Source organism: Shinella lacus (assembly GCF_010994755.1).
GTDB lineage: Bacteria > Pseudomonadota > Alphaproteobacteria > Rhizobiales > Rhizobiaceae > Shinella > Shinella lacus.
In genome coordinates this window covers 57672-172497 of sequence record NZ_WHSB02000001.1, presented here as the reverse complement: position 1 = coordinate 172497, position 114826 = coordinate 57672, and the positions used below count along the sequence as shown (strand labels likewise).

Below are 114826 nucleotides of genomic sequence, written 5' to 3'. Positions count from 1 at the left end.
CGATCAAGGTCGGTTTCAGCCAGGGCACGATGAACCATCCGTGGCGCATCGCCATGGTCGAGGTGAACCGGCAATATGCCAAGGAGAATTTCTCCGATCTCGAACTGATCGTCACCGACGGCAACAATGACGCCGCAAAGCAGGTGGCGGACGTCGAAAGCCTGATGGCGCAGGGCATCCAGGTGCTCGTCATCTCGCCGCTCACCGAGCAGGCGCTGACGCCGGTGGTGCGCGATGCGATGGCGGCCGGCATTCCGGTGCTAACCCTCGACCGCAAGGTCAACACGGATGTCACCTGCCATCTCGGCGGCCTCAACCTGCCGCTCGGCGAGGGTGCCGGCAAATTCCTGATCAACGCGCTGCCGAACGGCGGCGGCATCATCGAGCTCCAGGGCACCGCCGGCGCCTCGGCGACGAACGATCGCCACAACGGCTTCAAGAGCGTCATCGAGGGCAATTCCGCCTTCAAGGTGATCGCTGAGCAGAACTGCGACTACACGCGCGACAAGGCCGTGAAGTTCATGGAAGACATGGTCCAGCGCTTCAAGCCGGGCGAGATCCAGGCCATCTATGCGCACAATGACGAGATGGCGCTCGGCGCGGTGCAGGTGCTGGAAGCCGCCGGCCGCCTCGAAGGCGTCAAGGTCATCGGCATGGACGGCCAGAACACGGCCTTCCAGGCGATCAAGGACGGCAAAATGTCGGCCTGCTTCATCTACCCGTTCTGCGCGCCGGAAGGCATCCAGACCGCACACAAGATCGCCAAGGGCGAGGCCGTCGACAAGGAAATCATCCTGCCGACCGTCGAAGTCACCAGCGCCAATGTCGACCAGTTCCTCGGCAAGGGCATCTAGCAACTCAGGCGCCGGGCCGCGTCGCAAGGCGCGGCCCATGCGTTTCCATGGAAGGAAGAAAGATGGCATCCGTTCGTCACTACGATAATCCCAAGGGCGTGATCCCCGCCGTGCTCATGCCGTTCACCGCCGACCTCGCGGTGGATGAGAAGGCATACCGCAAGCACCTCGCCGATGTTGCCGGTGTCGAGGGCATCAGCGCGATCACCATCAACGGCCACGCCGCCGAAGTCGCCTCGCTGACGATCGAGGAGCAATACCGCGCGATCGCCGTCACCAAGGAGGTCCTGGAAGAGCGGGTGCCGACGATTGTCGCCGTCTATACCAACTCCACGCTGGAAGCCGCGCGCATCGCCCGCAAGGCGCAGGACGAGGGTGCGAACGGGCTCTTGGTCTTCCCGCCGGAGGTCATGGTGCTCGGTGGTTATCTGCGGCCGGAAATGGCGCGTGAGCATTTCAAGCGCATCACCGATGCATCCGACCTGCCGATCATCCACTACCAGTTTCCGCTGAATTCCAACCTTGCCTATCCGTTGCCGACGCTGCTGGAGCTGTGCAACCAGTTCTCCTCGATCAAGGCGATCAAAGACAATTGCGGCGACGGCAATCTGCATGAGCGGCAGATCCGCGAACTGAAGGCGCTGGATCGCCCGGTGAACACGCTGACGACGCACAGTTCCTGGCTGCTTGGCTCGTTGGCGCTCGGCTGCGATGGCCTGCTCTCCGGTGCGGGCTCGGTGATCGCGAACCTTCAGGTGGCGCTCTTCCGCGCGGTGCAGGCCGGCGATCTCCATGCTGCCAAGGCGATCAACGACCGGATCTACCCGACGGTGCGCGCCTTCTATGACCATCCGCTGCTCGACATGCACAACCGCATGAAAGAGGCCCTTGTCATTCTCGGCCGCTGGGACGAGGCTCATGTTCGCCCGCCGCTGATGAAGCCGACACCAGCCGAGATCGAAAAGATCCGGCAGTGCCTCACCCGCGCGGGCCTGACTGCGGAAACGCTCTACAAGAAGGTTGCCTGAAACATGACTGTACTCGTGCTCGGCGAACGGCCGGCACCCGGCGTGCTGCGCCTGACGCTGAACAGGCCGGACAAGTTGAACGCCCTGTCCAAGGACCTTCTTGGCGAACTGACCGGCCTGCTCCGCGATGCGCGGGACGATGCCGGCATAGGCTGCGTCATCCTGACGGGAGCGGGGCGTGCCTTCTCCGCGGGGGCGGATATTTCGGACATGCTGGAGCGCGGCGTTGCCTCCTATGCCGATCCCGAGCGTCTGGCGCGGTGGGCGGAGATCCAGGATTTCCCGAAGCCGATCATCGCGGCGGTGAATGGCTTTGCACTGGGCGGCGGTCTGGAACTGGCGCTGCTCTGTGACATCATCCTCGCCGCCGACACAGCGAAATTCGCGACGCCGGAAATCAATATCGGATCCTTTCCCGGCGATGGCGGAACGCAAAGGCTGCCCCGACTAGTCGGCCGGAGTTTCGCGATGCAGATGGTGCTGACCGGGCAGATGGTCGATGCGGCACTTGCCGAGCGCAAGGGATTGGTCAGCGAAATCATGCCGCTGGAGGCGCTTGCGGAGAGATCACTGGAGATCGCCTCGGCGATCGCCGCGCAATCCGTTGCCATCACACCCTATGCAAAACGGGCGGTAAAGGCGGCGGATGAGCATTCGCTGGCGGACGGGCTGCGCATCGAGCATGCGCTGACAGTCGAGGCGTTCGATACCGAGGACAGGATGGAAGGACTTCGGGCATTCGCGGAAAAGCGCAAGCCGAAGTTCCAGGGCAGATAGGGGTCCCGAGGCGGATCGGGAGGATGGAATGCAGACATTCGACTATATCATTTCGGGCGCCGGCTCGGCGGGCTGCGTCATTGCCAACCGGCTGACGGAGGATCCGTCCGTGAAGGTGCTGCTGCTCGAAGCCGGGAGCCGGGACTGGAACCCGATGATCCACATTCCGGGCGGCATCGGCAAGCTGTTCGGGCCGGGCGTCAACTGGCGGTTCAAGACCGTGCCGCAGAAGAACCTCGACAATCGCGAGATCTGGTATCCGCAGGGCAAGACGCTCGGTGGTTCCAGCTCGATCAACGCGATGATCTACATCCGCGGCCAGCGGGAGGACTACGACAACTGGGCGGCCCTCGGCAACGATGGCTGGGCCTATGACGATGTGCTGCCCTATTTCCGCAAGTCGGAAGACAATGAGCGGCTGGTCAGCGAATATCATGGGCAGGGCGGTCCGCTCTGGGTGTCCGACCAGGTCAATCCGCATGAGCTGTCCAAGGCCTTCGTGCGCGCCTGCCAGCGCTGGGGCTTGCCGTACAATCCGGACTTCAACGGCGAGACGCAGCACGGTGCCGGCCTCTACCAGGTCACCTGCCGCGATGGCCGCCGCCGCAGCTCCGCCGTCTCCTACCTGCATCCGGTGCGCTCGCGCAAAAACCTCACCGTGATGACGGGTGCCCGCGCCATCCGCATCGTCATGGAGGGAACGCGCGCCGTGGGGCTGGAAGTCGCGCAGGGTCGCTCCGTCCAGACTTTCCGCGCCGACCGCGAGGTCATCATCACCAGCGGTGCGCTCAACTCGCCGCGCCTGCTGATGCTCTCCGGCCTAGGCGATGCCGATGAGCTGAAGCCGCTCGGCATCAAGCCGCAGGTCGACCTCAAGGGCGTCGGCAAGAACCTTCAGGATCACCTCTGCTCCAACGTGCATGTCACACTCAAGGAGCCGATCAGCTATGACGGGCAGGACCGCTATCCAAAGGCGATCCTGCACGGCATCCGCTGGCTGCTCTACCGCAACGGCCCGGCGGCCTCGGTGATCGTCGAGGGCGGCGGGTTTGCCTCCAGCGAGGGCAACGGCCGGCCGGACATGCAGATCCATGTTGCACCGGCCATGGTGGTGCGTGGTGGGCAGACGCAGCTCGACGGCCACGGCTTTACCGTCAACACCACGTTCCTGCGCCCGCAAAGTATCGGCTCGATCAAGCTCGCCTCGGCGCGGCCGGAAGACGAGCCGCTGATCGATCCGAACTATCACGGCGCGGAATACGACCGGACCATGTCGCTGAAATCGATCGAGACGACCCGCGAAATTCTCAGCCAACCCGATATTGCCAAGTACATCAAGATCGAGCGCCTGCCGGGGCCGGATGCGAAGACGAAGGAGGATATCATGGCCTATGTGCGCCAGTATGCCTGCTGCGACTATCACCCTGTCGGCACCTGCAAGATGGGCATCGACGAGACCTCCGTCGTCGATCCGCAGCTTCGGGTGCGCGGCGTGGAAGGGCTTCGCGTCGCCGATTCCTCCATCATGCCGGTCTTGCTCAGCGGCAATACCAACGCGCCCTCAATGATGATCGGCGAGAAGGCCGCCGACATGATCCGGCAAGCGCATTGAGCCCGACGATGACGTCCGACAGGCCCGGCATCCTCGTGGTCGGCCCGGAGGGCGGGCGGCGCCTGTGGCAACCGTCGCCGGCGAACGGCTCGGTCGACATCCGCGTGACGCCGGACGATGTGGCGCTGCGCACGCCCTACAGCTTCGGCGAGCAATGCGTTCCGCCGGGTTCGCGCGTGCCGGAGCATGCCCACCCCGATCACGATGAGTTCCTGCATTTTCTCGCCGGCTCCGGCGTGGCGATCCTCGATGGCGAGGAGCATGCGATCGTGCCTGGAACGACGATCGTGGTCGGCGCCAACCGCCGCCATTCCTTCGTCAACACTGGCGAGGCCGACTTGCGGTGGCTTTGGTTCATCCAGCCGAACGGCCTCGAAATCTACTTTGCCGAGGTCGGCATTCCGATCACGCCAGGTGAAAGCGCGCCGGAACCCTTCAGGCGTCGGCCGGAGACGCCCTATGCCGATGTTTTCACACCCAGGGAGACGCGCGCCAAATAACAGGATCAGGCCACCCGTATCTGGTGTAACTTGCGACGCACAGCCCGTGACTCATCAAGGGAGACGTCTGATGACTGCGCCGCACCCCTCCAGAACCCATATCGGCAACCACGCCCTGCATCCCGAAACGCAGATGCTGAACTATGGCTACGACCCCGAACTCTCCGAAGGGGCCGTCAAGCCGCCGGTCTTTTTGACGTCCACCTTTGTCTTCGCGTCGGCGGAGGACGGCCGGGATTTTTTCGACTATGTGTCCGGCCGCAAGGAGCCGCCGGAGGGCAGGGGCGCGGGCCTCGTCTATTCGCGCTTCAACCATCCCAACAGCGAGATCGTCGAGGATCGCCTCGCGGTCTATGAGCGCACCGAGAGCTGCGCGCTGTTCTCCTCCGGCATGTCGGCGATCGCGACGACGCTGCTTGCCTTCGTGCGGCCGGGCGATACGGTGCTGCATTCCCAGCCGCTTTATGGCGGCACGGAAACGCTGCTCGCCAGGACGTTCCTCAATCTCGGCGTCTCCGCCGTCGGTTTTGCGGACGGGGTCGACGAAGCCTCGGTAAAGGCGGCGGCGGACGAAGCGGTGGCCAAGGGCCGCGTCTCGGTCATCCTGATTGAGACGCCCGCCAACCCGACCAACAGCATCGTCGACGTCGCGATGATTCGCCGTATCGCGGACGCGATCGGTGAGAAGCAGGGCCACACGCCGCTCATCGCCTGCGACAATACGCTGCTCGGGCCGGTCTTCCAGCGGCCGCTCGAGCACGGGGCGGATATTTCGCTCTACTCGCTGACGAAATATGTCGGCGGCCATTCCGACCTGATCGCTGGGGCAGCGCTCGGCCGCAAGGCGGTGATGAAGCAGATCAAGGCGCTGCGTGGCGCGATCGGCACGCAGCTCGATCCGCATTCCTGCTGGATGCTCGGCCGCTCGCTGGAGACGCTGCAACTCCGCATGGAGCGGGCCAACAACAATGCGAAGGCCGTCGCCGATTTCCTGCGCGAGCATCCCAAGGTCGAACGCATCCACTACCTGCCGTACAACGCGCCGGACTCGCCCATCGGCCGCACCTTCTCCGCCCAGTGCGGCGGTGCCGGATCGACCTTCTCCTTCGACATCAAGGGCGGCCAGCCGGCGTCGTTCAAGTTCCTCAACGCGCTGAAGATCTTCAAGCTCGCCGTCAGCCTCGGCGGAACGGAATCACTTGCCTCCCATCCGGCAACGATGACCCATTCCGGCGTGCCGCTGGAGGTGCGCCAGCGCATCGGCGTGCTGGAATCGACGATCCGGCTGTCGATCGGCATCGAGCATCCCGACGACCTGATCGCCGACCTGACGCTGGCGCTTGACGAGGCGTGAAGTTTCAGGGCGCCGGCCGGGGGAGACGCACTTGCGTCAGCGTCTTGATCCGGCCGGGCCGCAGTCCCTTCAACTGGGTCAGCAGGCTCTTTGCGGCGTCATTGCCATAGGCGCGCCGGCTGACGCCGAGGAGCATGACGCCTGTTGCCGCCGGCATCGCTGTAGCGGGCATAGCGGTAGGCGTTCCACTCGACGATATATTGCCCGTTGGCGTCCTTGCTGCTGACAATGAAATCCAGCAAGGCCTCGCCGGCCGCTTCGTTCTGGATCACCTCCATGTTGACGAGCGGGTCGGTCGCCTTGCGCTGCTTCAGCATGTCGACCTGCGCGCGAACGGCATCCATGACGGCGATGCCGCTGGTCACCGTCTCCACCAGCACCATCTGCTCGTAGCGCTCGGCAGTCTGTCCGGCCGGCAGGTATTCCTGCTTGATGTAGGTTTTGGAGGGCTGCGAACTCCAGGCGAGCACAAAGGCTTCGCCCTCGAAATCGATCGGTCCGGGCACGCCGAGCCGGTCCGTTGCCTGTGCGAAAGCGGATGTCGCCATCAGCCCGAGCACTAGCAATGCTGCACCGAGGCGTGCGATGGAAAGGGTGGCTGGCATGGCCTGTCTCCTTCGTCCTGTCCGGAAATGGAAAGGCCGCCGGGTTCAGCCGGCGGCCTTGTTTTGTTCGGGATGCTCAATCCGCATCGTCGGTCTGGGCGCGGGCACTTCCATTGAGTGTCCTTGCCGCAGGGTTGCCGATGGCGGCGCCGAGCAGGGCCTGTGTCGGGTCCGCCCCCTTGAAGCCTGCTTGCGCGAGAATCTCGTCGAGGATGGGTTTCTGGGCGGTGAAGTTCAGCAACTGGCTGCTGAGATCGCCGACCGGATTGCCCGCGCCGTCGCCGCCATTGCCGCCCAGCGCGCCTGCAAGGCCGCCGGCGCTGAAGATGCGGATGTCGGAGATCTTCTCGATCGGTTTCATCGCCTGTTCCAGCGCCTGCGGGATGATGGCGATGCGCGCCCGCGCCAGCTCGAATTCGACGATGGCCGGCGACAGGGCGTTGCGGGCTTCGTTGAGCGCGCGTTCCGCCTGGGCTTCTGCCTGGCCGAGTTCGATAACGCCGGTCGCCTTGATCTTGGCGGCTTCGGCATCGGCCTGGGCCTGGATCTTGATCGCCGCCGCGAGATTTTCCGCCGCCTGGCGCTCCGCTTCGGCCTTCACGGTGATGGCGGTCGCTGCCTGTTCGGCTTCCTTGCGGGCATCGAGCACGGCGATGCGTTTTGCGCGCTCTGCGATCTCGACTTCGCGGGCGGTCGTCACCTGTTCCTCGGCGGTGATGGCCGAGGCCTTGGCTTCATCCGCCTTGGCACGCGCAGCCTGCTCCTGTTCGCTCTTTTCCGCGACGGCGATCGCGGCGTCGATACGGGCGGTTTCCGTCACCCGACGGGCCTCGGCTTCCCGCTCCGCGATGCCGCGCTCCGCGTCGATGCGGGCGGTTTCCTTGGCCTGGCGCGCCTGGGAGTCACGCTCGGCAATGCCCTTTTCCGTGTCGAGGCGGGCGGTTTCTTCGCTGAGGCGCGCAAGCTGTTCAGCCCGTGCCGCTTCCGCGCGGGTCTCGGCCGTCTTGTTGGCGATATCGCGTTCCTGCGACAGTTCGGCATCGCGCTGTTCGCGCTCGATCGTCAGGCGGCGGAGCGAGGCTTCGCGGTCCTTGGTGGCGATCTCCACCTCGTTGTCGCGCACGATCTGGTTGCGTTCGCGCTTGCGCTCTTCGGTGATCTTGGTGAGCGCGGTCAGGCCCTCGGCGTCGAACGTGTTGTTCGGGTTGAAATGTTTGATGTCGGTCTGGTCGAGGCGGGTCAGCGATACGGATTCCAGTTCCAGGCCGTTCGATTGCAGGTCATGCGCGACGGCCGCCTGCACCGATTTGACGAATTCTGCGCGCTGTTCCTGCAGGTCGCGCAGCGACATGGTCGCGGCGACCGAGCGCAGGCCGTCGACGAATTTCGCCTCGACAAGTGCTTTGAGCGCGTCCGCATCGTTGGTCCGGTCGCCGAGCGTCTGGGCGGCGAGCGCGATATTGTCCCCATCCGGCTTCACGCGGACGTAGAATTCCGCGGTGATGTCGGCGCGCATGCGGTCCTTGGTGATGAGCGACTCGTTTTCCGCGCGCTTGACCTCAAGGCGCAGCGTGCTGAGCGACACCCATGAATAGGAGTGGAAGATCGGCAGGATGATCGATCCGCCATCGAGCACGACCTTCTTGCCGCCGAGGCCGGTTCGTACATAGGCCTTGTCGCGCGTGGCGCGGGTATAGAGCGAGGTCATGATGATGCCGATGACGACGATAGCCGTCACGATGACCCCGGCGATGATTCCTACCGAGAGGAAGTCCATGTTCGTTTACCCTCCGTTGTTGGAATAAAGGTCGTCCCCCAGTGCCGCCGGCGCCGGGATGGCCTGGAACAGGCCGTTTGCCCCGTCGACGATCAGCACGGATGCGCCCGTCTCTATCACATGCCCCGGCACGGCCCGGGCGCGTAGCGTATGGATGTTGTCGTAGCGGTCCTTGATGCGCACCGTGCCCGGATGGCCCTGGTCGAGCGGCCCGAGTGTCACGGTTCCTGTAAGGCCGATGAAATCGGCCTGTTCCTGCACGCTGGTCTCGTCGCGCGGGATGATCCTTGCGAGACCCCGGCTCGACCAGCGGGTGACGGGAATGGCGATGGCGAGCGCTCCGGTGACCGCCGCATAGAGCGGAAGCGGCTCGCGGAACTGCGAAATGAAGCCCTGCAGAGCAAAGCCGGCCGCCGCAAAAGCCGAGAGCAGGATGACGGCGAGGACGAGGATCGGCACGCCGCCGGCGTTGAGCCAGGACATCCACCCGCCGAGAAGGCCGTGCTCCACGTCGCCCGGCCCGTTCAGGTCGAAGCCGTCATCGATCAGGCCCGAGGCGGACGCCCCGAGCAGGACCGAGACGAGTTCGACGATGCCGAGGCCCGCCACCGTCAGGAGCGCGATCCAGAAAGGCGCGGTGCCCGGATGGACGATGGAATCCATCAGCGCTCACCGTGCTTGAAGGCGGAAAGGCGCGCCTCGATCGCCTTCTGGCGTTGCAGGCGGCCGAGTTCCTCGACCTCCGCCGTGCCTTCCATGGCGGGCTTCGAGGGCACGCCGGTGACGCGCTCGACGGCCTGGAGCGCATCGGCGAGGCGCTGGTCGTTGCGCTGGGAAGGGGTGGCGGTGGCCGGCACGGTGCGCTCGGCACGCTTGGCATCCTCCAGCCGCTTCATCGCGTCGGCGCGGGCGGAGGAAATGCTGCGCAGCGTCGCCTCGGCATCGGCGATCTCGCCGGCATTTTCGAGAATGGCCTTCGACAGCGCATCGCGCTGGGCTTCCAGGTCGATCTGCACGCCGGTGGCGGCGCGGGCGAGGTCTTCGCGGCCGTTTTCGAGCCCCACCTTGATCTTCTCGTCCAGGTCGCTGATTTCCGCGTCGAGGTCGTCGGCCTTGGCCTTCAGCCGGTGGCCGGCCGCCATGGCGACGCCGAGAGCGGCGCGTGCCTCCTCGGCGATCGCGCCGATTTCCCGCACGGCCTGCTGGGCCACCGCGACCGGGTTCGAGGTTTCGGCGGCATCGACCGCATTGTTGACGACACCGGCGATGACGCGCCCGAGGCGGGCAAGAATACCTTCATTGGACATGGAAGCCTCCTTTTTCGGGTGAACGCCGGCCTGGATGCCGGCGTAGAGACAGATGGACGAGCCGGCAAAGACCAGCCTTGCCTCGGCAAAATCCGCCCAGCCTTCCTGGTAGCCGCTCGCCGCATAGGGCAGCACGATCCGGCCGTTGAGCGTGGCGATGCTGACGCTATCCGGGCCTTTCACGGCGAAAAGCTTGGAGTCGAGCGGGATATCCGCGACGATCTCCCCGGGCTTTCGGCGGCCGTGATCGCGCAGCGCGAGCGTCACCAGGCGGGCGGGAAGGCCCGTCACCGTGCGGATCTGCTCATAGGCTGCCTGGTGCAGCGTCACGACATTGGCGCCCGGCGTCCTGTCGAGGATCGCCATGGCCTGTTGGTAGGCGGCAAGTGTCTCCGACAGTGCCTGACGCATGTCGGGCGTGGGTTGGAGGACGAGCCTGAGACTGGATGTGAACTTCGTTGCCATGCTTAAATATATAAAGCACTTCATTGGTGCTTTCAAGAGGGGTTCGTGACTGGCTCTCTCTTCAACGGATGAGGTGGGCGGAACCTTCGGCTGTGTGGCCCTTCTTTTTCAGGCGCGCCGCATTATCCTTTATGACTGCTTGCCCGCACGCAGGCCGCGTCAACCGTCAGGGAGCAGGGATGCCGCACCGGTTCGTCGACATCGTCGTCTTTCGCGCCCATCGCTTCAGCCTGGGGCTGGAGGAGGAAACCGGCGCCTACTTTCTTTCGATGCCGGTGAGCGGCTTCAACCGGGCGGCGGAATACGAGGCCTATTTCCGCATCAGCGCTGACGAGTTCGAACGCTACCGGGGCGAACCGGACGCCGCGGACGATTTTCTCGAAACCTGCCGCAACCACGGCAACGAGAACCGGCGATTTGCCTAAATCGACGCATGATGGTCGGTCCGGCCTTGATTTTGAAATAAGCCCTTTATGTTGATCGTCTTAGATGCAGTTCGATATTTTCCGAGAAATCCATTCATGCAGTTCTTTTCCCGTTTCCGCCGCCTCGCCGTTTCCCTCCTCGTGATCGTTTTCCTGGCTTCGCCCGTTTTCGCACAGGCGCCGACGCAGGCGGCCATTTCGCGATCCGACGTGATCGCGGCGGAGATGAAGGCGCTCTTCGACAGCGGCGACGCCGAAGGCGCGCGCCGCAAGGCGGAGGCGGCGAGTGCGGCATTCAAGGCCGAGGGAGAGGCCTGGCTTGCGGCGAGCTATGCGGTTTCCGCCGCCGATTACACCATGCGCATGGGGGACGCGGCCCGCGTCGACGCCGAATATTATCCGCGCATGCGCGCACTTCTCAAAGTGCTCGATCCGGTTGAAGATACCCGTGCCAACCTGCTGATTTCACTGCTGATGGATGCCAAGGGCCGGCTCGGGGAGACGGGCAAGCAGGACGAACTGGCGCAGCGCTACGAGAAGCGCATCCGCAAGGCCCATGGCAAGGACAGCGAGCAGGACATCGACGCGCGGGTGCGCACCGCCTACAGCCTTTTGGAGGCCGGGCGCCTGGAGGATGGCCGCAAGAGGCTGCGCGCAGCACTCGATGCGTCCGCGAAGACGGACCTGCATGCCGTGACGCTGCGGCACTATACGCAGGCCGGACGCAGCTTTCAGGCAAGCGGGCTCAACGACGACGCGGCGGGCCTGTTCCGGGCGGCCGAGCAGACGGCGGCGATCCGCGCGGAGGTGAAGGAGCTTGCCGACTTCTACCTCGCCTATGCGGAGTTCCGCACGGCGGTTCCCGATAACCAGCAACATTTCGTGCCGCTCTATACGATGGCGACCAACCTTTATGCGCGCTTCTACGGCACGGAATCGCCGGAACTGATCCACGCCACCGACAAGCTCGCCACCGCGCTGTCCGACGTCGGGCAGTACGGCACGGCGATCGACCTCGAACGGCGCAATTACGAGATCGCGCAGAAAACACTCGGCGACGAGGACACCGTGACCTGGCGCATCGCCAACAATCTTGCGGACATGCTTCGCGGGATGGGCTCGCCATCGCGCGCGCTGGACTATGACCTCAAGGTGCTGGAGAACCGCACCCGCCATTACGGCCAGAACCATTTCAACACGCTGGTGAGCGCCAACAACACCGCGCAGAACTATCTCGATCTCGGCAACTACCCCGAAGCGCGCCGCTATTTTGCGCTCTGCCTCGATATTTCCAAGGCGCTCGGCGACCCGGTGACGATCGCCGGCATGGAGGCCTGGATCGACTACACCGACCTTCTTTCGGGCGCAAAGCCGATAGACGCGGCGGCCGCCAAGCGCATCGAAGCGATGATCACCGATTCCAACTATCCGGCGATCCTCAGCATGAAGGCGGCCTACCTGATGGCGGATCACGTTGCCAAAGGAGGCGATGCAGCGCGGCGGATCAAGCACTTGCAGCAGGCCTTCAGCATCGCGGCCGGCGAGATGAGCATGGGCCATCCGCTGGCCTTTGCCGGCCGTATCGCGATCGCCAAGGCGAAGGCCGGCACGGACAAGGTGACGGCGGCAAGCGAATTTGCCGGAATCGACGAGGAGATGCTGCGCTGGGTGCATCTCCAGGTATCGGTCGCCGGCGGGCGGGAGGTCGGCGAGGCGGTGCGGGCGATGGCCGACGGCATGCTCTACGATTATGCGCGGTTTGCCGAACAGGATGCCGCGGCCGTTCCGGCCTTCGCGGATGCCGCCCGGCGCTGGCCGTCGCTCGCCACGGCGGATGCGGACAACGTGCTGAAGCTCGGCCGGATGATCGACAAGTGGGACACCGAGACCGCCCGCCTGCTCGACCGCATCACGCGCCTGTCGCGCATTGCCCGCGAGATCTTCGCCGCCGATGTCGAGCAGGATCTCGCCTATGCCTATCTGTCGGACACCAAGGCGCTGGAACAGCAACTGCATGAACGCATCGTCGGACGCTATCAGCTGGACCGTGAAAAGCTCCTGAACCAAAAGCTGCCGACGCCAGGAGAGCTGCTCGGCAAGGACCAAGCCCTCGTGCAATATTTCGTGACCCGCAAATGGAAGGTGGACCGTGAAAGCGCCGATCCTATCGAGGATTCCAGGCTCTATGCCATCGTCTGGCGTGGCGGTGCGGCGCCGGTGCTGCGCGCGCTCGGCGATCCGCGACAGGTGCTGTCAAGCGGCCAGGAGGTCGTCGCGGCGCTCCAGACGCGTGATCGCAGCGGTGGCGACGGACGCGGACTGCTCGTTGAGGCGAGCAGGCGCGAATTCGCGCGGCTCTACGACCGGCTGATCGCACCCGTCGAAGGCGACATAGGCAGCGCGAAAACGGTGTTCATCGTACCGGACGGGCAATTGTTCGCCTTGCCCTTCTCGCTACTGGAAGACCCTGCCGGCAAGCTTTTGGAAGAACGTTTCACCCTGCGGCTGCTGACGGAGCCGGAAGCGCTCTACCGCGCCGTCGAGGACCGCGCGCTGCCCGCGGAAGGCACCGTCGTGCTGGCCGGCGGCATCGACTATGCGAAGGGCGAGGAGGCGGGCGCCATGCCGCTGCCGGGCACGCTGCGCGAGGTGGAAGCAATCGGCAAGGTCCTCGGCGGCCCCGGCCTCAAGATCGAAACCATGACCGGGGCGGAGGTGAGCGAAGGCGCGCTTCGCGAGCGCATGAAGGGCGCGACGCTCGCCCATCTCGCCACGCATGGCGCCTACGGCAGCCCGAAGAACGGCGGCGCCAGCAATGTCGATACGCTTTGGCAAAGCGAGGTCATCCTCGCGCGCTCCGGGGACGAGCGCGCCATGCGCCGCGACGAAAAGGACGGCCGGCTCTACGCCTTCGAGCTGATGGGCTGGGACCTGACCGGCCTCGACCTGCTGGTGCTCTCGGCCTGCGAGACGGGCCGCGGCGACGAGGCTTTTGTCGGCGGCGTGCGCGGCCTGCCGACGGCTGCAAGTCTTGCCGGGGCGAAACGCGCGCTGCTGACGCTCTGGCCCGTCGCCGATGATGGGACGGCGGATTTCATGGTGCGCTACTACGAGCATCTGAAAGGCGGGCAGACATTTGCGGAGGCGCTGCGCAACACGCGGCGCGACGCCATCGACGGGAAAATTCCGACGGCGCGCGACCCGCTCGTCTGGGCCGCCTTCGTGCTGTTCGAGAACTGAGGCCTTTGTAGCGGAGAAGACCCGGGAGCGCCTCGTATCGCTCAACCGGGTCCCCGCGCGACCGGATACGGCTTGGGGCGCATTGCATCCGGTCGTCGGTATCTCCCGTCACCGGCTGGCGGGAGAATGACGGTGCGTTCGCGGCAGCGCGCGAGCGCTTCGTGCAGGATGCGCCGGGCGCGATAGGCGTTGATCGGCACCGGCTGGTTGTTCAGGTGAACCCAGTCGAGCCGCCGGTCGATGTCCTTGATGGCGCGTGCGAGACGCTGGGTGGGTGTCGGGTCGTTGGTCAGACGTTGGGTTGTCTGCATTGGCATGAATGGTACCTCGAATCGCTGCTCCGTCATGGAGCGGCGCCAAATTACCCCGCCATCGCGAACGTCCCACCTACCGTCGATTGCGGGCGGCGACAGGGTGCGCGAAGGATGAACGGAAGCCTGCCGTTTTTATTAAAATTGTCTCGAATAGGGATCGTGCGGCGCGACCTTGCCCCAAGACGAGGCGGGCAGGCGTTGCGCGATGGCGCCGCAGTCTTCGGTGCGGAATAGGGTGCACGTCAGACGCGAAAGCCTGCAACTCCGTGGCTTCGGCGTCGCGTCAGGCTTTGAGCGCCCTTGCCGGGCTGAGCCGCAGCGTCAGGAGCGCCGGCAGGATGGAGACCAGCATCGCCAGCACGACGAACCAGACCGCGAGCGACATATCCTCGCGCGCGAATTCCACGGGCATGCGCACGGCGGTCGTGGCTGTCAGCGAAGCAGAGATGAGCTGCGCGCCGGCATAGCCGATGAGGACGCCCAGCACGAAGCCGGCGAGGAACAGCAGGAGCAGTTCGCCCCAGACGATGGCCACCACCGAGCGCCGCGGCGCGCCAAAAGCCCTGAGCGCGCCGATCTGCCGCTGGCGCGCGCCGACATGCATGATCGTGACGAGCAGGATGGCCGCGATGACGATGACCTGCGTGCCTATGGCGATTGCGAGAAGCAAGCTGCGCGCATCGCCGAGCGTGGCGTAGAGGCGCGTCAGCACCTCGGCGGGGAAGACGGCGAGCGTCGTCTCGCCGCGATATTCCTGGCGCAGGCGATAGGCGTCGGCGATCGTCTTCGGCTTGACGAGCACGGCGGGAAGGCCTGGCGTCTCGGCCTCGAACTGCTCGTCGATGGCGGCATCGGCGTCGACAGGCGCATGCTCGTGATCGTGCTCTTCCGCGGCGGCGGCCTCCGGCGTCTCGCCGGCGTGGTCGTGATCATGGTCGTGCCCGCCCGTCATGCCGTGCAATTGCCAGACAGCGCGGATCGGCACGAGGATCGCGCGATCCCAGGCGGTGCCCGTCGGCGCCATGCGGCCGCTCACCTTGTAGACGATCTCGGTATGGGTCTCGCCGGCGATATCGGCAAGGCCGTGCATCGGCTTGATCTCGGCGCCAAGCTGCTTCGGCACGTCCGAACCGACCACCGCATCGCCGAGCCTGGCAAAGAGCACACCTTCCGCGAGTTTCGGCGAAAGCGCGGAGATCAGCGCCGTCGTCGTGCCCACGACCGGGTGGCCCGCCTCGGAATCGCCGAAGCCGACGGGAGCGGCGAAGTCTACGCGTGGATCTGCGGCAAGCTTCGCCAGCACCGCGCCCGACATCAGCGGCAAGGGCGAGGGCTGGAGGAAGACGGCGGAAAGCGCAAGCTGCGTCTCGCTGCCGGCGGCGCCGACGAGGAGGTCGAACTTTTCCGCCGCACGCGCGCTGCCGAGCCGCACGGCGCGTTCCTGCAACGTGACGGTGACGCTGAGCGCCACGGAAAGCGCGATCAGGACGATGACCGCAAGCGCACCGCCCTTGAAGCGGCGGAGATCCGCGAGAATGAAGTTCATCATGCCGCGCGCTTCTCCCCGCTGTCTTCGACGATTCGGCCGCCATCCAGGGCGATGCGCCGGTCGAGCCGTTCCGTCAGCGCCGGATCGTGGGTGACGACGACGAGCGTCGCCTTCTCTTCGCGGGACAGCCGCACCAGGAGATCGGCCACCTCTTCGCCGGTCTTCCGGTCGAGGCTGGCGGTCGGCTCGTCGGCGACGATCACGCCAGGCTTCGACAGAAGCGCGCGGGCGACCGCGACACGCTGCATTTCACCGCGCGACAGCGTCTCGATATGCTGGTCGGGGCGGGCGATGCCGGTCGTTTCGAGCAGGAACAGCGCGCGTTCGCGCTCGGCGGGCGTGAGGCGGCGGGCAAGCCGGACCGGCAGCACGACGTTCTCGAAGGCCGAAAGCCCCGGAAAAAGGTGAAAATCCTGCATGACGAGACCGATATGCGCGGCGCGAAAGGCATCGCGGCGCCCGACCGGCAGGCGGGTAATATCCGTGCCGCCCCAGGAAACGGTGCCGCTCGTTGCGGTTTCAAGTCCGGTCACGGCATTGACCAGCGTGCTCTTGCCGGAGCCGGAGGCGCCGGTGATCGCAAGTCTGCCGCCGGAGGGAAGGTGAAGGCGGTCGATCGCCAGCACCGGTGCATCGAGGCCGGGAAAGCGCATCTCCAGGCCGGAAATATCGAGTTCAAGCATGCTCATGCCGTGTTGAACGCGGCTTCGCGCAGGCGCAACTGGCTGACGAAGCCGGTATCCGGATCGATCCACGAGCCGTATTCGAGCACGCCCTGCGCCTCGATCGGCGCGTTGAACTGCACGAAGGTCTGTTTTCGTGCGAGGTAGACGACGAGGATATTGTCCGGCCAGTCGGCATCCGACGAGCAGAACGGGCAGAGCGACATCGGGATTTCCGTCAGCACGAAGAAGTCCGCTTCCGCCTTCAGGGGCGGGGCCATGAAGCCCTTGACGGTGACTTCCTGGCCGGCGAGGCGCTTCACCTTGTCGGAGAATTCGAGGCCGAGGATGCCGAATTTCTTGTAGAGCTCGCCGAAGCCGAGCGTGTCGCTGGCGAGGGCCGGACGCGCGAGGGCGAGAGTGGGCAGGGCCGCCAGTGCGCAGAGCATTCGCCGCCTGTTGAAAAATGCGGGGTGCGTTTCCGTCATGGCATGCTTCCTTCTGTCAACGGCAATGCGGGCAGGCGGCGCGAGGCCGCCTGCCCGTCAAGGGATGAAGCCCCCTTATTCCTTCGGCGCGCCGAGGGCGAAAGCGTCGACCAGCACGCGGTAGACGTCGCTCTGTTCCATGTAGCCGCGGAAGCCTTCCGAGCCGGGGCCGATCGCCTGGAGCACGATGTCGTCGACGGCGTGCACGCCGGTGTCGCCGTCCTTCGGGATATTGCCCTGCACGAAGACCGCGCCGGGAACGTCCTTGTAGGCTTCGTTGGCGACATATTCCTTCGCCTCGTTCTGCACGGCCGGAACGAACGGGCCGTCGAGCTTCGGACGGAAGGTCTCGTAGTGGTCCGGGCCGTTGTTGGCCGACAGGAACAGGCGGCGCGAGACGTCGATGCGATCCGGGTAACCGTCGCCGTTCTTGTCTTCGTAGTTCGGGAAGCCGGCCTCGTCATAGGTGCCGACCTTCTGGCGCATTTCATCGCCCGGCTTCTCGTCATCGACCGTGCCGATGATGCCGACGCCGTGGGTGTGGTCACCCGTGACGACGATCAGCGTGTCGGGGTTGGAGGCTGCGAATTCGCGGGCAACGCCGACGGCCTTGTCGAATTCGATCGTCTCGACGAGTGCGCGGTCCCAGTCGAGCGGATGGCTCATCTTGTCGACCGATGCGGCTTCGACGACGAGGAAGAAGCCTTCCGGGTTCTTCGACAGCTTGTCGAGCGCGACTTTGGTCATCTCGACGAGGCCCGGCTGGTTCGGGAGCTTGTCGACGGTGCCTTTCTTGAGGAATTCACGGTCGAGCGTCACGTCCAGGTTAGCGGTATGGAAAAGACCGAGCAGCTTATCCTGGTTCGAACCGCTGAGGGCAGCGAGTTCCGTCTTGTCGGTTGCAAGCGCGTAACCGGCATTCTTGAATTCAGCGATATAGTCCTTGTCGTCCTTGCGCTTGGAGCCGGGCGTGTCCTTGCCGAGGAAATAGACCGAGCCGCCGCCGAACAGCACGTCGGGCTTGACGTCGAACAGCATGCCGACGATCTGTTCCTTGTCGGCGCGCTTGCGGGTGTGCGAGACGACGGCGGCCGGCGTCGCGTCTTCGACTTCCGAGGTGGTGACGATGCCGATTGACTTCGTAGTCGTGCGGCGGAGCGCCTCGGCGATCGTCTCGACCTTCGGGTCGTCCAGGCTTGCCGGTGTGCGGTCGGCATAGACGCCGAGCGCGTTGACGCGCGACTTGTGGCCGGTCATGTAGGCCGACATGGTGTTGGCGCTGTCGGTGGCGATCGAGTGCGTCGAGGACGTGCCGATGAAGGCGACCGGCGGGATGTCATCCATGGCGAGGCGGCCGTTTGCCTTGCCCTCGGTCATGCCCTTGGACATGATGCGGGCACCTGTCCGGTGGGCGACGGACAGGCCGTCGGCGACCAGGAAGATGATGTTTTTGGCCTTCGCCTCGGTAGCGGTGCCGTAAACGTCCCAGTTGACCGACTTGGTCTCGCTGCCGGCCGTGACTTCGACCTTGTAGTCGCCGGCGGTGGCGATCGTCAGGCCGCGCAGCGTCAGCGCGGAGCCCAGAACCATGTCCTCGGCGCCCTTTTCTTCCGCGACGAATTCAGCCTTCTTGCCGAAGACGGCCTCGTAGTCCTGGCCGTTGACGGTGACCTTCACATCTTCCGGCTTCACGACGGCGTCGAACTCGACCTTGAAGTCGAACGGGGAGCCGACGAGGATGGTGGCGCGATCGATCGGGTAGACGGTCGCGGCATTGGCGGCGCCGGCGAGGACCGTAGCCGATGCCAGGGCGAGGATGAGTTTGCGCATGGGAGAGCCTCTCTTGAGCGGTGTGTTACCTCCTCCGCATAGGAAACTCACATGACACGCGTATTACCGAGCCGTCCTAAACCCCTTACCTCGTCACACGCCGCCGCTCAGATGCCGCCCATACAGAGATATTTCATCTCCAGATAGTCCTCCAGTCCGTGGCGCGAACCTTCGCGGCCCATGCCGGATTGTTTCATGCCGCCGAAGGGCGCCGCCTCGGAGGACATGCGGCCGGTATTGATGCCGACCATGCCGTATTCTAGGGCTTCCGCGACCCGCCAGACCCGGCTGAGGTTGGACGCATAGAAATAGGCGGCGAGGCCGTAGATCGTGTCGTTGGCTTCGCGCACCACCTGGGTGGCATCGTCGAAGCGGATGATGGGGGCGAGCGGCCCGAAGGTTTCCTCCTGCGCCACGCGCATGTCGCGGGTGATGCCGGTGAGCACCGTCGGCGCGAAGAACGTGCCGTCGCCGTCGATTCGCCGGCCGCCGCAGCGCACGCTGCCGCCCTTGTCGAGCGCATCGGCGACATGGCCCTCGATCTTGGCGAGCGCGCGCGTGTCGATGAGCGGGCCGATCGCGACGTCGGGCTGAAAGCCGTCGCCGACCGAGAGCGTCTGCACCCGCTCGATGAATTTGCGGGCGAATTCGTCATGGACGCCGGATTGCACATAGAGGCGGTTCGCCGAGACGCAGGTCTGGCCGGCATTGCGGAATTTTGCCTGGATCGCGCCGTCCACGGCCGCATCGACATCCGCGTCGTCGAAGACGATGAAGGGCGCGTTGCCGCCGAGCTCCAGGCTGAGCTTCTTCACCTGGTCGGAACATTGCCGCATGAGTAGGCGGCCGACCTCGGTGGAGCCGGTGAAGCTGATCTTGCGCACGGCCGGGTGGGTGCAGAGTTCGCGGCCGACCGCATCGCCTTCCGAGGCGTAGATGAGGTTGACCACGCCCGGCGGAAAGCCCGCCTCATGGGCGAGCGCGAACATGGCGCCCGCCACCAGCGGCGTCTGCTCCGCGGGCTTCAGCACGACCGCGCAGCCGGCCGCGAGCGCCGGCGAAATCTTGCGGGCCACCATGGAGGCCGGGAAATTCCACGGCGTGATCGCGCCGACCACGCCGATCGGCTGCTTGATGACCAGCATGCGACGGTCCAGCGACGGCGCCGCGATCGTCTCGCCATAGATGCGGTTGGCTTCCTCGGCATACCATTGCAGATAGGCGGCGGCGTGGGAGACTTCCGATTTTGCCTCCGCCAGCGGCTTCCCCATCTCGGCCGTCAGGATGGCGGCCAGGTCATCCGTGTGCAGGACGATCAACTGGTGCCAGCGCCAGAGCATGTCGGAGCGGTCACGGGCGGTCAGCCCCGCCCATTCGGGCTGGGCGACGGCGGCGCGGTCGATCGCCGCCCGGGTTTCCGCGACGCCCATGTCGGGTAGTTCCGCCAGCAATTCGCCGGTCGAGGGATTAAAGACCTCGAATGTGCGCTCGCTCGCAGGGCTGACCAGCCAGGGCGCGGTGACGATGGTTTCGAAGGGTTTTGGGTCCTTCAGCCGCCGGATAAGGGTCTGTGACAGGGCCAATTCGCTTCTCCTCTCGAATCCAGGGACGATTCTTCCCTTTCTTCGAGAGCTACAGGCGAATTGCGGGCCAAACAATGCTTGCGTCGGCAGGATCGCCGACGCCGTCACGACGGGAGCGCGTTCAGCGCTTGCTGACGATCGCGATCCACGAAAAACCGCGATGCAGCCGCTTCTCCTCGCTGCGTCCGCCATGGGCAGTGGCAAGCTCCGCGACCATCTCGAAGAGATCGTCGCGCGGCGTCACATGGTGCCATCCGAGCCACTTGGTCACACCCTTGCGAAACCAGCCGGGCAGGCCGCGCATGTCGCCGAAATCGGCGATGTGCAGTTCGCCGCCGGGGGCAAGCCGATTGGTGGCCTCCGCCATGACCTTCTGCCATTGCGGGATCATCGACACGGCATAGGAGATGAAGATGCGGTCATAGCTCTGTTCGCCGAACAGCGCTCGCGGGTCGAAGCTGGCCGCGTCGGCCCTGGCAAGGCGGACGCGGTCCTTCAGGCCGGCGCCAGAAACCGCTTTTTCCGCCGCGCTCAGCATCTCCTGCGAGATGTCGATGCCGTGGAACCGGCTTTCCGGATAGAGCGCCGCCGCCTTCACGAGATTGCGCCCGGTGCCGCAGCCGATTTCCAGCACGGAACTGCTCGGCAGAGGACGAAGGCCGGCGAGCATCGGGTCGCGGCCGAGCAGATAATATTTGCGCGTCGCGTCGTAGATGCCGAACCGTCGCTGCCAGCGGTAGATGCGGTCCATCAGCAGGGCGTGGTCGGAAACGGCGCTCATCTCGCTCAGCCCTTGAATTCGTAGAGGTGGAAGCCGCCGTAGATCGACGAGCGATCCTTGTCGTGCAGCGCGCGAGATTCCGCCTCATGATAGGTCCAGCGGCCGAGGAGGGTCTCGTCGAGGCGGCCAGGCAGCAGGCTTTCGGCGGGCGCGGTGCGGAAGACGACGCGCGCGCCGGGGGTCGCCGTGCGGGTGATCTCGGTCCACAAGCCGTTGAGCTGGGCGTCGGTCATCCAGTCCTGCGCATCGAGCAGGATGAAGCGGTCGACGGATTGCGGGGCCTTTGCCGCGAGGAATTCGGTGAGCGAGGTGTTGGTGATGGAAATGCGCGAGGCGCGGCTGCGCACCGCCTCGAAATTCTGCCGGGAGAGATAGGGCGGGAGCGGTGCAAGCTCGCCGCTGCCGTACCCGCGCCCGAAGGCCTGCCAGGCAAAGTAGTTTTCCGACAGCGGGAAGCCGCAGGCGAGCTTTTCGACGCGTTGGCGCAGGATCGTCGCCATGTCGCTGCCGGCACCCGAAAGCGCTTCATATTGCTGCGGCGGGATGCCGAGGCCGAACAGCGAGGTTTTGCGCGTTGTCGCCCAGCGGATCAGGCGTTTTTCGAAGAGCGGCGCCAGCGTCTCGTCGAAGAAGCGCTTCTGGTCCTCGATCGTGCGGGCCTGGAGCAGGTCGCGCGGATCGGCGCCGTAGAGCCGGGCCATCTTGTGACCGAGGCCGATGAAGCCGCCGAGCAGGCCGTGGCGATAAAGCCGGCGGTGGAAGATCGAGATGCGGCGGCGCCCGGTGACAGTGCGGCTTTCCCAATAGTCGCGGGTCTCCTCGTCAAGATGCGGGCGCAGGTAGAGCCGGTAGGCGTCGAGGTTCCGCTTGTCATCGCCCTGGCCGTAGAACCGGTAGAAGGTCTCGTAGTCCGGCAGGTGCGCTGCGGCTGCGAACTTCAGGCGATTGAAGGCGACGTGGGCCGGATTGAGATCCACCGCCTCGATGCGGGCCGGGTCGGCGACGAGATAGGACAGCGCGTTGCAGCCGCCGGACGCGATGGTGACGATGCTGTTGCCCGGTTCGATCCGCAGCGCGGCCATGTCGACGTCCGGGTCTTCCCAGATCTGCGCATAGACGAGATTGCGGAACAGCCGCGAGAAGACATATTCGGACATGCCCGAGGGCGAGAGCAGCGGATTGCGGCGAACGGCGCGGTTGAGGCGCTTGCCGACGCCGCCCTTGAGGGCCGGGGCCGGGGAAGTGGCGGTGGGGGCGATTGTCTCGATCATCTGGGCACGTTTCCTACGCTGGAGTGTCCGTCATCACCCGTCGCCGCGATAGGACCGGAAGGCGGCGAAGTGCTCATGCCTCTTGCGGGGAAGGACGATGATCGAGACCGCGCAATCGATGCGCTGAGCCCCTTGTTTGAGTCGTCACAATCGCCTGATGGCATGGGGCAGCGTTTCAACAGATCGCCATGACACGCGCATGACATCCGGCCAGGATGTCCACAGGGCCGCGCGGGCGCTGATACCCGACGGTCGCGAAGGATCAACTTCCGCGAGCGGCAGTTGTCGGCCGCCGAAAAAATGTGCAGGCGGCGAGGCGATGCCCCAGTCCCGACACGATCGACGTTTCTACAAGGCCGGACTGATTGATTTTACAATGTTACGGCAATGTACGGCCCGTAAGACGGGACGCGATCTGCCCCATGCCTAGGCCTGTTGCGGGCAAAAACTCTAAAGCAAGACGGATTTCATGAGCGAGCGCACCACCCACAACGCAGAAAACTCCATGCCCGTCCGCAGGTTGTTCTGGCCACGCGCGATCCGCATCGCCTGCCTGGCGGGATGGGTCGCAGCGGGAGCGGCACAGGCACAGGAGGCTGCGAAGCCGACGATGGAGCTCGCGCAGGTCGACATCACCAAGGTCGAACCGCATGATATTGCAAGCGAAGTCCGCATTGCCGGCTCGCTCACCCCGATCCGCCGCTCGACGCTCGCCGCGCGAGTCGCCTCGACGATCGTCGAGCTGCCGGTCAAGGTCGGCGACGTGGTGAAGGCGGGCGATCTGCTCATCCGCTTCGACAAGATGGCGCTGGAATCCACGTTGACCGTTCGCCAGGCCTCGGCAGAGGCGATGCGCGCGCAGCTGGAACTTGCCGAATCCGTCCAGCGACGAACCGCAGCGCTCGGCGAGCGTGGCGCCTCCTCAGAGGCCGCTCAGCTCGAAGCCCAGGCGAATGTCGCCAACCTCCAGGCGCAGATCCGGTCGAAGCAGGCCGAGATCGCAGATGCCGAGCGCGACCTCGCCAATGCGGAGGTCCGCGCCGTTTTCGACGGCGTGATCGCCTCGCGCCCGGTCGAGCAGGACCAGACGGTCGGGCTGAACACGGAGCTCATGACCATCGTCGACCTCAGCAAGATGGAGGTCGATGCCGGCGTGCCGACCAGCCGCATCCCGATGGTGAGCATCGGCCAGCCCGTCGAACTGAACGTCGAGGGTTTTCCCGACCGGACCTTCTCCGGCAAGGTCACGCGCATATCGCCGACGGCGGTCGCGGGTTCGCGGGCGGTCCGGGTGTTCCTGGCGATCGAGAATTACGACGGTATCCTCAAGGGCGGCATGTTCACGACCGGCATCCTGAAGGTCGACGAACGCAAGAACATCATCGCGCTGCCCAATTCGGCGATCCGTACCGACCAGGCGGGCAGCTTCGTGCTCAAGGTGCAGGACGGCGTGCTGCGCCGCCAGCCCGTCCAGCTCGGCACGGCCTGGACGGATCGCAGCCTCGTGGAAGTGTCGGGGCTTGCAGCCGGCGAAATCGTCGTCTCCGCGCCGCTGCCGGCGCTCGAGGCCGACATGCCCGTCGTCGTCGAGGGGCTGTAAGCCATGTTCCTCACGCGTATCAGCGTCAAATACCCCGTCTTCGCGACGATGATGATGGTGACGATCCTGGTGATCGGGCTGTTTTCCTATTCGCGCCTCGGGGTGGACCAGTTCCCCGAAACCGACCTGCCGATCGTCGTCGTCACGGCGACCTATACGGGCGCTTCGCCTTCGACGGTCGAAAGCGAAGTGTCGCGGCCGATCGAATCCGCGCTGAACACAATCGGCGGCATCGACACGATCATCTCCGAATCCTACGAGGGCCGCTCCGTCGTCGTCGTGCAGTTCGAACTCGATGTGGATTCGCAGGTGGCCGCCCAGGAGGTCCGCGACCGCGTGGCGCGGCTGGAGGCGGGTTTTCCGGATGCCGTGGACACGCCGCAGGTCACCCGCTTCAATCCCGACGACGCGCCGATCCTGTCCATCGCGGCCTCCTCCTCAAAACGCTCGCTCTCGGAAATCACCACGCTCGCCAACCGCGTCATTACCAACCGGCTGAGCGTCATTGCCGGCGTCGGCCAGATCTCGCTCGTCGGCGGCAGCGAGCGACAGGTGCTGGTGATGGTCGATCCCGACCGGCTGGAAGCCTATGGCATCGCCGTCACATCGGTCATGGACGCCATCCGCAAGGAGAACCAGGACCGCGCCGCCGGCACGCTGATCTCCGGCATCAACCAGCGCATCGTCACCGTCGAGGGCCGCATTCCCGATGTCGCCGGCTTTAACGGCATCATCGTCGCGCAAAGCGGCGGATATCCGGTCTATCTCTCCGATGTGGCGACCGTGCTCGACGTTGGCGCCGAAGTGACAAGCCGGGCGACCTATCAGGGCGTTCCCTCGCTCGGACTCGATATCGTCAAGGTGCAGGGCGCCAACACCGTGGAAGTTGCGTCCGAACTGCGCAAGGAGATCGCCGCGCTCAACGTCGAGCTCGCCCCGGAAGGGGTGGAGCTGAAGGTGACGCGCGACAATTCCCGCCCGATCGCCGCCCAGGTGCAGGAGGTGCAGCGCACGCTGATCGAGGGCGGCGTGCTAACCGTCGTCATCGTCTTCCTGTTCCTGAATTCCTGGCGCTCGACGGTCATCACCGGGCTGACGCTGCCGATCTCGGTGATCGGCACATTCGCCGTGATCTATGCGCTCGGCTTCACGCTCAACACCATGACCCTGATGGCGCTATCGCTCTCGATCGGCATCCTGATCGACGACGCGATCGTCGTGCGCGAGAACATTACGCGCCACCTGCACATGGGCAAGAACCATGTTGATGCCGCGCTCGACGGCACGAACGAGATCGGCCTTGCCGTTCTCGCCACGACGCTGTCCATCGTCGCGGTGTTCCTGCCGGTCGCCTTCATGGGCGGCCTGATCGGCCGGTTCTTCCTGCAATTCGGGGTTACGGTCGCCGTCGCCGTGCTGATCTCGCTGTTCATATCCTTCACGCTCGATCCGATGCTGTCGAGCGTCTGGTATGATCCGCAATCGGAACAGAACGCCAAGCGCGGGCCGCTCGGGCGGCTGATCGCCCGTTTCGACCGCTGGTTCGAGCGCCTTGCGGACCGCTACCGTCGGCTGATCCACTGGACGTTCCGCTACCGGAAAACCACGGTCTTCGTCGTGGTCGCGATGTTCGTCGCAAGCCTGATGCTCGTGCCGCGTATCGGCGCGGAATTTTTGCCGCCGGCCGACCAGGGCGAGGTCTCCATCGCGCTGAAGGCCACCGAGGGCGCCTCGTTGGATTACATGGCCGCAAAGGTCAGCCAGGTCGAGCGGGCACTGCGCGAATTCGACTACGTCGAGACGATCTACTCCACCGTGAATTCCGGCGGTGCGCGCGGCTTCAACGAGGCGTCGGTCGCGGTGCAGCTCAAGCCGAGCGACGAGCGCACAGTGACGACCGCCGAAAGCATAGAACCGATCCGCAAGCGGCTGGCCTCGATTGCCGGCCTCGAAATCTCGATCGGCCAGAATTCCGGCACGGGCTCGTCCGAAAAGCCGCTGCAACTCTCCGTGCTCGGCGATGGCGAGGAGGAACTGCGCCGGATTTCCACCGAGATCACCACGGCGCTTTCCGCAATGCCCGGTGCCACGGAAGTCGAATCCTCGATCGAGAACAAGCGCCCGACGCTCGCCGTGCGGATCCGGTCGGAAGCGGCGGCCGACCTCGACGTCTCGATCGCCACCATCGGCGACACGCTGCGCCCGCTTGTGGCCGGCGACGCCATATCCGTCTGGAACGCGCCGGACGGTGAATCCTACGACGTGATGGTGCGCCTGCCGGCAACGGGCCGGCGCGATGCCGCGCAGCTTCGCGACCTTACGATCGCCACCGGCCGCACGGACGACGACGGCAAACCGATCACCGTGCTGCTCGACCAGGTGGCCGATGTCATCGAGAGCACGGCGCCGGACGCCATCACGCGAAAAGACCTTTCGCGCGAAATCCGCATCGAGAGCAATATCGAGGGCCGCGCGCTCGGCGACGTGACGGCGGACCTCAACGCGGCGATCGCCAAGATGCAGATTCCGGCCGGCTACCGCATCAGCTTCGGCGGCGACGCCGAAAACCTTGAAGAGAGCTTCGGTTATGCGCTCCAGTCGCTGGCACTTGCGGTGATCTTCATCTACATCATCCTGGCCTCGCAGTTCGGCTCGTTCATCCAGCCGATCGCCATCATGATGACGCTGCCGCTGTCGTTGATCGGCGTGCTGATCGGGCTGCTCGTCACCGGCTCGACGCTCAACATGTTCTCGATCATCGGCTTCATCATGCTGATGGGCCTCGTCACCAAGAACGCCATCCTCCTCGTCGACTATTCCAACCAGGGACGCCAGGCCGGCAAGAGCCTGCAGGACAGCCTGGCCGACGCCGGCGCCGTGCGCCTTCGCCCCATCGTCATGACAACGCTGGCGATGATCTTCGGCATGCTGCCGATGGCGATCGGCCTTGGCGAAGGCGGCGAACAGCGTGCGCCCATGGCCCACGCCGTCATCGGCGGCCTGATCTCCTCCACGCTGCTGACGCTCGTCTTCGTGCCGGTCGTCCTGACCTTCCTCGACCCGCTCGGCGCACGCATCACCGGATGGTTTCCGAAGGGGCCGAAGGAGCGGCGCGAAGAGCAGGGGGCCTAGTGCGCTATAGGACGACGACGCGGTTGCCGGGGTTGGGGCCGGCCTTCAGGCGTGCCAGTGCTTGGGGCAGCTCATCGAAACCGGCAACCTCGATTAGTTGCGGATCGAAGAGCCCCTCCGAGATGTGCTGCGCGATCTCGGCGCCGGCGGCGACAAGCCGTCCCCACTGACGATCGCAGGCGTGGGCGTGCATGGCGTTGAGGCCGACTTCGTGTAGCGAGATGGTCGTCGAGAAGGCGGGCAGCGGCGCGGTTTCCTGCCGGTCCTGGATGCAGACCAGATGGCCGTTCGCCGTCAGCAGGGGAGCCAGGCTCGCCGCGTGGGCGCCATTCACCATGTCGAACACGGCGTTCAGCGGCTGATGCCGCGCCCGCTTTGCCCAGTCCTCCTTCCAGCCGTCCCGGCGGTAGTCGGTGACGGTTGCAGCGCCGAGGCCAAGCAGGCGGTCCGATTGGGATGCGGAGCCGACGGCGTGCACGACCCAGCCGCGCGCGCGGGCAAGCTGAAGCAGCGCACCGCCCACCGCACCGGAGGCGCCGGTCACCAGCACATGGGCGCCGGGCCAGAGCGCGACCTTATCGATGGCCTGGCGGGCGGTGAGGCCCGGGCAGGGGATCGACGCGGCGGCGGCAAAGGGCAGGGCGGCCGGTAGCGGGATGGCGGCGCGCGCCGGGATGACGGTGTATTCCGCGAAGGAGCCCGGCTTCAGGAGGTCGTTGTGGTAAGCGACCCGCGTTCCCGTGGCGATATGGTGCACGCCATCGCCCACGGCCTCGACCTCGCCGGCCCCGTCGACGCCGGGAACATGCGGCCATTCCCATGCGTCGTGGCCCCAGAGGATGAACTTCCAGTCGACGGGGTTGAGGCCGACGGCGCGGTTGCGGATCAGCAGCTCGCCCGGACCCGGCTCCGGCTTCGGCCGGTCGCGCAATTGCAGGATGTCCGGATCACCGGTCGTGTCGTGAACCCAGGCTTTCATATGCATTCCTCCTCAGCAGACCGAATAGCCACCGTCGACGGGGATCATCGCGCCGGTGATGTAGGCGGCATCTTGCGAGAGCAGGAAGCGCACGACGGAGGCGACTTCGGCGGGTTTCGCCCAGCGCCCCATGGGGATGCGGGCATTGATGCGCTCGGCCCGCGCGGCGTCGGTGCGGGCTTTTTCGGAGATCTTCGTCTCGACCCAGCCCGGTGCAATGGAATTGACGCGGATGCCGCGGCCCGCCCACGCCACGGCCTGCGAGCGCGTGACGGCGGCAACCGCGGCCTTGCTCGCCGTATAGGCGGGCGCGCCCGGCGAACCGAAGATCGCCCACATGGACGCGACATTGACGATGGCGCCACCGCCGGCTTCGAGCCTTTCGACGAGCGCATTGGCGAGCGCGAAGCCGGCGGTCAGGTTGACGCGCATGACCTGTTCGAAGGCGTCGGTCTCCCATTCCTGCTGGTGGCGCAGCATGCCGGCGCAATTGACCAGCGCCGCAACCGGCCGCCCGTCCGGCAGCGTGGCGATGCTTGCCGCCGTGTCGGTAATATCGACAGTGTGGAAGGCGATGTCGGCGGGCAGGTCGTCGTCGCGATCGAGACCCAGGGCGATCACCGCGTAGCCGCTTGCGGTCAGGAGTTCCGCGACGGCCCGGCCGATGCCGGTGCCGCCTCCGGTGACGACGGCGAGGGGCGTTTCCCGGTCATTCTGGGGCATTTCATCTTCCTCTTCGATTGGCGATGGCGGGGCGCATGGCGGCCTCCGCCTCAATGGCGAGCATGGCGTCCACCAGATCGGCGACGGTCAGCGTTTTCGGGAAATTGAGCATGTGCGGCACGGCGATCGACGCTTCCGCTACCGCCGTGAGCTGCGACCGATCGACCTGCGCGGCGGTCAGATCCGCAAGGCAGAGCGGTAGCCCTGCATGATGGTAAAGTTCCAGCAGGGCGTCGGGCATGGCTTCGCCCATCAGCCGGTGGTGCACGACGAGACCATAGGCGACCTGCAAGCCGTGCGGCCTGGCCTTGATGCCCGGCAGCAGCGGCAGGCCGCGCGTCAAGGCATGCGGCACGGAAAGGCCGCCGCTTTCGAAGCCGAGCCCGGCCATCAGGATCATCGCCTCGACCGCGGCCTCGAAGGCTTCAGTCGGCGCGCCTGTGCCGGCAGCGTCGTAGGCCGCCCGGCCATGCGTCATCAGAGTATCGTAGCAGGCCGTCGCGATCGTGCCGGCAAGCCGCGTCGGCCGGGCGCGGAACATGGTGAGGCCGCTGCCGGCGGCGCAGGCGAGCGCTTCGGCCTTCTTGGAGAGCGCGTCGCCCAGCCCGGCCGCGAACATCGCTTTCGGCGCGCCGGCCAGCAACACCGTGTCGACAACCACGAAATCCGGGTTGCGAGGCAGGTGCCGGACTTCCAGCAGCACGTCGTCCTCGTCATAGAGCACATAGTTCTTGCTCGTCGGCGCATCGTTCGAGGCCACCGTGGGAATGGTGATCAGCCGCAGCCCGCGCGTATCGGCAAGCGCCTTGCCCGCATCGATCGCCCGCCCGCCGCCGGCTGCCAACACAATCGACGGCGTCGCATCGCCGAGCCTGGTTGCGAGTTCGTGGCCGGTTTCGGGGCCAAGCCGCCCCTCGAAGGGCAGCACCGTCAGGGAAACATCGCGCTGCTCGCAGGAGCGGCGGATCGTCTGTTCGACGAGGGGCAGGATGTGCACATCCGCCACAAGCACCGCGCTCTGGCCGATCTGGGCTGCGAAGTCGCCGATGCGGGCCAGGATGCCGCGTCCCTGGACATAGCGTCCGGGCGCTCCGAAAACCTTGAGATCGGCGTCGAAAATGGTCAAAGGGGAATTCATGCAGGCGTCTCTATGGATATTTCATATATCATATATTATGTAGTCCAGCGCGCAAGCGCCTTCTTGTCATTTTCGAGGATAAACCCATGATTACCGGGCATACCCGCTTCGTCCCCCTGCTCGCCCATCCCTGCCGCCATGTGCGCACGCCGCCGCTGTTCAATGCCGAATGTGAACGGCAGGGGGAGGACATCGTCATGGTGCCGCTCGACGTTCTGCCGGAACGGCTGCACGCCACCGTCGACAGCCTGCGGGCGATCGAAAACCTCGCCGGCATGGTGATCACCATTCCTCACAAGGGAGCGATTGCCGCGCTGTGCGACCGTCTCGTCGGTGCGGCAGCCCTTGTCGGCGCCTGCAACATCGTTCGCCGGGAGAAGGACGGCAGCCTCACCGGCGGCATGTTCGACGGCGAGGGTTTTGTTGCCGGCCTTCTCCACCGTGGGCACGATCCCGCCGGCAAGCGCGTGTTGCTCGTCGGCGCCGGCGGTGCGGCGAGCGGTGTGGCGCATGCGCTGCTCGGCGCCGGCGTGGCCGGGCTGACGATCGCCAACCGGTCGCCGGAAAAGGCCGAAACCCTGGCGGGCCAGCTGCGTGGCCTCTTTGAAAACGCCCGCGTCGAGACCGGCCCGCCGAATCCCCGCGGTTTCGACATCGTCATCAACGGCACCGCGCTCGGCATGCATGCGGGTGATGCGCTCCCCGTCGATGTGGACCGGCTCGGCGCGGGCACGGTCGTCGGCGAGGTGGTGATGCAGCCGGATATGACGCCGCTTCTGGCCGCGGCAGAGGCGCGGGGCTGTGTCGTTCACAAGGGCATCCACATGATCGAGCAGCAGGTGCGCCTGCTCGTCGATTTCCTGAAATGAAAGAAGGCCCGCATCGCGCTTTGTGATGCGGGCCAGTTTCGCGTGCGGGAGGTTCACACGCGGCGTTTTGCCCGCGCACCGATGCCCTGCATCAGCACGGCGAGGATGATGATGACGCCCTTGATGATCTGCTGCGGATAGGCCGGCACGCTCATCAGGTTCATGATGTTGCCGATCAGGCCGAGGATCAGCACGCCGATCATCGTGTTCGTCACGGTGCCCCGGCCGCCGGAGAGCAGGGCGCCGCCGATGACGCAGGCCGCGATCGCATCGAGTTCCAGGCCGATGCCGGTGACCGGCGTGCCGACCGCGGTGCGGGCGGTGACGAAGATGCCGGCGAGTGCCGAAAGCGCACCGCTCAGCGTGAAGGCGAGGAACTTGTAGCGCCAGACGGGCAGGCCCGCGAGGCGGACGGCGTTCTCGTTGCTGCCTGTGGCGACGGTCAGCCGCCCCCAGTTCGTGCGGCGGAGCAGGAAGACGAAGAGCGCTATGACGACCAGCACGGCGAGGACCGGCCAGGGCAGGCCGATGCCGGGCAGGCCCTTGCTGCCGAAGCCGGTCAGGATCTGCGCGGTCGGCAGGTCGCGCGGAAAGCGCACCGGCTGGCCGTTTGACAGCATGTAGGCGAGGCCGCGCGCCATGGTCATCATGGCGAGCGTCGCGACGAAGGACGCCATTCCGAAGCCGGCCACGAGCGCGCCGTTGATGGCGCCGAGCAGCGCGCCGAAAAGAACGCCGCCGAAGACACATATCAGCAAGGCCGTCGCGCCGTCGAAGGGCAGCGCGGGCATTGCCATCGCCACACCCATGCCGCCGATCGCCGCGATGGAACCCACAGAAAGGTCGATGCCGCCGGTGAGGATGACGAGCAGCATGCCGATCGAGACGAGGGCGAGGGGCGCCAGTTGCCGCAGCAGGTTGAAGAGGTTCTGCAGCGTCAGGAAGTGTTCCGACAGCAGCGTGGAGATCACCACCAGTGCGGCCAGCATGATGTAGATATTGTAGGTGACGAGGAGGGAAACGAGGCCAGGAGCCTTCGGATTAGTGGACATTCTTGCGCCCCATTGCCAGTTCGATGATGCCTTCCTCGGTGAGCTCTTCGCCGGAAAGTTCGCCGGCAAGGCGGCCGGCGCGCATGACGATCACCCGATCGCACATGCCGATCAGCTCGAGCATTTCCGAGGAGACCATGACGATGGCGGCACCATTGGCCGCCAGTTCGTTGATGACGCGGTAGATCTCGACCTTCGCGCCGACATCGACGCCGCGCGTCGGTTCGTCCAGCAGCAGGATCTCGCAGCCCGAGACGAGCCACTTCATGATCGCGACCTTCTGCTGGTTGCCGCCGGACAGCGTGCCGGCCTCGGCGTCTATGCTCGCGGCCTTCAGGTTCAGCCGGCTGCGCAGAGCCTCGGTGGCGCCGCGCTCGCGAGCCTCGCGGATGAGGCCCCAAAAGCCGAGATGCGGATTGACCGGCGTCAGCATGGCATTGTTGAGGATCGGCAGGTCGAGCAGGCAGCCCTGCTGTTTGCGATCCTCCGGCACGAGGCCGATGCCCGCCCGTACGGCGTCGCCGGGCGAGCGGATGGTGCGAGGTCGCCCGTCGATGCGGATTTCGCCGGCCGAGACCGGGTCCGCGCCAAAAATCGCGCGCAGCACCTCGGTCCGCCCCGCCCCGACAAGGCCGCCGATGCCCAGCACTTCGCCGCGGCGAACCGTGAAGCTGATGTCGGAGACCAGTCCGCCGGCTGCAAGCGCATCCACCTCTAGCGCCACTGGACCGGGGGTGATCTGCCGTTCGGGAAAAAAGTCCTTCAGCTCGCGGCCGATCATCAGGTTGACCAGCGACGTGTGGTCGAGCGCGCCGGTTTCCCAGGTCCCGACCGTCGCGCCGTCCTTGAGCACGGTCACCCGGTCGCAGAGACTGAAGATCTCGTCGAGCCGGTGCGAGATGTAGACGATGCAGACGCCCTGGTCGCGCAGCCGCCGCACCAGATTGAAGAGTTTTTCTGTCTCGTGCGTGGTGAGCACGGCGGTTGGTTCGTCGAGCACGAGGATCGAGCAGTCGCGCGACAGCGCCTTGCAGATTTCCACCACCTGCTGGCGCGCGATGGTAAGCCCGCCGGCGATCTCGCCGGGATCGATGTCGTCGAAACCCATGCGGGCGAGCAGTTCCGCGGCGCGGGCATGCATGGCCCGCCGGTTGACGAACATGCCGTGCCCCAGGGTCTCGATCAGGATGTTTTCGGCAACCGTCAGGTCGCTTGCGAGCGAAAATTCCTGGTAGATGATCGAGACGCCGTTGCGGATCGCGTCCTGCGGGTTCGTTATGCTGACGGGTTCGCCGCCGATGCGGATCTCGCCGCCGTCATGGCTATAGGCGCCGGCGAGGATCTTCATCAGGGTCGATTTGCCGGCGCCGTTTTCACCCATCAGGGCATGCACTTCGCCCGCGCGTGCCGAAAACCCGGCGCCGCTGAGCGCGGCGATGCCGCCGAATTCCTTCCAGATCTGCCGCATGTCCAGGCGATCCATGTCCTGCCTCCCTTTCATCGCGGCGGACCCCGCAAGGCCCGCCGCATCATCCCTGGTGCCGGTCAGCTCTTGAGTTCGCCGATCGTCTTGAAGGCCGGGACCGTGTAGCGGAAGAACGGGTTTGCCGTGTCCGGGTCGATGAACTGGTCGGCGTTCTCCTTGGTCACGATCTGCGAGGGGTAGTAGGAGCCGAGCGGCAGGTTGTTGGCATCGAAACCCTTGTCGAAGATCTGGTTTATCAGGGTGATGACGCCTTCGCCGGTGTGCGAGCCGGAGCAAAGGCCGGTCACCAGCATGTCGCCGGACTTGACGAGATCGAGCGCGGTGCGGAAGCCGTCCGCGGCATTCGCCACCTGGATCTTGCCCTTCAGATCCTGGTTTTCCAGCGCGCGCAATGCACCCATGCCCATGAAGTCGTTTTCGGCGAGGATGATGTCGAGCTTGGAGGAATGCGCCGTCAGGATGTCCTCCGCCGCATCGAGCCCGCCTTCTTCCGTCCAGAAGCCGACGCCCATCGAGACGACGCTGAATTTGACCTCCGGATAGTCGAAGGCGCCGCCGGTCTTCAGTTCCTGGAACTTGTTGAAGCCGGCGAGCATGGCGTCTTCCTTGGAAAGGTTGAGGCCGAGCTGCTGGGAACGTTCGTAGATGATGCCGGTGATCATGCCGTTTACGCGGCTTTCCGACGTCGAGTTGCCGACGGTGCCGAGGATCGCCGCCGCCGTTATCGGCTTGTCGGCGCCGTAGTGCTGCGCAACGAAACGCCCCGCCTCGAAACCGTTGCCATAGGGGTTGAAGAGCACGGTCGTGACGATCGGGCTGTCGTCCGGCACGGTGCCGAGCGCGATGACCGGAATGCCGGCATCGACGGCGCGTTGCGCGTCGGCTGCGGCGGCGGCGAGGTCGGTCGGGTCGAGCACGATGACGTCGACCTTCTTGGCGATGAAGGCGTCGATCTGCGCCGAGGTCTTCGCCGGGTCGCCATCGGCGACCTGCACGTCGAGTTCGTAGCCGTATTCGGCGGCCTTGGCCTTCGCCGTGTCGATGACACTGACGAACCAGGGATTGCCGAGCGTGATTTCGGTCCAGCCGATCACCAGCTTCTTGCTCGCGTCGCGCGGCGTCGTCGGCAGCGCCTTGGCGACGTCCGAACGGTCGGCCATTTCCGGATCAATCACGCCGGAAAGGGCGGAATTCGGCAGCAGCTTGTAGATTTCGTGTTTTTCGGCGGCATTAGCCGCGCTGGTCATGATGGCCAGTGCGGCCGTGCACAGCATCAGCGATGCCGATTTCAAGAACGTCATGGTCTCTCTCCCTCAGTTGAAGTTGGATCGTCCGCTCCAGAAACCCGGAGCGGGATAACGCGCCCTCCCGGCGCGGGCCGTCAGCCGATGATGTCGCGGACGACGGATTCGATGCCGGCCTGGTCGAGCCGGTAATGGGCGTAGAGATGCGTCGGTGGGGCGATCAGCGCGTATTCGTCGCGGATGCCGTGGCGAACGAGCCTTGCGGGGCCGCCTTCCTCCGCCAGCACTTCGGCAACGGCAGAGCCGAGCCCGCCGAGGATGTTGTGCTCCTCGACGGTCAGGATGACCTTGGAGCGCGCGGCGGCGGCGAGGATCGCGTCGCGGTCGATCGGCTTGACCGTCGCCATGTCGATGACGCCGACGCTGCGGCCTTCGGCGGCGAGTTTCTTCGCGACCTGCACCGATGGATGGACGGGAAGGCCGCAGGCGATGATCGTCACCTCTTCGCCCTGCGCATGCTCGACCGCCTTGCCGAAGACGAAATCGGCCTTGCTGTTATAGAGCTCCGGCTCGCGCCCGCGGCCGGTGCGGAAATAGATCGGGCGGTCATGCTCGACCGAGGCGCGGATCGCCGCCTCGAGCTGCGGGCCGTCTGCCGGAGAGACGATCGTCAGGTCGGCGATCGAACGCATGGTGCCAATGTCTTCCGTCGCATGGTGCGAGGTGCCGTAGAAACCCATGGCGATGCCGGTGTGGTGGCCGATCAGGCGCACCGGCAGGGCGCAGTAGGCGACGTCCATGCGGATCTGTTCGCAGGTCAAAAGGCCGAGGAACGAGGCGAAGGTCGCGACGTAGGGCATCATGCCCGTGGTGGCGAGGCCGGCGGCGGCCGACACCATGTTCTGCTCGGAAATGCCGAAGCTGACATAGCGGTCCGGGTAACGCGCGGCGAAGCGGTTGAGCCCGTTGGAATATTGCAGGTCGGCAGAGCCGGCGACGATCGGGTGACCGGCCTCGGTCAGCGTGATCAGGCCGTTCGACAGATGGTCGAGGCCGGGATTCTTCATGTTCAGTTCCCGGTAGTGCCAGGAATTCGGCGAGGTCGGTCGCAGATTGGCTTGGGTCATCTCAGATCACCTTGGACAGAATTTCTTGGCGCGCGGCTTCCGCATCGACGGGGTCGAGATAGCCGAGATGCCAGCCGGGCTCGGTTTCCATGTAGGAGACGCCCTTGCCCTTCAGCGTGCGCGCGATGATGCAGCAGGGTTTTTCGCGGGACGCATCGGCCTTGACCCGGCGCAGCAGCGCGGTGAGTTCGGCGATGTCGTGGCCATCGACGACATGCACCTCCCAGCCGAAGGCACGCCATTTCTCGTCGATCGGCTCGATGCCCATCACGTCGTCCACCGCGCCGTCGAGCTGGTAGCCGTTGCGGTCGATGATCGCGACGAGACGGTTGAGCTTGTGGTGGGCGGCGCCGATGGCGGCTTCCCAGACCTGGCCTTCCTGCATTTCGCCGTCGCCAAGCATGACGAAGGTGGTGAAGTCGCGGCCCTGCATGCGCCCGCCCAGCGCCATGCCGAGCCCGTTGGACAGCGCATGGCCGATCGAGCCGGACGAGAAATCGACGCCCGGAACCTTGCGCATGTCGGGATGGTCGCCGAGCGGATTGCCGAGGCGGGTATAGCCGTTCAGCACCTCGGTCGGGATGTAGCCGAGTTCGGCGAGGATCGGGAACAGGCCGACGGCGGCGTGGCCCTTGCCCATCAGGAAGCGGTCGCGGTCAGGCCATTTCGGGTCCGCCGATAGCGACATCACGTCATAGTAGAGCGCGGCGAAGATTTCGGCGGCGGAAAACACCGAGGTGTAGTGGCCCACCTTGGCGATCTCGATGAGCCGGATGGTCTCCAGGCGCACGAACTGGGCGCGGTCCCTGAGCCGCGCGACCTCGGCCTCCGTGGGTCGGTAATCGTTTCTCACTGGCTGCGTCACACGCTCCTCCCTTCCTGTGCCGATCCCGGCAACAACTCCTTGCGATGGGGCGAGATAACATGATATATGATATATGTCACTGATAAAAATGGAGGAGATGACGTGAATCTTGCACTGACACAGGCGGATGTGACCGCGATCCGCAGCCGGATCGCCATCAAGGGACAGGCCTTCATCGACGGCCGCTTCGTCGACGCGGCCTCCGGCGAGACGTTCGACGACATTTCGCCGCGCGACGGCAAGGCAATCGCGCGCGTTGCGGCGGGCGACGCGGAAGATGTCGACCGCGCGGTGAAAGCGGCGCGTCGGACGTTCGAGGCGGGAGACTGGCGCGACCGGTCGCCGAAGGAGCGCAAGAAGGTGCTCCAGCGTTTTGCCGCGCTGTTTGAAAAGCACATGGACGAGCTTGCCGTGCTGGAAACGCTCGACATGGGCAAGCCGGTGTCCGAAAGCCGCAACATCGACGTGAACGTCGTGCTCGATACGCTGCAATGGTATGCCGAGTGCCCCGACAAGCTCTATGACGAGATCGCACCCACCGGTCCCGGCCAGCTCGCCATGATCACGCGCGAGCCGATCGGCGTGGTCGGCGCGGTCGTGCCGTGGAACTTCCCGATGCTGATGGCGACGTGGAAGTTCGCACCGGCGCTCGCCATGGGCAATTCCGTCGTGCTGAAGCCGGCTGAACAGTCGCCACTGACCGCGATCCGGCTGGCCGAGCTTGCGGCGGAAGCCGGCATTCCCGATGGCGTCTTCAACGTCGTACCGGGTTTCGGCCCGACAGCCGGCAAGGCGCTCGGCCTGCACATGGATGTCGATTGCCTGGCTTTCACCGGGTCGGGGGAAGTCGGCAAACTCTTCCTGCAATATGCCGGCCAGTCGAACATGAAACGCGTTTTCCTCGAATGCGGCGGCAAGTCGCCGAACATCATTCTCGACGACGTCCCCGAATTGCGCGTCGCGGCGGAACGGGCGGCCACCGCGATCTGCTTCAACCAGGGCGAGGTCTGCGTGGCACCGTCGCGGCTTATCCTCTCCAAGCGCATTCAGGAGCAGTTCCTCGACATCGTCGTCGAGACGGCGAAGTCGATCCGGCCGGGCGATCCGCTCGATCCCGCGACGAAGCTCGGCGCGCTGGTGGAAAGCGGCCATCGCGACCGTGTCGAGAGCTATATCGCCAAGGGCAAGGCGGAGGGCGCGCGGCTGGTGCTCGGCGGCGACCGGCCGGGCGATACGCCCGACGGCTATTACATCAACCCGACGATTTTTGCCGATGTGCGCAATGACATGACCATCGCGCAGGAGGAAATCTTCGGTCCCGTGCTGTCGACGATCACGGTCGAGGACGACGAGGAGGCGGTGCGTGTCGCCAATGACACGTCCTACGGCCTTGCGGCGGCCGTCTGGACGCGCGACCTGTCACGCGCCCACAAGATCGCCCGCAAGCTCAGGGCCGGCACGGTCTGGGTGAATTGCTACGATCACGGCGACGCGACCGTTCCCTTCGGCGGCTTCAAGCAATCCGGCAACGGACGCGACAAGTCATTGCACGCGCTCGACAAATACACGGAACTCAAGACGACGTGGATCGAGCTTTGACGCTCACGGGGCGGCTTCGGCCGCCCCTTTCGCTTCCAGCCAGTCGACCATCACGACACCCACGCCGATATCGGCCTGGATGGCGCGGCGTGCGCCTTCCGGGTCGCGGGCGGCCAGTGCACGCAGCACGTCGTAATGGCCATGTTTGCCGCTGACGAGCACGCGGGGAGGGGTGTGGAGGTGATAGAGATGGATGAGCGGCCCCATCTGTGCCCACATGCCTTCGATGGTCGAATAGAGCATCGGCATTTCCGCCGCTTCCGCCAGCTTGAAATGGAACTCGCGGTTGATATGCGAGGCTTCGAGCGGATCGGTGGCAGCTGTCTTGGCAAAATCGGCGTGTAGCGCCTCAAGCACGGCCAGGTCTTTTGCCGAGATCTTGATGGCCGCCTGGGCCGCCGCTTCGCCCTCCAGATGGTGGCGGATGAGCTGTATCTCGCGCAATTCGGAAGCCGTGAGGCTCCGGACCTGGATGGAGGTCGCCGCCCGCATCTCCAGCGCGCGCTCCGTGACGAGGCGGAAGATCGCCTCGCGCACCGGCGTGATGGAGACGCCGAGCTGGTCGGCGAGGCTGGCAATGGTCAGCCGCTCGCCGGGCTCGTAGCGGCCGTCCATCAGGGATGCGCGAATGGTGCCGTAGACCTGCTCGGAGAGGTTTCCCTTGTTGATTTTCGGCAGCTGGCTCATGCGGGGACCCGTGGCGTTTCCTATCCTGGCACTTACGCATCAAGCGTTCGATGGCGCAAGCGGCGCCAGGCCGCGGATGATATCCGAAGCTTTCTCTCCGATCATTATCGCGGTTGCATTGGTATTGCCCGAAATCAGTGTCGGCATGACGGAGTTGTCCACAACGCGCAGATTGCGCAGGCCGTGCACGCGAAGCTCCGGATCGACGACCGACATCGCGTCGCGCCCCATCCGGCAGGTGCCGACCGGGTGATAGACCGTCTTGCCCTTGGAGCGGATATAGGCACTGAGCGCCGCATCGTCGTCCACCGCCTTGCCGGGATAGGCCTCGCCGTCTTCCACGAAATCGGCGAAGGAGGGCTGCGCCAGAATGGTACGGGCGAGCTTCAGCGCCTTCACGGAAAGCCGCACGTCCTCCGGCGCCGTCAGGTAACGCGGATCGACGATCGGATGGGCGGCCGGGTCGGTGGATTTCAGCCGGATTTCGCCACGGCTCTCCGGCCTGAGCACGCAGGGGTTCACGGTGGCGCCGGCGCGTTTGACCTGCTCCTGGTCGCTGTCCATGAAGACGATCGGCACGAAATGCATCTGGATGTTCGGCTCGGCCTCCATGTCATCGACATTCATGAAGGCGCAGGCCTCCGTGACATTCGACATGACCGGCCCCGACTTGAAGAGCAGGTATTGCAGCCCGTTTTTCACGGACCGCAAAAAACTGTCCTCACCGTAATAGCCGTAGCGGCCGGTGCAGAAACGGATGGCGGGAAATTCGAGGTGATCCTGCAGGTTCTGGCCGACTCCTTCCAGCCGGTGTTTGACAGCGATGCCGTGCCGGTTCAGTTCCGCTTCGGGGCCGATGCCGGACAGCATCAGCAGCTTCGGCGTCTGCACCGCGCCGCCGGAGAGGATGACCTCCTTGTCGGCCAGGGCCGTCTCGACCTTGCCGTTGCGGACATATTCGACGCCGCGGGCGCGGTCACCCTCGAAGAGGATGCGGGTGACGAGGCAGCCGGTGCGGATTTCGAGGTTGCCGGTTTTCATGGCCGGGCGCATGTAGCCGACGGCGGCACTGCACCGTCTCCCGTAGCGGGTAGTGGTCTGGTTGAAGCCGACGCCGCGCTGGCGCGTGCCGTTGAAATCCGGCGTGTAGGGAATGCCGGCCTCCTGGGCGGCGCGCACGAAGGCGCGCGTCAGGTCGGTTACCTGGCGCAGGTCGGACACGCCGAGCGGGCCGCCGATGCCGTGATAGGCGTCCGAAAGCCTGTCATTGTCTTCCGCCCGGCGGAAATAGGGCAGCACGTCGCTATAGGCCCAGCCATCGGCGCCGAGGCGTGCCCAGTCGTCATAGTCGCGGCGCTGGCCGCGAATGTAGATGGCGGCATTGACCGAGCCCCCGCCGCCAAGCACCGCGCCCTGCGGCATCACGGGCGCGCGGCCGTTCAGCGCCGGCTGCGCTTCGGTCTTGTAGTGATAGAGAAGGTCCGAATCGAGCAGCTTCACGAAGCCGGCGGGAATGTGGATCAACGGATTGCTGTCGCGCGGGCCGGCCTCGATCACCAGCACCTTTCCCGCATCACCGAGCGCCAGCCGGCCGGCCAGCGCGCTGCCCGCCGAGCCGCCGCCCACAACAATATAATCCGCCATCGCATCCTCCCGGGATTTCATGATAATATATGATATATCTATTGATCTCGGAGAGGATCGTCAATGTGTCTTGGCACGGCCCGTCGGCTGTCGCGGTTACCGCGCGCCCAGCACCCGCTCTTCGAGTTCGGCCATGGAACTGAGCCAGCGCACGCCCTCCGGTGGTGCACTGTGGCTGTGCGGCACGAAGACCGTCTCGATGCCGGCAGCAAGGGCAGCGGCCGCGCCGCTGCCGCTGTCCTCGACGATCAGGCATTCGTGCGGTTCCACGCCGAGCAGGTAGGCGGCGCGGAAATAGCCTTCCGGGTGGGGCTTGCCGAGAAGGACATCGTTGCGGGCGACGGTGACGAGCCCGGGGCGGACGAGGCCGGCGGCCCGGAGGTTCACGTCGACGATGGCGCGGTCGCTGTTGGAGACGACAGCCTGGCGGATGCCGGCCGCGGCGAGGCTGCGCCACGTCGCCACGGCGTCGTCGTAGCCTCTCAGTCTTTCCGCTGCGCGAAAATAATGGTGGTGCTTGCGGCACTCCCATTCCATCGGATCGGCCTGCAAGCCGAAGTCCCGGGCGATGATCGCGTAGATCTCGTCGGCCGAGCGGCCGACGACCCGCGGCTTGAGGTCCGCGGGTGGCAGCAGGCCGGCCTCCTGCATGGCGCAGGCCAGCGCCTCGACCGCGATGTCCTCGCTATCCACGAGGGTGCCGTCCATGTCCCACAAGACTGCTCTGATCATGTTGTCGCTTTCCGTTGCCAATTTTTCATTTCCGGGGGAGGCCGCCTCGCAAGACGGCGTGAGGGCGCGCGCAGATTTCTCTCGACCGCCAGTGCAAAAAATAAAAATCATTTTTTTTGATGTTGCACAATAACGAATTTCATTCTATCTGTTGGTCACGGTAGGAAATTCGATGGGAGGGGAACATGGGTTTGACCGGAGCGGAGGTGGTGAAGCGGATTGCGGCGGCACGCATCCTGCCTGTCGTTGTGCTGGAGCGGGCCGAAGATGCGGCTCCGCTGGCGCGTGCCCTGGTCGATGGCGGGTTGCCCGTCGCCGAGGTGACGTTCCGGACGGCAGCGGCGGCGGAATCGCTGCGCCGCATCCGCGCCGAGGTTCCCGACATGTTGCTCGGTGCCGGCACGGTTTTGACGGGCGAGCAGCTCGACATGGCCGCGGAAGCCGGCGCGCAATTCATCGTCACACCGGGTTTCAATCCGGCCATTGTCACGGCGGCGCAGGCGCTTGGCCTGCCGATCGTGCCCGGCATCAACAACCCGACCGGCGTCGAGCAGGCCATGTCCTTCGGGCTCGAAGCGGTCAAATTCTTTCCGGCCGAGCCGAGCGGCGGCGTGCCCTTCCTCAAGGCGCTGACGGGGCCTTATCCGGCCATGCGCTTCGTGCCGACCGGCGGCATCGGGGCTGCGAACCTCGCGAATTACCTCGCGCTTCCCGCCGTGCTCGCCTGCGGCGGTTCCTGGATGGTGGACGCGAAGCTCATCCGGGAAGGGCGCTTTGACGAGATTTCCCGGCTCACGGCGGAGGCGGTCGCTCTCGCCCGCACGGCCTGAAACGGTTTCATCGAAAATCTGGACACGCCTCGATCGGGGCACAAAACGGAGGTTCCAATGCCCAGCAATACCCTGTCGGAGGGGCTGTCCCTCAAAGGGAAATCCTGCATCATCACCGGTGCAGCATCCGGGATCGGCGAAGCCGTTGCCCGCATCTATGCCCAGAACGGCGCCAAGGTCGCCATGATCGATTTCGACCGGGAGCGCCTGACGCGCATCGCCGGCGAGATCGAGGCCGACGGCGGCACGGTTCTGCCGATCTATGCCGATGTCTGCGAAGAGGAGACGGTTCGCGCCTTCTTCAAGCAGGTCAACGACACCCTCGGCTCGGTCGATGTGGTGGTCAACTCCGCCGGCCGCGACAGCCTCGCCCCGCCGGTCACTCGCGTGACGCTGGAAGAGTGGAACAAGACGATCGGCCCAAACCTGACCGCCGTCTTCCTCTGCTGCCGCGAAGCCTTCCTCTATATGGAAAAGCAGGCCGAGGGCGGGCGCATCATCAATATGGGCTCCTCCTCGACCCGCGTCGCCTCCGGCCCCGGCCACAGCCCCTACCGCGCCTCCAAGCACGGCATGCTGGGCTTTTCGAAGAACATCCTGCTCGAAGGCAAGGACAAGAAGATCGGCGTCACCGTGCTCAACCCCAGCCACGTCAAGACGCCGATGACCGAGATCATCGACAAGGGCCTCTACGACGGCGACCTCGAAGCCTATGTCGACGGCTGGCTCGACGAGAAGGAAATCAAGGAAGGCATCCATGCCTCCTGCATCGACGTCGACAACGTCGCCTGGCTCGCCCTCTACGTCGCGACCCGCACGCCCGACGTCACCATCCCGACCATCTCGCTCTACCCCACCCACAAGGCGCACCGCTACGGGATGGAGGTGTAAGCCGATGAAGGCCGCCGTGTATCAGGGCAGGGGCCGGATCGCGCTCGAAGAGCGCCCGCGCCCCGTGCCGCAGGACGACGAGGTTCTGATCCGCGTCTTCGCAGCCTCGATCTGCGGCACGGACCTGAAGGTCATCCGCGGCGGCCATTTTCGGGTCGGGGAAAACGACACGCGGGTGCTCGGCCATGAGCTTGCCGGCGAAATCGTCGAAGTGGGCCGGCATGTCGGGCATTGGAAGAAGGGGCAGCGAGTTTCCGCGGTGCCGAACATCGGTTGTGGCCATTGCGAGATGTGCCGTCGCGGGCTCAACAATATGTGCCCCGATTACGAGGCCTTCGGCATCGATATCGACGGCGGCTTCCAGCAATATATGACCGTCACCGCCAAGGCGCTCTATGGCGGCAACCTCTTCGAGATCCCCGCCGGCATGAGCTACGAGGAGGCCTCGCTGGTCGAGCCGCTGTCCTGCTGCTTCAATGCCTGGAAGGACCTTGTGGTGACGCCCGAGGACCGCGTCCTCATTCTCGGCACCGGTCCGATCGCCGGCCTGTTCCTGCAACTGGCGAAGGCCTATGGCGCAAGGCAGGTCATCGTGGTCGGCCGGCGGGCGGAACGGCTCGAAGAGATCGCCCCGCAGGGCGCGACGGATACGGTGGATTCCAGCCGGGTCGACGTGGTGGAGGAAGTGCTGCGCCTGACGGGCGGTCGCGGCGTCGATGTCGCGCTGACCTGCGCCCCGGCGCCGGAATTGCAAGTCCAGGCGATGGCCTGCCTCGCGCGTCTCGGCCGCATGAACGTCTTCTCCGGCCTCAACAAGGGCACCAAGGTCGAGCTCGACACCAACAAGGTGCACTATTGGGGCCTGAAGCTGCTGGGCTCGACCGGGTCGAGCGTCGAGGATTACGCCCGGGCGCTGAAGCTGGTGGAGACCGGCAAGATCCGCGTCACCGACATCGTCACTCATCGCTTCGGCATGGCCGATGCGGTCGCCGCCTTCGACCATGCACTTTCGGGCAAGGGCATGAAGACCATCATCTACCCTCAGGAGGAGAGCCTGCGATGAAGGCGGCCGTTTTGCATGCGCCCGGGGATCTGCGCGTCGAGGACGTGCCCGTGCCGGATATCGGCCCGGACGAGGTTCTCATCGAGGTGAAGGCCGCCGGTATCTGCGGCTCGGATATCGGCCGCGTCATGGTGACGGGCACCTATCGTTTCCCGACCATTCCCGGCCACGAATTTGCCGGCCGGGTGGAGCGGGTCGGCGCCGCGGTCTCGCATCTCAAGTCGGGCGACCGCGTGGCTGTCGCGCCGCTGATGCCCTGCCGCAAATGCCAATGGTGCGAGGCGGGAAAATTCCAGCTTTGCGACGATTACGATTTCGTCGGCTCGCGCAGCGACGGCGCCTTTGCGCAATATCTCTGCGCGCCGGCCACCAACGTGCTGAAGGTGCCCGACAACGTATCCTACGAGGTCGCCGCGACGATCGAACCGGCGGCGATCATCCTGCATGGCATCCACAAGCTGGATCTCAAGCTCGGTGATGCGGTGGCAGTGGTCGGCTGCGGCGCGCTCGGCTATTTTGCCTTGCAGTTCGCGAGGCTTTCCGGCGCCCGTCCGCTGATCGCCATCGATGTGGACGACGACAAGCTGGAACTGGCGAAAAGCATCGGCGCCGACCTCTGCCTCAACCCGACGCGCGACGACGTGCTGGCCCGGGTGCACGAGGCGACCGGCGGCCGCGGCGTCGCCGTGTCGCTGGAATGCGCGGGGTCCGCGCCGGGGCGGGATCTTTCGATCATGGTCGCGGCCAAGCAGGGCGCGGTCATGCTCTATGGCACCGCCTATGGCGACGTCACCTTCGCGGAAAAGGCCTTTGCGAAGATCGTGCGCGAGGAATTGCAGGTGGTCGGCTCGTGGAATTCCTATTCCCTGCCGTTTCCCGGCAAGGAATGGTTTGACATCATCGGATTGCTTGGCGACGGCCGCTTGACGGTCGAGCCGCTGATTACCCACCGGGCGACGCTTGAGGAGGCGCCGTCCATTTTCAAGGCACTGAAGGACCGCAGCTTCGGCAGGTATCACAAGATCCTGTTCAAGCCGAACGATTGACGATGCGGGGGAGGAAGACATGGTTGAGCGTTATGTCATGGCACTGGACGAGGGAACGTCCAGTGCGAGGGCCATCCTTTTCGATCGAGGCGGCAACATCGTCTCGCTCGCACAGCGCGAGTTCCGCCAGATCTATCCGCGGCCCGGCTGGGTGGAGCACGATGCCAACGAGATCTGGGCCACCCAGCTTTCCGTCGCCCGCGAGGTAATGCAGAATATCGGCATCTCCGCCGCCGAGATCGCCGCCATCGGCATCACCAACCAGCGCGAGACCTGCCTGATCTGGGACCGCAAGACCGGCGTGCCGCTGCACCACGCCCTCGTCTGGCAGGACCGCCGCACCGCCGGCATCTGCGACCAGCTGAAGGCGCGCGGGCTCGAACCCTATGTGAAGGAGAATACCGGCCTCGTCATCGACGCCTATTTCTCCGGCACCAAGCTTGCCTGGCTGCTCGACAACACGCCCGGCGCCCGCCGTCGCGCCGAACGCGGGGAACTCGCCGCCGGCACCATCGATACCTGGCTGATCTGGAACCTCACCGGCGGCCGCGCCCATGTGACGGACGCCTCCAACGCCTCGCGCACGCTGCTTTTCAACATCCGCACCGGCGATTGGGACGAGCGCCTGCTTGCTGAAATCAACGTGCCCCGCGCGATCCTGCCCGAGGTGCGCGATTCCTCCGATGTCTATGGCCTCACCGACCCCGACCTTTTCGGCGGCGAAATCCCCGTCGCCTCCTCGATCGGTGACCAGCAGGGCGCGCTGTTCGGCCAATCCTGCTTCCACACCGGCATGGTCAAGGCGACCTATGGCACCGGCGGCACGCTCTTGATGAACACCGGCAGCCAGATCCGCACGTCCGACAACGGCCTGCTGACCACGGTCGCCTGGCGGCTCGGCGGCAAGCTCGAATATGCGCTGGAGGGCACGTTGTTTTCCGTCGGCTCGGTGGTGCAGTGGCTGCGCGACGAGTTGAAGATCATCCACAGTGCTTCCGAGACGGAAGCGGCGGCGATGGACGTGCCGGACACCAACGGCGTCTACATCGTGCCGGCCTTCACCGGGCTTTCCGCGCCGTTCTGGGATCAATATGCCCGCGGCACCATCGTCGGCATCACCCGCGGCGCCAACCGCAACCATCTCATCCGCGCCTCGCTGGAATCCATGGCCTACCAGATCCGCGACGTCATCGACCGCATGGAGGCCGATTCCGGCATCGCGCTGGCGGAACTGAAGGTGGATGGCGGTGCTGCGATGAACAACTTCGTTCTGCAATTCCAGGCCGACCAGCTCGGCGTGCGCGTGCTGCGGCCCAAGGTCATCGACACGACGGCGCGGGGGGCTGCTTTCCTCGCCGGCTTGGCGGTCGGCTACTGGAAGGACCAGGCCGAACTTCACACCGCCTTCGCCCTCGACAAGGCGTTCGAGCCGACCGTCGAACGCGCGATCGCCGACACGCTCTATCGCGGCTGGTGCCGCACCGTGGACCGGTCGCGCGACTGGGCCGAACACGACTAGGAAACGTTCGTCATGACCTACACACCAGCAAGCCGGCGCACGATGTATTTCATCGGCGTGACCACCGGGAAATCCTCGATCATGAAGGTCTTCCCGGCCTGGTCGGCGCATCTCGGCCTCGATGCCGAGATGAAGGGCATCGACTTCGAGCCCAATTCGGAGCCATCGACCTATCGCGGCGCAGTGGATTTCATCAAGCACGACCCGCTGTCGCTTGGCGCGCTGGTGACCACCCACAAGGTCAACCTGCTCAAGGCCTCGCGCGATCTCTTCGACGACCTCGACCCCTATGCCGAAACCCTGCACGAGATCAGCTCGATCTCCAAGCGCGGCACGCGTCTCGCCGGCCATGCCAAGGACCCGATCACCGCCGGCGCCAGCTTCGAAGCCATTGCCCCGGAAGGGCATTGGGCCAAAACGGGCGCGACGCTCTGCATTCTCGGCGCCGGCGGCTCCTCGCTCGCCCTCTCGCTCTACCTGCACAACAAGAAGCGCGCCGGCGGCGACACGCCGCAACGCATCGTCGTGACCGCGCGGCGCGAGGCTTCGCTGGCCGAGATGCGCCACGTTCACGAAGACATCGGCTTTGCCATCCCCATCGAGTATCGTCTTGCGCCGACGCCCGCAGAGGCCGACGCGGTGGTGGCCGACCTGCTGCCGGGCTCCATGGTGGTCAACGCCACCGGCCTCGGCAAGGACGGGCCGGGCTCGCCGCTGACGGACGCGGTCCAGTTCCCGCAGGACGGGCTCGTCTGGGAATTCAACTATCGCGGCGACCTCGTCTTCCTCGACCAGGCACGCGCCGCAGCCGCAGATCGCAACCTCACGGTTCATGATGGATGGGTCTACTTCATCCACGGCTGGACCCGCGTCATCGCGGAAGTTTTCGACATCGACATCCCTATGTCCGGGCCGGCCTTCGACGAACTGAGCCGCATCGCCCGCGACGCCACCGCCTGAAAGGAACAGGACATGACCGTTTTGCCAAGCCTGCATGAGTTCAACCTCAACAACGGCCTTAGCTCCACCCGTGAGCCGATCCGCCGCACGCTCTCCAAGATGAAGGGCATGTTCCACGACGAGGCCGCCTTCGACGCGCAGCTCGCCAGGGGCGACAGCCTGCTCTACGAATTCTACGACATGGGCGTTCCCGACAGCGAGAAGGACGTCGCCTACGGCACATCGATCACCTATCCCGGCAAGGTGGGCGACGAATACCATATGACCAAGGGTCATTTTCACACCGTCATCGACACCGCTGAGGTCTACTACTGCCTGCGCGGCCACGGCTACATGATGATGGAGACGCCGGAAGGCGAGACGCAGTGGCTGGAATTCCTGCCCGGCAAGGCGGTTTACGTGCCCGGCCGCTGGGCGCACCGCTCGATCAACGTGCACCCGACCGAGCCGCTCGTCACCTTCTTCGCCTTTCCCGGCAATGCCGGCCACGACTATGGCACGATCGAGAGCAAGGGGTTTCGCAAGCTGATGGTCGAGCGCGACGGCAAGCCGACCGTCATCGACAATCCCCGCTGGAACGGCTGAGCGGACGAGGCCGATGACCGGTAAGATCGCCGTCACGCCCCGCTCGCTCTCCGGCGCGGGCCATCCCGTCCTGTCGCGGCTCGTGGAGCAGGGTTTTGAAATCGTCTATCCCGCGCCGGGCAAGATGCCGTCGGAGGAGGACCTGCTGCGCAGCATTCCGGGCTGCGTCGGCTGGCTTGCCGGCGTCGAGCCGATCAGCCTGCGCGTGCTCGATGCGGCAAGTGGCCTCCGGGTTATCAGCCGCAACGGCACGGGCGTCGACAATATCGACATTTTCGAAGCCGAAGCGCGCGGGATCACGGTGGAGCGGGCGATGGGGGCGAACGCCCGCGGCGTGGCCGAGCTTGCCATCGGCCTGCTGCTCGCCGCCTCGCGCCATATCCCCTGGTCGCACCAGCATCTGAGCAAGGGGGAATGGCGCCGGCGCATCGGCTGCGAGGTGAAGGGGCGCACGCTCGCCGTCATCGGCTGCGGCGCGATCGGCCGCGAAGTCGCCGACATGGCGCTCGGCGTCGGCATGGAGGTTGTCGGTTACGACCCCTATCCCGACGCGGCCTTCGTGCGGCCGGGCTTCCGCTATATCGGCCTGGAAGAGGCGCTTTGCGGGGCGGATGCCGTGAGTTTCCATTGCCCGCCCGGCGAAAGGCCCATGCTCGATGTCGCGATGTTTTCCCGCATGCGCAAGGGCGTCATCGTCGTCAACACGGCGCGGGCGGAACTCATCGATGACGGCGCCATGCTGGCGGCGCTCGAAAGCGGACAGGTCTCCACGCTGGCGACCGATGTCTTCCACCAGGAACCGCCCTCGGCCTCCGCGCTGCTCAGCCACGAGCGGGTCATCCTGACGCCCCATGCCGGCGGCTTCACCGAGGAAAGCGTCGACCGCGCCACCAGTGTCGCCGTCGACAATCTTTTGAAGAACCTGGTGTGCCCATGAGCATCCTGGAGACCCGCCCCCTTGCCAGCGTCGATCGCCTTGAACCGGGCGAGGGCGCAACGCTGGCCTGGCTGGGGCAGGCGGGTTTCCTGATCGCTCAGGGCGGATTGCGCATCGTCATCGATGCCTACCTTTCGGATTCCCTTGCGGAAAAATACCACGGCACACGCTTTCCGCATACGCGCATGACACCGCCGGTCATCGCGCCCGGCAATCTCACCGGCATAGACTGGCTGCTCTGCACCCATGGCCACACGGACCATATGGACCCCGGGACGATCCCGGCCCTGCTGGCCGCCAATCCCGCTGCGCGTGTCCTCGCCCCGCGGGCGGAACGGGCGCGCGCCATCGAACGCGGCGTGGCGGAGGACCGGCTCGTGCTGGTCGATGCCGGGGAAAGCATCGACCTCGGCGGCGTGATGGCGACCGCCACGCCTGCGGCGCACGAGGACCTGCGCAAGACGGAGCACGGCCATCTGTTTCTCGGCTACGTGCTCACCGGCGGTGGCGTGACGCTCTGGCATTCCGGCGATACGATTCCGTTTCCCGGCCTTGCGGAATGGCTGATGCCTTTTCGCGTCGATCTCGCCCTGCTGCCGGTCAACGGGCGCGATGCGGAGCGCGCGGCGAACGGCGTGCCCGGCAATCTCACGCTGGAAGAAGCGGTGGCCCTTGCCGACGAAATCGGCGCGCGCGCGATGCTCGGCCATCATTTTGGGCTTTTCGATTTCAACACGCTCGATCCCGTCGATGGCGCACGGCGTCTGGCCACCCTCGCGTCGCAGGCGGATGTGGGCCTCGTCGAGACCGGCACGGCTTATCATGTTGCCCCGGTCGCTCGTCTGCCCTTGTCCGTCCTGATCGTCTGCCGCGGCAATATCTGCCGCTCACCGACCGCCGACGGTATCCTGCGCGCCGCCTTGCCGGAGCATCGCATCGACAGCGCGGCCATCATGGACTGGAACGTCGGCAAACCGCCGCATGGCGAAACGACCGCGGTGGCGGCGGGTCGCGGCATCCGCCTCGATACGCTTGTGGCGCGCCAGATCCGAAAGACAGACTTCGAGGAATTCGACTTGATCCTCGGCATGGACGACCACAACATGGCGGCGATCCACGCCCTGCGGCCCAAGACAAGCCGGGCGCGGATCGGACGGCTCGGCGCCTTTTCGGCGCCCGGCGAGGAAACCAGCATCATCGACCCGTGGGGCGAACCCCGCGCGACCTTCGAGGCCGTCTTCGACCAGATCAAGACGGCCTGCGACAGGCTTGCGCAATTCGCCCGCGCGGGCAGCACGACAAACAGGGAGAGGAAATAGAACATGGATTTCGGGATCAACGGCAAGATCGCCATCGTCACCGGCGGCGCCACGGGCATCGGCTATGCCATCGCCAAGACATTTCATGATGAGGGCGCCGTCGTCGTCATTAACGGTCGCGACCAGGCCAAGCTCGACAAGGCCTGCGCCTCGATCGGCCCGCGCGCCCATGGCGTCGTCGCCGACCTGCTGACGCCCGAGGGCGCGACAACGCTTGCAGACTTTGCCGGCAGGCTCGGCCCGGTCTCCTTTCTCGTCAACAATATCGGCGTCTTCGACGTCAACGATTTCTTCGAGGTCAGCGACGAGCGCTGGCGGGAATATTTCGAGCACAACCTGATGACGGCGATCCGCATCTCGCGCATCGTGCTGAAGGACATGCTGGCGCGCAACGACGGCAGCATCGTCTTCATCTCTTCCGAAGCGGCGATCCGCTCCATCGGCAACATGATCCCCTATTCGACGACGAAGACGGCGATGCTCGGCCTCAGCCGCTCGCTCGCCGAATTGACGCGCGGCACCAATGTGCGGGTGAACAGCTACATGCCCGGCAGCACCGCGACGGAATCGGTGGAGACTTATTTCGCCGACCTCGCCGCCCAGCAGGGCAAGACCGTGGAACAGGCGCTCGCCGATTTCTACCGCGACGTCCAGCCGTCCAACCTCACGCAGAAACTGATCGACCCGGCCATGCACGGGCGCGGCGTCGTGCAGTTGATGACGAACAGCGCGATGAACGGCGTCTGCCACCGCGCAGACGGCGGCACCATCCGCTCCATCTTCGGCTGAGGAACACGACATGAGCGGAAAACTCGGCATTCACAGCCTGGTCTTCACCGATGACTGGTCGCCCGCAGCAGCAGAGGCGAGCTGCCGCGCCGCCGCCGAAATCGGTTTCGAGCTGATCGAGGTGCTGCTGTTCGATCCGGCCGCGCTCGACATTCCGTTGACAAGGCGGGTGGCGCGGGAGGCGGGGCTGGACCTCCGCCTCGGCATGGCGCTCGGGCCGGATACCGATATCGCCTCCAACGATCCGGAGGTGGCGCGCCGCGGTGAAGCCAGCGTCGCCCGCTGCCTGGAGATCGCCGCGGAACTGGAGGCACCGGCCGTCTCCGGCATCACCTATGCCGCCTTCGCCAATTATGCGGCGCCGGCAACAAAAGCCCAGCGCGCGCAGGTCGCGGCAAGCCTTGCCCGCCTCGATCGGCGCGCCGGCGAACTCGGCGTGCGCCTGGGCCTCGAACCGGTCAATCGCTACGAGAGCTACCTCGTCAACACGCTGGACGAAGCGGCTGACCTGATCCGCGCCTCCGGCGGCTCCAACCTCTTCATCCACATGGATACGTTCCATATGAATATCGAGGAGGGAGACATCGCGGCCGCCATCCATCGCAATGCCGCGCTGCTCGGCTACGCCCATGTCGCCGACAGCAACCGCGGGCTGCTTGGCGGCGGGCATTTCGATGTGCTCGGCTATTGCCGCGCGCTGGAATCGGCCGGCTATCGCGGCGATCTCACCGTTGAGGCGTTTTCCTCCAAAATGCTCGGCGAGGGGCTGGTCGGCGGCGTGCGGCTGTGGCGGGAGGCGTGGCAGGATTCGCTGGCAGCGGCGCGGGCGGCCTATGATGTCTTGCGCGTGGCGCGGGAAAGTGCGCGGGCCGGGTGCACTGTCTGGTAACAAAAAGGAATTTCATTTTCCCCTCGTTGCAAGCTATAGAATTGCGACGATGCAACGGGAGTGATGGTCCGATGGACAGTTCAGCGGACAACAGGCAATCCATCCTCATGCGGATTCGCTGGAAGGCGGGCTACATGAACCCGGCCTTGCGCCGCATCGCGGACCGGGTGCTGAAAGCGCCGGAAGAGATCAAGTCGATCTCCATCAAGGATCTCGCTCTGCAATGCGACGTCTCGGAATCGACCGTCACCCGCTTCGTGCGCGAGATCGAGGTTCCGAGTTTCCAGCAGTTCAAGATCCTCATCGCCGAGGAATTGTCGCAGGGCACCGCAACGGCCCAGCCGCCCTCCGAACGCCACGTCTATGAGGACATCACCGCCGAAGACGACGTCGGCTCTGTGTTGTCGAAGGTTGCCGCGCGTTATGCGATGACGGTCTCCGACACGCGGGCGGGGCTGGCGGAAAGCGAACTGGAGCGCGCGGTCGCGGCGATCGAGGAGGCTGATGTGCTCGGCTTCTTCGCCATGGGGGCCTCGCTGATCTGCGTGGAAAACGCGCTGCTGCGCTTCATGCGGGTGGGCAAGCGCTGCCTGTTCTTCCGCGACCTCGGCATAAGACAGATCTCCACCTCGACGCTCGGACCGAAATCACTCGCCATCGGCGTCTCCAATTCCGGGCGCACCATCTCGACGGTCGACAGCCTCCAGCAGGCGAAATTGCAGGGCGCGACGACGCTTGCCATCACATCCTTCCCGGATTCGCCGATCGTCCGCCACGCCGACATCTGCCTGTTCACGCCGACGATTACCGGCGTCGTCGGGCCGGGCGAATACCACGAATCCATGGTGTCGAAGATCGCGCAGCTCCAGGTCATTGACGTGCTCTATTCGCTCTACGCCGTGCGCAATTTCGGCCGCGCCATCGAGGGCCTGGAAAAGACCTCCGACGTCACCGCCCTTACCCGTTATTGAAGGAAATCCGATGTCCGACACCGCATTTGCCGCGCGGCTGAAGCCGCGCCTGGCCGTTGCCGACCGCGCCGCGCGCGAAGCCGGCCGCCTGCTGCTCGCCCATTACGGCCGCCGCGAGGGGCTCGCCATCGAGCAGAAGGGGCTGAACGATTTCGTCTCCAACGCCGACCGCGAGGCGGAAGACGCGATCGCCGCCATTCTGACGCCGGCCTTCCCTGGGGATGGTTTTCTGGGCGAGGAGACGGGTGCTTCCGCGGTCGAGGGCGCAGAGTTCATCTGGTGCGTCGATCCGCTTGATGGCACCACGAATTTTCTGAAGGGCGCGCATAACTGGTGCGTGTCCATCGGCCTCTGGTGGAAGGGTGAGCCGGTTCTCGGCGTGATCTACGATCCGCTGCGCGACGAGCTGTTTGCCGGCGCCGAAGGCATTCCATCCTCGATCAACGGCGTGCCGATCGCGGTCAGCACCATCGACAGCATCGACCGGACACGGCTTGGCATCGGCCATAACCACCGTGTTCCGCCGGCCGTCTTTGCCGCCGATGCCGAGCGCCTCCTGTCGGCCGGCGGCAGTTTTTCGCAGGTCGGCGCGGGTGCGCTCATGCTGGCCTACGTGTCGGCCGGACGGGTGGATGGCTATTTCGAGCGCCACATGTGGGCCTGGGATGCAGTTGCTGGTCTTGCCCTCATCAAGGCGGCCGGCGGACGTTTTGCGCCCTATCCGTCCGGTGAGACATCGCTTGCCGCAGGCGGCCTTGTGCTGGCGAGCGGGACGAGCCTGTTCGGCGCGCTTTCCGACCTTTTCGCCATTGCCTGAAGGCAGTCTTCCGATAATCCGAAGACCGGCACTCTTCTCTCCATGGTATTGATCCGACTGGCTTTTCAAGCCAGCCACGGCGCTCGCGCGCCTTCGGATCGATGGGAGAGACTTCATGAAGGACGGAATGTTTGTCTTTGATGCGGCGGTGCATTGCCAGGATTTCAGCGATGGCCAGATCAAGGACGGAAGCGATGGCAGGCGGGTGCGCATCCTGCGCGAACAGCTGACCGGGTTCATCAACCTGACGGGTCGCCGCGGGCCGCCGCCGGAACCGGAAACCTTTTCCGACCCGGATCTCGATTGGGGCGTCGACATGCTGTTCGGCAAGGCCGACACGGACATGGCCTGCGCTTGTTCGGTGCCGCTGTTTTCCCACTGGCGCGCCGGCCTCGGCCCCGTCGAACTCAGCCATGCGCTGGCCCAGAAGGACCCGGCCCGCATCGTGCTGACCGGCGGCGTCGATCCGGTCTATCACGGCCTCGGCCCGGCGCTGAAGGAGATGGAGCGGCAGGTGCATGAACTCGGCGCGGTCAGCTTCAAATTCTACCAGTACCAGTCGCGCGGTTGCGCCTGGCGCGCCGACGACCGCGACATCGCCTATCCGCTCTGGGAAAAGGCGATGAAACTCGGCATCAAGATGGTGCAATTCCACAAGGGGTTTCCGCTGGAACTCGGCCCCGTCGAGGCCTTCAAGCCCAACGACCTGCAATATGCGGCGGCCGATTTTCCGGAGCTGAATTTCGGCATCCACCACCTCGGCGATCCCTATGTCGACGAGACGATCTCCATCGCCAGCCGCTTTGAGAACGTCTATCTGATCCTGCCGCTATGGTTCAACCAGTACTATCTTCAGCCCTACAAGATGCTCCAGCGTCTGGGGGAAGCGCTGCTTTATGTCGGCTCGGACCGCATCTGCTATGGCTCGGAAGCGTTCATCTGGCCGCATGTGCAGACCTATATCGACACGCTCGCCAACCTCGTCATGCCGGATGAGCTTCAGGACAAATACGGTTATCCCGAAATCACCCGCGAGATGAAGGAGAACATTCTTGGCAAGGCCTTCGCCCGCGGCATGGGTATCGACTTGGAGGCCAAGAAGCGCGAACTGGGGCTCGTCTGATGATCGATCTTCACGCCCTTGAAGCCGCGCTCGACCGGGCGCGGCCGCTGGTTCTCGGCCATGGCGGCGATATCGAGATTACCGACATCACCAGGGAGGGCGTCGTGCATGTCGCCCTCTCGGGTGCCTGCCGTGCCTGTCCCAACCTCGCCATGACCTTCGTCGGCCCGGTGCGAAGCTATCTCATGGCTGTCCCCGGCGTGTCGGAGGTGCGTTGCGAGCAAGTGAAGGCCGGGCCGCGTGCGCTGTCGCGGCTGGCGAACCTGCTGCACGCGCATCCTTACCCCGTCGCCTGATCGCAGAATTCATCCATGCAGAAAAGCCCGGAGGATTGGATCCTCCGGGCTCTTTCGTACGCGCGTTTTATTGATCAGGGAATGATCCGCTCGGCGCGCAGCCGGTCGAAGACGTCGATGAAGGACTGTTCGGTGTCCTGGAAATCGGCAAAACCCAGCGCGCGGCTTTTCGCCATGGAGTGCAGGCATTCCATCGGGCGGCCGAGGTCGAGGTCGGTGTGCCACGGCGAGGCAAGGCGGTCGAGCGGGTTCGGCTGCAAACCGTGTTCTGCGACGAGCCTCTCCCATTGCGGGCCGAGCGTGCTCATGCGCTCCGTCAGCGAATTGTATTCACCGGGATAGGCCGCTTCCACGCCAAAATAGTCGGCGATGCGCTGCCACAGTTGCTCCCAGCGGAAGACGTCGCCGTTGGTGGCGTTGAAGGCTTCGTTGCGGGCGTTGGGCTCGGTGGAGGCCCAGACGATGTGTTTTGCGAGCAGGCGCGCATCGGTGATGTCGTTGATGCCGTGATAGGCGGTCGGCGTGCCGGGGAAGACGAAGGGCGCGCCGGTCGCCTTGCAGATCGAGGCATAGGTGGCGAGCGTCGCACCGATGTTCATGAGATTGCCGACGGCATAGCCGATGATCGTGTGCGAGCGGTGCACCGACCAGCCGAAACCATGGCGCGCGGCATAATCCATCGCGATGTCTTCCAGCTCGTAATAGAAGTTCTTCTTTTCCAGCCGCGGGGCGTCCTCCCGGAAAGGCGTCACCGGCGTCACTTTGCCGTAGTCCTCGAAGGGGCCGAGATAGTGCTTGGTTCCGGTGACGACCGCGACGTGCTCGACGGTGCCCGCCGCCGCCAAGCCGTCCAGCAGGGTGCGCAGCATGCCGCCGTTGAGGCGGATGTTTTCGTCCTCGTTGCGGCCGAGCGTCCATGTGCAATAATAGACATGGGTGGGCTTGAGCTCGCCGAGCGTCTTGAGCGCCGCTTCGCGGTCGAGCAGGTCGACGGCGATCGAGCGCATGTAGGATGCGCCGGCCGGTGGTCGGCGGCTGAGGCCGGTGATCTCCCACCCGCCGCTATCTTGCAGGTGTTCGGCCACATTGAGCCCGACAATGCCGGTGGCGCCGGCGATGAGTGCCCGCTTCTGATACATGCTGATGTCTCCTCCATAATGTTCGACCTCGTGTCTGTCATTTCTCGCTTGTGCCGAAAAGCGGAGCACTGGCATAAGTGAGGTGACAAAGGTTCATGAATGGAGACGGATCATGGCCGGCAGGATTTCCGAGATCGAGGTCTTCGTGAAAGTGGTGGAGACGGGCAGCTTCACCGCGGCTGCCGATGCGCTGCATCTGTCTCCATCCGCCGTCAGCAAGATCATCGCCCGCATCGAGACGCGGCTCGGCCTGCCGCTCGCCGTGCGCTCGACGCGCAAGCTGCGGCTGACCTCGGAGGGCGAGGATTATTTTGCCCGCGGCAAGCAGATCCTCAAGGATATTTCCAGCCTGGAGCGCGGCGTGAAGGAGAGTGCCGGCCAGGTCGGCGGCGTGCTGCGTGTCAGTTGCAACGTGCCCTTCGGGCTGCATTGCGTGTCGCCGCTGGTGCCCGGTTTCCTGGAGACCTATCCCGAGATCAGCCTGGAATTTTCGCTTTCCGACAGCACCACCGACCTCATCGGTGATGGCATCGACGTGGCGATCCGCACCGGGGTTTTGACGGATTCCACCATTCGCGCCCGGCGGATCGTCGCGTCGCCACGCAGGGTGGTGGCCTCGCCCGCCTATCTCGATAAACACGGCATCCCGGCCGAGCCGCGCGACCTGCTGGAGCACAATTGCCTGACGCTGGGCTTCAGCCGTAGCTACGGCAAATGGCCGTTCCGCATCGAGCAGGACGGCATTCCCACCCAACTCGATCTTGCGGTAAAGGGCAATCTCAGCCTGGACAATGGCGAGAGCCTGCGGCGGTTCGCGCTGGATGGCGTGGGGCTGGCGCGCCTGTCCGAGTTCCATATCGGCCAGGACCTTAAGACGGGGCGGCTCGTCGCGGTGCTCGATACCTATAATCCGGGCGATCGCGAGCCGGTCTCGATCATCTATGCGGACCAGTCGCCGCTTGCCCCGCGCATCCGAGCTTTCATCGATTATCTGGCCCGGCATATCGTCGCTTAGGATTTGTGACGAAACGTACAGGATCAAATGACCAATCTTCACCGCACCTGGCCGGGCTGTGGTGTTACTTCTTGGATCAGAGGTTCCGCCTGCCCTGAAGGAGGGCGCCCCGCTGCGGGCGCCGGGCATCGGAACCGCCAGGCAGACATGCCTGACAGGAGGATCCGGAATGAATGGTTTGGCCGATCTCAGGATGTTTTCGGAAATCGCCCGCTCGCAGAGCATGGCAAGCGCCGCCAATCGCCTCGGCATGGCGCCGGCGACGATCAGCGGACGGTTGAAGGCGCTGGAGGATCATTACGGCGTGGCGCTGGTGCGGCGCACGACGCGCTCCCTGCTGCTGACGGAGGAGGGCAAGCTGCTGCTGGAGCGGGCAAGGCCGGTGCTGTCGGGCTTTGCCGATCTGGAGCGTGATATGGGTGGCAGGCGCACGGCCGTCTCGGGCGGCCTCGTGCTCTCCTGTGCTGCCGATATCAGCCGCGTACAGCTTCTCTCGTTGGTGCGCAGCTTTTCGCGCGCCCATCCTGACCTGCAATTTTCGCTGCGCTTCGATCCGCCGGGCAGCCTGCATGAAATTCCTTTCGATGCGGCGCTGCGGGTCGGGCCGGTGCGGGATTCGAACCTGACGATCCGGAAATTGTTTTCGATGGAAACGGTGACGTGCGCGGCGCCCGCCTATCTGGCGGAACACGGCGTTCCCGCTCGCCCGGCTGACCTCTGTCGCCATGAATGCCTGCGGCTCGACGGTTCCGGGTTTGCCGGCAATGACTGGGCCTTTCGCGAGGGCGCGGGCACCGTTTCGGTCGGCGGGCGTTTCCGGGCGAGTGATCCCGCGACGCTGAAAAACTTTGCGGTTCAAGGCCTTGGTATCCTGCGCACGGCATTGGCCGATGTCGAAACGGAACTGGCTTCCGGCCTTCTGGTGCCGGTGCTCGGTGCATTTGAGCCGGAGCCGCAGACGGTCTGCCTGCTCAGCGACAGCCGGCGCCGGTTGCCGGCCAGGACGTCGGAGTTCATCGATTTCGCCCAGGCCCATGTCCGTGCCCCGCTTGGCGTGCGGGGAAATCTGGCGATGCCGTCGCAGGGCAGTCTCTGTGAAATAGTGTAAAATTTATTTTCTTGCAAAAGTTATGAAAAGAAATTAGTTCTATCGGCCGAGGCAAGTTCCCTCCGGCCGACGGGGCTGGCGGCCGGGTAGGCCGGATGGAGGGAATGGGCGGACCGCCTGGAGGGGTGGTGCGCCGGGGTTGATCCCCGATTGCCATGGGAGGTTTGGGCAATGGATTATGGTCTGAAAGGCAAGCATGTGCTGGTCACCGGCGGCGCCACGGGCATCGGTCTCGCGGTGGCCGAGGCCTTCGTCGCCGAGGGCGCAAGGGCGACGGTCAGCGGGCTTGCCGAGGCGGAAGTTGCCGATGCGGTCGCGAAGCTCGGCCCCGAGGCGCGCGGCATGGCCTGCGACCTCACCGTCACCGGCGAGGACCTGCGTCTCGCCGATTTCGCGCGGGCCGCAGCGCCCGTGGATTTCCTTATCAACTCCGTCGGCATTTTCGAAGTGCGGCCCTTCTTCGAGACGCGCGACGAGGACTGGTTCCGCTTCTTCGACGTCAACGTGATGACGGGCGTGCGCATGTCGCGGCTGCTGTTGCAGGACATGCTGGCGCGCGGTGAGGGCTCCATCGTCTTCATCAGCAGCGAGAGCGCGGTGAAGCCGCAGGCCTGGATGCCGCATTACGGCGCCATGAAGGCCTGCCTTCTCGGTGTTTCGCGGGCGCTGGCGGAACTCACCCAGGGCACGCGCGTGCGCGTCAACACCATCCTGCCCGGGCCGACCGACACCTTGGCCGTGCGGCGCTACCACGAACAGATCGCCCGCGAAAAAGGCGTCACCCGCGAGCAGGTGGTCGCCGACTATTTCGACGAGACCGAGCCGACCTCGCTCATCCGCCGGATGATCGCGCCGGAAGAGGTTGCCGCCAGCGTGGTGCACCTTGCGGCATCGCCGGCGCTGAACGGCATGGCGATGCGGGCCGAAGGCGGCACCATTCGCGCAATTCTTTGATCTTCAACCGGAAAAGACAATGGCTGACCTTCAGATCGACAACCTGGCAAAGACATTCAAGGGCGGCTTCGAAGCGGTGCGCGGCATCTCGCTCGATGTGGCCGACCGCGAGGCGGTGTTTCTGCTCGGTCCGTCCGGGGCAGGCAAGACCACCACGCTGCGCCTCGTCGCCGGGCTTGAGGAGGCGGGCGCAGGCCGCATCATGATTGGCGGCCGCGACGTGACGCAATGGACACCGCGCGAGCGCAACCTCGCCATGGTCTACGACAAACACTCGCTGTTTCCGCATCTGAGCGTCTTCGAAAACCTCGCCTATCCGCTGCGCATCCGGAAGATGGCGGAGGCCGAGATCCGCCGCCATATCGCCGGCGTCGCGGAGACGTTGCAGATCGAGAAGCTCTTGGAACGCCGGCCGAACCAGCTCTCCGGCGGCCAGATGCAGCGTGTCGCCATCGGCCGGGCGCTGGTGCGCGATGCGGATGTCTTCCTGCTCGACGAGCCGATCTCCCATCTCGATGCAAAACTGCGCGCCCGCATGCGTGTCGAGTTCAAGCGGCTCCAGCGCGAGTTCAAGGCGACGATGCTCTATGTCTCGCACGACCAGCTCGAAGCGATGACCATGGCCGACCGGATCGTGCTGATCAACAAGGGCCGCATCGAGCAGATCGCGGCCCCGCAGGATCTCTTCGACCGGCCGGAAACGCTGTTTGCCGCGACCTTTGTCGGCGAGCCGCCGATGAATGTCATGAAAGCGGTGATTTCCGAGGCCAATGGCTGCCATTCGCTGCGCGTCGGCGACGCCTATATCGAAGTCGACCATGACTGGATGCAGGACGGCGAGGCGGTAAAACCCGGCGGGAATTATTTGCTGGGGCTGCGCCCGCAGCAGCTTCACCTCTGCCCGCCGGATACGGCGCATCCCTGCCGCGTGCAGGGCACGGTTTTTGCCGTGGAGACGCTGGGCTCGCGGGTGGTCTTCGATATCGAGGTGGAAGGGCAGGTGATCCGCGCCATGACCACGCTCGATGCCGCGCTGAAATATCCGCGCGCGATCGGTGCGGCAATCGCGTTCCGCATCGATCCCGACTTCATCTACCTGTTCGACGCCGATAGCGGCCGTACCGTGCGCCAGGCCCGCTTCACCCGACAAAAGCCGGCACGACTGCACGCCTGACCGGCGTGGCGACGGATACGCATGCACCATCAACTGAGGAGGAGAGAATGAACATCGTGAAATTGAGTGCCGCAACGGCGGCCGGGCTGTCGCTATTGATGCTGGCCCTTCCGACCCATGCGCAGACGGAGGCGCAGAAGGCACTTTCGGGCAAGACCGTGCACTTCCTCGCCCCGTCCATGCCGCAGTTTGCGGCGCTGGCAAAGTTCTTCCCGGAATTCGAGGAGAAATACGGCATCAAGGTCGTCGTCGACGAGGTGCCGTTTGAAAACTACCGGCAGAAATCGCTGGTGGAAATGCAGCAGGGCACGGGCACCTACGACTTCTTCGCGGTCGACGTGATGTGGCTGGCCGAATATGCCGCGGCCGGCTTCCTCGAACCGCTGATGCCCTATGTCAAGAATGCCGACCTGACGGATGCCGACTACGACATCGACGACTTCCTGCCGCGCGTCATCAGCGGCACGGGCGTTTTCAACGACACGCTCTATACGCTGCCGATCGGCGCAGGCCCCGTCGGCACGACCTTCCGCGCGGACGTGGCGGAGAAGGCGGGCTTCAAGCTGCCGGAACGCTTCTCGCCGGAATTCACCACGAAATACATGTATGACGCCGCCAAGAAGGTGAACAATCCCGAATCCAACATGATCGGCTTTGCCAACATTCCGGGCCGCTGGTTCTGGGGTGTCACCTACCTGCCGTATCTCTTCGCCTACCAGACGCCCGAGACCAAGGGCGACGAATATGTCGACAAGGACTGGAAGATCACCATCAACAACGAGCGCACCGTCGCCTCGATCGACTACTTCCTGAGCCTCAAGGAATTCATGCCGGCCGACAGCGCAAACTGGGGCATCGGCGAGGCGACCGCCGTCTACCAGGCGGGCAATGCCTTCGGCACCTGGAACTATCAGGACTTCGTCAAGGGCTTCTTCGAGGATCCCGAAACGCAGGCCAAGGTCGCGGGCAAGAACGTGCACCTGCACACGCCGGCCGGCCCCGATGGCGTGATCGACCCGTGGTTCGGCGCCTGGTCGCTCGGCGTTTCCAAGGACTCCAAGAACAAGGAAGCCGCCTGGACCTTCATGCAGTGGGTGACCTCGAAGGACGTTCAGGCCCGCGCCACCCAGTATGGTGCCGGCCCGTCGCGCCACTCGACCTACAAGAGCGAAACGCTTGCGAAATATCAGCCCTGGTGGCCGGGCGTCTACGAATTCATGCTGAAGGAGACCAATCCCGACGAGCGCGTGCGCGTGCCGGAATGGGCCGAAATCTCAGACATCATGGGCGAAGAGGGCAACCGCGTGTGGATCGGCGAGATCGACAGCAAGACGGCCGCCGCCAACATGGAAAAGCGCATGACCGACGCCATGCGCAAGGGCGGCTACTACATTCCCGGCCGCAACGACCTGCCGAAGCAGCAGTGGCGTGATCTGACCTACTACGATCGCCTGCCGTCCGAGTGGAACTGATCTCCTGAGGGCGCCCGGGCGTGATTTCACGCCCGGGTGCCGGCTGCCTCTCCAACCGCAATTCAAAGGGACTGAGACATGTCGATCTCGGAACGCACCACAACAGCCCCGCCGATGGCGCTTAGCCATAGGGGCATCCTGTCCCGTTTCGGCCCTTCGAACCGAGCGGTCTTCCCCTGGGTGCTGATGGCGCCGACGCTGATCATCCTGTTCGCCATCGGCATCTATCCGTTTCTCTACTCGCTTTACATCGCGAGCCACAACGTCATCCTGTCCAAGCCGTACCTGCCGCGCATCTTCGTCGGGCTCTACCAGTACCAGGCGCTGATCCAGGATCCGGAATTCTGGCATGCGCTGCGCAAGACGCTGCTGTTCACGGTGCAGGCGGTGTTCATCGAATTCTGGCTCGGCCTCGGGCTGGCGCTGCTCTTCCAGCGGCAACTGGCCGGCATCGCCTTCATGCGCGTCTTCATCCTCATTCCGATGATCCTGCCGCCCTTGGTAGCGGCCCTCATCTGGCGCTACATGTTCTATCCCGGCGCCGGCCTGATGACCTATTATGTCGGCGGCATTACCAAGGCCCTCGGCTTCGGCGAAATCCCGTTCCTGTCCGACCCGACGATCGCCTTCCAGACACTGGTTTTCGTCGACGTTTGGGAATGGACGCCGTTCATGTTCCTGATGCTGTCGGCCGGCCTCGCCTCCATTCCGCGCCAGCCCTATGAGGCGGCGGAGATCGACGGCGCCAGCTCCTGGCGGGTGTTCTGGACCATCACCATGCCGCTGCTGCGGCCCGCGATCCTGATCGCCGTCGTCATCCGCACCATGGATGCCTTCCGCACCTACGAGCTGATCGTGATCATGACCCGCGGCGGACCGGGCAACGCCACCACCACCATGAATGTCTTCCTGACGAAGACCGGCCTCGAATTCTTCGATGCATCGAAGGCTGCGGCCCTGTCGCTGATCATGATGATGATCATCATCGTGATGAGCTTCGTGTTCATCCGCGTCTTCCGGTCCAAGACCGAAGTGGCCGAGTAAGGAGAGCCGCCATGAAGCAGCCAACCTACAATATGGAATCGCCCGCAGCGCCGCTGGTGCAGCGCAACTGGTGGGTCTACCTGGTGCTCATCCTCGTCTGCCTGGTCAATTTCGTGCCCTATCTATGGGTGGTCATGACCGGCTTCATGGACGGCGCTTCGGCATCCTCCGCCACGCCCGCCTGGTTCTTCACGCCCTCCCTCGAAGCGTTCCATTACCTGATCGTCGAGAAGGGCATCATGAAGAACTTCTTCAACAGCGTGATCGTCTCGCTCGCCTCGACCTTCTTTTCGGTGACGATAGGCATGTTCTGCGCCTATGCGCTGGCGCGTTACGATTTCACCGGGCGCGACGACGTCTCCTTCTGGGTGCTGACGAACCGCATGATGCCGCCGGTGGCGGTGCTCATCCCCATCTTCGTCACCTTCCAGACCGCCGGGCTGCTCGACACGCTGGCGGGCCTGGTCCTCCTCTACACGGCCATGCAGCTGCCCTTCGTGGTGTGGATGCTGACGGGTTACTTCCGCGACATTCCCCGCCGCTACGAGGAATCCGCCATGGTCGACGGCGATACGTGGTTTGCCGCCTTCCGCAAGGTCACGCTGCCGCTGATGATGCCGTCGATCACGGCGACCTCGATCTTCGTCATGATCCTGTCCTGGAACGAGTTCGCCTTCGCGACCTTCCTCACCAGCACGCAGGCGAAAACCATGCCGCCGGCGATCATGGCCTATTCGATCGGCGCGGACATCCGCTGGAACGTGCTCGGTGCCGCCGTCGTGCTGATCACCGCGCCGCTCATCCTCTTCGTGTTGCTGCTGCAACGCCAGCTGATCAGCGGCCTCTCGCAGGGCGTGGTGCGCAAATGACCTCTTTTTCCAACAGAATGGAACGCCATCATGGCTGATATCGAGATCCACAGTCTGATGAAGCAGTTCGGCGCGTTCAAGGCCGTCGACGACGTCAACATCACGGTGAACGATGGCGAATTCGTCTTCCTGCTCGGCCCCTCCGGCTGCGGCAAGACGACGACGCTTCGCATGATCGCCGGGCTTGAAATGCCGAGCAGCGGGCGCATCGCCATCGGCGGCCGCAACGTCACGTTTCTCCGGCCGCGCTACCGCAATGTCGGCATGGTTTTTCAGGACTACGGCCTCTACCGTCACCTGACGGTGTTCGGCAACATCGCCTATCCGCTGGAAGTTCGGCGGCTGGGTCGTGCAGAGATCGTCCAAAAGGTCGAGGCCGTCGCGCGCACCATGCAGATCACCGAGGTGCTGCAACGCAAGCCCGACCAGCTTTCGGCGGGCCAGCTCCAGCGCGTGGCGATCGCCCGCATGCTGGTGCGCGATGCCGACGTCTTCCTGATGGACGAGCCGATGTCGCATCTCGATGCCCAGCTTCGCGGGCAGATGCGCGCCGAGCTGCGCCATATCCAGAAGACCGTCGGCGTCACCACCATCTTCGTCACGCATGACCAGCTCGAAGCCATGACCATGGCCGACCGCATCATCGTGATGAAGGACGGCGAGATGCTGCAATTCGCCACCCCACGCGAAATCTTCGAGCGGCCGGCGACGGAGTTCGTCGCGACCTTCGTCGGCGAGCCGCAGATGAATATTCTGGACGCCCGCATCGCGCGCCTCGAAGGCAAAATCGTCGCGATGACCGAGCATTTCGCTGTGCCGCTCGATGCCGATTGGGTGGCGCGAAACCGTGTCGCGGACCTCGTCGACCAGCCGGTGCGTCTCGGTATCCGGCCGGAGCATATCGCGATCCGCGAAATGCCGGATGCCGATCACCGCATTGTCGCCGAGCTCTATTCCTTCGAGCCGACCGGCGCGGAAAATCTCTACGTGCTTCAATGCGGTTCCGTCATGGTGACGACCCGCAGCTCCACCACCGAAACGGCCCATCTCTCGAAGGACGAGGGCAGCGCACTTGCGGCCCGCTTCGATCCGAACTGGATCTACCTGTTCGATCCCGCGACCGGTCGCACCATCGCGCAGGCCGCCGGCAGCGACGTTTCGAGAGAGGATATCTGACATGAACCGGTCCAACGTCATCCTTCTCGTCATCCTGGCCTTGCTGCTCGGCTCCTGCACCGTCATGGCCGGCGATGTCTCGCACTGGCCGGCCTCGCTGATCGCCGTCATCGTCATCGTCTCGCTGAAACTCTGGAACGACCGCGCCAAACTTCTCGCCTGGCCGATGGAGTTCCTGCTGGCGGCGGGCGTGTCGATGATCGTCATCAATCTGGCCCGGCTCTACGTCACGCCGCTGCCCTATTGAGAAGGATGATCCCGTGACCAGCCCCGCCCTTGCCGTCACCGCGCTCTCCAAATCCTTCGGGGCCAAACGTGCCGTGGAGGACGCCACCTTCTCGGTGGCGCGGGGCGAGATCACCGGTTTTCTCGGCCCGAATGGGGCGGGAAAGACCACGGTGATGAACATGATCGTCGGGCTCACCGCGCCGGATGCCGGCGCGATCGAGCTGTTCGGCGTGCCGCAGGGCAGCCGCCAGCGGGACCTGCGGGTGCTGTTCGGTTACTTGCAGGAGAAGCCGCGGATCTATCCGGAGATGACCGCGCGGGCTTATCTCCGCTTCTTCGCCGATCTCTATGGCATTGCCGATGCAGGAAGCCGGGTGAAGGAGGTGATCGAACGCGTCGGCCTCACCGCCGCGGCCGACCGGCGGCTCGGCAATTTCTCCCGCGGCATGCAGCAGCGCGCCTGCCTTGCCCGCGTGATGCTGCACCGGCCGGAACTGCTCATCCTCGACGAACCGACGCTCGGCCTCGACCCGAACGGCGTCGCCGACATGCGCGCGATCTTTCGCGAGATGAAGGCGGAGGGCGTGACGCTGCTGTTTTCCTCCCACCAATTGGCGGAGATGGAGCGGGTCTGCGACAGCGTCGTCTTCATGCGCCAGGGCCGCGTTCTGGCGACAGGACGGCCGGGGGAGTTGCTTCCGTCTGGCCTCTCGGCGAGCAGCCTTCAGGTCGAACTCTATGAGACGGCGGCGCAATGCATTCAGGGTATTGCCGCGTTGCCGGGCGTGGCGCGGGCGCACCAGATCGGCCCGCACCGGCTGGAACTCGTGCTGCGCGGTTTGCCCGATGATGGGCGGGATGCGCGGGCGCATGCGGTCCGGCTGCTTTCGAGCGCAGGATACACCGTGCTCTCGGTCGATGCGGCCACGCCATCTCTCGAAGACATCTTTATCGGTTTGACCCGGCCGGAAAGCCTGGTCCGGCAGGAGCCCGCAGGGCTCGTTCATTGAAAGGAAAAAGACCATGGACCTCGGCTATCGCGACAGGCGCTGCCTGATTACCGCATCCACCGGCGGCCTCGGCCTGGCCATTGCGACGGCCATGGCACGCGAGGGCGCGACCGTGGTCATCAATGGCCGCAGCCAGGACACCATCTCGAAGGCCGTCGCGCGCATCCGGGCAGAGGTGCCGGAGGCGCGGCTGGAGCAGGCCGTCGGCAACTCCGGCACGAAGGAGGGCTGTGACGAACTCATCGCCAACTGCCCCGATGTCGACGTGCTGGTGGTCAATCTCGGCATTTACGAGGCCGTCGATATCTACAAGGCCGGCGACGACCGCTGGTATGCTCTGATCGAGGTTAACGTCATGAGCGGCGTGCGCCTCGCCCGGCACTACCTGCCGAAAATGCTGGCGCGCAACAGCGGCCGCGTCGTGTTCATGGCAAGCGAATCCGGCATCAATCCCGCGCCTGAAATGCCAGCCTACAGCGCCACGAAGACCATGCAGCTATCGCTTGCCCGTAACCTTGCCGAAACGACCAAGGGCACCGCCGTCACCGTGAATTCCGTGCTTCCCGGCCCATGCAGTACCGAAGGTGTGGCGGATCTCATCGCCGGCCTCTATCCCGGCGTTCCCACACCCGAGGCGGAGCGGCGCTTCGTGGCGGAAAACCGCCCGACCTCGCTGATCCAGCGCCTGTCGAAGCCGGAGGAGGTGGCCGATTTTGTCACCTTCCTCGGCAGCACGCGCACCGGCATCGTCAATGGTGCGGCGCTCAGGATCGACGGCGGCCTGATCCGCACCGTCATGTGACCGGCCGCGCCATGGAGCACGTTCGCCCGCCCTACATTTCCCCGCGATTGCGCCCGCCCGGCCTGGGGCGGCAGACCTTCCTGCTGGTGCGTCGGGAAGTCGCCGCCAAGTTCGCGTCGGTGTGGTTCTGGCTGGTCGCGAGCGCGCTCTGCCTTATGGCGTACGTTTACGGTTCCGGTTTCGCACGGACCTTCGAGACGGAGTCCGTCGTGGTGACGGCCGATCCGCTGGCTGGCTTGAACACGCTGGTGGTGGCCTTTCTCGGCCTTGTGCTGGGGCTGCGGCTTGCGGGTTCGCTTAGCTGGGAGCGCGAGCACCGCACGCTCGAAGTCCTGCTGGTCGGCCCGGTGCCGTCGAGCGTGGTCGTGCTCGCGAAATATCTCGCGGAACTGCTGGTGCTCGCCGCACTCGTCGCCGTCTACTGCCTCTATCTCGCGGCTGCCCAGCCGCTCGGCGCCGGCGTGACGGGGGCGGGGGATTTCGCCGGCATCCTCGAAAACGGCCTGTTCGTGCTGCCGGTCATGGCGATGGGGCTTGCCGTTTCCGGCATGACCGCGTCGGTGCGCATGGCAGTCGTGCTCTATCTCGCGCTCGTTGCGCTGCTTGCGACCTATGAGGTGGTGCTCGGCCTGCTGCGGACGATGCCGGCGGACAGCATGAGCCTGTTTTCGCTCTATCTGCGGGCGCTGCTGGAAGCTGCAACTCCATTGCTCCACGCGCTCTCGCCCGTGGCCGGCATCGCCTTCCTGGCCGAGCGGCTCGTCACCCAGCAGGCGCTCCCGCTGTCGCAGTCCCTTGGCGTCGTCGTGCTGACGGCCGGCCTGCTGCTCTTCGCCTGTATCGCCACCAGAATGAAGGGGCCTTAGTCATGCGGAGATTGCTTGCTATCCTCCTTCTGTGCCTCTCCTCCGCCAGCGCCGCGGAAGCGATCGAGCCCGAGCGCAGAGACGCCGTCATCGTCACCGGCCGCGTCTGGGACGGCTTTACCTTCAAGGACATGTTCCTGCCGTCGCAGGCCGGGACGCTGCACCTGCTCGCCGGCCAGGACAGCGCCATCTCCTTCGTCGAGACGCAGGAATATTACTGGCCGCTCTCCCGGCAGGTCTATGTCGACCTTGAGAAGAAACGGCGGGAGGTGAACGGCGTCCTCACGATCACGCGCGACGGCAAGACCGTCGCCGAGGTCGGTCCTTCTCCCTATGTCATCCTCTATCCCAAAGGCGCCCTGAACGGTAACGGCCAGCTCCTTTGGGGCGCGGAGGCCATGAGGGCCTACAGCGCTTACCAGCAAGATGAGCGAACCTTCGCGCGCCGCTATGTCGAGGCCGAAGCGCAACAGCGTGTCTATGAGCGCAAGCTCCTGGAAGCCGGCGCGGCGCGGCTGCGCGGTGCGCCGGTCGAGGTCATCGAAGCGCCCGATCCGCTGCCCAAGCCGAGCCTCAAGCTGGTAACGGCGCCGGCTGCGGCCTATCGCGTTGCGCTCGCTGCCGGCGCATACGAAATGGCGCTCTCCGTCGAAGGCGTGCTCGTGCCGGGCACCGCGCGCAGCCTCGCCGTAGGCGACATGGCCGGCCGCCGGGTGACCGTCGCGGATGTGGTGCCCGAAGAGCGCTGGACGCGGCCCATCGCCACCAACAGTGCGGACATGCGCATCTTCGCCCGGCCGGGCTCCACCTTCTATCTGACGCTCTCCGAGGCGGATCGTTTCGACGAGACGGAATACCTGCCGGTCGTCTCGCCGCAGCAGGATGCGGTTTCGGGCCGAAACGTCTGGATCCGCCGCGCGGCATCACCGCTCGACAGCGTCGCCGCCCGCTTCACCGAGACGCAGGACCTGCCGCTCGCCCGCCTGAAGGTGGTGCAAACGGAAGGCTCCGGCTTCGGCTACCAGGTCCGCGCCGCCAAGGAAGGCGAAAAGGAAGACTTGAAAGCCTTCGCGGTCTCGGTGCCTGCGGAGGCCGGTGTATCGCGTGGCGAAATCCGCTCGGAAGGAGAAGGCCCCGCCGCCTTTCACCGCGAGATCGTGGTGGTCCAGCCCCGCAACGACGGCCTCGCCCTCAGCCTCGCGCTTCTGCCTCTGCTCGGCTGGATCGCACCAAAAATCCTTCGCAGAACGGCGGGCGCCAAGGCATAATACCGAGCGTTAGGGCTGTTGTGCCTCTTCTGCTATCAGGCGTTCCAACCGTCCTATCAACAGATCCAGCGTTTCGACGAACGCCCCCAGTTTCTCAGCGCTCAATCCCGCGAACAGGGATTGCCTGGGCGTTCAACCAACGGGAAAGAAAGTGGACTATGAGAGCACTGAGATTTACCGCATCTCCGACGGGAAGATCGCGGAGGAGTGGATTTGCTCTGATACGCCGACCCTGATGGCTCAGATTGGTGGCCGGGGCTTTTCGATAGGCAAGCTTGCCGCAATGTGGCTTGCCGGCTACCGGATGTGGTTCGCATTGGCTCTCGGGATCGCGCTGGGCGCGCTATCGTTGGCGCTTTTGCGCCTCTCCTGATCTTGCACAGAAACCCCCGGACGCTCGCGCATCCGGGGGGTTTTCCTTCTCAGTGATTACTTCGTGCCGTTTGCCGCATCCTCGATCAGCTTGGCGACGGCTTCCGGCTGGGAGACGTAGACGGCATGGCTGCCGGCCTGGTCGACGGTGGTGGCGCCGGCACGCTTGGCCATGTTGCGCTGCGCTTCGACCGGGATCATGTGGTCTTCGGTGGCGACGAGATACCAGCTCGGTTTTTCTTTCCAGGCAGGAACCGTCACTTCGCCCGCAAGCGCCTCGACACCCCACGGAACCTGCGAGTCGGCCATGAAGGCGGCCACTTCGGGGTCGACGTCAGCGGCAAAAGCTGCGGCAAACTTTGCCTTGTCGAGGAAGAGAAAACCATCCTGCGGCGGCAGGATCGGCGGAACGGCAGCGCCTTCTGGCGGATTGGCGATGAGCTTGGCGATGGATTCGCCGGCATCCGGGGCGAAGGCGGCGATATAGACGAGACCCTTGACCTTCGGGTCCGTGCCGGCCTCGGAGATGACCACGCCGCCATAGGAATGACCGACGAGGATGACGTCGCCCTCGGCAGCAGCGATGGCGCGCTTGGTGACGGCGACGTCGTCGCTCAGCGAGAGGGTGGGGTTCTGTGCAATAGTGACCTTGTAGCCGTCCTTCTTCAGGACATTGTAAACGCCCTGCCAGCCGGAGCCATCGACGAAGCCGCCATGGACGAGCACGATGGACTTGGTGGGGGTGGGCTGGGCATGGGCGGCGGGTACGGCAGCGGCGAAAGCGAACAGGGAAGCGGCGGTAGCGAGCACGGTGTTGGTGATGGACATTTGTATCTCCTTTTCTTGGCGCGACAATCGTTATCGCGATAATCATTAGATATCCGCAACACTGATCATTGTCCAGATGTTTTTATCGCGATATCTATTTTTGTGGTAAGATGTCTTCACGCATCCAGAACCGACCTCACAAATCAGGAGTTCCGCAATGCCCGATTTCGAACCGATCCCGCTGGATAGCCAGCTTTGTTTCTCGCTCTATGGCACGACAATCGCCATCAACCGCGCCTATAAGCCGATGCTAGACGCACTCGGCATCACCTATCCGCAATATCTCGTGCTGAGCGTCCTTTGGGAAGGCGATGGCCAGACGATCACGGCACTCGCCGACCGGCTGGCGCTGGAACCGAGCACCATCACGCCGCTCGTCAAGCGACTCGAAGCAGCGGGCTTCGTGCAGCGCCAGCGCTCGACAGTCGACGAGCGGCTGGTTGGCGTGCATCTCACCGACAAGGGCCGGGGTCTGCAGGCGCAGACCGGCTGCCTGACAGAAACCTTGCTGCAACGCTCCGGCATGACGGTCGACGAGATCATCGCGCTCAACACTCGCATCCAGGCGCTGCGCACCGCGCTCACGACCTCGGCGCCAGGTTGATGGAGCGAGGTCGGTTCTGCGCGGATGGTGTTTGATTGGAAAAGGAAATCAATTCCCCCGCTTTGTGAATTGGAGGTAATCACCGGCATGGGCTAGCTTTCGATCATCGGATGAACATTCGCATCCGAATGGGAGGAGAGCCTATGCTGGATGTGACGTCGCCTGACGGCCGGACTTTTGCCGAGCGCCTGCGGGCCGGGGAGCCATGCTATTCGCTGGGCATCCGCACCGCCCGTTCGGTGGATTTCGTGCGCATGGCGGCAAGTTCCGGCTATGACGCCATCTGGATCGATCTCGAACACAGCACCATCCCACTCGATACGACGGCCCAGATGACGGCGACGGCGCGCGACCTGGGGCTCGAAGCCTGGGTACGGGTGCCGGAGGGCGATTTCGGCGTGATCGGGCGGGTGCTCGATGGCGGCGCCTCCGGACTGATCATCCCCCAGGTCGAGACGGCCGAGGATGCGCGCAAGGCCGTCAGCTATTGCCGCTATCCGCCCGAAGGCAGCCGGTCGCACAATGCGCTCACGTCTCCCTTCGGCTTCCGCAGAATGGATGGCAAGGTGAGGGCCGCGGCCGCCAACCGCTCGGTCTTCCTGCAGGTCCTGCTGGAATCCGCCCATGCCATCGACAATATCGATGCGATCGCCGCCGTCGACGGCGTGGACGCGATCGGGCTCGGCCTGAACGATCTTTCCGCGAACCTGAACATTTTTGGCGACGTGCGTGCGGAGGCGATCACCACGCTTTGCCGTCGGGCCATTGAGGTTGGCGCGAAACACGGCAAGCTCGTGATCATCGGCGGCCTCCAGGGGCCTGATCACTACCGCGAACTGGTCGATCTCGGCGCCGCCCCTTACGTCTTCGCGGCCATAGATACCGACATCTTCGTCGACGTTCTCGACCAGCGCATCGCCCGGTGGCGTGCCGCCATCTCCGCCTGATTCTTCACGACCATTGCAGGGACTATTTTCGATGACTGAACCGCTGACCTCCGAACCCATGCTGCCACTTGCAGGCCTCACCCGGCCTTCCTTCGAGGTGCCGAAAGGCGCTTGCGACGCGCATATGCATGTCTTCGGGCCGGAATCGCTTTATCCGCATGTGCCGAAGCCCCATTACACGCTTCCCGACGGCAAGCTCGATCATTTCCACGAGTTGATGACGGTGCTGCATCTCGAACGCTACATCATCGTGCAGCCGAGCTTTTACGGCACGGACAATCGCTGCATGCTCGATGCGCTGAAGGTGGCCGGGCAACGCGCGCGCGGCGTCGCGATGGTGGAGGACGATGTGTCGTCGGCCGAGCTGGAGGCCCTGCACGAACAGGGCATTCGCGGCCTGCGCCTCGATCTCTTCAAGCGCGCAGACCGGCCGATCGCGGAGATCCAGGCCTATATCACCGCGATGGCGGCGAAGATCGCGCCGCTCGGCTGGCACCTGCAATTCTACGTGCCGGGCCGCGTCGTGCGCGACCTGATCGGTTTCCTCGGCACGCTGACCGCCCCCTACGTCATCGACCACATGGGCTACATGATGGAGGAGGACGGGCTGACGGAGAGGGATTTCCAAAAACTTTTGACGTTGATGACGGAGAGCCATTGTTACCTGAAGCTGAGCGGCCCCTATCGCGTCGCCAAGGACAAGGGCTACGGCGCCGTCGCCCATGTGGCGAAGGCGATCGTCGAGACGGATGCGAGCCGCGCCATCTGGGGATCGGACTGGCCGCACATCCCGAAATCGGGCCGCGACACAGGCGAATTGCTCAATCTTCTCGTCGAATGGGCGCCGGATGCCGCCGATCGGCAGAAAATCCTCGTTGACAACCCAAACAGGCTCTTCGGCTTCGAATGAAGGACCGGCATTGATACCGGCTGGCAGGGCACGCAGATGTATATAGGATTACCCAGCATAGCGGCCATGGAACACAACGCGACTGAGGCCGGAACCATGCAAGCACGACCGGATGCCGCGGCGGAACCGCTTCTCTCCGTCCGCAATCTCAACGTTCAGTTCCGTTCGAACGACCGGCTGCTGCATATCGTGCGCGACGTCAGCTACGATGTGCGGGCCGGTGAGCTGGTGGCGCTGGTTGGGGAATCCGGCTGCGGTAAGTCCGTCTCGTCGCTCGCGGTGATGCGCCTGCTGTCCGATCCGACGACGACGCGGTTTTCCGGCGAGGTGCGCCTTGCGGGGCGGGATTATCTGCGCCTGCCGGAAAGCGAGATGCGGCGGCTGCGCGGTCGCGACATCGCCATGGTGTTCCAGGAGCCGATGACCTCGCTCAATCCGCTGATGACCGTCGGCCGCCAGATCATGGAACCGATGTTGGAACACCTGGACATCGACCGCGCCGCCGCACGCGAGCGGGCGATCGACCTCCTGAAGCGGGTCGGCGTGACGGATCCGAAACGGCGCATGGACCAGTATCCGCACGAGTTTTCCGGCGGCATGCGCCAGCGCGTCGTCATCGCGATTGCGCTGTCCTGCAATCCCAAGGTCATCATCGCCGACGAGCCGACCACAGCACTCGACGTCACCATCCAGGCGCAGATCCTCGATCTCCTGCGCGCTCTGGTGAAGGAGACCGGCGTCGGCCTCGTGCTGATCACCCATAATCTGGCGCTGGTGGCGCGCTATGCCGATCGCGTCAACGTCATGTATGGCGGCAGGATCATCGAATCCGGCACGGTCGAGGATGTGCTGCGCCAGCCGCGGCATCGGTATACGGCGGGCCTGCTAATGGCCGTCCCGCGGCTCGACCTGCCGCGTGCGGCGCGGCTGCACACGATCCCCGGACAACCGCCGAGCCCGGCGCGTTTCCCATCCGGCTGCGCCTTCAGCCCCCGCTGTGGCGCGGCGACAGCGGCCTGCGGCAGTGTGCCGGCCGATACGGTCACCCGCGACCGGCGCTATGCCTGTTTCCATCCGGTCGTCGATGTGCTGCCACAGGAGGGAGAGCATGCGGCGGCAGGTGCCGAGCACACGTTTGGCACGACAGTGCTCAGTGTGCGTGGCCTGACGCGCCACTTTCACCTGAAGCGCAGGGCAGTGGTGCGTGCGGTCGAGGATGTGTCTTTCGACATTCCGCAGGGCGGTACGCTCGGTCTCGTCGGGGAATCGGGTTGCGGCAAGACGACGGTGGTGCGCACGCTGCTGAGGCTTCAGAGCGCCACCTCCGGCCGTGCCGATTTCGCGGGGCAGGACATCCTGTCGGCGGGCAAGCGGGATCTTGTCGCGCTGCGGCGGCAGATCCAGGTCGTCTACCAGGACCCGTCCACCTCGCTCAATCCCCGTCACCGCATCGCCTCCATCCTCGCTGAGCCGCTCTTGGTGCACGGCCTTTGCAAGTCACAGGGCGAGGCCCGGGCGCGCGTCGAGGAACTGCTCGGCCTGGTCGGCCTGCCGGCGGAGATGGCGGAGCGTTATCCGCATCAGATGTCCGGCGGGCAGCGCCAGCGCGTCGGCATTGCGCGCGCGCTTGGCATGAACCCGCGGCTGATCGTCTGCGACGAACCCGTCTCGGCGCTCGACGTGTCGATCCAGGCGCAGATCATGAACCTGCTCGCCGACCTCCAAGCGAAGCTCGGCCTTAGTTACCTTTTCGTCGCCCACGATCTCGCGGTCGTGCGGCATATCTCCGATGTCGTGGCGGTGATGTATCTCGGCCGGGTCGTCGAGACGGCGACGCGCGCCGAGCTCTTTTCTACGCCGCGCCATCCTTATACCCGCGCCCTGCTTGCGGCCGTGCCGTCTTTCGCGGCGGATGCGGGGCAGGGGCCGGAGGCGAAGATCACCGGCGAGCTGCCGTCGCCGCTCAATCCGCCGAGCGGCTGCGTCTTCCGCACGCGCTGTCCGATGGCGGTGGAGGCGTGCGCGAAGGTCGTACCACCGCCCGTCGCCTTTTCCGATACCCACCGCGTCGCCTGCATAAGGGTCTGAGATCATGCTCCAGTTCATCGGCAGACGCCTGCTTCTGGCCCTTCCCACCCTTCTCGGCGTGGCGACGCTGACCTTCTTCATGCTGCATGTGCTGCCCGGCGATCTCGTCGAGACGATGCTGCGCGCCGAGGGCGGCAATCCATCGGTGGAGCTCGTCGCCGCCGAGCGCGCCCGCCTCGGCCTCGACCAGCCGCTCATCGTGCAATATTTCGAGTTCCTGAAGGGGCTGGCCGTGCTCGATCTCGGCCAGTCACACTGGACCGGCAAGCCCGTCGCGGAGGAAATCTTCTCCCGGCTGCCCGTCACGTTGGAAGTGGCCGCACTCAGCATGATCGTGGCGATCGCGCTCGCCATCCCACTCGGCACCATCGCCGGCATGTATCCGGGCAGCACCGTCGACTATGCGATCCGCTCCTTTGCCATTGCCGGCATCGCGCTGCCGTCGTTCTGGTTCGGCATGGTCGTGGCGCTTGCCATGCTGTGGTATTTCAACTGGCTGCCGCCGCTCGGCACCGCCTCGCTGTTCAAGAACCCGCTGACGGCGCTGCAACAGCTCATCCTGCCGGCCATTGCGGTCGGCTACCGCTACTCCGCCATCCTCATCCGCATGATGCGCTCCTCGGTCATCGAGACCATGCACGAGGATTTCGTGCGCACGGCGCGGGCCAAGGGGCTGGCGATGCGCACCATCATCCGGCGCCATGTCATCCCCAATTCGCTGCTGCCGACCATCACCATGATCGGGCTCGAATTCGCACTGCTCGTCGGCAGCCTCGTCGTCATCGAGCAGGTGTTCAGCCTGAACGGCATCGGGCGCCTGTTCATCGAGTCCGTGTCGCGCAGCGACTTCATCGTCATCCAGGGCATCGTCATGGTGCTGACCCTGATCTTCATCGCCGTCAATTTCCTGGTCGATCTCGCCTATGCGGTCATCGACCCTCGTATCCAGTTGGGCTGAAGCCATGCGCAAATCCTCCGCCGCAACCGAACTCTGGACGACCCTGCCCAAGCCGCGCGGGCCGGTGATGAAACACATTCTCGGCCAGCCGCTGGGCGCGCTCGGCCTGGTGCTGATCGTGCTCGGGTTCGTCGTCGCCTTCGCCGCGCCGTGGATTGCGCCCTACGACCCGCTCGCCACCGACTACGGAAACGCCATCGCCCCGCCGTCCTTCGCCCACTGGATGGGCACCGACAGCTTTGGCCGCGATCTCCTTTCGCGCATCCTCTTCGGTGGCAGGACGGCCTTCCTCATCGGCGTCTCGGCAAGCTTCATCGGCTGCACGATCGGCCTCTTCGTCGGCATCACGTCCGCCTATGCCGGCGGCTGGGTCGATGCCATCGTCGAACGCTTCATGGAAATCCTGCTGGCGATCCCGATCACGGTTCTGGCGCTGGTGCTCGTCTCCAGCTTGGGGCGCAACATGGTCTACGGGGTCGACCTCAACCTCGTCTTCGCAATCGCCCTGCCGATCATTCCGAAGATGGCGCGTGTCGCCCGCTCGCAGGCGCTGACCATCCGCAACCTGTCCTATATCGACGCCGCCGTGACGCTCGGCTTCAGCGACCTGCGCATCATCGTGCGCCACATGGCGCCGAACATTTTCGGCCCGTACATTGTGATGCTCACCGCCTTCATCAGCCAGGCGATCCTCATCGAGGCGTCGCTGTCCTATCTCGGACTGGGTGTAGCCGAGCCCACGCCGTCCTGGGGGCTGATGCTCGCCGGCAACGCCTTCAACACCTCGATGACTGCGCCGTGGATCGTCATCTATCCCGGCCTCGCCATCGCACTGGTGGTCTTCGCCTTCTCGATGTTCGGGGATGCGCTGCGCGACGTCTTCGACCCGAAGGCGCGCGCTGACCGCTGACACTGCTTTGCATGTTTCTAGGGAGGAAACGACATGACGATCCACGGGAAGATACTGGCGCTTGCCGCGATGGGCGCGCTGCTGCTGAACGGCGCTGTCGCGGCCGCGCAGGAGCCGGTGCCGAAGGAGGGCGGCATCCTGCGCTATGCGGTGAGTGACGATCCCGCCAACTTCGATTGCCACGCCGCCAACCATTTTGCGGCCCTGATGCGGCTTGCGCCGCACTATTCCACCCTGCTGCGCTTCAAGCCCGGCAGCTATCCCGATATCGAGGGGGACCTTGCCGATAGCTGGGAGGCCAATCCCGCGGATTTGACCTATACCTTCAAGCTTCGCCAGGGCGTGAAATTCCACGACGGCAGCGACCTGAAGGCCGCCGACATCGCTGCGACCTACGATCGGCTGACCTGGCCGCCGGAAGGCGTGGTTTCGGAGCGACTGGAGACCTTCCGCCAGATCGAGAAGATCGATGTCGTCGATGACTACACGGTGCGCTTCAAGCTGAAGGAATGGGACGAATCCGTGCTCGGCACCTTCGCCTCGCCCTATAATTGCGTCTATTCGGCAGCATTGCTGAAGTCGGATGCGAGCTATCCGAAAGAGAAGGTGATGGGCAGCGGGCCCTTCGTCTTCGACGAGTTCGTCTCGGGCTCGGTCTGGAAGTCCTCAAAGTTCGAGGATTATTTCCGCGAGGGCCAGCCCTATCTCGACGGGCTCGAATCCTACACGATGGAGGGGCCGGCGGTGGTGAACGCCATCCAGGCCGGGCAGATCCATACGGATTTCCGCGGTGTCAGCCCGCAGGGTGCGGACCGGCTGAAGCAGAGCCTCGGTGACGGCATTTCCATCGAATCCGGCCCGGCGCTCACCCATTTCCTGGTGACCTTCAACGCCGAAAAGCCGCCCTTCGACGACGAGCGCGTGCGCCGCGCACTGAACCTCGCCATCGACCGGTGGGGCGGCGTCAAGGGCCTCGGCCGCACGACCGAAATGCGCTATGCAGGCGGCATCTTCCTGCCGGGCGGGCAGTTCGCCGCCTCCGACGCCGAGCTTCAGAAGATGGCTGGCTTTGGCACCGATATTGCGGCAGCGCGCGAGGAGGCCAAGCGCCTGCTCAAGGAGGCCGGCCAGGAGAACCTGAGTTTTGACCTGACGGTGCGCAACGGCCCGCCGATCGTCGTCGATTTCGGCGTCTTCCTGGCAGACCAGTGGCGCCAGATCGGCGTCAACGCCCGCAACGTCGTCGTCGAGACCCCGCCGTGGGCGGCCGCGCTTTCGGAAGGGTCCTACCAGGTGATCATCGACATCTATTCGGCGCTGCGCGAGGAGCCGACCGAGCAGATGACGAAATATGTCTCGCACGACGTGTCCGCCCGCTCGGCCGGCCGCTTCACGGATCGCGAACTCGACGATCTGTGGCACAAACAGGCACTGGAGCAGGACAAGGTGAAACGCATGGCGCTGCTGCGCACCTTCGAAAGCCGGCTCTATGAAAAGTCTTATTCGGTGCCGGTCGTCTGGCTGGAACGCATCGTCGCGATGAATGCCGCGCTGAAGGGCTGGACCTTCAACCCCAGCAACTTCCTCTACCTCGACCAATCCTCGACCTGGCTCGACGAATAGGTTGGGCGCAAAAATCCTGAACGGGCAGGCTGGGGCTGAAAGGCCTCAGCCTTCCTGGTTGTGGAAGGCCGTCTGCGCCAGCCGGATGAGATGGGCGATGCGGGGATTTTCCTCACCGGCGCGAAAGGCCAGGAACAGGTCGGTCTCCGCATCGTCATCGGCAAGCGGCAGGAAGGCGACATTGGGGATCTTGATGAATTGCAGGCCCGATGGCACGACGGCGATGCCGAGGCCGGATGCCACGAGGCCGATGATCGTCGTCGCCTCCTGTGCCTCCTGCACGATGTTGGGGAAGAAGCCGCGCTTGCCGCACAGTTCGATGAACTGGTCGTAGATGCCGACGCCGATCTTGCGCGGGTAGAAGATGAAATTCTGATCGGCGAGGTCCTGGATACGGATCTCCGCCTTTTCGAGCAGCGGGTGGCCGCTGTGCGCCGCGACGACTAGCCGGTCCGTCGCGAGCTTGCGGAACGAAATCCCGGAGACGAGGTTGCGCTGCGGACGGCGGATTACGCCGACATCCAGCTCCCGCTCGCCGATCGCCCGCAACTGCGCGATGCTGGTGTGCTCCTTCAGCGTGACGTTGATATCGGGATAGTGGTTGCGGAACGCATGGATCAACGCCGGAAACGGCGAAAGCAGGGAGGAGGCGGCGGTAAAGCCGATGCGCAACTGCCCGGCCTTGCCGCTCGCCACCGCCTTCATTTCCTGTTCGCACGTATCGATGCGCTCCAGAATGCCGAGCGAATGGTGATAGAGCAGTCGGCCGAATTCCGTGAGCTGCACGCTGCGCTGGGTGCGCAGGAACAGCGGCGCCCCCAGCTCCTCCTCCAGGTTCTGGATCGCGATCGACAGCGGCGACTGGGTTATGTTGAGCTTTTCGGCCGCGCGGCGAAAATGCAGCTCCTCGGCGAGCGTGCGGAAATAGAGCAAGTGCTTGAAGTTCATGGCGATTATCCGGGGCGGCATTTGTTTGTCGTTTTAGACGATGGGATGATAGGCAGTGATTGATGCATTTTGCAAAACAAAACGCGCAAAAATTGAATTGGCTGCGCGCGGCGAATTCTCCCAATAATGGGCGGAGAAATCATCATGCAGGGAGGCATTCGTGGATAAAGCAATGAGGAGCGAGCGGGAGGAGCGCAACGGAAGCGTCCTGTCCGAGGGCGGGCTGCTGCGGCGCGTCGCGAGCCTGCCGACCTCCGGCGCCCGCGCCTGCGAAATTTTTCGAATGGATGGCCGCCTCTTTCTCGCCATCCCGCAGCTTGCCTATGACGTGGCGGACCTGCCGGCGCATATGAACAGCGGCGACAGCAACACCGACCTCTTGATCTTCGAATGGGTGAACGGCGGCTTCGTGCCGGCCACCAGCCTGCCGGTTCCGGGCGGCGAGGATGCGGAATTCTTCACGATCGGCGATCGGCGTTTCCTCGCCACCGCTAGTGCCCGCACAGGGGCGGGGCCTTACCAGCCCAATGTCGATTCCGCCGTTTACGAATATATCAAAGGCGAATGGGCACCGTTCCAGCGCTTTGCGGGCTTCCTCGCCAAGCAGTGGAAGGCCTTGCGTTTCGGTGATCGCCTCTTCCTCGCGCTGGCACTCGGCGTGACCGTCGAGGGTGTCGAGGCCACCAATCCACGCCAGTCCGCGATCTTCGAATGGGACGGCGCCGCCTTCGTGCCCTTCCTGACGCTCGACGGTCCCTGGGGCTACAACTGGACGAAGATCGTCGTCGGCGACCGGCAGTTCCTCGCCTATGCCGACCACACAGGCAAGTCGGTGATGCTCGAATGGGCCGGCGAGACTTTTGCGGTCTTCCAGCGCTTCGAGGGCAAGACCGGCCGCGCCTTTCATGTCCTGCTGGTGCCAGGCCCCGTGCAGGTGGCCTTCGCCGCCATCGCCGACGACACGGTCGTCTACCGGTGGGACGGCGAGCGTTTCGCGCCCATGCAGGTGCTGAGCGGCCCGGGCGGACGGGAGTTCGCCTCCATCACCCGCGGCGGGCGGCACTATCTCGTGCAGGTCAACTTCATCGAGGGCTCGCCGAAGGCGCCGAAGACCGATCTCCTGTCCGTGATCTACGTCTGGTCTGGCGAAACCTGGGAGCGCGTTGACCAGTTCGAGACCTTCGGCGGCACGGATGCCGCCTTCTTCGAGGCCGACGGCAGGCAGCATCTCGTCGTGACGAACAGCCTGACGCCGGACGTCCGGTTTTCGGAAAACACCGCGATTTATGAATTTCTAGGTTGAACGGCGCGTTCGCCGTTTCAGGAGCAGTCAGTCCATGTCCTACAGACCCGATCCGCGTTTCGTCGATCTCTACGAGCTTTACACCGGCCCGAGCAGCATCGCGGCCGAACTCAGCCAGAAGAAGCGCGATGCGACCGCCGACACGCCCCTCCTGATCTCGACCGGGTCCGACCTCGTGCTCTTCCCCGGCCGCGGTCGCGATCCGGTCTATGAGAGCTTTCGCCACAGCACCCGCGGCTTCAAGGAATTGACCGCCGTCTCCCATCTCGGCACCGCCATGGCCTGGGTGGTCGAGATGCAGGAGGAGGGAATGGATGGATGGCAGGTCTGGGCTCGCCGGTTCCTGGCGCGATGCGAGAAGGTGCGCGCAATCTCGTCCGTGCCATATTGGACCGAGAACGTCGCGGTCGAGGCTTGGAAAGGTTGGGAGCCGAAGATTGTCGACGTGGTCGACTATGCCTGTCGCGCCAGCGAAGACTACCTGCGCGCCGGGCTTTCGGACCCCTCCGTCTTCACCTACGCAGCCCTTCGCGAGCGTTTCCTGGAGCCGCCGCAGCCGGGCGGCCTACCGGTTCCCTATAATGACGTCATGGTCGCGACCTTCGCGCTGACCTTCCTCGATATCACGCACCGCATGATGCGCTGGCTGAATTCGCTGGAACTCGACTGGCGCACCGTGATGGTGATGATCTGCGGCAGTTCCGGCCGGCCGACGGCGGGTCTCACCTGGGCCACCAACAATATGTGCCATCTCCTGTGGCGTGCGTCGCAAAAGACGCTTGCGCCCGAGCATCTGCTGATCTCCCCGCACGCGCCGAGCCTCAACCTCGACATGATCAAGAGCGGTGCCGACCTGCAAGACCTGGAGAAGGCCTATCGCACGCTCTGGTGCAAGACGCGGGTAACGGCGGAGATCGGCGGGAAGATGTTTGCCGGCTTCCCCGCCTTCGTGCCCGATATCGGCGAGGCCGCGGTGATCACTGATCCCCAAGGCACGCTCAGCGAAATGCCGCGGCTGCAACATCCGGACGACCGCTTCACCGCCATCTCGCGGCTGCGCATGGTGATGGAGGACCCGCGCCAGCTCCTGTCGAACTCCGTCGCCGAATTCATCATCGACGAGCTGAGCGACAACGGCCTCGATCCGAAGGCCATCACCATCCCCGGCTTCACAAACACTGCCTATCCGGTTGCCGGGCGGGCCGACTGTCCCGACTGAAAAACCCCAAAGGAGCGCACCATGTCGAATTCCAACGCGGAGCCGACGGCTTCCGCTCGCCTTTATATCCCCTCGCTTTCCCCGCTCTACGGCCGGCTGCATGTCGGCGCCGAGACGCTTTTGCGCGTCGTGGCCGGTGGGCTTCTCATCACGCATGGCCTGCCGAAAATCCTCGATCCGTTCGGTGCCGCCGGCATGGTGGAGAGCATCGGCTTCTATCCGGGCGCCTTCTGGTCGCCGCTGCTTTCGGTCAGCGAGTTTGCCGGCGGCGTCTGCCTGATGCTCGGGCTCTTCACCCGGTTCGCAGCGCTGGTGACGACCGTCATCCTGCTTGTCACCGTCTATTTCCACGGCGTGCTGCAGGAGCAGGGCGTGTTCGGCGCGGAGAAATCGATCCTCTGGGCGGCGATCACGCTGTTCTTCGTGGTGCGCGGCGCCAACCGGCATTCACTCGATCACCTCATCGGCCGGCAGATCTAACCCGGTCGCTGATGATCCGTTCGGCGGCGCGCAGCGTAATGGGGGAGTGCACTTCAGCGACATGACGGAAGACGCGTGTGACCGGCGACAACATCTCCTATCTCATCGGGCGCGTGTCGCTGAAGGACCGCAAGGCCTTTGCCGCCCTTTATGATCTGACCGCCTCGAAACTTTTTGGCATCTGCTTTCGTATCCTCAAGGACAGGAGCGATGCAGAAGAGGTGTTGCAGGATGTTTACGTCAAGATCTGGCAGCGCGCTGACCGTTATGTCGAGAGCGAAACCCATGCGATGGCCTGGCTTGCCGCCGTCGCTCGCCATCAGGCGATCGACCGAATCCGAGGGCGCAAGCCGGTGGCGTCGGACATCGATGCGGCCTACGATATTGCCGACCCGCTGGCGACGCCGGAAGAAAATGCCATATTGCGCTCGGAGGGCCGCCGGATCGACGCCTGCATGGATCGGCTCGAGCCCGACAAGGCGGCCGCCGTACGGCGCGCCTATGTCGAGGGCCTCAGCTATGAGGAACTCGCGGAGATGCATGGCGTGCCGCTGAACACGGTGAGAACCTGGCTTCGCCGGAGCCTTTTGAAACTGAGAGAGTGCATGAGCCGATGACGGCGCCCGACAAAGACATGAAAGACCCCCGCCGCGACGAGGTGATCGCCGGCGAATATGTGCTCGGGGTGCTTTCCGCCGAGGACCGCCGCAAGGTCGAGGCGCGGCTGGCGCGCGATCGCGCGTTCGCCGCCATGGTGAGCCGCTGGGAGGAAAACCTCGCGACCTTCAACGAGGACTACGAGGCGCTGCAACCCTCGCCGCTGACCTTTTCCGCCATCGAACAGCGCATTCTCGGCGCGGCCCCGCGCGACACGGTTTTGTCTGGCGGCTTCTGGAATTCGCTGGCGCTCTGGCGCTCGCTGGCCTTCGCCTCGATCGCTGTCGCCGCCGGCCTTGGCATCTGGATGAGCACGCTTGTCGGGCCACGTCATGTACAAGGCGGGCAGCTGATTGCGGATTTGGCGGGCGAGGGAGCGACCGTCAATCTCGTGGCGCGGTATGACGATGCCAGCGGTACGCTTCGCGTGACACCGGTCGCTGCCGGCAGGGCGCAGGAAAAATCGCTGGAACTCTGGCTCGTCGAAGACGGCAAGGCGCCGGTCTCGCTCGGCGTGCTGCCGCAGACCGGCGAGGGCGAACTCGCCGTGCCGGCCGTGATGCGCGGGCGCCTCGTGCAGGGCGCGGTGCTGGCCGTCAGCGTCGAACCTTTCGGCGGCTCGCCGACGGGCAGCGCGACCGGACCGGTCATCGCGTCGGGCGCTACGCGGTTCGACTGACCGAATTTTCCGCGCTTTTTCAATCTATTACGAAAAAAGATCGCTGGTCCTGAAACTCTTTTTCCCAAGGTCCCGTTGCTCGAAGTGATCGCCCGTTGGGCATCGCAACCGGGAGGACCCGCATCATGCGGGCCGAAAAGAAGGACCACCCCACCATGATCCGTTTCACGCTCCGCACCGCCGCTCTCGCCTCCGTTTTCGCCCTCAGCGCCTTTGCCGCTCATGCTGAAAACCCGATGGTCGGCGGCGCGGCGATGTTCGAAGACAAGAACATCGTTGAGAACGCCGTCAATTCGAAGGATCACACGACACTTGTCGCCGCGGTGAAGGCTGCCGGCCTCGTTGAGACGCTTTCGGGCGCCGGTCCGTTCACCGTCTTTGCGCCGACGAACGAAGCCTTCGCGGCGCTTCCGGCCGGCACGGTCGATTCGCTGCTGAAGCCGGAAAACAAGGACCAGCTCGTCAAGGTTCTGACCTGCCATGTGGTTTCGGCCAATGCGATGTCCGATGCGATCGGCAAGATGATCGCCGATGACAAGGGCGATCATCCGGTCAAGACCGTCGGCGGCTGCATGCTGTCGGCCAAGATGGACGGCGACAAGATCACCCTGACCGACGAGACCGGCGGCACGGCCACGGTAACGATCGCTGACGTCAAGCAGTCGAACGGCGTCATCCACGTCATCGACAAGGTTCTGCTGCCGAAGGCCTGACCTCGAAATCCGCGTTCGCCTCGAATCCAGCGCGGATCAGCCTTTAGCAGCCTTGGGCCGCCGGTTTTGCCGGCGGCCTTTTTGCTGCGTGGAACTTTTGGCGGCTTCGACAGTTCGAGGGCGAAAGCTCACGGAGGTCTTCCCATGCCAGCAAAATCGAAAGCCCAGCAAAAGGCCGCGGGCGCAGCCCTCGCGGCCAAGCGCGGCGATATCAAGAAGAGCGAATTGAAAGGCGCGTCCAAGGACATGGAGAAATCGATGTCCGAAGGCGAACTGAAGGAAATGGCTTCGACCAAGAGAAAGGGCAAGCCGGAACACGTGTCGAAATCGGACTGACCCTGAGGAGGATGGATATGCGGGTGTTGATCGTCGAGGATGAAACGCTGATTGCGGAACTTCTTGAAACGGTGGTGCAGGAACAGGGCCATGAGACCATCGGCCCGGTTTCGACCATGGAGCAGGCGCTCGCCTATGCGCCGCGCACCGATATTGCACTGGTTGATCTCGGCCTTTCCGACGGCAATAGCGGCCACCTGCTCGCCCGCCGCCTGATCGACCGTTTCGGCATCGACGTGATCTTCGTGACGGGCGATCCTGGCCCGGTCCAGCAGGGTTTCGACGGTGCGCTCGCGGTGGTGCGCAAGCCCTTCAGCGACGACGACATCATCGATGCGCTGGGCAGGGCGCTGGACAAACGCAGCCGCTCGGTCGGCCGCCGCATCGCCTCTTAATCGGCTTCGCGCAGGGATTTCACGTCGAGGATCGAGCGGATCTTGTTTGCGAGATCCTCGATCGTGAAGGGTTTTGGCAGGAGCTGCGTATGGGGCTCCAGGATGCCGTTGTGCACGATGGCATTGCGCGTATAGCCGGTCGTGTAGAGCACCGGCACGCTTACGCCCTTCGTGCGCAGCTGGTCGACCAGCTCGCGGCCGGACATGCCCGGCATCACGACATCTGTGAAAAGCAGCGAGAGGGTCTGGCCGCCTTCGATGATGCGCAGGGCCTCTGCGCCATCCGCTGCCTCGATCACCGTATAGCCGAGTTCGCGCAGCGCATCGGCGGAGACAGCGCGGACCCGGTCGTCATCCTCCACCACCATGATCACCTCGCCCTCGCGGCCGGGGGAAAGATGCTGCACCGCGGTGTTTTCTTCCGCCGCAGCGATCGCGCCGTAGTGCCGCGGCAGGTAGACCTTGACCGTTGTGCCAACGCCGATTTCCGAGTAGAGCTTCACCGCACCGCCCGATTGCCGCACGAAGCCGTAGACCTGGCTGAGCCCGAGCCCCGTACCCTTGCCCACCGCCTTCGTCGTATAGAAGGGGTCGAAGGCCTTGGCGACGACGGCATCGGCCATGCCGGTGCCCGTATCGGTGACGGCGATCAGCACGAACTGACCGGTTTCCAAGCCGGCGTCGCGCGCATAACGGTCGTCGACATAGATATTCGCCGTCTCGATCGTCAGCCGCCCGCCGTTCGGCATGGCGTCGCGGGCATTGACGCAGAGATTGAGCAGCGTGTTTTCGAGCTGGCCAGGGTCGGCATTGATCTGCCAGGCGCCGGCAGCAAGCACGGTTTCGAGCGCGACGGTCTCACCCAGTGTGCGGTTCAGGAGCTCGCTCATGCCGCCGACCACGCGGTTGGGATCGAGCGGCTGCGGGGAGAGCGGCTGGCGCCGGGAAAAGGCGAGCAGTCGCTGCGTCAGCGTCGCTGCGCGCTGCGCCGCATCCACTGCGCCGTCGACGAAGCGGCCGACATCGGTGTCACCGCGCGCAAGCCGTCGTTGCAGCATGCTGAGCCCGCCGAGAATGACGGCCAGCATGTTGTTGAAATCGTGGGCGATGCCGCCAGTGAGCTGGCCGACCGCCTCCATCTTCTGCGCCTGGCGCAGCTGCTCCTCGGCCTTGGCGCGCTCGGCCACCTCGTCCGCGACCCGCTCTTCCAGCGTGGCGTTCAGCGCCTGGAGGGCAGCTTCCGCGCGCCGCCGCTCGGCGAGTTCCGCCTCCACGGCCTGGAACAGCCGGGCATTGTCGATCGCGGTTGCGGCATGGCCGGCAATGCCGAGCAGCGCGGTCTCGTGTTCCTCGCCGAAACGCTCGGTCTCTTGATGGCCGAAGAACAGGCCGCCAAGCACCGCACCGGAGCGCGAGATGACCGGCACCGCAAGATAGGAGCGCACGGGCAGGTGGCCTTCCGGCATGCCCTTTCTCGGCAGGTTGTGGCCGTAGCGCTGGTCCTTCAGGATGTCGTTGGAGCGCACCACGCCTTCGCCGAGAAAGGTCGGCTTGAAGACATCTGTTGCCCGCGGCATCGGGTAGGTCTCGAAGGCGCTGCGCGGGGCGCCCGACAGGGCGTACAGCATGTAGCTCCCGCCCTCATTGTCGAGCACATTGTAGAAGAAGGCGCCAAATTCCGCGCCCGACAGTTCGACGCCGGCATCGGTGACGGTCTGGACGATCTTTTCGAGATCGAGTTCGGCGGCAATAGTCGCGCCGGTATCGTTCATGATCTGAAGGTGGCGTTCGGCCTTCTTCTGCGCGGTGATATCGCGCACGGAGCCGACGAACCGCACCCCGTCGTCGGAGGCGACGACGTCACCGTTGGCGGCGATCCAGCGCTCGCGGTGATCGGTGATGCCGATCGTCCGGTATTCGATATTGAAGGGTTTCGTGATGGTGCCGAACACCGATTCCTGCACCGCCTTGTCCGCGCGGTCGCGGTCGTCCGGATGAAGCCCGGCCAGGAAGCTGCCTTCATAGGTGATCTCGGCATCCGGCGGCAGGCCGAACAACGCCTTGCAGCGAGTATCCCAGGTCAGTCGGTTGGCGGTGACGTCGAAGTCCCAGATGCCGATCGAGGCGGCGTCCGTCGCGAGCTTCAGCCGCTCCGCCGCTTCGCGCGCCGTCTGCTGCGAGCGCACGCGCTCGATATGCGCCCAGGAGCGCTCCGTCACCTCGCCGAGAATCGCAAGTTCCGCCGGCCGCCAGACATGCGGCTGCCGGTGGTGGATCGCCATCAGCGCGGTGAGGCGGCGCTGCTTGACGAGCGGCATACAGATGGTGGCGGAAATGCCGATCGCCTGGAACGTGGCGGCCTCTTCCGGCGGCAGCTCGGCGCGGTTGTCGTTGATGACGAGCGGCCGCCCCGCATGCAGGTCGTCCACCGCGCGCACGCCGAAGGCGGCGAGGCTATAATAGCCGCGGATGCTGGAGGAGCCCGAGGCGCTCCAGTCGCCGCGGATGGTGAAATGGTCCTGGTCGGGCTCCATGTCGGCGTAGGCGCAGACGGAGACGTCGAGATATTGCCCGAGCATCCGCGTGGTGATCGCGAGAATCTCGTCCGCATCCGCGCTCGGTGCCGTCGCCTTGCCGAGCACGTCGAGGAACCGCAGGCGCGCTTCGCTCGCGGCAAGGCCTTCGGTGGAGGCGGGCGGCATGGTCACGGCCGGTTGGGTCTTCTGATCGTCGTCCTGTTGCGCCGGCACGTGATAGGACCTCGACTGATGAGCAAAGCAGCTTGCCGGATTGTACCCATCTCTGCGGTCAATGGAATTGGCATCCGTCAAATTCTGCGCGGCTTGCGGCGTATATCCGCCAGGCCAGATCCGCTGCGAAGGAGAGCTGCTCCGGCGACGTTGAAGCGCCGTTGGTGACCTCATAACAGTCCCGCTTTCCCTTCAGACTGCTCGCAATGCGGTGGCTGCGAAGGGAGCGGAGAGCCATGGATGATCGACGGAATATCCCCTCAGGGCGGATCGGATCGACGCCGGAGACTATCTATGCGGCGTTTCTGGATCGGGATGCCCTGTCCAAATGGCTGCGCCCGATGGTGCCACGGGGCCGAACGTATTAAGATGATAAAAATTATCATGTTTCTGCCGCGTGACAAGAGATGAATGTGTTTCAATCGTCACGCCGGTGAGATCGGCTTATGAAAACCTATCTTCTGCCTATGCGACCATGCCGATGAGCGGAGAAGATCCATGCGTGTCGTAAAGTGCCTTGCAGCGGCCACCATCGCCCTGATGCTCACCAAAGCCATTGCCGAGGCGGCGGTCCGCGTCGCCTTCGTCCATCCCGAACGATACCGCGACCGGGATTTCCGCAGCGAGGCGAAACGCGAGCGTATCACCGCCGAGCTGACGCGGTATCTCCAGAAACTCGACAAGCGCTACCTGAAAGCCGGACAGCACCTCGATATCGAAGTGCTGGATGTGCGGCTTGCCGGGCAATACGAACCGTGGAACACCGGCCTTTACGACGTCCGCATCCTGCGCGATTCCACGCCGCCGCGCTTCAAGCTGCGTTACACGCTTCGCGCAGGCGACAGGGTTCTCGCCCGCGGCGAGGAAACCCTCACCAATGCCACCTATCTCTGGAGCGCGGCGGCGCGGCGGCCCGAACGGTTCGCGCATGAAAAGGAGCTGCTTGCCGACTGGTTCCGCAAGCGCTTCGGCAAGCTTTCGGCCTCCGCCGGCTGAGTTCAGTAGACGTCGCGAAGATAGCGCTTTTCCCGCTTCAGGCCGGCGATATAGTCGGTCGCGCGGTCTGCCGTCATACCGCCATGGGTAGCGATGATGTCGGCAAGCGCGCTGTCGACGTCGCGGGCCATGCGGCTGGCGTCGCCGCAGACGTAGAACGACGCGCCGTCCTCCAGCCAGGCGTAGAGCGCCTTGCCGTTCTCCCGCATGCGGGTCTGCACGTAGATCTTCTCCTGCTGGTCGCGGGAAAAGGCGAGGTCGAGCCGTGTCAGCAGCCCGTCGCGGCTCATCTCCGCCAGTTCGTCCTCGTAGATGAAATCGCTCGCGCGGTGCTGGTCGCCGAAAAACAGCCAGTTGCGGCCCTTTGCGCCACGGGTGCGGCGTTCCTGCAGGAAGGCGCGGAAGGGGGCGATGCCGGTGCCGGGGCCGACCATGATCACCGGCGCGTCGTTGTCGGCGGGCAGGCGGAAGGACTTATTCTGGGAGACGAAGATGCCAGCTGTCCCATCCTGCGCCACGCGGTCGGCGAGGAAGGTCGAGCACACGCCGCCCCGATCGCGGCCATCCGCGTGGTAACGCACGCTGGCGATCGTCAGGTGCACGCTGCCGCTGGCGGCATGCGGGCTGGACGAGATAGAATAGGCGCGGTGCTGGAGCGGCTTCAGCAGGGCTGCGAACTCCGTCGCCGAAGACGCCCCTTCGGGTGCCAGCGCCAGCAGGTCGCAGATATCCTTGCCCCAAAGGAAGGCGTCGAGCGCTTCTTTGTCGCCGTTGCGCAGCACATGGGTCAGTTCCTCGTTGCCGGCCCGCCGCTCCACCTCGGCGATCAGGTCGCGTGACGGGGTCGAGATCTCGACCTTTGTGGTGAGCAGGGCTTCGAGCGGCACGTCGCCCACCAGTGCTTGCGGATCGGCGCTGAGGCGGGAGAGGAGGAGGTGCACGAGCGCGGGATCATTGACCGGCATGACGCCGAGCGCGTCGCCGGCTTCGTAGGTGAGCCCGCTGTCGCCGAGGTCGAATTCGTAGTGGCGGATCTCCTTGGCCGACGCGCTGCCGGAAAGCCGGCGGTTGACGGCGAGCCGGGCCGGGTAGGGGGTCTTGCGGTTCCAGCCGGAAGCCTCGCGAGCCGGGGCAGCGGCGGCAAGCGGCTGTGCGACAACCGCAATGCCATCGCTGTCCGCCGTCGCGGCGGCAAGCGGCAGGGCCTCGCCGACCCATGCGGCGGCCGGGTCCTCGTAGTCGATATCGCAGTCGCGCCGGGCGAGGATGCGCGTCGCGCCGAGCTGCTCGAGGCGCATGTCGATGAGCTTGCCTGCCTGGCAGAAGCCGTCATAGCCGGTGTCGCCGAGCGCCAGGACGCCGAAGCGCAAGCCTTCCAGCCGCGGCGCGGCGGCGGCGGAAAGCGCCTCCCAGAACAGTTGCGCATTGTCCGGCATCTCGCCTTCGCCATAGGTGGAGGTGACGACGATCAGGCGTTGCATGGCGGCAAGTTCATCCATGCCGATATCGTCGAGGCCGGCCACTTCCGGTGCGAGCCCCAGGCTGCGGGCGATCGCCGCCGCATCCATCGCCACCCGTTCGGCGTTGCCGGTCTGGGTGCCGTAGAGGATGTGCAGGCTCGCGGCCTTCGCCGGTGCGCTAGCTGCGGCCACGGCCGGCGTTTCGATGGCGAGGCGGGAATGCAGGCCGGCGAGGAAGCCGGAAAGCCAGGCGCGCTGGTCGGCGTTGAACGGTGCGTCTTCCGGGATATAGGGGATCTTCATCGAATCTGCCTCACTGTCTGGCCGGGGCGAACCCGGAAATCGCCTGCCGCGCGAACAATTCCTCGAAGCTCGGGATGCGGCCGATGCGTTCGACATTGCGGGCGGTCTGGTGGAGAATCCAGCCATAGGTGCCGGGGCTGTCGATCGAGCGCGTGTTGCGGCCCTTGAGCGCCTGGCGATAGTCGTCGAGGCGCTTCGAGGCGACCATGACGGCGAGCGCTTCGTCGTCATAGTCGGCGATCGCCTCGCGGGCGTAGCGGGCAAGCCGCTGCATGAGCGAAAAATCCTCCGTCAGCAGCAGGTTGCGCACCGCCTTCTCGACGGCCGGATCGGATGCGCCGCGCGCGGCCGGAACCCGCGAAAGCGCGAGCGACTGCGCCATGCTGAGCACAGTATAGTTGTTGAGAAGCACGAACATGCCCTCCGTATCTGTCTCGCCGTAACCCGGCACGGTGCCGTTGAGGACCGCCTTTCGGTCGCGATAGGCGAGCTTGAATTTTCGGACCTGATGGGCGGCGAGCGCGGTGGACAGTTCCTCGACGAGATCCTTGCGGCTCTTCGCCTTCAGGATGGCGTCGCTGTCCTGGTAGAGCAGCAGTGCGCGCGGCAGGCCATAGACGAAATTGTGCCTTTCGCTCTCCCAGTTTTCGATCAGCCAGCGGGCCTTCTCGGAGCCCGTCGCCGCCACATGCCATTCCAGCATCAGGCGGATGGCATCCGCATGCACCGCCGCCATGGCATCCATCTCGTCGCCGATCGTGCCCAGCAGGATGGAGTCGTGGCTCATCTTCTTCGGCAGGTCGCCATAGGGATCGTACTGGTAGACGAAGCCGCCGCTCATGCCGTTGCCAAAACCCTTGCCGAAGGTGCCGAGGTTCAGCACTGCGCCGTTCGTCATGTATTCGCAGCAGAAATCGCCGACGCCTTCGACTACGGCGGTCGAGCCGGAATTGCGCACGGCAAAGCGGTCGCCCGCCTGGCCCTCGACGAAGAGGCGCCCGCCGGTCGCGCCGAACAGCGCGAAATTGCCGACCAGCACATTGCCGCCGGCCTCCTGCGAGCCGCCGCCCGGCGAGCGCACGGTGATGACGCCGCCGCAGGCACTTTTCCCGACGCCGTCATTGCAGGTGCCGGTATGGGTCAGCGCCATGCCGTCGTTGCAGAAGGCGCCGAAGGACTGGCCGGCCGAACCCGAGGTGGAAATCCGCACGCTGTCGGCATCGAGGAAACGGCGGCCACGATCGTCCTGCCGCACGGCGGGCAGGTCACGTGCCTGTGCTTCGGTGAGCTCGTGGTTGAGCAGGCGCTCGATATCGACGGCGAGCTGGCCGCCGACGGTCTTGTTGCAATTGTTGAGGTAGCGGTTACCGCCAAGCTCCACCGTCTGGCGCCTGCCGTCGAGGAGGGCGGAGCGAACGAGGTCGATGAAACCGTCGTCGACCGCAAAATCCTTCTCCATATAGACCGGATCGGTGATCTTCACTTCATCCACGACCGCAAGCATCGCGCGAAGGTCGAGCTGCCCGACGCTCGAAGGATGGTCGAGGAGGTGCAGCAGGTCGCTGCGGCCGCGCGCTTCCCGCAGGGACGTCAGGCCGAGGGCTGCGAGGATTTCCCGCGTTTCGTGGGCGATGTTGAGGAGGTATTGCGCCAGCGCCCGCGGGTCGCCGTCAAAGACTTCCGGATTGGTGGTGAGGCCGGCGGGGCATTTGACGTTGCAGTTCTTGGCCATCACGCATTTCAGCATCATCAGCGCCGTCGTGCCGAATTCGAAGCTGTCGCCGCCGAGAAGCGCCGACTTGACGACGTCGCTCGCCGTCTGGTGCGCGCCGGAGCAGCGCAATTGCACCTTCTGGCGGATACCGTTGGCGCAGAGTGCCTGGTGCACTTCGGCAATGCCGATCTCCGCGGCGCGGCCGGTATATTTCAGGCTGGTGACGGCGGCCGCCCCCGTGCCGCCGGTGTTGCCGGCGACGTTGATGACATCGGCTCCCGCCTTGGCGACACCGACGGCGATGGTGCCGATACCCTCCGAGGAGACGAGCTTGACAATGACGCGCACGCGCGCCGCCTTGCAGTCGTGAATGAGCTGGGCGAGGTCCTCGATCGAATAGGTGTCGTGGTGCGGGGGCGGGGAGACGAGCTCCACGCCGGGCGTACCACCGCGGGCGGCGGCGATCTCGACCGTCACCTTCTGCGCCGGAAGCTGGCCGCCTTCACCGGGCTTGGCGCCCTGGCCGATCTTGATTTCCAACTCCTCCAGCATCGGATCGGCGAGATAGCCGGCCCAGATGCCGAAGCGGCCGGAGGCGAACTGCTTGATGCGCGAGGCGCGGATCGTGCCATAGCGCGAAAGATGTTCGCCGCCCTCGCCGGAATTCGACATGCCGCCGACCATGTTGGTGCCGTGCGCGACGGCCTCGTGGGCGTTGGCGACCAGCGCGCCATGGCTCATGGCGCCGGAGGCGAGCAGCGGCGTGATCTCGCTCGCCTTCTGCACGGCATCGAGCGGAATGCTCTCCGGCGCGGTGCGGATGAGCGCGAGATAGTCCAGCGCCTCGCCGGCCGCCTGCACCATCAACGCCCCGCCCTCCAGCCAATGGCCGAGGATGTCGGGGCCGAAACGCATGACGAGGGACTGGCCAAGCGCCGCGAGCCGCGCCAGTTCGCCACCGGCGAGTGTCAGGCGGAAGGTATCGTCGGCAAGTGTTTCGCAGGCGAGGCCGCGCACCATGAAACTGTTGTTGCCCTTGCGTGAGAAGCGGCCCATCTCCTTGCGGAAATCCTCCGCCGACGCGAGGTAAGTGATGTCCGCCGGCAGCGCGAGCACGTCGCGCAAGGCCGCGGGCCGCCGGGTGCGTTCCTCGGTCATCTGGCGGATGAAGGTGCGGTAGCCGGGCGTGATGGTGAAACGATCGATCGCCTCGGATGTCAGCTTCTCGAAGCCGTTGTTGCTATAGGCGGCATCGTCGAGGCCGAAGGCGTCGTCCAGCCGGTTGAGCGTCAGCAGGCGCAGGAAGGGATCGTCCTCACCCGCGCCGTCGAAGGCGATCTTCTCCTCCGTCATGTCGACGAAGCCGCGCACGGCCGCCGTGCCGAAGGAGTGGCCGGCGCCCTCGGCGCGCTCCTTGAAGAGGCCAAGAAGCGGGATGTCGTTCTCGCTTTTCACGGTCAGCGCCTTGGCGTGCCAGCCGGCGACGGCGGCTGCGATGACCTTGAAATTCACGCCGCCGACCGGCGTCTTCACGTTGGGGAAGTAGCGCTTCAGCACCGGATCGTTGGTGTCGAGGAAGTTGGGCTCGAAGAACTCGCCGCCGATATAGCTTTCCGCGGTGCAGAGGCCGACCTTGCCCATGGTCTTCATCAGCGCCTTTTCGGCCGCCTTGGCGAAGCGCTTGAAGGCCTTGTCGGCCTCCGCGCCGAACTTTTCCTCGGCGCGGAACTGCACGCCGAGCGGATAGACCGCCGAGGCGCCGAAGCCGAGCACGGCCGCGACATGGTGCGAGGAGCAGATCTGCCCGCTTTCGACGACCAGCGAGAGCCGCAGCCGCAGGCCTTCCTCGATGAGCTTCTGGTTGACGGCGGAGACGACGAGGATCATCGGCAATGCCGCACGGCCCTTCGCCACATGCCGGTCGGTGACAACGGCGATGCCGCCTTCCTCGCGGGCAAAGCCGGCAATCGCCTCGCAGAGGGTGGCGATCGCCTGTTCGAGCGCATGTTCGTTCGCCGCCGCGTCCTCAAGGTCGGGCGTGAACAGCATTTCGAACCGCCGCACCGGCGTTTCCGCCTGCTCGCGGATGCGCAGCATGTCGAGATGGGTGAGGATCGGCGAGGGCACGACGATCTGGCGGGCCGCCTTCGCACCGATATTCGGCTTGGCGCCGAGCGCCACGCGCAGCGTCATGCCGTCCGCCTCGCGGATCGAATCGAGCGGCGGGTTGGTCACCTGCGCGAAACGCTGCGAGAAGTATTTCGCGACGCCGCCTTCCTGGTCGGAGAGCGCATTGATGGCGTTGCCGTAGCCCATGGCGGAGATCTTCTCCGCCCCGGTCTGGAGCATCGGGTCCATCAGGAACTTGAAGCTTTCCTGGTTGAACGAATAGGCGACGTAACGCTGTTGGCGTTCGAGATCGCCATTGTAGCGCAGCGGCGAGCCCTGCGCGTCGGCCGGGACTTCCGGCAGGTCGGCGAGGTTCACGCGCGCGTCGCGGAGCAGGTCGCGATAAGGGCGGCGGGCGGCCAGCATCTCCAGCGCCTCGTTGGTGCCGAAGGCACGCTTGGCGGTGTGATCGTAGCAGAGCATGCCGCCGGCCTCGATGCGGCCACGGCGCAGCACGGCTTCCGGCGGAAAGGCGATCTGGCCCGCTTCCGACATGACGCAGAGATAGTCCGCCGTCTCGACCGTGCGCAGCGGGCGCAGGCCCAGCCGGTCGAGCCGTGCGCCGATAATGTCGCCATCGCCGAAGATGAGGGCGGCGGGGCCGTCGTTCTTCTCCTCGTAGAGCGAGAAGTATTCGAGCATCGCCACGACCTCGGGCGACAGCGTATCGTCGTTCTCCCAGGCCGGCGGCATCATCGAGACGACGGCGGTGACGAGATCGAGCCCGTCCTCCAGCACGCGGGTCTGCAAGGTCTGATCGAGACGGCAGCTGTCCGACTGGCCCTTCGGCCGGATGATCGAGGCGTTTTTTGCAAGCGCAATCGCGGCCTCGGAGAGGCGGTTCTTGCGGTCGGTGTTGAGTTCGCCGTTGTGCGCCATCAGCCGGAAGGGCTGGGCCATGGAGGGATGCGGGTCGGTGTTGGTGGAAAACCGCGTGTGGAAATACATGGTGTTGACGGTGTGGTCGAGGTCCACCAGGTCGCGGAAATAGGGCATGACCTCGTTGGAGTTCAGCCGGCCCTTCAGCACCTGCGTCCTTGCACTCATCGAGAGCGGATAGAGCCCGGCAAGGTGCGGCTCGATATAGGCACGAGCCTCGATCGCCAGCAGCGCCTTGTGGATGCGGAAATCGAATACAGCCTCGCTTGCCGCCGCGTCATGGCAGGCAAAGACCCATTGGCGGATCGGCAATTGGTAGCGCACGGCGGCCGGCCGGATGGCGCTTTCGTCGACCGGAACGGCACGCTCCAAAAGCAGGGCGAAACCCTGCCCGGCGAGCGCATCGCCGATGATCTGTTCTGCTTCCGCGCGGCAGGCGGGGTCGCTCGGCAGGAAGAAGTTGCCGACGCCGAAGCGGCGCGACTGGAGGTCGGGGCGTGCGGTCAGCTTGCGGAAGAAGCCGAGCGACAGATCGACCGAAACGCCGGCGCCATCGCCCACGCCTTCCGCCGACATGCCGCCGCGATGCGGCACGGCGCACAGCGCCTCATGGCCCCTCTTGAGCACGTCATGCGTCTGGACGCCGTCTTTTCGCGTGATGAAGCCAACGCCGCAACTGCTCTTCTCTTGCGAGGGATCGTAAAGGCCGGTGGTGTTGCCACGGTGCTCCAAGTCGCATCCTCCTATATCGAATGTGTCAGTGATGCTGACCTATCTTAATAAGAGTAAGGGAGTCAAGTTTTTGTTAGAAAAATTCGCACGGACGTCATGGCGCGTAATTTCTTGACGCGGAGGCCGTGTTGCCGGCAAGTTTCCGCCGGAAGGTCGCTACATCCTGCCGATCAGCACGAGGCGGCCGGGCTCGATGACGCGGATGGCGTGTTCCACGCCGGCCTCGACGACGAGGTGATCGCCCGGGCCGCAGGGCAGCGTCGTGCCGTTTATCGTCACCTCGAATCGGCCGGAGACGACGATGGCGAATTCCTCGGTGTCGGCGGCGTGCGCCGGGATGTCGGCCTCCACCTCAGCGTCGATGACCAGCATGTCGCCGAGCCTGCCGGTGATGCGGCCGCGAAAGCCGGGGCCTTCGATGATCTGCGGGTCACTCATGCGCCGCCTCCTTGTTGGCAATGAACAGGAAGCCCGCGGTCGCGACCTCGCGGGTCTCGACCGGCTTCAGGCCGGCATCCTTCGCCCATTCGGCGAGCGTCTCCGGTGCGTCGAAGCGCATGTTCTCCGCCATGCTGGGGGAAAAGCGCGCGATCTGCTGGCGAAACGCAGGCGGCGAGGTGATCAGCGCCAGCCGACCGCCGGGTTTCAACACGCGGGCCATTTCGCGCAGGCTTTCGGCTGGTTGCGGGAAGAAGAAGAAGGCGTTGAGGCAGTACACCTTGTCGACCGCGCCATCCGCCACCGGTAGGGCCGCGGCGTCCGCCTGGTGCAGCGCCAGCCGCCCTTCGGCGAGCGCCCGGGCGTTCAGCCTGCCGGAATTGGCCACCATGTCCGGGCTGTGGTCGATCGCGATGGCGCGACAGCCGCCGGCGAGCAGGCGGCGCAGGAAGACGCCGCCGCCGCAACCGACTTCGAGCACGAGGTCGCTCTTTTCCGGCGGCAGGCGGTCGAAGGCCAGGTTGAAGCCGATCTTGTGGCCGAAGGGGAAGCGGTAAAGCAGGTAGCCGAGAAGGCCGCCCGGCCGCCGCGCGATGCGGTCGACCATGGTGGACGAGAGCGAAAGCATGGATCGGATCCTCGATCTATCGGGTCACGGGGAGGGAGCGCGCGGCGCGCGAGACGAAGAGTGCGGCGAGGACAAGCGCCACGGTGGCGCCCGCGAATGTCGCGGCATAGCCGGTGCGCCCGGCGACCCAGACGACGACGCCGGCAATCGCCATCTCGCCGAGCACGTTGGCGCTTTGCAGCACGGTGACGTCCGTGCCCGCCTGTTTGCCAGCCCCGCCGAAGGCCATGATGATGGTCGCCGCGGAGACGGCGATGAAGCCGCTTGCCACCGACAGGAGCCCGATCGCCAGCGACACCGAGAGCCAGCCGGACGGCAGGATGCCGCCGGCGATCAGCCCCCAGGCGGCAAACGAGGTGGCGGCGAGCAGCATGCCCGTGCCCATGGCGACCCAGCGGTTGCGTGCGGTCAGCGCACTGCCGAGCGGGCAGCCGATGACGAGCATGACGAGGCCGCTGATCGTAGAGACGAGCCCGGTATCCTGGTTCAACCAGCCCTGGTCGACGAGAAAGATTTTGCTGACGCTGAGCCCACCGGCATGCGCGCCGCCATAGATGAAGGCGAGCACAAGGAGGAGGGCCACGCCGGGCCGCCGGAACGTATAGGCAAGCCGCGCCCTGGTGTCTTCGCGTGCCGGAACCGGCCTTGGCGGTTCGCGCCAGCCAAGCGCGATGGCGACCGTCAGGGCCGGGAATAGCGCCAGCAGCAGGAACACGCCCTGCTGGCCGAGCGCATCGGCGACCATCAGCACGCCGCCGCCGCCGACCATGAAGCCCGCCATCATGCCTCCCACTTGCAACGCATTGGCATAGGCGAGCCCGCGTCCCGCCAGTTGTTCCGCGGCAAGGCCGTCTGTCGCGGTGTCCTGCGTGGCGCTGGCAATCGTGCCGATGGCGAGTGCCGTCACCGCCATCCACAGGCCGCTGCCTTCGAGCGGCAGGAAGCCGAGCAGCAGCAGGCAGGCGGCGAGGATCGCCTGCATCGGCACGATCCAGCTCTTGCGCCGCCCGAGGCCGGCATGCCAGCGGTTGTCGACCATCGGCGCCCAGAGGAATTTTATGATCCAGGGAAGGCCGGCGAGCGGCACCAGCGCGATGACATCCATCGAGACGCCGGCCTGACGCATCAGCACCGGCACGGCCTCCATGGAAAGCCCCATGGGCAGCCCCTGCGTGAAATAGAGCGCGCCGATCAGCAGGAAGAAGCGCAGGCGCCCGGCTTCGCTGGAAGTGTTGGCGGCGGCGAGCGGCGGGGTGTCGGGGTTCACGCTCATCACCACACCTTCGCCAGCGTGATGCCGACGGTGCGGCCGGCTGCGGCGACGCCCATATCGGTGCCGCTATAGCTGAAATAGTTCTTCAGATAGCGCTCGTCCGTCAGGTTCTTGGCCCAGAGGCTGGCACTCCAGCCGTCCTTCTCGATGCCGATATGGGCATCGACCAGATGGGTCGGGTCCTGCCGGTACTTATTGTCCGAGGTGAAGGCGTAGGAGCTGCGGAACGTGTAGTCGATGCCGGCCTTCAGCGTCGCGCCGGCTTCGAGCTCGCGGGCGAAATTCACACCGGCGCTGAAACTGTGGCGCGGTGCGAAGGGCAGGTCGTTGCCGCTATAGTCCGCGCCCATCACGGTATCGACGAATTCGTCGTAGCGGGCATGGGTATAACCGTAGCCGCCGCGAAGGCCGATCTCCTCGGTCAACTGGGCCGTCGCCTCGATCTCGAAACCCTTCGATGTCGCGGCGGCGGCGTTGCGATAGACGCGTGTGAACGGCGTCGTGTAGATGACCGCCTGCTGGTCCTTCCAGTCGATGTAGAATAGCGATGCCGCCAGCGTGAACCGGCCGTCGTCCGACGTCGCCTTGGTGCCGAGTTCGTAGGACATGGTGGTTTCCGGATCGTAGCGGTTCGCCGAGCCGTCCTCCTCGATATAGGGGCTGATGCCGCCCGACTTGTAGCCGTGGCTGATCTTGGCGTAGGCGATGTTGCCTTCCGAGACGTGGTAGGTGATGGCGGCTTCCGGCGAGAAGTTGGAGAAGGAGACGTCGCCCTCCGCCCGGCCCGGCGTGCCGAACATGAAGCTGCCGCTCGGCGAGGAAATCTCGCTCGTCGTCGACTTGCGGTCATAGGTGTAGCGCCCGCCGGCCGAGAGTTCCCATGCCGGCGTCACGAAATAGCTCGCCTCGCCGAAGACCGAGAACGTGTCGGCCGATTGCTCGAAGACGTCGCGGCTCCAGACGTTGCGCGGGAAGGAGACGAGGTCGAAAAACTGCGTGCCCTCGAAACGCTCGTGCATGTAGAACAGCCCGCCGCTCCAGCGGAACACGTCGTCGTCGAGCGAGGAGAGGCGCAGTTCCTGGCTGAACTGGCGCTGGGTCTCCTCCTGCGCCTGGCCGATATAGGGTGTCGCGGTGAAATCGCCGTCGAGATAGCTGCTCATCTCATGGCCGCGGAACGCCGTCACCGAGGTCAGGCGCACGGTCTCGAAATCGTGGTCGAGGCGCACCGAGACGCCGCCGCTGTCGACGCTGTTGTCCGGATTAAAATCATGTGTCGCCTTGTGGTTGAAGGCGAGCGGGAGGGGCGCATACCAGAGCCCGCCATCGCTGCGGTCGCGGGTAAAGTCGCCGATGATTTTCACGCGGGTGTCGTCGCCAACCTCGCCGGTCGCCACGACGCGACCTCCGAACACGTCGGTATCGCTGACATCATCGCCATTGACGAGGTTTTCGATGTAGCCGCGATTGCCGCTCCAGGCCGCGGAGGTGCGCACAGCCCAGCCGGTGCCCTCGATCGGCGTTTCGAAGGCGGCCTTGAAGCGGCTGTCGAGATCGGTGCCGATCGTCGCGGAGAATTCGCCGCCCGCCGTGTCGCCCGGCTCGCGCGAGATGAGGTTCACCGCGCCGCCGATCGTGTTCTTGCCATAGAGGGTGGCCTGCGAGCCGCGCACGACCTCGACGCGCTCCAGATCTTCCAGGATGAAGGGATAGCCCATCGGTCGGGCGATGTAGACGTCGTCGAGGAACATGCCGACGGCCGGCTGGCGATCGACGCCGCCGGAAATACCGAGCGAGGTGACGCCGCGGATGCTGACCGGGCCGCCCTGGCCGTTGAACAGCACGTTCGGCGTCTTGAAGGCCACGTCCTCCATCGTATCCGTCCGGCCCTTGCCGAGGTCCTCGCCGGCAATGGCGGTGACGGCGACGGGCGCGTTCTGGATTTTTTCCTCACGGCGGCGGGCAGTTACGACGATCTGTTTAAGCACCGTCGTACCTTCGACCGGTTGCTCCTGCGCGGAAAGCCGGGCGGCATCGAAGAGGACGAAGCCCGCGGTCGCGAGGATGGTGGCGGTGCGCAAGGCGGCGTGGCGTTTTTGATTCATGACGAATTCCCTCAGCTTTGCGTGGGTCTTCGCATGCGGCCTGCCGGGGGCACAATCTGGCGCACGTTCGGGATTGCGCCAAAGGTGTTCGGGAACCGGACTACGTGCGTGCCCGGCCCGTGATGGTGGTGGGCGCCATGCCGAAGCGGCGGCGGAATTCGGTGGCGAAATGCTGCGGCTGGTAGCCGACCTGCCGCGCGACATGAGCAATCGACGTCTCGCCGCCTTCAAGCAACAGCCGTGCGGCATCGAGCCGGCTCGTCTTGACGAAACCATAGACGGTGCTGCCGAACAGTGCCTGGAAACCCGCGCCGAGCTTCTTGGCATTCGTGCCCACCCGGCGGGCGAGCTCGGGCACGCTCGGCGGTGCGGCGAGTTCGGCAAGCAGGATGCCGCGTGCCTCGTGCAGCCGGGCGATGTCGCGCGTCGGCCAATTGGCCGCGCCGCCATGGTCGGGCACGGTCGCGTCGTCGAGAATATGCGCCACCATCTCCATGGCCTTGCCGGTCATATAGAGGCGTCGGGCAGGCCCTTGCAGCGGGCAGCCGAGCATCTGCCAGGCGATCATGCGCGCGGCTTCCGGCAGCGCGAGGCGCGGGTCCGGCGTCTTGCGGGCGATCAGCGACAGCGTATCGCCCCCCATCAGCGGTTCGGCCATCTCCTCCTCAATCTGCACGAAGACCGCCGCGACGCCGCCGTCGCGCAGCACCACATGGCGCGTATGCACATGCTCGCTCGCGGAAAAGATCGTACCGCCGCCGCTTTGCCAGAGATGCGAGCCAAAACCCTCCTGCTCCACCGAGAGGCTGCCTTCCAGCAGCGTGCCGATCCAGTGGCCGGGCGGTGTTACGCTCTCCCAAACCATCTCCCGGCGCACGGGCGAGGTGTCCAGAAAGATGTTGAGGCCGCAGGCGCGGATGATCTCCACGATAGTCTCCGGGGGAGAGGGTCTTTTCGCGGGAGACGATCACAATATATGAGTTTGATAGTCAAGTTAAATCGTCCATATTGTGTCCTTATGGACCGATGTCGAGCGGTGCCACACTGCCGCCCGACGACCTCCACCGCGAGGTGGGTTTAACGCGGAGCGCTCCGCTCAGGCCTTCAGGAAGGGTGCATTTTCCCTGAGGTGGATGACCGTCGGGCCGTCCGCGGCGAAGGCGGCTTTGACGGCGGCTTCCAGGTCCTCGAAGCTGGTCGGCTCGGCGGTCCGGCAACCATAGGCTTTGGCCAGCTTGACGAAATCCGGATTGTGCTGGTTGACGCCGATGGTCGGGATGTCGCGCGCGATCATGCCATCGCGGATCTGGGCGAGGCTGTCATTGTTCCACAGGATGATGGCGAGCGGCAGCTTGTTTTCCACAGCCGTGCCGAGTTCCTGGAGCGTGAACTGGAAACCGCCGTCGCCGACGATGACGGCGACCGGCGTCTCGGGGCTCGCGATCTTGCCGCCGATCGCCGCCGGAAGCGCGTAACCGAGCGTGCCGAAGCCGGCGGGGAAATGCCAGGTGCGCGGCAGGGCGCTGCGGTAGAAGGCGTAGCCGGTATAGGCGAGTTGCGTCATGTCGGTATAGACCACGCCGTTATCGGGGATGGCGTTGCGCAGGCTGTCGAGCACGCGCACATGTTTCTGTTCGAGCGGCGTCAGCCCGTCGCGCTCGGTGGCGCGCAGTTCGGCGATGGCATTGCTGTTCTTGAAGCCGGTGGCCGCGGAAACTTTCTCCGCGATCGCCGCGACGGCCAGTTTCGAATCCGCCTCCATGGCGACGTCCACGTCGTAGTCACGCACCAGCGTCGCGGGGTCGATATCGATGCGGATGATCTTGCCGCTCATCGGCAGCGGGCCGTCGAGCCAAATGTCGGGCTCGGCAAGCTCGGTGCCGATGAGCAGCACCGCATCGGCCTCGCGCACGAAATCCTGCGTGGCGCCACGGTCGACGGTCACTTCCAGGGCGAGCGGGTGGTCGTCGGGCAGGATGCCCTTGGCGGCGATGGTCGGCACCACGGCCGCGCCGATCTTTTCCGCTAAGGCGCGGACCTCGGCGGCTGCGGAAACCGCACCACCGCCGGCGAGGATCACCGGCCGTTTGGCCGCGTTGAGGATCGCGGCAGCCGCCTCGACCTGTGCGGCATCGGGTGCACGGCGCCGCGCGGTGGTGCGCCGGGTGGCGGCCTTGTCGTCCGGCGCCTTGAAGACGTCGAGCGGGATCGACACATGCACCGGGCGCGGGCGGCCGCTATCGAAGAGGGCGAAGGCGCGGGCGATATATTCGCGCACCTGGTCGGGGCTCGTCGCGGTCTCGGAGAAGGCGGTGAGGGGGCGGGTGACGGCGGACTGGTCGGTGATCTCGTGCAGCATGCCGCGGCCCATGCCCAGATCCTTGTTGGCGGCTACGGAGGTGATGACCAGCATCGGCACGCTGTCGGAATAGGCCTGGCCGATCGGGGTCGCCGCATTGGTGACGCCCGGGCCTGAAATCAGCACGCAGACGCCCGGCTTGCCCGACATGCGGGCATAACCGTCGGCCATGAAGCCGGCGCCCTGTTCATGGCGCACGCCGATATGGCGGATGCCGGCGGCCTCCATGCCGCGATAGGCTTCGAGCGTGTGCACGCCCGGCATGCCGAAGACGGTATCGACGCCATAGGCCTTGAGGATCTGCATCAGGCGGCTGCCGCAGGAAATGGTCTCGTTCATGATGAAATTCCGTTCGATTTTCAGGGTTTTGCGGCGTCTTCGAGGCCCGTCCAGATCGAGCCGTATTCGTCGGCGACGACCATCAGGCTCGCGCCTAGCTCCTTGGCAAAGGCGCGCTCGGCGCGCGACCAGGCAGGCATGATCCAGGGTTTCCCCGCTTTTTCAGCCGCTTGCGCGATCTTTCTAAGATCTGCCTTGTCCGCATCCGTGTTGCGATAGGCGCCGCGGCCGGAATCGAGCGAGAGGTCGCTCGGGCCGACGAAGAGGCCGTCGACGGTCGGCAGCGCGAGGATCGCCTCGACATCCTTGAGGGCGGCGGCGGATTCGATCATCGGATAGCAGCGCGTCTTGGCGTTTTCGTTATCGTAATATTCCGGTTTCACGCCGCCATAGCGAGCGGGGCGGGTGCCGGAAAAGCTGCGCGTGCCGAGCGTCGGGTATTTGGCGGACGCGGTCACGCGGCGCGCATGCTCGACATCGCCGATATGCGGGATGATCACGCTGTCGGCGCCCATGTCGAGCGCCTGCTGGATCGGGATTGCTTCCGGCCCCAAGACCTTGGCATGCATGGTCATGCCGAGCGCCTTGCCGAGAGCGAGGATGCGGTCCAGCGCTTCGAGGTCGAACAGGCCGTGCTCTACGTCGAGCACGATATGGCGGTAGCCGATGTCGTGGGCGATCTCGATCATCGCCTGGTGCGGGGTCGAGAGCCAGACGGCGAGATTGTCGAGCGTGTCAGCCATGGGCGGCACCATCCTTTTTCTGCCGGTCGGCGATCATGCCGGCGATATCGACCAGTTCCTGCAAGGTGGCGCCGGCATTGATGCGTGCCACCCAGCTTCCTTCGTCTTCCTGGTCGGCGAGCGCGATATCGGCGATACCGGCCACCTGGTCGGGCGGCAGCACAAGGATGCCGCAGTCGTCGGCGAGGATCGCGTCGCCCGGATTGACGGTGACGCCGCCGCAGGAGACGGGGATGTTGTAGCCGCCACCGAGATTGAGCAGCTTCGTGGTGATCGGCGAGACGCCGCGCGCCCAGGTCGGTACGCCGGCCTCGCGGATTGCCGCCGGGTCGGTGATCATGCCGTCGACGATGACGGCGGCGAGCTTGCGCTCCTTGGCGACGGCGGCCATGAAGCCGCCCCAGGCGGCATGGCGCTCGTCGCCGGCCCGGTCGATCACGAGGATATCGCCGGGGCGCACGCGATCCATGGCGTGATAGAGCAGGGTGGAATCCGGGCCGGGGATCGACACGGTCTGCGCGGTGCCCGCCACCCGCACGCCATCGATCAGCGGGCGCAGGTCATTGCGCATGAAACGATCGTGCAGGTAGTGGCCGACGGTCGCGGCCTCGACGCGGGCGAAGCGGGCGAGAAGGCCGGCGTCGAGCTGCGGCGCAGGGTCGGCGATCCGGTAGGATTTGATCGACATGATGAAAAAAGATCCTATTGCGTGAGGAGTCTGATGGCGGAGGGGGCGCAGGCGAGCGTGGCCGGTGCGCCGGCTTGCGGCATCGGCCGGTCGCCGTTGCGCACGCGGGCATGCAGGCGGGTGCCGTCGGCGAGCACGAGCGCGTAGACAGTGTCGGTGCCGATATAGACGGCCTCGCCGAGCGCGCCGGAAAAGCGGACCGACCCGCCGGCCTCGCCCTCGACGAAATGCAGCGCCTCGGGGCGGATGGCGAGGATGCAGGCATCGCCGGGCTGCAGCGGCAGGGTGCAGGGGAAATCGATCCGGCTGCCGGCGGCCTCCAGAGTGAACTGATCGCCATTGCGGGCGGTGATGCGCGCCTCGATGAGGTTCATGTCGCCGATGAAGCCAGCGGTGAAACGGTTGGCCGGCCGCTCGTAGATCTCGACCGGGCCGCCCACCTGCTGGACGACGCCGTTGTTCATCACGGCGATACGGTCCGACATGGTCAGCGCTTCTTCCTGGTCGTGGGTGACGAAGATGAAGGTGATGCCGAGGCGGCGTTGCATCTCCTTCACCTCCATCTGCATCTCGCGGCGCAGTTTGAGGTCGAGCGCGCCGAAGGGTTCATCGAGCAGCAGCACGGAGGGGCGGTTGATCAGCGCGCGGGCAAGCGCGATGCGCTGCTGCTGGCCGCCGGAAAGGGCTGAGGGCTTGCGGTCGATGGCATGGGTCATGTGCACGCTGTCGAGCGCGGCTTTTACGCGATCGCGGATCTCGTCCTTCGCGACACCTTTTACCGAAAGGCCGAATCCGACATTCTCGCCGACGTTCAGATGCGGGAAGAGCGCATAGCTCTGGAACACGGTGTTGACGTTGCGCTGGTGTGCCGGCACGCCGGTCACGTCGCGGCCGTCGAGCAGCAGCCGGCCGGAGGTCGGCTCCTCGAAGCCGGCGATCATGCGCAATGTCGTCGTCTTGCCGCAGCCCGACGGGCCGAGGAAGGTGAAGAATTCGCCCGCCTTTATCGTCAGATTCAGGCGGTCGACGGCATAGGCCGTCTCGGCTCCGGTGCCGAAGGCCTTGCGGATATCGATCAGTTCGATGGCAGCACGGCTCACGCCGGCCGGCTCTGTCGTGATGTCAGGCGGCATATCGTTCTGGAACTCGCTCAGGGAAAGGGGCGGCCGGCAACCCGGCCGCCGATGGTCCGGGCCGCCGTTACTGGGCGGTCTTCACCTTGGTCCAGCCATCCTGGTAGAGTTTTGTCGCATCGCCGACGTCGAGGATGAAGTCGGCCTTCATCAGCTTGTCTTCCGGCGGATAGATGGCGGCGTTTCCTGCTGTTTCCTTCGGCAGCAGCGCCTTGGCCTTGTCGATGACGGTCGCCGATTTCGAGAGATCCGCCGCCTTGGCGGCGACGTCCGGCCGCATGATGTAGTCGATGAACTTGTAGGCTTCCTCGACATTCTTGGCCGATGTCGGAATGGCGAAACCATCGATCCACATCGAGCCGCCTTCATCCGGAATGACGTATTTCACCTTCGGATTGGTCACCATCACCTGTGCGATGGAACCGTTCCAGCCCTGCACGATGCAGGCTTCGCCCGAGGCGAGCAGGTCGCCGTAATTGGTGCTGTTGTAACCGCCAAGCACCTTCTTCTGCTCGATGAGGGACTGGGTCGCCTTCTCGATTTCCTCCGGCTTGGTGGTGCCGGCATCGAAGCCGTTGACCTGGAGGCCAGCGATATAGGCTGCCAGCATATTGTCGAGCATGTAGATGCGGCCTTCATACTGCGGGTCCCACAGCGCCTTCCAGCTCGTCGGCGGCGTCTTCACGCAGTCCTCGTTATAGGCAAAACCGGTGGTGCCCCAGATATAGGGTACCGACCATTTCTGGCCGGGATCGTAGGAGACCTCCTTGAAGGGCGCGCCAAGATTGCCGATGTTCGGGATCTTGGCGTGATCCAGTTCCTGCAACAGGCCCTGCTTGGCGAGCACCTGCACGGTGTACTGGCTGGGTTCGATGAGGTCGTAGCCGCTGGCGCCGGCCGACAGCTTCGCCATCATCGTCTCGTTGGAGTCGTAGGTGTCGAAGGTCACCGTGATGCCGGTCTCCTTCGCGAAGTCGTCGACGATTTCCTGCGGCACTTCGCCGGACCAGGCATAGATGTTGAGCTCGGCGGCCGAGGCGCCGGAGGCGATGGCGACCAGGCTGACCGATGCAAAAAGTGTTCTCCAGTTTTTCATTGCGCATTCCCCATTTCTTGGTTGGTGGTTCTTATGATTGTTTGCGGATCGTCTTGAGGTAGCGGCTCATGACGACCAGGATGACCAGCACGTTGACCGCGATCAGCATGGCGCCGAGCGCATTGATCTTCGGCGTGAGGCCGGACTTCAGCGTGGCGTAGATCTGGATCGGCAGTGGCGTCGAGCCGACGCCCGAGACGAAGGTCGAGACGACGAAGTTGTCGAAGGAGATCACTGCGCAGAGCAGGAAGGCCGAGAGGATGGCGGGCGCCAACAGCGGCAGCGTCACGCGCAGGAAGGCCTGCTTACCGTTGGCGCCGAGATCGGCGGCCGCCTCGTCGAGGCGCGGATCGAGACCGGAGGCAGCGGCGCGCACGATCAGGAAGCTAAACGGGATCGACACGAGCACATGGCCGGCGATCAAGGTGCCGTAGCCGAGGGGCACGCCGGTCCAGACGGTCGCGACGAGCAGGCCGACCGCGAGCACGATCTCCGGCAGCACCAGCGGCGCGATGATGAGCGTCGAGAATAGGTTCTTTCCGGCAAAGGGGCGCTTGACCACGGCGAGTGCTGCACTGGTGCCGATCATCGTTGCAAGTGCCGCCGAGGCGATGGCGACGATGACGCTGACTTGCAGGCCGGCCCGCAGCCCCCGGTCGCGCAGCGCTTCCGCAAACCAGGCGAGCGAAAACCCTTCCCAGACCACTGTCGAGCGGCCGGCATTGAAGGCGTAGATGACGAGGACCAGCAAGGGCGCGAAGAGGAAGATGTAGCCGATAAGCGTGGCGGCGGGGACGTAGAGCGCGATCAGCTTCTTCATGTTCGCGCCTCCTCGACGGAGCGCAGCACGCGCATGTAGCAGACGATGATGCCCGACGAGATGACCAGCAGCACCACGGAGACGGCCGCACCCAGCGGCATGTTGCGGAAATCGAGGAAGAGCTGGACGATCAGGTTGCCGAGAATGATGCTCTTGCCGCCGCCGAGCAGGACGGGGATGGCATAGACACCCATGGCCGGCACGAAGACGAAGAGGATGGCGGCCATCACGCCCGGCAGCGACAGTGGGAAGGTGACCCGCCAGAAGGATTGCAGCGGCGTCGCGCCGAGATCGTCTGCGGCTTCCAGTAGGCGCTTGTCGAGGCCGTTCAGCGCGGCATGGATCGGTAGCACCGTGGTCGGCAGGAAGGCATAGAGCATGCCGACGAGCACGGCCGGATAGGTGCCGATCATGCGGATCGGCTGCTCGATGAAGCCGAGGCCGAGGAGCGCGCTGTTGATCGTGCCGTTGCGGCCGAGCAGCACCATCCAGGCCGACATGCGCACGATGAAATCGATCCAGAAGGGAATGAGCAGCAGCGCCAGCAGCAACCCGGCATGGCGCCCGGCGCGCAACGCGATGAAATAGGCGATCGGATAGCCGACCAGCAGGCAAACGATGGTGGAGACAGCGGCAAGCTGGAGCGAATTCAGGAAGATCGGCAGGTAGATGGCCTGGAAGAGCTCGCGGTAGCTCGCCAGCGTGAAGCCGAATTTCGCACCGCCATAGGTGTCCTGCTCGGCGAAGGAAAAGGCGATGACGATGAGGATCGGGATGACCAGCAGGAGGATGGCGCTGAGGAGGGACGGGGCGAGGAGCGCCAGTGTCACGAGATTGCCTCGGCGCGCGGCGATCATTTCCGTGTCTCCATGCGCGTCTGGCGGGAGGGCTCGACGGGGCGGATGAGGTTCGTCGCGCTGACCGAGAGGTGCCCCCGCATTGCCGCCTCCGCCCTGTCGGGATCGCGGCTGGCAAGCGCCTCGTGGATCACCACCATGTCGTTCAGGTCTTCAAAGAGAAGCGCGACGGGCATGCGCGAGACATAGAGGCTGCGCACCGATAGCGCATAGAGCCGCGTCAGCGCCTGCATCAGGTAAGTGTTCCCGGAGGCCTCGGCGATCAGCTTGTGCATCTCCTCGTCGATGCCGAGATGCCATTCGATCTCCATGCGCTTGGCCTCGACGCCGGCGCGCGCTTCCTCGATCAGCGCGGCCAGGCGATCGAGCTGCGCGTCGCTGATGCGGGTGGCGGCAAGCCGCGCGGCCCAGAGCTCGGCCTGGAGGCGAAATTCCTGGAGCTGAAAGAAATCGGTGGCCGAGGTGGAGGAGACGAAATAACCGCGCTGCGGCACCGCCAGCAACAGGTCTTCCTGCGCCAGCCTTTGCAGCGCCTCGCGCAGCGGCGTGCGGCCGACCGCCAGCCGCTCCATGCATTCCTTCTCGTCGATCGGCGAGCCCGGCAGCAGTTCCGCCTTGATGATGGCGGTGCGCAGCCCGTGATAGGCGACGTCGCTCAGGCGCATTTTCTTGGTGGAGAGAGGCTGCACTTTGGGTCGCTCCATAAAATATATTTTCAAGATATCATCTGAATATTTACTGTCAACGACCTCTTTGAAGGAATGCGAAAACGACAAATGCCGCTCATCGGCTGGCGACCGATGGGCGGCGCGGTGCGCTTTTGCCTGCCAGCTGGCAGGCAAAATCAGAGGTAGAGAGGGAAGAAGCGGCTACAGCCGGCCGTAGGCGCCACCGGCTCCTGTAATGGCGGCGAGGAAGCTCGCGAGGCCGGCGGAGCGCAGTGGGAGGTAGGGTTTTCCCTGCGCGCGGCACAGGCGTTTTACCAGGCCGACGGCGCTGTGGCTGATGTGATCGACCGGAAACAGGATCGTCGATGCCTGTCCGACAAGTGCCGGCAGCAGCGTCGTGCTGTCCTCCATGCCGCCATCATGCAGCAGGAGGTCGACATTGCGGCTTTCAGCATAGGCGCGCAGGTGATCAAAAAGATTACGCCGGCCGCCGACATAGAGCACGGGGCCTGCCGGCTGCGGGCTCGCCTGGCTGCCGCCGGCCTGGAGCTGCGCGGTCACGGCCGCTTCGAGCGCCTCGTTCTCCCGGAGGATCGAATGGCTATGGTCCTGCAACTGTTCGAGGTCACGCTGCAAGGCGCGGCACCTTTCCTCGGCCTCGGCGAGCCGCTGGGAGAGAGCGTTGGCGCGTGCGGCCTCGGTGTCCGCGCGTTCGGCAGGGCTGCCTTCTTCCGCGCGTACCCGCTGGCCGAAGGGTGCGGCGGTCGCTTCCGCCTGCACGATCCGCTCTTCGAGCTGCCGGATGCGCTGGCGGAGCGCGACGCGCTCGTCGGCGGCGACGGCAAGCCGCTTTTCCTGGCGCTCGCCTTTGTCCTTCTCCTGTTCCAGTTCCTTTTCCAGCCGCGTCAGCCGGGCGAGATCGAGCCGGCTCGCGCTGCCGACGAGATGCGACAGCATATGGACTTCGCCGAAAATGTCGCGGATCAGCGCCGGCGGGCTCGCCGGATGGCTCATCAAGGCCCAGTAGGGGCCGGCAATATCGCCGCGATCAAAACTCTCCCGCCAGATCCGGCGCAATTCCTGCTCGTCGGCCTGCAACGGAATACGCTTGATGCTCACCTCATGGCGCTTGTCGAGCGCCTTGTTGAGGAGTTTTGCGGCAAAATCCCGCTGTCCGGCGGTGCGCACGCCGCGGCCGTGCAGCGTGTGGTCCGTGGCGCTACGCGCATCCTCCTGCCCGGCTTTGGCGAGAAGCTGGCGAAGCTCGCCCGTTGTCAGGCAGGTTCCGACGATCGAGCAGTGGAAGGTCGAGGGGATGTCCCAGGTCTTCAGGCGCTGCGACCCCGCCTTCACGGCAACCTCTTCCGGCGCAGCTTCGACGGGAAGCAGCAGCCTGGGGGAGGAGAGGGAGTGCGGGCGCGGCAAGGTCGGCATGGGATGTCCGATCGGCTATTCTGACAGGGACAGGGTTGGTGTTTCGGCACTTCGGCTTTGGCCGTAATGCAGCTCCGTCGAAAACTGCATCTGGCAGAACAGCGGCAGGATGTGATCGCGCGTCAGCGGGGCGAGCGGCAGATCGCCCGCCGCATCGACCGGCACCCAGACCGCCTCCTCGATTTCCGCAACCGGCGTGACGGCCTCGCGCCGAAGCTCGACCTGGAAGACATCGGCGATGACGATGTGATCCGGCTCGTTGGCCGCCGCCGCCTCGAAGCGGCCGAACGGCGCCATGCGCGACGGCGCAATGTCGAGGCCGATCTCCTCGCGCAATTCGCGCGCCAGTGCCGCCTTCGGCGTTTCCCCGGGCTCGATCTTTCCGCCGGGCTGCACGAAGGCGCCCGTGCCGCGCTTGCGGACCAGCAGCGTTTCGCCGTTCTCCCGAAGGACGAGTGCGGCGGCGATCCGGATTTCTGCTTGCATGGGTTCCTCGGCAAATCCTACCTTCGTTATATTTCATAAAACATAACGTTTTGGAAGAGCGCACGGAGAGGACGGCGGGTGTTGCCTTGCTATCAGGAACCGACGATATATTTGCCTCACTATATCGCGGGAGAGAGTCCATGCCGGTCTTGCGCTGCCTTTTTGTCTTCGTCGTCTTCCTTGCATCGGTCCTGCCGGCCGCGGCGCGCACGATCACCGATGCGGCCGGGCGGACTGTCGAGGTGCCGGACAAGATCGAGCGGGTGCTGGCGGCCGGTCCGCCGGCCTCGGTGCTCGTCTATGTGCTCGCACCGGAAAAGCTCGCCGGCTGGGTGCGCGAGCCGAAGGGCGAGGAGAAGGCCTTCCTGCTGCCCTCCGTCCGCGATCTTGCGACCTTCGGGCAACTGACGGGCAAGGGCGGCACGGCGAACATGGAGGCGGTGCTGGCGGCCAAGCCCGACATCATCATCGATGTCGGCACCGTCAACCCGACCTATGCCTCGCTTGCCGACAAGGTGCAGGCACAAACCGGCATCCCCTATATCCTGATCGACGGCGCCTTTGCGAAGAGTGCCGAAACGCTGCGGGAAACCGGCGCCATCCTCGGCGTCTCTGAGCGGGCGGAGACCCTTGCGGCCTATGCCGAAGCCAGGCTCGCTGCGCTGAAAAAGGGGCTCGCCGGAATTCCCGAGGACAAGCGCCCGGCGGTCTATTATGGCCGCGGCGCGGAGGGGCTGGAAACGGGCCTCGCCGGCTCGATCAACATGGAGATCCTCGAAGCGGCCGGCGCCAGGAATGTCGCGGCCGCCGCCGGCAAGGGCGGTCTCACCCAGGTGTCGCTCGAACAGGTCCTGTCGTGGAAGCCGGATGTCATTCTCGCCGCCTCGCCGAAATTTGCCGCAAGCGTGAAGAGCGACCCGCTCTGGGCCGAGCTCGATGCGGTCAAGGCGGCGCGCATCCATGTCACGCCCAGCCTGCCTTTCGGCTGGATCGATTCCCCGCCCGGCATCAACCGCCTGATCGGCATCGCGTGGCTCGAACACACGCTCTATCCCGAGGCTTTCCCGGGCGCGCTCGATCAGGAAGTGCGGGACTTCTTCAAGCTGTTCTACCAGGTCGAGCTGGACGGCACCCAGCTTGAGACCTTGCTGGGGCCTGGCAAGGCGGCTGCGAAGTAGATGCGCGACAAGGCCGCCCTGCCGAAAGGGCAGGGCAGGCTCTTCATCGGCGCGGGTCTGATTGCCGTGCTGCTGCTCGCCGCCCTCTCCATGATGGTCGGCAAATATGGCAGCGGGCCGGGGCCCGTGTTTGATGCGCTGCGGCAGCTTGTTACGGGCGATGGCGCGGACCATGTTCTCTCGACGGTTCTGTGGAATGTGCGCCTGCCGCGCGTCGTGGCAGCGGTGATCGTCGGCGCTTCGCTTGCGGCCGCGGGGGCGACCTATCAGGGGCTGTTTCGCAACCCGCTGGTCTCGCCGGACCTGCTCGGCGTGTCGGTCGGCGCCAGCCTTGGCGCGGCGCTGGGCATCTTCCTGTCGCTGCCCGTGCTTGCCATCCAGCTTGCCGCCTTCGCCGGCGGGCTTGTCGCCGTGCTCGCGGTCTCGGCGATCGGCGCGCTGGTGCGCGAGCGCGATCCGGTGCTGACTTTGGTGCTGGCCGGCATCGCCATCCAGGCGTTGATCGGCGCAGGCATCTCGCTGATCAAGGTGCTCGCCGATCCCTACGACCAGCTGCCGGCGATCACCTATTGGCTGCTCGGCAGCATGACGGCGATCACGCGGTTCGACGTGCTGTCGATCCTGCCGGCCGTCGTGCTCGGCCTCGTGCCGCTCGTGCTCTTGCGCTGGCGCATGAATGTCATGACGCTCGGCGAGGAGGAGGCGCAGACGCTCGGCATCGACACGCTGAAGACGCGCATCGCCCTTATTGCCGGCGCCACGCTGGTGACGGCGGCGACGGTCTCCGTCACCGGCATCGTCGGCTGGATCGGGCTTATCATCCCGCATGTCGCACGCATGCTGGTCGGCCCGGATTTCCGCCGCCTGCTGCCGGCCGCCATGCTGCTCGGCGCTGCCTATCTCCTTATCGTCGACATGCTAGCGCGCTCGATCGCGACGATCGAGGTGCCGCTCGGCATCCTGACGGCAGTGGTGGGCGCGCCGTTTTTCCTCTGGCTGCTGATTGCCGGAAAGCGGGGCTGGTCATGACGCTCGCGCTGAAATCGCTCGCCTTCGGTTACCGGGATCGGGAGATCGGCCACGCCGTCAGCCTGTCGCTGGCCGAGGGCGAGGTGCTGGCGCTTCTCGGCGCGAACGGCGCCGGCAAGACCACGCTGTTCAGGAGCATGCTTGGTCTCCTGCCGGTGAAGGCCGGCGAGGTCATGCTCGATGGCAAGCCGCTCTCCGCTTGGTCGCGGCGCGAGCGGGCGCTGCGCATCGCCTATGTGCCGCAGGCCCATGCCGCACCCTTTCCGTTCACGGTCCGCGATGTTGTGCTGATGGGCCGCGCCGCGCATCTCAGGGCCTTTGCAATGCCCGGGGAGCGGGACCGCGCGATTGCGGATGCCGCCCTCGAAAGCCTCGGCATAACCGGGCTCGCCGACACGCCCTGCACCGAGATCAGCGGCGGCGAGCGGCAATTGGCCCTCATCGCCCGGGCGCTCGCGCAGCAGGCGCGCATCATCGTGATGGACGAGCCGACGGCCAATCTCGACTACGGCAACCAGATGCGGCTGCTCGCCCATATCCGCACGCTCGCCGGCCAGGGCCTCGCCATCGTGCTCTCCACGCACAATCCGGACCACGCCTTGCAGGTCGCCGACCGCGTGGCGCTCTTGAAGGACGGCACGTTGATGGCGCTTGGCGCCCCGGCCGACACGCTGACGCCGCAGACCCTGAAAGACATCTACGGCATCGACGTGGTGATCGGCCGGGTCGAAGGCAGCGAGGCGCTCGTCTGCGCGCCGCGCGGCTGAACGAAGCATGCTTGCCAGCCGCGGTTCCCGGGTCTATCGACGATAGCTCGTACCCAGCCGAGGACCTGCCATGCACGATATCCGGAAAATCGAGGCGACGGACAAGCCGAGCTTCTACCGCGACCTCATCGCCCAGGCCGAGGGCCTGCTGCATGGCGAACGCGACGCCATCGCCAATGCGGCGAACCTTTCCGCGCTGATCTACGATGCGGTCGCAAACCTCAACTGGGCCGGCTTCTATTTCCTGAAATCCGCCGACGAACTGGTGCTCGGCCCCTTCCAGGGCAAGGTCGCCTGCGTGCGCATCCCGGTCGGCAAGGGTGTGTGCGGCAGCGCGGTCGCCGAGGGGCGCA

The 114826-nt window shown here is 65.0% G+C and carries 105 protein-coding genes (2 of these 105 only partly in view); 61 read left to right on the top strand and 44 right to left on the bottom strand.

All coding sequences use genetic code 11. The features are described from left to right. From GB927_RS00775 to GB927_RS00750, 6 genes are all read left to right on the top strand, one after another. A protein-coding gene (locus GB927_RS00775; protein ID WP_256114586.1) for a substrate-binding domain-containing protein crosses the window boundary here: on the top strand, positions 1 to 854 show its 3' portion. It extends 100 nt beyond the left edge of the window; the window shows 854 of its 954 coding nt (coding positions 101–954); its start codon lies off the left edge, out of view; its stop codon occupies positions 852 to 854. A 62-nt stretch (positions 855 to 916) separates the two neighbouring features. Further along, the gene (locus GB927_RS00770; protein WP_256114585.1) at positions 917 to 1882 is read left to right on the top strand and encodes a dihydrodipicolinate synthase family protein; all 966 of its coding nucleotides are present in this window, start codon (positions 917 to 919) and stop codon (positions 1880 to 1882) included. Positions 1883 to 1885: 3 nt separating this feature from the next. Continuing rightward, a complete protein-coding gene (locus GB927_RS00765; RefSeq protein ID WP_256114584.1) occupies positions 1886 to 2659 on the top strand; it encodes an enoyl-CoA hydratase-related protein in 774 nt (257 codons plus the stop codon). Positions 2660 to 2687: 28 nt separating this feature from the next. Continuing rightward, positions 2688 to 4271: a GMC family oxidoreductase gene (locus GB927_RS00760; RefSeq protein WP_256114583.1), complete on the top strand. Its 1584-nt coding sequence runs from the start codon at positions 2688 to 2690 to the stop codon at positions 4269 to 4271. An 8-nt stretch (positions 4272 to 4279) separates the two neighbouring features. Further along, the gene (locus GB927_RS00755; RefSeq protein WP_256114582.1) at positions 4280 to 4771 is read left to right on the top strand and encodes a cupin domain-containing protein; all 492 of its coding nucleotides are present in this window, start codon (positions 4280 to 4282) and stop codon (positions 4769 to 4771) included. 70 nt (positions 4772 to 4841) lie between these two features. Next, entirely contained in the window at positions 4842 to 6125 is a 1284-nt protein-coding gene (locus GB927_RS00750) for a cystathionine gamma-synthase family protein (protein ID WP_256114581.1), read from the top strand. 98 nt (positions 6126 to 6223) lie between these two features. On the opposite strand, the gene GB927_RS00745 is transcribed toward GB927_RS00750, so the two are convergent. The 4 genes from GB927_RS00745 to GB927_RS00730 form a co-directional block, all read right to left on the bottom strand. After that, positions 6224 to 6730 (bottom strand): HI_0983 family protein, encoded by a 507-nt coding sequence (locus GB927_RS00745; protein WP_256114579.1) that lies wholly within the window; start codon positions 6728 to 6730, stop codon positions 6224 to 6226. Between the two features lie 76 nt (positions 6731 to 6806). Then, positions 6807 to 8507 carry a flotillin family protein gene (locus GB927_RS00740; RefSeq protein ID WP_256114578.1) on the bottom strand — a complete coding sequence of 567 codons (1701 nt, stop codon included), beginning with the start codon at positions 8505 to 8507 and terminating at the stop codon, positions 6807 to 6809. Positions 8508 to 8513: 6 nt separating this feature from the next. Then, positions 8514 to 9170 (bottom strand): OB-fold-containig protein, encoded by a 657-nt coding sequence (locus GB927_RS00735; protein WP_256114577.1) that lies wholly within the window; start codon positions 9168 to 9170, stop codon positions 8514 to 8516. Continuing rightward, positions 9170 to 10225 (bottom strand): PspA/IM30 family protein, encoded by a 1056-nt coding sequence (locus GB927_RS00730; protein ID WP_256114576.1) that lies wholly within the window; start codon positions 10223 to 10225, stop codon positions 9170 to 9172. Before GB927_RS00730 ends, GB927_RS00735 begins: the two co-directional genes overlap by 1 nt. A 233-nt stretch (positions 10226 to 10458) precedes the next feature. On the opposite strand from GB927_RS00730, the gene GB927_RS00725 reads away from it, so the two are divergent. Together GB927_RS00725 and GB927_RS00720 are read left to right on the top strand one after the other, a co-directional pair. Beyond that, positions 10459 to 10704: a hypothetical protein gene (locus GB927_RS00725; protein ID WP_256114575.1), complete on the top strand. Its 246-nt coding sequence runs from the start codon at positions 10459 to 10461 to the stop codon at positions 10702 to 10704. A 96-nt stretch (positions 10705 to 10800) separates the two neighbouring features. Continuing rightward, positions 10801 to 13944, top strand: coding sequence for a CHAT domain-containing protein (locus GB927_RS00720; RefSeq protein WP_256114574.1), 3144 nt, complete (start codon positions 10801 to 10803; stop codon positions 13942 to 13944). A 41-nt stretch (positions 13945 to 13985) separates the two neighbouring features. Here GB927_RS00720 and GB927_RS00715 read toward each other — a convergent pair whose 3' ends face one another. The 8 genes from GB927_RS00715 to GB927_RS00680 all read right to left on the bottom strand — a co-directional run bounded on the left by GB927_RS00715 (position 13986) and on the right by GB927_RS00680 (position 22422). After that, a complete protein-coding gene (locus GB927_RS00715; RefSeq protein WP_256114573.1) occupies positions 13986 to 14261 on the bottom strand; it encodes a hypothetical protein in 276 nt (91 codons plus the stop codon). 280 nt (positions 14262 to 14541) lie between these two features. Continuing rightward, entirely contained in the window at positions 14542 to 15807 is a 1266-nt protein-coding gene (locus GB927_RS00710; protein ID WP_256114572.1) for an ABC transporter permease, read from the bottom strand. After that, a complete protein-coding gene (locus GB927_RS00705) occupies positions 15804 to 16490 on the bottom strand; it encodes an ABC transporter ATP-binding protein (RefSeq protein WP_256114571.1) in 687 nt (228 codons plus the stop codon). The genes GB927_RS00710 and GB927_RS00705 overlap by 4 nt, the downstream gene beginning before the upstream one ends. A 2-nt stretch (positions 16491 to 16492) precedes the next feature. Then, complete coding sequence (locus tag GB927_RS00700) at positions 16493 to 16957, bottom strand: hypothetical protein (protein WP_256114570.1); 465 nt, start codon at positions 16955 to 16957, stop codon at positions 16493 to 16495. Positions 16958 to 17032: 75 nt separating this feature from the next. Further along, positions 17033 to 18787: an alkaline phosphatase gene (locus tag GB927_RS00695; protein WP_256114568.1), complete on the bottom strand. Its 1755-nt coding sequence runs from the start codon at positions 18785 to 18787 to the stop codon at positions 17033 to 17035. A 107-nt stretch (positions 18788 to 18894) separates the two neighbouring features. After that, positions 18895 to 20370 (bottom strand): NAD-dependent succinate-semialdehyde dehydrogenase, encoded by a 1476-nt coding sequence (locus GB927_RS00690; RefSeq protein WP_439655461.1) that lies wholly within the window; start codon positions 20368 to 20370, stop codon positions 18895 to 18897. Between the two features lie 121 nt (positions 20371 to 20491). Beyond that, positions 20492 to 21151 carry a class I SAM-dependent methyltransferase gene (locus tag GB927_RS00685; RefSeq protein WP_256114567.1) on the bottom strand — a complete coding sequence of 220 codons (660 nt, stop codon included), beginning with the start codon at positions 21149 to 21151 and terminating at the stop codon, positions 20492 to 20494. Positions 21152 to 21156: 5 nt separating this feature from the next. Beyond that, a complete protein-coding gene (locus GB927_RS00680) occupies positions 21157 to 22422 on the bottom strand; it encodes a BtaA family protein (protein ID WP_256114565.1) in 1266 nt (421 codons plus the stop codon). A gap of 469 nt (positions 22423 to 22891) precedes the next feature. On the opposite strand from GB927_RS00680, the gene GB927_RS00675 reads away from it, so the two are divergent. Both GB927_RS00675 and GB927_RS00670 read left to right on the top strand, forming a co-directional pair. Further along, a complete protein-coding gene (locus GB927_RS00675) occupies positions 22892 to 24022 on the top strand; it encodes an efflux RND transporter periplasmic adaptor subunit (protein WP_305110214.1) in 1131 nt (376 codons plus the stop codon). Between the two features lie 3 nt (positions 24023 to 24025). Next, positions 24026 to 27154, top strand: coding sequence for an efflux RND transporter permease subunit (locus GB927_RS00670; RefSeq protein ID WP_256114564.1), 3129 nt, complete (start codon positions 24026 to 24028; stop codon positions 27152 to 27154). A gap of 4 nt (positions 27155 to 27158) precedes the next feature. Here the strand turns inward: GB927_RS00670 and GB927_RS00665 are convergent, their stop codons facing one another. Genes GB927_RS00665 through GB927_RS00655 form a run of 3 tightly spaced genes read right to left on the bottom strand, consistent with a single transcriptional unit; the run spans position 27159 to position 29994 of the window. Further along, positions 27159 to 28133, bottom strand: coding sequence for an alcohol dehydrogenase catalytic domain-containing protein (locus GB927_RS00665; RefSeq protein ID WP_256114563.1), 975 nt, complete (start codon positions 28131 to 28133; stop codon positions 27159 to 27161). A gap of 12 nt (positions 28134 to 28145) precedes the next feature. Continuing rightward, entirely contained in the window at positions 28146 to 28856 is a 711-nt protein-coding gene (locus GB927_RS00660) for an SDR family NAD(P)-dependent oxidoreductase (RefSeq protein WP_256114562.1), read from the bottom strand. Between the two features lies 1 nt (position 28857). Further along, entirely contained in the window at positions 28858 to 29994 is a 1137-nt protein-coding gene (locus tag GB927_RS00655; protein WP_256114561.1) for a glycerol dehydrogenase, read from the bottom strand. A gap of 86 nt (positions 29995 to 30080) precedes the next feature. Between GB927_RS00655 and GB927_RS00650 the strand changes: the two genes are divergently transcribed. Continuing rightward, entirely contained in the window at positions 30081 to 30863 is a 783-nt protein-coding gene (locus tag GB927_RS00650) for a shikimate dehydrogenase family protein (RefSeq protein ID WP_256114560.1), read from the top strand. Positions 30864 to 30916: 53 nt separating this feature from the next. On the opposite strand, the gene GB927_RS00645 is transcribed toward GB927_RS00650, so the two are convergent. The 5 genes from GB927_RS00645 to GB927_RS00625 form a co-directional block, all read right to left on the bottom strand. Next, the gene (locus GB927_RS00645) at positions 30917 to 31915 is read right to left on the bottom strand and encodes an ABC transporter permease (protein WP_256114559.1); all 999 of its coding nucleotides are present in this window, start codon (positions 31913 to 31915) and stop codon (positions 30917 to 30919) included. Next, positions 31905 to 33398 (bottom strand): sugar ABC transporter ATP-binding protein, encoded by a 1494-nt coding sequence (locus GB927_RS00640; RefSeq protein WP_256114558.1) that lies wholly within the window; start codon positions 33396 to 33398, stop codon positions 31905 to 31907. The genes GB927_RS00645 and GB927_RS00640 overlap by 11 nt, the downstream gene beginning before the upstream one ends. A gap of 62 nt (positions 33399 to 33460) precedes the next feature. After that, entirely contained in the window at positions 33461 to 34702 is a 1242-nt protein-coding gene (locus GB927_RS00635) for a sugar ABC transporter substrate-binding protein (protein WP_256114557.1), read from the bottom strand. Positions 34703 to 34782: 80 nt separating this feature from the next. After that, on the bottom strand, positions 34783 to 35772 hold the full coding sequence (locus tag GB927_RS00630) for a transketolase family protein (RefSeq protein ID WP_256114556.1): 990 nt from the start codon (positions 35770 to 35772) through the stop codon (positions 34783 to 34785). A 1-nt stretch (position 35773) separates the two neighbouring features. Continuing rightward, positions 35774 to 36637, bottom strand: coding sequence for a transketolase (locus GB927_RS00625; RefSeq protein WP_256114555.1), 864 nt, complete (start codon positions 36635 to 36637; stop codon positions 35774 to 35776). Positions 36638 to 36703: 66 nt separating this feature from the next. On the opposite strand from GB927_RS00625, the gene GB927_RS00620 reads away from it, so the two are divergent. Next, complete coding sequence (locus tag GB927_RS00620; RefSeq protein ID WP_256114554.1) at positions 36704 to 38236, top strand: aldehyde dehydrogenase; 1533 nt, start codon at positions 36704 to 36706, stop codon at positions 38234 to 38236. A gap of 3 nt (positions 38237 to 38239) precedes the next feature. On the opposite strand, the gene GB927_RS00615 is transcribed toward GB927_RS00620, so the two are convergent. The 3 genes from GB927_RS00615 to GB927_RS00605 form a co-directional block, all read right to left on the bottom strand. Then, positions 38240 to 38923 carry a GntR family transcriptional regulator gene (locus GB927_RS00615; protein ID WP_256114553.1) on the bottom strand — a complete coding sequence of 228 codons (684 nt, stop codon included), beginning with the start codon at positions 38921 to 38923 and terminating at the stop codon, positions 38240 to 38242. A 39-nt stretch (positions 38924 to 38962) separates the two neighbouring features. Further along, positions 38963 to 40567, bottom strand: a complete 1605-nt coding sequence (locus GB927_RS00610; RefSeq protein WP_256114552.1) for a GMC family oxidoreductase — start codon at positions 40565 to 40567, stop codon at positions 38963 to 38965. 96 nt (positions 40568 to 40663) lie between these two features. Beyond that, a complete protein-coding gene (locus GB927_RS00605) occupies positions 40664 to 41299 on the bottom strand; it encodes an HAD family hydrolase (protein ID WP_256114551.1) in 636 nt (211 codons plus the stop codon). Between the two features lie 185 nt (positions 41300 to 41484). Here GB927_RS00605 and GB927_RS00600 point away from each other — a divergent pair, with 185 nt between their 5' ends. The 15 genes from GB927_RS00600 (at position 41485) to GB927_RS00530 (ending at position 55334) form a co-directional block, all read left to right on the top strand. After that, on the top strand, positions 41485 to 42129 hold the full coding sequence (locus GB927_RS00600; protein ID WP_256114550.1) for a bifunctional 4-hydroxy-2-oxoglutarate aldolase/2-dehydro-3-deoxy-phosphogluconate aldolase: 645 nt from the start codon (positions 41485 to 41487) through the stop codon (positions 42127 to 42129). 57 nt (positions 42130 to 42186) lie between these two features. Next, positions 42187 to 43020 carry an SDR family oxidoreductase gene (locus GB927_RS00595; RefSeq protein WP_256114549.1) on the top strand — a complete coding sequence of 278 codons (834 nt, stop codon included), beginning with the start codon at positions 42187 to 42189 and terminating at the stop codon, positions 43018 to 43020. 4 nt (positions 43021 to 43024) lie between these two features. Then, positions 43025 to 44083: a zinc-dependent dehydrogenase gene (locus GB927_RS00590; RefSeq protein ID WP_256114548.1), complete on the top strand. Its 1059-nt coding sequence runs from the start codon at positions 43025 to 43027 to the stop codon at positions 44081 to 44083. Next, positions 44080 to 45129 carry a galactitol-1-phosphate 5-dehydrogenase gene (locus GB927_RS00585; protein WP_256114547.1) on the top strand — a complete coding sequence of 350 codons (1050 nt, stop codon included), beginning with the start codon at positions 44080 to 44082 and terminating at the stop codon, positions 45127 to 45129. The genes GB927_RS00590 and GB927_RS00585 overlap by 4 nt, the downstream gene beginning before the upstream one ends. A 19-nt stretch (positions 45130 to 45148) precedes the next feature. Next, on the top strand, positions 45149 to 46648 hold the full coding sequence (gene glpK / locus GB927_RS00580; protein WP_256114546.1) for a glycerol kinase GlpK: 1500 nt from the start codon (positions 45149 to 45151) through the stop codon (positions 46646 to 46648). Between the two features lie 12 nt (positions 46649 to 46660). Continuing rightward, entirely contained in the window at positions 46661 to 47608 is a 948-nt protein-coding gene (locus tag GB927_RS00575; RefSeq protein WP_256114545.1) for a shikimate dehydrogenase family protein, read from the top strand. 12 nt (positions 47609 to 47620) lie between these two features. Then, entirely contained in the window at positions 47621 to 48193 is a 573-nt protein-coding gene (locus tag GB927_RS00570; protein ID WP_256114544.1) for a glucose-6-phosphate isomerase, read from the top strand. A gap of 13 nt (positions 48194 to 48206) precedes the next feature. Further along, positions 48207 to 49130 (top strand): phosphoglycerate dehydrogenase, encoded by a 924-nt coding sequence (locus tag GB927_RS00565; RefSeq protein WP_256114543.1) that lies wholly within the window; start codon positions 48207 to 48209, stop codon positions 49128 to 49130. Then, positions 49127 to 50449 (top strand): arsenate reductase/protein-tyrosine-phosphatase family protein, encoded by a 1323-nt coding sequence (locus GB927_RS00560; RefSeq protein WP_256114542.1) that lies wholly within the window; start codon positions 49127 to 49129, stop codon positions 50447 to 50449. Before GB927_RS00565 ends, GB927_RS00560 begins: the two co-directional genes overlap by 4 nt. A gap of 3 nt (positions 50450 to 50452) precedes the next feature. Beyond that, on the top strand, positions 50453 to 51238 hold the full coding sequence (locus tag GB927_RS00555) for an SDR family NAD(P)-dependent oxidoreductase (protein ID WP_256114541.1): 786 nt from the start codon (positions 50453 to 50455) through the stop codon (positions 51236 to 51238). Between the two features lie 10 nt (positions 51239 to 51248). After that, positions 51249 to 52127, top strand: a complete 879-nt coding sequence (locus tag GB927_RS00550; protein WP_256114540.1) for a sugar phosphate isomerase/epimerase family protein — start codon at positions 51249 to 51251, stop codon at positions 52125 to 52127. Positions 52128 to 52198: 71 nt separating this feature from the next. Continuing rightward, entirely contained in the window at positions 52199 to 53098 is a 900-nt protein-coding gene (locus GB927_RS00545; RefSeq protein ID WP_256114539.1) for a MurR/RpiR family transcriptional regulator, read from the top strand. A 10-nt stretch (positions 53099 to 53108) separates the two neighbouring features. Then, positions 53109 to 53915, top strand: a complete 807-nt coding sequence (locus GB927_RS00540; RefSeq protein ID WP_256114538.1) for an inositol monophosphatase family protein — start codon at positions 53109 to 53111, stop codon at positions 53913 to 53915. A gap of 115 nt (positions 53916 to 54030) precedes the next feature. Next, positions 54031 to 55038, top strand: coding sequence for an amidohydrolase family protein (locus GB927_RS00535; protein WP_256114537.1), 1008 nt, complete (start codon positions 54031 to 54033; stop codon positions 55036 to 55038). Further along, on the top strand, positions 55038 to 55334 hold the full coding sequence (locus GB927_RS00530; protein ID WP_256114535.1) for a NifU family protein: 297 nt from the start codon (positions 55038 to 55040) through the stop codon (positions 55332 to 55334). Before GB927_RS00535 ends, GB927_RS00530 begins: the two co-directional genes overlap by 1 nt. Before the next feature lie 74 nt (positions 55335 to 55408). Here the strand turns inward: GB927_RS00530 and GB927_RS00525 are convergent, their stop codons facing one another. Beyond that, positions 55409 to 56473 (bottom strand): SDR family oxidoreductase, encoded by a 1065-nt coding sequence (locus GB927_RS00525; RefSeq protein ID WP_256114534.1) that lies wholly within the window; start codon positions 56471 to 56473, stop codon positions 55409 to 55411. A 112-nt stretch (positions 56474 to 56585) separates the two neighbouring features. Between GB927_RS00525 and GB927_RS00520 the strand changes: the two genes are divergently transcribed. The 14 genes from GB927_RS00520 to GB927_RS00455 all read left to right on the top strand — a co-directional run bounded on the left by GB927_RS00520 (position 56586) and on the right by GB927_RS00455 (position 69832). Beyond that, a complete protein-coding gene (locus GB927_RS00520; RefSeq protein WP_256114533.1) occupies positions 56586 to 57488 on the top strand; it encodes a LysR family transcriptional regulator in 903 nt (300 codons plus the stop codon). Positions 57489 to 57657: 169 nt separating this feature from the next. After that, positions 57658 to 58596 (top strand): LysR family transcriptional regulator, encoded by a 939-nt coding sequence (locus GB927_RS00515; RefSeq protein WP_256114532.1) that lies wholly within the window; start codon positions 57658 to 57660, stop codon positions 58594 to 58596. Between the two features lie 171 nt (positions 58597 to 58767). Continuing rightward, entirely contained in the window at positions 58768 to 59550 is a 783-nt protein-coding gene (locus tag GB927_RS00510) for an SDR family NAD(P)-dependent oxidoreductase (RefSeq protein ID WP_256114531.1), read from the top strand. A 19-nt stretch (positions 59551 to 59569) separates the two neighbouring features. Next, positions 59570 to 60724 (top strand): ABC transporter ATP-binding protein, encoded by a 1155-nt coding sequence (locus GB927_RS00505; RefSeq protein ID WP_256114529.1) that lies wholly within the window; start codon positions 59570 to 59572, stop codon positions 60722 to 60724. Between the two features lie 47 nt (positions 60725 to 60771). Then, positions 60772 to 62196: an ABC transporter substrate-binding protein gene (locus GB927_RS00500; RefSeq protein ID WP_256114528.1), complete on the top strand. Its 1425-nt coding sequence runs from the start codon at positions 60772 to 60774 to the stop codon at positions 62194 to 62196. 78 nt (positions 62197 to 62274) lie between these two features. Beyond that, the gene (locus GB927_RS00495; RefSeq protein WP_256114526.1) at positions 62275 to 63240 is read left to right on the top strand and encodes a carbohydrate ABC transporter permease; all 966 of its coding nucleotides are present in this window, start codon (positions 62275 to 62277) and stop codon (positions 63238 to 63240) included. Between the two features lie 11 nt (positions 63241 to 63251). Then, on the top strand, positions 63252 to 64109 hold the full coding sequence (locus GB927_RS00490; RefSeq protein WP_256114525.1) for a carbohydrate ABC transporter permease: 858 nt from the start codon (positions 63252 to 63254) through the stop codon (positions 64107 to 64109). Between the two features lie 30 nt (positions 64110 to 64139). Next, positions 64140 to 65285 (top strand): ABC transporter ATP-binding protein, encoded by a 1146-nt coding sequence (locus tag GB927_RS00485; RefSeq protein ID WP_256114524.1) that lies wholly within the window; start codon positions 64140 to 64142, stop codon positions 65283 to 65285. Position 65286: 1 nt separating this feature from the next. Further along, entirely contained in the window at positions 65287 to 65532 is a 246-nt protein-coding gene (locus GB927_RS00480) for a hypothetical protein (RefSeq protein WP_256114523.1), read from the top strand. 13 nt (positions 65533 to 65545) lie between these two features. After that, positions 65546 to 66523: an ABC transporter ATP-binding protein gene (locus GB927_RS00475; protein ID WP_256114521.1), complete on the top strand. Its 978-nt coding sequence runs from the start codon at positions 65546 to 65548 to the stop codon at positions 66521 to 66523. Between the two features lie 13 nt (positions 66524 to 66536). Next, positions 66537 to 67325 (top strand): SDR family NAD(P)-dependent oxidoreductase, encoded by a 789-nt coding sequence (locus GB927_RS00470; protein ID WP_256114520.1) that lies wholly within the window; start codon positions 66537 to 66539, stop codon positions 67323 to 67325. A gap of 11 nt (positions 67326 to 67336) precedes the next feature. Continuing rightward, a complete protein-coding gene (locus tag GB927_RS00465; RefSeq protein ID WP_256114519.1) occupies positions 67337 to 68191 on the top strand; it encodes an ABC transporter permease subunit in 855 nt (284 codons plus the stop codon). 2 nt (positions 68192 to 68193) lie between these two features. Continuing rightward, complete coding sequence (locus tag GB927_RS00460; protein WP_256114518.1) at positions 68194 to 69459, top strand: hypothetical protein; 1266 nt, start codon at positions 68194 to 68196, stop codon at positions 69457 to 69459. A gap of 34 nt (positions 69460 to 69493) precedes the next feature. Then, complete coding sequence (locus tag GB927_RS00455) at positions 69494 to 69832, top strand: ester cyclase (protein WP_369431622.1); 339 nt, start codon at positions 69494 to 69496, stop codon at positions 69830 to 69832. Positions 69833 to 69888: 56 nt separating this feature from the next. Here the strand turns inward: GB927_RS00455 and GB927_RS00450 are convergent, their stop codons facing one another. Then, entirely contained in the window at positions 69889 to 70659 is a 771-nt protein-coding gene (locus tag GB927_RS00450; RefSeq protein WP_256114517.1) for an alpha/beta fold hydrolase, read from the bottom strand. Positions 70660 to 70816: 157 nt separating this feature from the next. On the opposite strand from GB927_RS00450, the gene GB927_RS00445 reads away from it, so the two are divergent. The 7 genes from GB927_RS00445 (at position 70817) to GB927_RS00415 (ending at position 78699) form a co-directional block, all read left to right on the top strand. Next, entirely contained in the window at positions 70817 to 71263 is a 447-nt protein-coding gene (locus tag GB927_RS00445; protein WP_256114515.1) for a MarR family winged helix-turn-helix transcriptional regulator, read from the top strand. 143 nt (positions 71264 to 71406) lie between these two features. After that, the gene (locus GB927_RS00440; RefSeq protein WP_256114513.1) at positions 71407 to 72210 is read left to right on the top strand and encodes an HpcH/HpaI aldolase family protein; all 804 of its coding nucleotides are present in this window, start codon (positions 71407 to 71409) and stop codon (positions 72208 to 72210) included. 31 nt (positions 72211 to 72241) lie between these two features. Next, complete coding sequence (locus tag GB927_RS00435; RefSeq protein ID WP_256114512.1) at positions 72242 to 73120, top strand: amidohydrolase family protein; 879 nt, start codon at positions 72242 to 72244, stop codon at positions 73118 to 73120. Positions 73121 to 73216: 96 nt separating this feature from the next. Next, a complete protein-coding gene (locus tag GB927_RS00430; RefSeq protein WP_256114511.1) occupies positions 73217 to 75208 on the top strand; it encodes an ABC transporter ATP-binding protein in 1992 nt (663 codons plus the stop codon). A 4-nt stretch (positions 75209 to 75212) separates the two neighbouring features. Further along, positions 75213 to 76166 carry an ABC transporter permease gene (locus tag GB927_RS00425; RefSeq protein WP_256114510.1) on the top strand — a complete coding sequence of 318 codons (954 nt, stop codon included), beginning with the start codon at positions 75213 to 75215 and terminating at the stop codon, positions 76164 to 76166. A gap of 4 nt (positions 76167 to 76170) precedes the next feature. Next, positions 76171 to 77076, top strand: a complete 906-nt coding sequence (locus tag GB927_RS00420) for an ABC transporter permease (RefSeq protein ID WP_256114509.1) — start codon at positions 76171 to 76173, stop codon at positions 77074 to 77076. Between the two features lie 33 nt (positions 77077 to 77109). Then, positions 77110 to 78699, top strand: coding sequence for an ABC transporter substrate-binding protein (locus tag GB927_RS00415; protein WP_256114508.1), 1590 nt, complete (start codon positions 77110 to 77112; stop codon positions 78697 to 78699). A gap of 45 nt (positions 78700 to 78744) precedes the next feature. Here the strand turns inward: GB927_RS00415 and GB927_RS00410 are convergent, their stop codons facing one another. Continuing rightward, positions 78745 to 79647, bottom strand: coding sequence for a LysR family transcriptional regulator (locus GB927_RS00410; RefSeq protein ID WP_256114507.1), 903 nt, complete (start codon positions 79645 to 79647; stop codon positions 78745 to 78747). 160 nt (positions 79648 to 79807) lie between these two features. Here GB927_RS00410 and GB927_RS00405 point away from each other — a divergent pair, with 160 nt between their 5' ends. The 8 genes from GB927_RS00405 (at position 79808) to GB927_RS00370 (ending at position 85429) form a co-directional block, all read left to right on the top strand. Then, a complete protein-coding gene (locus GB927_RS00405) occupies positions 79808 to 80950 on the top strand; it encodes a hypothetical protein (protein WP_256114506.1) in 1143 nt (380 codons plus the stop codon). Positions 80951 to 80984: 34 nt separating this feature from the next. Continuing rightward, complete coding sequence (locus GB927_RS00400; protein WP_256114505.1) at positions 80985 to 82169, top strand: DUF5624 domain-containing protein; 1185 nt, start codon at positions 80985 to 80987, stop codon at positions 82167 to 82169. 21 nt (positions 82170 to 82190) lie between these two features. Continuing rightward, complete coding sequence (locus tag GB927_RS00395; protein ID WP_256114504.1) at positions 82191 to 82649, top strand: DoxX family protein; 459 nt, start codon at positions 82191 to 82193, stop codon at positions 82647 to 82649. 77 nt (positions 82650 to 82726) lie between these two features. After that, positions 82727 to 83266, top strand: coding sequence for a sigma-70 family RNA polymerase sigma factor (locus GB927_RS00390; RefSeq protein WP_256114503.1), 540 nt, complete (start codon positions 82727 to 82729; stop codon positions 83264 to 83266). Next, entirely contained in the window at positions 83263 to 83985 is a 723-nt protein-coding gene (locus GB927_RS00385; RefSeq protein WP_256114502.1) for an anti-sigma factor, read from the top strand. Before GB927_RS00390 ends, GB927_RS00385 begins: the two co-directional genes overlap by 4 nt. Positions 83986 to 84140: 155 nt before the next feature. Further along, a complete protein-coding gene (locus GB927_RS00380) occupies positions 84141 to 84698 on the top strand; it encodes a fasciclin domain-containing protein (RefSeq protein ID WP_256115397.1) in 558 nt (185 codons plus the stop codon). A gap of 144 nt (positions 84699 to 84842) precedes the next feature. Then, complete coding sequence (locus GB927_RS00375) at positions 84843 to 85034, top strand: DUF3008 family protein (RefSeq protein ID WP_256115396.1); 192 nt, start codon at positions 84843 to 84845, stop codon at positions 85032 to 85034. Positions 85035 to 85051: 17 nt separating this feature from the next. After that, positions 85052 to 85429 (top strand): response regulator, encoded by a 378-nt coding sequence (locus GB927_RS00370; RefSeq protein WP_256114501.1) that lies wholly within the window; start codon positions 85052 to 85054, stop codon positions 85427 to 85429. On the opposite strand, the gene GB927_RS00365 is transcribed toward GB927_RS00370, so the two are convergent. Then, on the bottom strand, positions 85426 to 88179 hold the full coding sequence (locus tag GB927_RS00365) for a GAF domain-containing protein (RefSeq protein WP_256114500.1): 2754 nt from the start codon (positions 88177 to 88179) through the stop codon (positions 85426 to 85428). The two genes, GB927_RS00370 and GB927_RS00365, sit on opposite strands and share 4 nt — an antisense overlap. Before the next feature lie 498 nt (positions 88180 to 88677). Here GB927_RS00365 and GB927_RS00360 point away from each other — a divergent pair, with 498 nt between their 5' ends. Continuing rightward, positions 88678 to 89175 carry a DUF3016 domain-containing protein gene (locus GB927_RS00360; protein ID WP_256114499.1) on the top strand — a complete coding sequence of 166 codons (498 nt, stop codon included), beginning with the start codon at positions 88678 to 88680 and terminating at the stop codon, positions 89173 to 89175. 2 nt (positions 89176 to 89177) lie between these two features. On the opposite strand, the gene GB927_RS00355 is transcribed toward GB927_RS00360, so the two are convergent. The 17 genes from GB927_RS00355 to GB927_RS00275 all read right to left on the bottom strand — a co-directional run bounded on the left by GB927_RS00355 (position 89178) and on the right by GB927_RS00275 (position 111499). Further along, complete coding sequence (locus GB927_RS00355) at positions 89178 to 90938, bottom strand: sulfite reductase subunit alpha (protein ID WP_256114498.1); 1761 nt, start codon at positions 90936 to 90938, stop codon at positions 89178 to 89180. Between the two features lie 10 nt (positions 90939 to 90948). Further along, positions 90949 to 96432 (bottom strand): glutamate synthase-related protein, encoded by a 5484-nt coding sequence (locus GB927_RS00350; RefSeq protein WP_256114497.1) that lies wholly within the window; start codon positions 96430 to 96432, stop codon positions 90949 to 90951. A gap of 156 nt (positions 96433 to 96588) precedes the next feature. Next, positions 96589 to 96870 (bottom strand): cupin domain-containing protein, encoded by a 282-nt coding sequence (locus tag GB927_RS00345; protein WP_256114496.1) that lies wholly within the window; start codon positions 96868 to 96870, stop codon positions 96589 to 96591. Next, positions 96863 to 97498: a class I SAM-dependent methyltransferase gene (locus GB927_RS00340; protein ID WP_256114495.1), complete on the bottom strand. Its 636-nt coding sequence runs from the start codon at positions 97496 to 97498 to the stop codon at positions 96863 to 96865. Before GB927_RS00340 ends, GB927_RS00345 begins: the two co-directional genes overlap by 8 nt. Positions 97499 to 97514: 16 nt before the next feature. Then, on the bottom strand, positions 97515 to 98771 hold the full coding sequence (locus GB927_RS00335) for an MFS transporter (protein ID WP_256114494.1): 1257 nt from the start codon (positions 98769 to 98771) through the stop codon (positions 97515 to 97517). Next, entirely contained in the window at positions 98771 to 100876 is a 2106-nt protein-coding gene (locus GB927_RS00330; protein WP_256114493.1) for a TonB-dependent receptor, read from the bottom strand. The genes GB927_RS00335 and GB927_RS00330 overlap by 1 nt, the downstream gene beginning before the upstream one ends. A gap of 100 nt (positions 100877 to 100976) precedes the next feature. Then, positions 100977 to 101804, bottom strand: a complete 828-nt coding sequence (locus tag GB927_RS34360) for a helix-turn-helix transcriptional regulator (RefSeq protein ID WP_256114492.1) — start codon at positions 101802 to 101804, stop codon at positions 100977 to 100979. Between the two features lie 168 nt (positions 101805 to 101972). Next, complete coding sequence (locus tag GB927_RS00320) at positions 101973 to 103574, bottom strand: 5-guanidino-2-oxopentanoate decarboxylase (protein ID WP_256114491.1); 1602 nt, start codon at positions 103572 to 103574, stop codon at positions 101973 to 101975. Between the two features lie 20 nt (positions 103575 to 103594). After that, complete coding sequence (locus GB927_RS00315; protein WP_256114490.1) at positions 103595 to 104317, bottom strand: HpcH/HpaI aldolase family protein; 723 nt, start codon at positions 104315 to 104317, stop codon at positions 103595 to 103597. Beyond that, a complete protein-coding gene (locus GB927_RS00310; RefSeq protein WP_256114489.1) occupies positions 104310 to 105005 on the bottom strand; it encodes an RraA family protein in 696 nt (231 codons plus the stop codon). Before GB927_RS00310 ends, GB927_RS00315 begins: the two co-directional genes overlap by 8 nt. Positions 105006 to 105019: 14 nt before the next feature. After that, a complete protein-coding gene (locus GB927_RS00305) occupies positions 105020 to 106138 on the bottom strand; it encodes an ABC transporter ATP-binding protein (protein ID WP_256114488.1) in 1119 nt (372 codons plus the stop codon). Between the two features lie 67 nt (positions 106139 to 106205). Next, positions 106206 to 107234 carry an ABC transporter substrate-binding protein gene (locus GB927_RS00300; RefSeq protein WP_256114487.1) on the bottom strand — a complete coding sequence of 343 codons (1029 nt, stop codon included), beginning with the start codon at positions 107232 to 107234 and terminating at the stop codon, positions 106206 to 106208. Between the two features lie 31 nt (positions 107235 to 107265). Continuing rightward, positions 107266 to 108054 (bottom strand): ABC transporter permease, encoded by a 789-nt coding sequence (locus tag GB927_RS00295; RefSeq protein ID WP_256114486.1) that lies wholly within the window; start codon positions 108052 to 108054, stop codon positions 107266 to 107268. Continuing rightward, entirely contained in the window at positions 108051 to 108911 is an 861-nt protein-coding gene (locus GB927_RS00290; protein WP_256114484.1) for an ABC transporter permease, read from the bottom strand. The genes GB927_RS00295 and GB927_RS00290 overlap by 4 nt, the downstream gene beginning before the upstream one ends. Continuing rightward, entirely contained in the window at positions 108908 to 109600 is a 693-nt protein-coding gene (locus GB927_RS00285) for a GntR family transcriptional regulator (protein ID WP_256114483.1), read from the bottom strand. Before GB927_RS00285 ends, GB927_RS00290 begins: the two co-directional genes overlap by 4 nt. Positions 109601 to 109780: 180 nt before the next feature. Beyond that, on the bottom strand, positions 109781 to 111013 hold the full coding sequence (locus GB927_RS00280; protein WP_256114482.1) for a DUF2325 domain-containing protein: 1233 nt from the start codon (positions 111011 to 111013) through the stop codon (positions 109781 to 109783). Positions 111014 to 111028: 15 nt separating this feature from the next. Then, complete coding sequence (locus GB927_RS00275) at positions 111029 to 111499, bottom strand: NUDIX hydrolase (RefSeq protein WP_256114481.1); 471 nt, start codon at positions 111497 to 111499, stop codon at positions 111029 to 111031. Positions 111500 to 111639: 140 nt separating this feature from the next. Between GB927_RS00275 and GB927_RS00270 the strand changes: the two genes are divergently transcribed. The 4 genes from GB927_RS00270 to GB927_RS00255 form a co-directional block, all read left to right on the top strand. Further along, a complete protein-coding gene (locus tag GB927_RS00270; RefSeq protein ID WP_256114480.1) occupies positions 111640 to 112677 on the top strand; it encodes an ABC transporter substrate-binding protein in 1038 nt (345 codons plus the stop codon). Beyond that, positions 112678 to 113706 (top strand): FecCD family ABC transporter permease, encoded by a 1029-nt coding sequence (locus tag GB927_RS00265; RefSeq protein WP_256114479.1) that lies wholly within the window; start codon positions 112678 to 112680, stop codon positions 113704 to 113706. Further along, a complete protein-coding gene (locus GB927_RS00260; RefSeq protein WP_256114478.1) occupies positions 113703 to 114473 on the top strand; it encodes an ABC transporter ATP-binding protein in 771 nt (256 codons plus the stop codon). The genes GB927_RS00265 and GB927_RS00260 overlap by 4 nt, the downstream gene beginning before the upstream one ends. Positions 114474 to 114543: 70 nt before the next feature. After that, on the top strand, positions 114544 to 114826 hold the 5' portion of the coding sequence (locus tag GB927_RS00255; protein ID WP_256114477.1) for a free L-methionine (R)-S-oxide reductase MsrC. 209 nt of this gene lie beyond the right edge of the window; the window shows 283 of its 492 coding nt (coding positions 1–283); it begins with the start codon at positions 114544 to 114546; the stop codon falls past the right edge of the window.

Coding starts and splice junctions, on each gene's coding strand:
- GB927_RS00770 (WP_256114585.1), top strand. CDS start 917: ATGGCATCCGTTCGTCACTACGATAATCCCAAGGGCGTGATCCCCGCC.
- GB927_RS00765 (WP_256114584.1), top strand. CDS start 1,886: ATGACTGTACTCGTGCTCGGCGAACGGCCGGCACCCGGCGTGCTGCGC.
- GB927_RS00760 (WP_256114583.1), top strand. CDS start 2,688: ATGCAGACATTCGACTATATCATTTCGGGCGCCGGCTCGGCGGGCTGC.
- GB927_RS00755 (WP_256114582.1), top strand. CDS start 4,280: ATGACGTCCGACAGGCCCGGCATCCTCGTGGTCGGCCCGGAGGGCGGG.
- GB927_RS00750 (WP_256114581.1), top strand. CDS start 4,842: ATGACTGCGCCGCACCCCTCCAGAACCCATATCGGCAACCACGCCCTG.
- GB927_RS00745 (WP_256114579.1), bottom strand. CDS start 6,730: ATGCCAGCCACCCTTTCCATCGCACGCCTCGGTGCAGCATTGCTAGTG.
- GB927_RS00740 (WP_256114578.1), bottom strand. CDS start 8,507: ATGGACTTCCTCTCGGTAGGAATCATCGCCGGGGTCATCGTGACGGCT.
- GB927_RS00735 (WP_256114577.1), bottom strand. CDS start 9,170: ATGGATTCCATCGTCCATCCGGGCACCGCGCCTTTCTGGATCGCGCTC.
- GB927_RS00730 (WP_256114576.1), bottom strand. CDS start 10,225: ATGCGTCAGGCACTGTCGGAGACACTTGCCGCCTACCAACAGGCCATG.
- GB927_RS00725 (WP_256114575.1), top strand. CDS start 10,459: ATGCCGCACCGGTTCGTCGACATCGTCGTCTTTCGCGCCCATCGCTTC.
- GB927_RS00720 (WP_256114574.1), top strand. CDS start 10,801: ATGCAGTTCTTTTCCCGTTTCCGCCGCCTCGCCGTTTCCCTCCTCGTG.
- GB927_RS00715 (WP_256114573.1), bottom strand. CDS start 14,261: ATGCCAATGCAGACAACCCAACGTCTGACCAACGACCCGACACCCACC.
- GB927_RS00710 (WP_256114572.1), bottom strand. CDS start 15,807: ATGATGAACTTCATTCTCGCGGATCTCCGCCGCTTCAAGGGCGGTGCG.
- GB927_RS00705 (WP_256114571.1), bottom strand. CDS start 16,490: ATGCTTGAACTCGATATTTCCGGCCTGGAGATGCGCTTTCCCGGCCTC.
- GB927_RS00700 (WP_256114570.1), bottom strand. CDS start 16,957: ATGACGGAAACGCACCCCGCATTTTTCAACAGGCGGCGAATGCTCTGC.
- GB927_RS00695 (WP_256114568.1), bottom strand. CDS start 18,787: ATGCGCAAACTCATCCTCGCCCTGGCATCGGCTACGGTCCTCGCCGGC.
- GB927_RS00685 (WP_256114567.1), bottom strand. CDS start 21,151: ATGAGCGCCGTTTCCGACCACGCCCTGCTGATGGACCGCATCTACCGC.
- GB927_RS00680 (WP_256114565.1), bottom strand. CDS start 22,422: ATGATCGAGACAATCGCCCCCACCGCCACTTCCCCGGCCCCGGCCCTC.
- GB927_RS00675 (WP_305110214.1), top strand. CDS start 22,892: ATGAGCGAGCGCACCACCCACAACGCAGAAAACTCCATGCCCGTCCGC.
- GB927_RS00670 (WP_256114564.1), top strand. CDS start 24,026: ATGTTCCTCACGCGTATCAGCGTCAAATACCCCGTCTTCGCGACGATG.
- GB927_RS00665 (WP_256114563.1), bottom strand. CDS start 28,133: ATGAAAGCCTGGGTTCACGACACGACCGGTGATCCGGACATCCTGCAA.
- GB927_RS00660 (WP_256114562.1), bottom strand. CDS start 28,856: ATGCCCCAGAATGACCGGGAAACGCCCCTCGCCGTCGTCACCGGAGGC.
- GB927_RS00655 (WP_256114561.1), bottom strand. CDS start 29,994: ATGAATTCCCCTTTGACCATTTTCGACGCCGATCTCAAGGTTTTCGGA.
- GB927_RS00650 (WP_256114560.1), top strand. CDS start 30,081: ATGATTACCGGGCATACCCGCTTCGTCCCCCTGCTCGCCCATCCCTGC.
- GB927_RS00645 (WP_256114559.1), bottom strand. CDS start 31,915: ATGTCCACTAATCCGAAGGCTCCTGGCCTCGTTTCCCTCCTCGTCACC.
- GB927_RS00640 (WP_256114558.1), bottom strand. CDS start 33,398: ATGGATCGCCTGGACATGCGGCAGATCTGGAAGGAATTCGGCGGCATC.
- GB927_RS00635 (WP_256114557.1), bottom strand. CDS start 34,702: ATGACGTTCTTGAAATCGGCATCGCTGATGCTGTGCACGGCCGCACTG.
- GB927_RS00630 (WP_256114556.1), bottom strand. CDS start 35,772: ATGACCCAAGCCAATCTGCGACCGACCTCGCCGAATTCCTGGCACTAC.
- GB927_RS00620 (WP_256114554.1), top strand. CDS start 36,704: ATGATATATGTCACTGATAAAAATGGAGGAGATGACGTGAATCTTGCA.
- GB927_RS00615 (WP_256114553.1), bottom strand. CDS start 38,923: ATGAGCCAGCTGCCGAAAATCAACAAGGGAAACCTCTCCGAGCAGGTC.
- GB927_RS00610 (WP_256114552.1), bottom strand. CDS start 40,567: ATGGCGGATTATATTGTTGTGGGCGGCGGCTCGGCGGGCAGCGCGCTG.
- GB927_RS00605 (WP_256114551.1), bottom strand. CDS start 41,299: ATGATCAGAGCAGTCTTGTGGGACATGGACGGCACCCTCGTGGATAGC.
- GB927_RS00600 (WP_256114550.1), top strand. CDS start 41,485: ATGGGTTTGACCGGAGCGGAGGTGGTGAAGCGGATTGCGGCGGCACGC.
- GB927_RS00595 (WP_256114549.1), top strand. CDS start 42,187: ATGCCCAGCAATACCCTGTCGGAGGGGCTGTCCCTCAAAGGGAAATCC.
- GB927_RS00590 (WP_256114548.1), top strand. CDS start 43,025: ATGAAGGCCGCCGTGTATCAGGGCAGGGGCCGGATCGCGCTCGAAGAG.
- GB927_RS00585 (WP_256114547.1), top strand. CDS start 44,080: ATGAAGGCGGCCGTTTTGCATGCGCCCGGGGATCTGCGCGTCGAGGAC.
- glpK (WP_256114546.1), top strand. CDS start 45,149: ATGGTTGAGCGTTATGTCATGGCACTGGACGAGGGAACGTCCAGTGCG.
- GB927_RS00575 (WP_256114545.1), top strand. CDS start 46,661: ATGACCTACACACCAGCAAGCCGGCGCACGATGTATTTCATCGGCGTG.
- GB927_RS00570 (WP_256114544.1), top strand. CDS start 47,621: ATGACCGTTTTGCCAAGCCTGCATGAGTTCAACCTCAACAACGGCCTT.
- GB927_RS00565 (WP_256114543.1), top strand. CDS start 48,207: ATGACCGGTAAGATCGCCGTCACGCCCCGCTCGCTCTCCGGCGCGGGC.
- GB927_RS00560 (WP_256114542.1), top strand. CDS start 49,127: ATGAGCATCCTGGAGACCCGCCCCCTTGCCAGCGTCGATCGCCTTGAA.
- GB927_RS00555 (WP_256114541.1), top strand. CDS start 50,453: ATGGATTTCGGGATCAACGGCAAGATCGCCATCGTCACCGGCGGCGCC.
- GB927_RS00550 (WP_256114540.1), top strand. CDS start 51,249: ATGAGCGGAAAACTCGGCATTCACAGCCTGGTCTTCACCGATGACTGG.
- GB927_RS00545 (WP_256114539.1), top strand. CDS start 52,199: ATGGACAGTTCAGCGGACAACAGGCAATCCATCCTCATGCGGATTCGC.
- GB927_RS00540 (WP_256114538.1), top strand. CDS start 53,109: ATGTCCGACACCGCATTTGCCGCGCGGCTGAAGCCGCGCCTGGCCGTT.
- GB927_RS00535 (WP_256114537.1), top strand. CDS start 54,031: ATGAAGGACGGAATGTTTGTCTTTGATGCGGCGGTGCATTGCCAGGAT.
- GB927_RS00530 (WP_256114535.1), top strand. CDS start 55,038: ATGATCGATCTTCACGCCCTTGAAGCCGCGCTCGACCGGGCGCGGCCG.
- GB927_RS00525 (WP_256114534.1), bottom strand. CDS start 56,473: ATGTATCAGAAGCGGGCACTCATCGCCGGCGCCACCGGCATTGTCGGG.
- GB927_RS00520 (WP_256114533.1), top strand. CDS start 56,586: ATGGCCGGCAGGATTTCCGAGATCGAGGTCTTCGTGAAAGTGGTGGAG.
- GB927_RS00515 (WP_256114532.1), top strand. CDS start 57,658: ATGAATGGTTTGGCCGATCTCAGGATGTTTTCGGAAATCGCCCGCTCG.
- GB927_RS00510 (WP_256114531.1), top strand. CDS start 58,768: ATGGATTATGGTCTGAAAGGCAAGCATGTGCTGGTCACCGGCGGCGCC.
- GB927_RS00505 (WP_256114529.1), top strand. CDS start 59,570: ATGGCTGACCTTCAGATCGACAACCTGGCAAAGACATTCAAGGGCGGC.
- GB927_RS00500 (WP_256114528.1), top strand. CDS start 60,772: ATGAACATCGTGAAATTGAGTGCCGCAACGGCGGCCGGGCTGTCGCTA.
- GB927_RS00495 (WP_256114526.1), top strand. CDS start 62,275: ATGTCGATCTCGGAACGCACCACAACAGCCCCGCCGATGGCGCTTAGC.
- GB927_RS00490 (WP_256114525.1), top strand. CDS start 63,252: ATGAAGCAGCCAACCTACAATATGGAATCGCCCGCAGCGCCGCTGGTG.
- GB927_RS00485 (WP_256114524.1), top strand. CDS start 64,140: ATGGCTGATATCGAGATCCACAGTCTGATGAAGCAGTTCGGCGCGTTC.
- GB927_RS00480 (WP_256114523.1), top strand. CDS start 65,287: ATGAACCGGTCCAACGTCATCCTTCTCGTCATCCTGGCCTTGCTGCTC.
- GB927_RS00470 (WP_256114520.1), top strand. CDS start 66,537: ATGGACCTCGGCTATCGCGACAGGCGCTGCCTGATTACCGCATCCACC.
- GB927_RS00465 (WP_256114519.1), top strand. CDS start 67,337: ATGGAGCACGTTCGCCCGCCCTACATTTCCCCGCGATTGCGCCCGCCC.
- GB927_RS00460 (WP_256114518.1), top strand. CDS start 68,194: ATGCGGAGATTGCTTGCTATCCTCCTTCTGTGCCTCTCCTCCGCCAGC.
- GB927_RS00450 (WP_256114517.1), bottom strand. CDS start 70,659: ATGTCCATCACCAACACCGTGCTCGCTACCGCCGCTTCCCTGTTCGCT.
- GB927_RS00445 (WP_256114515.1), top strand. CDS start 70,817: ATGCCCGATTTCGAACCGATCCCGCTGGATAGCCAGCTTTGTTTCTCG.
- GB927_RS00440 (WP_256114513.1), top strand. CDS start 71,407: ATGCTGGATGTGACGTCGCCTGACGGCCGGACTTTTGCCGAGCGCCTG.
- GB927_RS00435 (WP_256114512.1), top strand. CDS start 72,242: ATGACTGAACCGCTGACCTCCGAACCCATGCTGCCACTTGCAGGCCTC.
- GB927_RS00430 (WP_256114511.1), top strand. CDS start 73,217: ATGCAAGCACGACCGGATGCCGCGGCGGAACCGCTTCTCTCCGTCCGC.
- GB927_RS00425 (WP_256114510.1), top strand. CDS start 75,213: ATGCTCCAGTTCATCGGCAGACGCCTGCTTCTGGCCCTTCCCACCCTT.
- GB927_RS00420 (WP_256114509.1), top strand. CDS start 76,171: ATGCGCAAATCCTCCGCCGCAACCGAACTCTGGACGACCCTGCCCAAG.
- GB927_RS00415 (WP_256114508.1), top strand. CDS start 77,110: ATGACGATCCACGGGAAGATACTGGCGCTTGCCGCGATGGGCGCGCTG.
- GB927_RS00410 (WP_256114507.1), bottom strand. CDS start 79,647: ATGAACTTCAAGCACTTGCTCTATTTCCGCACGCTCGCCGAGGAGCTG.
- GB927_RS00400 (WP_256114505.1), top strand. CDS start 80,985: ATGTCCTACAGACCCGATCCGCGTTTCGTCGATCTCTACGAGCTTTAC.
- GB927_RS00395 (WP_256114504.1), top strand. CDS start 82,191: ATGTCGAATTCCAACGCGGAGCCGACGGCTTCCGCTCGCCTTTATATC.
- GB927_RS00385 (WP_256114502.1), top strand. CDS start 83,263: ATGACGGCGCCCGACAAAGACATGAAAGACCCCCGCCGCGACGAGGTG.
- GB927_RS00380 (WP_256115397.1), top strand. CDS start 84,141: ATGATCCGTTTCACGCTCCGCACCGCCGCTCTCGCCTCCGTTTTCGCC.
- GB927_RS00375 (WP_256115396.1), top strand. CDS start 84,843: ATGCCAGCAAAATCGAAAGCCCAGCAAAAGGCCGCGGGCGCAGCCCTC.
- GB927_RS00370 (WP_256114501.1), top strand. CDS start 85,052: ATGCGGGTGTTGATCGTCGAGGATGAAACGCTGATTGCGGAACTTCTT.
- GB927_RS00360 (WP_256114499.1), top strand. CDS start 88,678: ATGCGTGTCGTAAAGTGCCTTGCAGCGGCCACCATCGCCCTGATGCTC.
- GB927_RS00355 (WP_256114498.1), bottom strand. CDS start 90,938: ATGAAGATCCCCTATATCCCGGAAGACGCACCGTTCAACGCCGACCAG.
- GB927_RS00345 (WP_256114496.1), bottom strand. CDS start 96,870: ATGAGTGACCCGCAGATCATCGAAGGCCCCGGCTTTCGCGGCCGCATC.
- GB927_RS00340 (WP_256114495.1), bottom strand. CDS start 97,498: ATGCTTTCGCTCTCGTCCACCATGGTCGACCGCATCGCGCGGCGGCCG.
- GB927_RS00335 (WP_256114494.1), bottom strand. CDS start 98,771: ATGAGCGTGAACCCCGACACCCCGCCGCTCGCCGCCGCCAACACTTCC.
- GB927_RS00330 (WP_256114493.1), bottom strand. CDS start 100,876: ATGAATCAAAAACGCCACGCCGCCTTGCGCACCGCCACCATCCTCGCG.
- GB927_RS00320 (WP_256114491.1), bottom strand. CDS start 103,574: ATGAACGAGACCATTTCCTGCGGCAGCCGCCTGATGCAGATCCTCAAG.
- GB927_RS00315 (WP_256114490.1), bottom strand. CDS start 104,317: ATGGCTGACACGCTCGACAATCTCGCCGTCTGGCTCTCGACCCCGCAC.
- GB927_RS00310 (WP_256114489.1), bottom strand. CDS start 105,005: ATGTCGATCAAATCCTACCGGATCGCCGACCCTGCGCCGCAGCTCGAC.
- GB927_RS00305 (WP_256114488.1), bottom strand. CDS start 106,138: ATGCCGCCTGACATCACGACAGAGCCGGCCGGCGTGAGCCGTGCTGCC.
- GB927_RS00300 (WP_256114487.1), bottom strand. CDS start 107,234: ATGAAAAACTGGAGAACACTTTTTGCATCGGTCAGCCTGGTCGCCATC.
- GB927_RS00295 (WP_256114486.1), bottom strand. CDS start 108,054: ATGAAGAAGCTGATCGCGCTCTACGTCCCCGCCGCCACGCTTATCGGC.
- GB927_RS00290 (WP_256114484.1), bottom strand. CDS start 108,911: ATGATCGCCGCGCGCCGAGGCAATCTCGTGACACTGGCGCTCCTCGCC.
- GB927_RS00280 (WP_256114482.1), bottom strand. CDS start 111,013: ATGCCGACCTTGCCGCGCCCGCACTCCCTCTCCTCCCCCAGGCTGCTG.
- GB927_RS00275 (WP_256114481.1), bottom strand. CDS start 111,499: ATGCAAGCAGAAATCCGGATCGCCGCCGCACTCGTCCTTCGGGAGAAC.
- GB927_RS00270 (WP_256114480.1), top strand. CDS start 111,640: ATGCCGGTCTTGCGCTGCCTTTTTGTCTTCGTCGTCTTCCTTGCATCG.
- GB927_RS00265 (WP_256114479.1), top strand. CDS start 112,678: ATGCGCGACAAGGCCGCCCTGCCGAAAGGGCAGGGCAGGCTCTTCATC.
- GB927_RS00260 (WP_256114478.1), top strand. CDS start 113,703: ATGACGCTCGCGCTGAAATCGCTCGCCTTCGGTTACCGGGATCGGGAG.